The 115,343-nt window shown below is 35.7% G+C and carries 107 protein-coding genes, 1 pseudogene, 3 riboswitches and 1 other annotated feature (1 of these 112 cut by a window edge); of the genes and pseudogenes, 77 read left to right on the top strand and 31 right to left on the bottom strand.

Going from position 1 to position 115,343, the window contains the following annotated elements:
• From ACUN0F_RS31560 to ACUN0F_RS31545, 4 genes are all read left to right on the top strand, one after another.
• Positions 1-1,415, top strand: the 3' portion of a protein-coding gene (locus tag ACUN0F_RS31560) for a glycoside hydrolase family 13 protein (protein ID WP_445540762.1). 250 nt of this gene lie to the left of the window's left edge; the window shows 1,415 of its 1,665 coding nt (coding positions 251-1,665); its start codon lies beyond the left edge, outside the window; it ends in the stop codon at positions 1,413-1,415.
• 205 nt (positions 1,416-1,620) lie between these two features.
• Complete coding sequence (locus ACUN0F_RS31555) at positions 1,621-3,258, top strand: PTS transporter subunit IIBC (RefSeq protein ID WP_064056276.1); 1,638 nt, start codon at positions 1,621-1,623, stop codon at positions 3,256-3,258.
• A gap of 4 nt (positions 3,259-3,262) precedes the next feature.
• Entirely contained in the window at positions 3,263-4,054 is a 792-nt protein-coding gene (locus ACUN0F_RS31550) for an endonuclease/exonuclease/phosphatase family protein (protein ID WP_445540761.1), read from the top strand.
• Positions 4,055-4,360: 306 nt separating this feature from the next.
• A complete protein-coding gene (locus tag ACUN0F_RS31545; RefSeq protein WP_445540760.1) occupies positions 4,361-7,186 on the top strand; it encodes a YhgE/Pip family protein in 2,826 nt (941 codons plus the stop codon).
• A gap of 41 nt (positions 7,187-7,227) precedes the next feature.
• Here ACUN0F_RS31545 and topB read toward each other — a convergent pair whose 3' ends face one another.
• Positions 7,228-9,417: a DNA topoisomerase III gene (gene topB, locus ACUN0F_RS31540; RefSeq protein WP_445540759.1), complete on the bottom strand. Its 2,190-nt coding sequence runs from the start codon at positions 9,415-9,417 to the stop codon at positions 7,228-7,230.
• Between the two features lie 424 nt (positions 9,418-9,841).
• Positions 9,842-9,951: riboswitch (TPP riboswitch) on the top strand.
• Positions 9,952-10,014: 63 nt separating this feature from the next.
• Between topB and thiM the strand changes: the two genes are divergently transcribed.
• Both thiM and thiE read left to right on the top strand, forming a co-directional pair.
• Positions 10,015-10,830 carry a hydroxyethylthiazole kinase gene (gene thiM, locus ACUN0F_RS31535; RefSeq protein WP_097858171.1) on the top strand — a complete coding sequence of 272 codons (816 nt, stop codon included), beginning with the start codon at positions 10,015-10,017 and terminating at the stop codon, positions 10,828-10,830.
• Between the two features lie 16 nt (positions 10,831-10,846).
• Positions 10,847-11,506, top strand: coding sequence for a thiamine phosphate synthase (thiE, locus tag ACUN0F_RS31530; RefSeq protein WP_445540758.1), 660 nt, complete (start codon positions 10,847-10,849; stop codon positions 11,504-11,506).
• Positions 11,507-11,621: 115 nt separating this feature from the next.
• On the opposite strand, the gene ACUN0F_RS31525 is transcribed toward thiE, so the two are convergent.
• On the bottom strand, positions 11,622-12,935 hold the full coding sequence (locus tag ACUN0F_RS31525; RefSeq protein WP_000498712.1) for an anaerobic C4-dicarboxylate transporter family protein: 1,314 nt from the start codon (positions 12,933-12,935) through the stop codon (positions 11,622-11,624).
• Between the two features lie 283 nt (positions 12,936-13,218).
• Positions 13,219-13,303: riboswitch (cyclic di-GMP riboswitch) on the top strand.
• Positions 13,304-13,446: 143 nt separating this feature from the next.
• Here ACUN0F_RS31525 and ACUN0F_RS31520 point away from each other — a divergent pair.
• From ACUN0F_RS31520 to ACUN0F_RS31495, 6 genes are all read left to right on the top strand, one after another.
• Positions 13,447-15,186, top strand: coding sequence for a methyl-accepting chemotaxis protein (locus tag ACUN0F_RS31520; protein WP_445540757.1), 1,740 nt, complete (start codon positions 13,447-13,449; stop codon positions 15,184-15,186).
• A 61-nt stretch (positions 15,187-15,247) separates the two neighbouring features.
• A riboswitch (TPP riboswitch) is annotated at positions 15,248-15,349 on the top strand.
• Between the two features lie 100 nt (positions 15,350-15,449).
• Positions 15,450-15,770, top strand: coding sequence for an MTH1187 family thiamine-binding protein (locus ACUN0F_RS31515; protein WP_000082897.1), 321 nt, complete (start codon positions 15,450-15,452; stop codon positions 15,768-15,770).
• Positions 15,742-16,515 (top strand): ABC transporter permease, encoded by a 774-nt coding sequence (locus ACUN0F_RS31510; protein WP_001057159.1) that lies wholly within the window; start codon positions 15,742-15,744, stop codon positions 16,513-16,515. The genes ACUN0F_RS31515 and ACUN0F_RS31510 overlap by 29 nt, the downstream gene beginning before the upstream one ends.
• Positions 16,512-17,510, top strand: a complete 999-nt coding sequence (locus ACUN0F_RS31505) for an ABC transporter substrate-binding protein (protein WP_445540756.1) — start codon at positions 16,512-16,514, stop codon at positions 17,508-17,510. The genes ACUN0F_RS31510 and ACUN0F_RS31505 overlap by 4 nt, the downstream gene beginning before the upstream one ends.
• A complete protein-coding gene (locus ACUN0F_RS31500; RefSeq protein ID WP_445540755.1) occupies positions 17,507-18,256 on the top strand; it encodes an ABC transporter ATP-binding protein in 750 nt (249 codons plus the stop codon). Before ACUN0F_RS31505 ends, ACUN0F_RS31500 begins: the two co-directional genes overlap by 4 nt.
• Positions 18,257-18,651: 395 nt before the next feature.
• Positions 18,652-20,190: an ABC-F family ATP-binding cassette domain-containing protein gene (locus ACUN0F_RS31495; RefSeq protein ID WP_445540754.1), complete on the top strand. Its 1,539-nt coding sequence runs from the start codon at positions 18,652-18,654 to the stop codon at positions 20,188-20,190.
• 452 nt (positions 20,191-20,642) lie between these two features.
• On the opposite strand, the gene ACUN0F_RS31490 is transcribed toward ACUN0F_RS31495, so the two are convergent.
• Positions 20,643-22,667, bottom strand: coding sequence for a glycosyl hydrolase family 18 protein (locus tag ACUN0F_RS31490; RefSeq protein ID WP_445540753.1), 2,025 nt, complete (start codon positions 22,665-22,667; stop codon positions 20,643-20,645).
• 521 nt (positions 22,668-23,188) lie between these two features.
• Between ACUN0F_RS31490 and ACUN0F_RS31485 the strand changes: the two genes are divergently transcribed.
• From ACUN0F_RS31485 to ACUN0F_RS31440, 10 genes are all read left to right on the top strand, one after another.
• The gene (locus tag ACUN0F_RS31485; protein WP_046953765.1) at positions 23,189-23,560 is read left to right on the top strand and encodes a DnaJ family domain-containing protein; all 372 of its coding nucleotides are present in this window, start codon (positions 23,189-23,191) and stop codon (positions 23,558-23,560) included.
• A 518-nt stretch (positions 23,561-24,078) separates the two neighbouring features.
• Positions 24,079-24,207, top strand: coding sequence for a hypothetical protein (locus ACUN0F_RS31480; RefSeq protein WP_445540752.1), 129 nt, complete (start codon positions 24,079-24,081; stop codon positions 24,205-24,207).
• Positions 24,207-25,337, top strand: coding sequence for an RNA-guided endonuclease InsQ/TnpB family protein (locus tag ACUN0F_RS31475; protein WP_445540751.1), 1,131 nt, complete (start codon positions 24,207-24,209; stop codon positions 25,335-25,337). The genes ACUN0F_RS31480 and ACUN0F_RS31475 overlap by 1 nt, the downstream gene beginning before the upstream one ends.
• A 148-nt stretch (positions 25,338-25,485) precedes the next feature.
• Positions 25,486-25,800, top strand: coding sequence for a thioredoxin family protein (locus tag ACUN0F_RS31470; RefSeq protein WP_445540858.1), 315 nt, complete (start codon positions 25,486-25,488; stop codon positions 25,798-25,800).
• Between the two features lie 13 nt (positions 25,801-25,813).
• A complete protein-coding gene (locus tag ACUN0F_RS31465) occupies positions 25,814-26,065 on the top strand; it encodes a hypothetical protein (RefSeq protein WP_000394367.1) in 252 nt (83 codons plus the stop codon).
• A 125-nt stretch (positions 26,066-26,190) separates the two neighbouring features.
• The gene (locus ACUN0F_RS31460) at positions 26,191-26,334 is read left to right on the top strand and encodes a hypothetical protein (protein ID WP_000817984.1); all 144 of its coding nucleotides are present in this window, start codon (positions 26,191-26,193) and stop codon (positions 26,332-26,334) included.
• Between the two features lie 80 nt (positions 26,335-26,414).
• Positions 26,415-26,996 carry a TetR/AcrR family transcriptional regulator gene (locus tag ACUN0F_RS31455; RefSeq protein ID WP_046953708.1) on the top strand — a complete coding sequence of 194 codons (582 nt, stop codon included), beginning with the start codon at positions 26,415-26,417 and terminating at the stop codon, positions 26,994-26,996.
• A gap of 66 nt (positions 26,997-27,062) precedes the next feature.
• Positions 27,063-28,280, top strand: coding sequence for an MFS transporter (locus ACUN0F_RS31450; RefSeq protein WP_000992565.1), 1,218 nt, complete (start codon positions 27,063-27,065; stop codon positions 28,278-28,280).
• 71 nt (positions 28,281-28,351) lie between these two features.
• A complete protein-coding gene (locus tag ACUN0F_RS31445) occupies positions 28,352-28,603 on the top strand; it encodes a helix-turn-helix transcriptional regulator (RefSeq protein ID WP_079998515.1) in 252 nt (83 codons plus the stop codon).
• Between the two features lie 12 nt (positions 28,604-28,615).
• Entirely contained in the window at positions 28,616-29,008 is a 393-nt protein-coding gene (locus ACUN0F_RS31440; RefSeq protein ID WP_000514015.1) for a hypothetical protein, read from the top strand.
• A gap of 44 nt (positions 29,009-29,052) precedes the next feature.
• Here ACUN0F_RS31440 and ACUN0F_RS31435 read toward each other — a convergent pair whose 3' ends face one another.
• Together ACUN0F_RS31435 and ACUN0F_RS31430 are read right to left on the bottom strand one after the other, a co-directional pair.
• Complete coding sequence (locus tag ACUN0F_RS31435; RefSeq protein WP_172555418.1) at positions 29,053-30,336, bottom strand: MFS transporter; 1,284 nt, start codon at positions 30,334-30,336, stop codon at positions 29,053-29,055.
• A 108-nt stretch (positions 30,337-30,444) separates the two neighbouring features.
• A complete protein-coding gene (locus tag ACUN0F_RS31430; RefSeq protein ID WP_445540750.1) occupies positions 30,445-31,758 on the bottom strand; it encodes an alkaline phosphatase family protein in 1,314 nt (437 codons plus the stop codon).
• Between the two features lie 154 nt (positions 31,759-31,912).
• Here ACUN0F_RS31430 and ACUN0F_RS31425 point away from each other — a divergent pair, with 154 nt between their 5' ends.
• Together ACUN0F_RS31425 and proS are read left to right on the top strand one after the other, a co-directional pair.
• Positions 31,913-32,206 (top strand): YesK-like family protein, encoded by a 294-nt coding sequence (locus tag ACUN0F_RS31425; protein ID WP_046953705.1) that lies wholly within the window; start codon positions 31,913-31,915, stop codon positions 32,204-32,206.
• Between the two features lie 93 nt (positions 32,207-32,299).
• Positions 32,300-32,506 (top strand) — a binding site (T-box leader).
• A 46-nt stretch (positions 32,507-32,552) separates the two neighbouring features.
• Complete coding sequence (gene proS / locus ACUN0F_RS31420) at positions 32,553-33,983, top strand: proline--tRNA ligase (protein ID WP_327974292.1); 1,431 nt, start codon at positions 32,553-32,555, stop codon at positions 33,981-33,983.
• Positions 33,984-34,097: 114 nt separating this feature from the next.
• On the opposite strand, the gene ACUN0F_RS31415 is transcribed toward proS, so the two are convergent.
• Positions 34,098-35,210: an LPXTG cell wall anchor domain-containing protein gene (locus ACUN0F_RS31415; protein WP_445540749.1), complete on the bottom strand. Its 1,113-nt coding sequence runs from the start codon at positions 35,208-35,210 to the stop codon at positions 34,098-34,100.
• Positions 35,211-35,412: 202 nt separating this feature from the next.
• On the opposite strand from ACUN0F_RS31415, the gene ACUN0F_RS31410 reads away from it, so the two are divergent.
• From ACUN0F_RS31410 to ACUN0F_RS31380, 7 genes are all read left to right on the top strand, one after another.
• Positions 35,413-36,282 carry an ROK family protein gene (locus tag ACUN0F_RS31410; RefSeq protein WP_445540748.1) on the top strand — a complete coding sequence of 290 codons (870 nt, stop codon included), beginning with the start codon at positions 35,413-35,415 and terminating at the stop codon, positions 36,280-36,282.
• Positions 36,283-36,419: 137 nt separating this feature from the next.
• Complete coding sequence (locus ACUN0F_RS31405) at positions 36,420-37,016, top strand: TerD family protein (protein ID WP_064477237.1); 597 nt, start codon at positions 36,420-36,422, stop codon at positions 37,014-37,016.
• A gap of 23 nt (positions 37,017-37,039) precedes the next feature.
• Complete coding sequence (locus ACUN0F_RS31400; RefSeq protein WP_445540747.1) at positions 37,040-37,624, top strand: TerD family protein; 585 nt, start codon at positions 37,040-37,042, stop codon at positions 37,622-37,624.
• An 82-nt stretch (positions 37,625-37,706) separates the two neighbouring features.
• Entirely contained in the window at positions 37,707-38,285 is a 579-nt protein-coding gene (locus tag ACUN0F_RS31395; RefSeq protein WP_000236650.1) for a TerD family protein, read from the top strand.
• A gap of 73 nt (positions 38,286-38,358) precedes the next feature.
• A complete protein-coding gene (locus ACUN0F_RS31390) occupies positions 38,359-39,150 on the top strand; it encodes a TerC family protein (protein ID WP_000025692.1) in 792 nt (263 codons plus the stop codon).
• Between the two features lie 109 nt (positions 39,151-39,259).
• Positions 39,260-40,891 carry a YceG family protein gene (locus ACUN0F_RS31385; RefSeq protein ID WP_098858837.1) on the top strand — a complete coding sequence of 544 codons (1,632 nt, stop codon included), beginning with the start codon at positions 39,260-39,262 and terminating at the stop codon, positions 40,889-40,891.
• An 18-nt stretch (positions 40,892-40,909) separates the two neighbouring features.
• The gene (locus tag ACUN0F_RS31380; RefSeq protein ID WP_001064402.1) at positions 40,910-41,992 is read left to right on the top strand and encodes a toxic anion resistance protein; all 1,083 of its coding nucleotides are present in this window, start codon (positions 40,910-40,912) and stop codon (positions 41,990-41,992) included.
• 82 nt (positions 41,993-42,074) lie between these two features.
• Here the strand turns inward: ACUN0F_RS31380 and ACUN0F_RS31375 are convergent, their stop codons facing one another.
• From ACUN0F_RS31375 to ACUN0F_RS31365, 3 genes are all read right to left on the bottom strand, one after another.
• Positions 42,075-44,741: a cation-translocating P-type ATPase gene (locus ACUN0F_RS31375; protein ID WP_215562577.1), complete on the bottom strand. Its 2,667-nt coding sequence runs from the start codon at positions 44,739-44,741 to the stop codon at positions 42,075-42,077.
• 292 nt (positions 44,742-45,033) lie between these two features.
• Entirely contained in the window at positions 45,034-46,494 is a 1,461-nt protein-coding gene (locus ACUN0F_RS31370; protein WP_445539017.1) for an IS1182-like element ISBcy1 family transposase, read from the bottom strand.
• Between the two features lie 128 nt (positions 46,495-46,622).
• Entirely contained in the window at positions 46,623-46,847 is a 225-nt protein-coding gene (locus tag ACUN0F_RS31365; RefSeq protein ID WP_000366197.1) for a DUF1128 domain-containing protein, read from the bottom strand.
• Positions 46,848-47,021: 174 nt separating this feature from the next.
• Between ACUN0F_RS31365 and ACUN0F_RS31360 the strand changes: the two genes are divergently transcribed.
• From ACUN0F_RS31360 to ACUN0F_RS31350, 3 genes are read left to right on the top strand one after another with little or no spacing between them, the layout of a single operon-like run.
• The gene (locus ACUN0F_RS31360; protein ID WP_000250906.1) at positions 47,022-47,486 is read left to right on the top strand and encodes a low molecular weight protein-tyrosine-phosphatase; all 465 of its coding nucleotides are present in this window, start codon (positions 47,022-47,024) and stop codon (positions 47,484-47,486) included.
• A 53-nt stretch (positions 47,487-47,539) separates the two neighbouring features.
• Complete coding sequence (locus ACUN0F_RS31355; RefSeq protein ID WP_046958164.1) at positions 47,540-48,055, top strand: DUF4075 domain-containing protein; 516 nt, start codon at positions 47,540-47,542, stop codon at positions 48,053-48,055.
• A 6-nt stretch (positions 48,056-48,061) separates the two neighbouring features.
• Positions 48,062-48,931, top strand: coding sequence for a YihY/virulence factor BrkB family protein (locus ACUN0F_RS31350; RefSeq protein ID WP_445540746.1), 870 nt, complete (start codon positions 48,062-48,064; stop codon positions 48,929-48,931).
• A 184-nt stretch (positions 48,932-49,115) separates the two neighbouring features.
• Here ACUN0F_RS31350 and ACUN0F_RS31345 read toward each other — a convergent pair whose 3' ends face one another.
• Complete coding sequence (locus tag ACUN0F_RS31345; RefSeq protein ID WP_445540745.1) at positions 49,116-51,041, bottom strand: heavy metal translocating P-type ATPase; 1,926 nt, start codon at positions 51,039-51,041, stop codon at positions 49,116-49,118.
• Positions 51,042-51,310: 269 nt separating this feature from the next.
• Here ACUN0F_RS31345 and ACUN0F_RS31340 point away from each other — a divergent pair, with 269 nt between their 5' ends.
• The 3 genes from ACUN0F_RS31340 (at position 51,311) to lepB (ending at position 53,819) form a co-directional block, all read left to right on the top strand.
• Complete coding sequence (locus tag ACUN0F_RS31340) at positions 51,311-52,261, top strand: DMT family transporter (protein WP_264462697.1); 951 nt, start codon at positions 51,311-51,313, stop codon at positions 52,259-52,261.
• A gap of 122 nt (positions 52,262-52,383) precedes the next feature.
• On the top strand, positions 52,384-53,064 hold the full coding sequence (locus tag ACUN0F_RS31335; protein ID WP_106383488.1) for a lysoplasmalogenase: 681 nt from the start codon (positions 52,384-52,386) through the stop codon (positions 53,062-53,064).
• Between the two features lie 218 nt (positions 53,065-53,282).
• Complete coding sequence (gene lepB / locus ACUN0F_RS31330) at positions 53,283-53,819, top strand: signal peptidase I (RefSeq protein WP_002006795.1); 537 nt, start codon at positions 53,283-53,285, stop codon at positions 53,817-53,819.
• A 42-nt stretch (positions 53,820-53,861) separates the two neighbouring features.
• Here lepB and ACUN0F_RS31325 read toward each other — a convergent pair whose 3' ends face one another.
• On the bottom strand, positions 53,862-56,624 hold the full coding sequence (locus ACUN0F_RS31325; RefSeq protein WP_445540744.1) for a tetratricopeptide repeat protein: 2,763 nt from the start codon (positions 56,622-56,624) through the stop codon (positions 53,862-53,864).
• Positions 56,625-57,098: 474 nt separating this feature from the next.
• Here ACUN0F_RS31325 and ACUN0F_RS31320 point away from each other — a divergent pair, with 474 nt between their 5' ends.
• A complete protein-coding gene (locus tag ACUN0F_RS31320) occupies positions 57,099-57,695 on the top strand; it encodes a DedA family protein (protein WP_046953695.1) in 597 nt (198 codons plus the stop codon).
• A gap of 8 nt (positions 57,696-57,703) precedes the next feature.
• Here the strand turns inward: ACUN0F_RS31320 and ACUN0F_RS31315 are convergent, their stop codons facing one another.
• From ACUN0F_RS31315 to ACUN0F_RS31305, 3 genes are all read right to left on the bottom strand, one after another.
• Positions 57,704-58,132, bottom strand: a complete 429-nt coding sequence (locus ACUN0F_RS31315) for an EamA family transporter (RefSeq protein ID WP_000100305.1) — start codon at positions 58,130-58,132, stop codon at positions 57,704-57,706.
• Positions 58,133-58,276: 144 nt separating this feature from the next.
• Positions 58,277-58,423, bottom strand: a complete 147-nt coding sequence (locus ACUN0F_RS31310; protein ID WP_000817786.1) for a BH0509 family protein — start codon at positions 58,421-58,423, stop codon at positions 58,277-58,279.
• Positions 58,424-58,577: 154 nt separating this feature from the next.
• Positions 58,578-58,994, bottom strand: a complete 417-nt coding sequence (locus tag ACUN0F_RS31305; RefSeq protein ID WP_000550224.1) for a pyridoxamine 5'-phosphate oxidase family protein — start codon at positions 58,992-58,994, stop codon at positions 58,578-58,580.
• A gap of 179 nt (positions 58,995-59,173) precedes the next feature.
• On the opposite strand from ACUN0F_RS31305, the gene cax reads away from it, so the two are divergent.
• Both cax and ACUN0F_RS31295 read left to right on the top strand, forming a co-directional pair.
• Positions 59,174-60,229 carry a calcium/proton exchanger gene (cax, locus tag ACUN0F_RS31300; RefSeq protein ID WP_000482128.1) on the top strand — a complete coding sequence of 352 codons (1,056 nt, stop codon included), beginning with the start codon at positions 59,174-59,176 and terminating at the stop codon, positions 60,227-60,229.
• 81 nt (positions 60,230-60,310) lie between these two features.
• A complete protein-coding gene (locus ACUN0F_RS31295) occupies positions 60,311-61,108 on the top strand; it encodes a YfkD famly protein (protein ID WP_088061643.1) in 798 nt (265 codons plus the stop codon).
• 118 nt (positions 61,109-61,226) lie between these two features.
• Here ACUN0F_RS31295 and yfkAB read toward each other — a convergent pair whose 3' ends face one another.
• Positions 61,227-62,354, bottom strand: a complete 1,128-nt coding sequence (gene yfkAB, locus ACUN0F_RS31290; protein ID WP_000156029.1) for a radical SAM/CxCxxxxC motif protein YfkAB — start codon at positions 62,352-62,354, stop codon at positions 61,227-61,229.
• Positions 62,355-62,567: 213 nt separating this feature from the next.
• Here yfkAB and ACUN0F_RS31285 point away from each other — a divergent pair, with 213 nt between their 5' ends.
• From ACUN0F_RS31285 to truA, 6 genes are all read left to right on the top strand, one after another.
• A complete protein-coding gene (locus ACUN0F_RS31285) occupies positions 62,568-62,750 on the top strand; it encodes an SE1561 family protein (RefSeq protein WP_000513547.1) in 183 nt (60 codons plus the stop codon).
• 206 nt (positions 62,751-62,956) lie between these two features.
• Positions 62,957-64,477 carry a class I fumarate hydratase gene (gene fumA, locus ACUN0F_RS31280; RefSeq protein ID WP_445540743.1) on the top strand — a complete coding sequence of 507 codons (1,521 nt, stop codon included), beginning with the start codon at positions 62,957-62,959 and terminating at the stop codon, positions 64,475-64,477.
• Positions 64,478-64,603: 126 nt separating this feature from the next.
• A complete protein-coding gene (gene pdaA / locus ACUN0F_RS31275) occupies positions 64,604-65,386 on the top strand; it encodes a delta-lactam-biosynthetic de-N-acetylase (protein ID WP_000875960.1) in 783 nt (260 codons plus the stop codon).
• A gap of 59 nt (positions 65,387-65,445) precedes the next feature.
• The gene (locus tag ACUN0F_RS31270; RefSeq protein WP_445540742.1) at positions 65,446-66,309 is read left to right on the top strand and encodes a DNA-3-methyladenine glycosylase family protein; all 864 of its coding nucleotides are present in this window, start codon (positions 65,446-65,448) and stop codon (positions 66,307-66,309) included.
• A 10-nt stretch (positions 66,310-66,319) separates the two neighbouring features.
• Positions 66,320-67,699: a 23S rRNA (uracil(1939)-C(5))-methyltransferase RlmD gene (gene rlmD / locus ACUN0F_RS31265; protein WP_000615214.1), complete on the top strand. Its 1,380-nt coding sequence runs from the start codon at positions 66,320-66,322 to the stop codon at positions 67,697-67,699.
• A 56-nt stretch (positions 67,700-67,755) separates the two neighbouring features.
• Complete coding sequence (gene truA / locus ACUN0F_RS31260) at positions 67,756-68,493, top strand: tRNA pseudouridine(38-40) synthase TruA (RefSeq protein WP_445540741.1); 738 nt, start codon at positions 67,756-67,758, stop codon at positions 68,491-68,493.
• A 52-nt stretch (positions 68,494-68,545) separates the two neighbouring features.
• Here the strand turns inward: truA and ACUN0F_RS31255 are convergent, their stop codons facing one another.
• Complete coding sequence (locus ACUN0F_RS31255) at positions 68,546-68,743, bottom strand: hypothetical protein (RefSeq protein ID WP_445540740.1); 198 nt, start codon at positions 68,741-68,743, stop codon at positions 68,546-68,548.
• A gap of 106 nt (positions 68,744-68,849) precedes the next feature.
• The gene (locus ACUN0F_RS31250; RefSeq protein ID WP_445540739.1) at positions 68,850-70,253 is read right to left on the bottom strand and encodes a sigma-54 interaction domain-containing protein; all 1,404 of its coding nucleotides are present in this window, start codon (positions 70,251-70,253) and stop codon (positions 68,850-68,852) included.
• Between the two features lie 274 nt (positions 70,254-70,527).
• Between ACUN0F_RS31250 and ACUN0F_RS31245 the strand changes: the two genes are divergently transcribed.
• From ACUN0F_RS31245 to ACUN0F_RS31235, 3 genes are all read left to right on the top strand, one after another.
• Complete coding sequence (locus ACUN0F_RS31245) at positions 70,528-70,782, top strand: biotin/lipoyl-containing protein (RefSeq protein ID WP_000859494.1); 255 nt, start codon at positions 70,528-70,530, stop codon at positions 70,780-70,782.
• Positions 70,783-70,881: 99 nt separating this feature from the next.
• Complete coding sequence (locus ACUN0F_RS31240) at positions 70,882-72,303, top strand: amino acid permease (RefSeq protein WP_046953692.1); 1,422 nt, start codon at positions 70,882-70,884, stop codon at positions 72,301-72,303.
• Between the two features lie 108 nt (positions 72,304-72,411).
• Entirely contained in the window at positions 72,412-73,686 is a 1,275-nt protein-coding gene (locus tag ACUN0F_RS31235) for an acetylornithine deacetylase (protein WP_445540738.1), read from the top strand.
• Positions 73,687-73,785: 99 nt separating this feature from the next.
• Here ACUN0F_RS31235 and ACUN0F_RS31230 read toward each other — a convergent pair whose 3' ends face one another.
• Positions 73,786-74,439, bottom strand: a complete 654-nt coding sequence (locus ACUN0F_RS31230) for a DUF1232 domain-containing protein (protein WP_001123723.1) — start codon at positions 74,437-74,439, stop codon at positions 73,786-73,788.
• Positions 74,440-74,569: 130 nt separating this feature from the next.
• Here ACUN0F_RS31230 and ACUN0F_RS31225 point away from each other — a divergent pair, with 130 nt between their 5' ends.
• A complete protein-coding gene (locus ACUN0F_RS31225) occupies positions 74,570-75,181 on the top strand; it encodes a manganese efflux pump (protein WP_046953690.1) in 612 nt (203 codons plus the stop codon).
• Between the two features lie 115 nt (positions 75,182-75,296).
• Entirely contained in the window at positions 75,297-75,455 is a 159-nt protein-coding gene (locus tag ACUN0F_RS31220; RefSeq protein WP_000532411.1) for a hypothetical protein, read from the top strand.
• 22 nt (positions 75,456-75,477) lie between these two features.
• On the opposite strand, the gene ACUN0F_RS31215 is transcribed toward ACUN0F_RS31220, so the two are convergent.
• Positions 75,478-75,819, bottom strand: a complete 342-nt coding sequence (locus ACUN0F_RS31215; RefSeq protein WP_000766602.1) for a DUF3969 family protein — start codon at positions 75,817-75,819, stop codon at positions 75,478-75,480.
• Between the two features lie 175 nt (positions 75,820-75,994).
• Positions 75,995-76,924 (bottom strand): glutaminase A, encoded by a 930-nt coding sequence (gene glsA / locus ACUN0F_RS31210; protein WP_001149862.1) that lies wholly within the window; start codon positions 76,922-76,924, stop codon positions 75,995-75,997.
• 69 nt (positions 76,925-76,993) lie between these two features.
• Between glsA and ACUN0F_RS31205 the strand changes: the two are divergent.
• The 13 genes and pseudogenes from ACUN0F_RS31205 (at position 76,994) to ACUN0F_RS31145 (ending at position 92,358) form a co-directional block, all read left to right on the top strand.
• Positions 76,994-77,107: pseudogene (locus ACUN0F_RS31205) on the top strand (transcriptional regulator).
• A gap of 141 nt (positions 77,108-77,248) precedes the next feature.
• The gene (nagE, locus tag ACUN0F_RS31200) at positions 77,249-78,751 is read left to right on the top strand and encodes an N-acetylglucosamine-specific PTS transporter subunit IIBC (protein ID WP_000938906.1); all 1,503 of its coding nucleotides are present in this window, start codon (positions 77,249-77,251) and stop codon (positions 78,749-78,751) included.
• 262 nt (positions 78,752-79,013) lie between these two features.
• Positions 79,014-80,258 (top strand): serine hydrolase domain-containing protein, encoded by a 1,245-nt coding sequence (locus ACUN0F_RS31195; protein WP_445540737.1) that lies wholly within the window; start codon positions 79,014-79,016, stop codon positions 80,256-80,258.
• A 241-nt stretch (positions 80,259-80,499) separates the two neighbouring features.
• Positions 80,500-81,315: a sugar ABC transporter ATP-binding protein gene (locus tag ACUN0F_RS31190; protein WP_445540736.1), complete on the top strand. Its 816-nt coding sequence runs from the start codon at positions 80,500-80,502 to the stop codon at positions 81,313-81,315.
• A gap of 167 nt (positions 81,316-81,482) precedes the next feature.
• Positions 81,483-81,884 carry a hypothetical protein gene (locus ACUN0F_RS31185; RefSeq protein ID WP_046953685.1) on the top strand — a complete coding sequence of 134 codons (402 nt, stop codon included), beginning with the start codon at positions 81,483-81,485 and terminating at the stop codon, positions 81,882-81,884.
• Positions 81,885-81,900: 16 nt separating this feature from the next.
• Positions 81,901-82,095: a hypothetical protein gene (locus tag ACUN0F_RS31180; protein ID WP_000899469.1), complete on the top strand. Its 195-nt coding sequence runs from the start codon at positions 81,901-81,903 to the stop codon at positions 82,093-82,095.
• 13 nt (positions 82,096-82,108) lie between these two features.
• On the top strand, positions 82,109-83,653 hold the full coding sequence (locus ACUN0F_RS31175) for a glycosyltransferase family 2 protein (protein ID WP_149213699.1): 1,545 nt from the start codon (positions 82,109-82,111) through the stop codon (positions 83,651-83,653).
• A complete protein-coding gene (locus tag ACUN0F_RS31170) occupies positions 83,646-84,887 on the top strand; it encodes a nucleotide sugar dehydrogenase (RefSeq protein WP_445540735.1) in 1,242 nt (413 codons plus the stop codon). Before ACUN0F_RS31175 ends, ACUN0F_RS31170 begins: the two co-directional genes overlap by 8 nt.
• Positions 84,884-85,849, top strand: a complete 966-nt coding sequence (locus ACUN0F_RS31165; protein ID WP_098954008.1) for an NAD-dependent epimerase/dehydratase family protein — start codon at positions 84,884-84,886, stop codon at positions 85,847-85,849. Before ACUN0F_RS31170 ends, ACUN0F_RS31165 begins: the two co-directional genes overlap by 4 nt.
• Positions 85,842-87,389 carry a glycosyltransferase family 2 protein gene (locus ACUN0F_RS31160; RefSeq protein ID WP_445540734.1) on the top strand — a complete coding sequence of 516 codons (1,548 nt, stop codon included), beginning with the start codon at positions 85,842-85,844 and terminating at the stop codon, positions 87,387-87,389. Before ACUN0F_RS31165 ends, ACUN0F_RS31160 begins: the two co-directional genes overlap by 8 nt.
• Positions 87,390-87,729: 340 nt before the next feature.
• The gene (gene pflB, locus ACUN0F_RS31155; protein WP_087979337.1) at positions 87,730-89,979 is read left to right on the top strand and encodes a formate C-acetyltransferase; all 2,250 of its coding nucleotides are present in this window, start codon (positions 87,730-87,732) and stop codon (positions 89,977-89,979) included.
• 68 nt (positions 89,980-90,047) lie between these two features.
• The gene (gene pflA, locus ACUN0F_RS31150; RefSeq protein ID WP_000589742.1) at positions 90,048-90,779 is read left to right on the top strand and encodes a pyruvate formate-lyase-activating protein; all 732 of its coding nucleotides are present in this window, start codon (positions 90,048-90,050) and stop codon (positions 90,777-90,779) included.
• A gap of 412 nt (positions 90,780-91,191) precedes the next feature.
• The gene (locus ACUN0F_RS31145) at positions 91,192-92,358 is read left to right on the top strand and encodes a diglucosyl diacylglycerol synthase (RefSeq protein WP_264462709.1); all 1,167 of its coding nucleotides are present in this window, start codon (positions 91,192-91,194) and stop codon (positions 92,356-92,358) included.
• 369 nt (positions 92,359-92,727) lie between these two features.
• Here the strand turns inward: ACUN0F_RS31145 and ACUN0F_RS31140 are convergent, their stop codons facing one another.
• The 4 genes from ACUN0F_RS31140 to ACUN0F_RS31125 all read right to left on the bottom strand — a co-directional run bounded on the left by ACUN0F_RS31140 (position 92,728) and on the right by ACUN0F_RS31125 (position 95,933).
• On the bottom strand, positions 92,728-92,847 hold the full coding sequence (locus ACUN0F_RS31140; protein WP_000358487.1) for a YfhE family protein: 120 nt from the start codon (positions 92,845-92,847) through the stop codon (positions 92,728-92,730).
• A gap of 110 nt (positions 92,848-92,957) precedes the next feature.
• Positions 92,958-93,515 carry a GNAT family N-acetyltransferase gene (locus ACUN0F_RS31135; RefSeq protein WP_000914737.1) on the bottom strand — a complete coding sequence of 186 codons (558 nt, stop codon included), beginning with the start codon at positions 93,513-93,515 and terminating at the stop codon, positions 92,958-92,960.
• Between the two features lie 241 nt (positions 93,516-93,756).
• Entirely contained in the window at positions 93,757-94,887 is a 1,131-nt protein-coding gene (locus ACUN0F_RS31130; protein ID WP_000698306.1) for an amidohydrolase, read from the bottom strand.
• Positions 94,888-95,027: 140 nt separating this feature from the next.
• The gene (locus tag ACUN0F_RS31125; RefSeq protein ID WP_264462710.1) at positions 95,028-95,933 is read right to left on the bottom strand and encodes a TIGR01777 family oxidoreductase; all 906 of its coding nucleotides are present in this window, start codon (positions 95,931-95,933) and stop codon (positions 95,028-95,030) included.
• A gap of 81 nt (positions 95,934-96,014) precedes the next feature.
• On the opposite strand from ACUN0F_RS31125, the gene recX reads away from it, so the two are divergent.
• Both recX and ACUN0F_RS31115 read left to right on the top strand, forming a co-directional pair.
• Positions 96,015-96,827 (top strand): recombination regulator RecX, encoded by an 813-nt coding sequence (gene recX / locus ACUN0F_RS31120; RefSeq protein ID WP_087982358.1) that lies wholly within the window; start codon positions 96,015-96,017, stop codon positions 96,825-96,827.
• Positions 96,828-96,837: 10 nt separating this feature from the next.
• On the top strand, positions 96,838-97,155 hold the full coding sequence (locus ACUN0F_RS31115) for a YfhH family protein (protein WP_001057030.1): 318 nt from the start codon (positions 96,838-96,840) through the stop codon (positions 97,153-97,155).
• A gap of 64 nt (positions 97,156-97,219) precedes the next feature.
• On the opposite strand, the gene ACUN0F_RS31110 is transcribed toward ACUN0F_RS31115, so the two are convergent.
• Together ACUN0F_RS31110 and ACUN0F_RS31105 are read right to left on the bottom strand one after the other, a co-directional pair.
• Positions 97,220-97,372, bottom strand: coding sequence for a YpzG family protein (locus ACUN0F_RS31110; RefSeq protein ID WP_000122093.1), 153 nt, complete (start codon positions 97,370-97,372; stop codon positions 97,220-97,222).
• Between the two features lie 46 nt (positions 97,373-97,418).
• Complete coding sequence (locus ACUN0F_RS31105) at positions 97,419-97,577, bottom strand: small, acid-soluble spore protein K (RefSeq protein ID WP_000517891.1); 159 nt, start codon at positions 97,575-97,577, stop codon at positions 97,419-97,421.
• A 123-nt stretch (positions 97,578-97,700) separates the two neighbouring features.
• On the opposite strand from ACUN0F_RS31105, the gene ACUN0F_RS31100 reads away from it, so the two are divergent.
• A complete protein-coding gene (locus ACUN0F_RS31100; protein WP_000997857.1) occupies positions 97,701-97,967 on the top strand; it encodes a YfhJ family protein in 267 nt (88 codons plus the stop codon).
• Positions 97,968-97,991: 24 nt separating this feature from the next.
• Here the strand turns inward: ACUN0F_RS31100 and ACUN0F_RS31095 are convergent, their stop codons facing one another.
• Complete coding sequence (locus ACUN0F_RS31095) at positions 97,992-98,972, bottom strand: metal-dependent hydrolase (protein ID WP_046953680.1); 981 nt, start codon at positions 98,970-98,972, stop codon at positions 97,992-97,994.
• A gap of 150 nt (positions 98,973-99,122) precedes the next feature.
• Between ACUN0F_RS31095 and mutY the strand changes: the two genes are divergently transcribed.
• Positions 99,123-100,220, top strand: coding sequence for an A/G-specific adenine glycosylase (gene mutY, locus ACUN0F_RS31090; protein ID WP_046953679.1), 1,098 nt, complete (start codon positions 99,123-99,125; stop codon positions 100,218-100,220).
• 187 nt (positions 100,221-100,407) lie between these two features.
• Here mutY and ACUN0F_RS31085 read toward each other — a convergent pair whose 3' ends face one another.
• The gene (locus tag ACUN0F_RS31085; protein ID WP_048542097.1) at positions 100,408-100,632 is read right to left on the bottom strand and encodes a hypothetical protein; all 225 of its coding nucleotides are present in this window, start codon (positions 100,630-100,632) and stop codon (positions 100,408-100,410) included.
• 124 nt (positions 100,633-100,756) lie between these two features.
• Between ACUN0F_RS31085 and ACUN0F_RS31080 the strand changes: the two genes are divergently transcribed.
• From ACUN0F_RS31080 to ACUN0F_RS31065, 4 genes are all read left to right on the top strand, one after another.
• On the top strand, positions 100,757-101,038 hold the full coding sequence (locus tag ACUN0F_RS31080; protein ID WP_000039039.1) for a gamma-type small acid-soluble spore protein: 282 nt from the start codon (positions 100,757-100,759) through the stop codon (positions 101,036-101,038).
• A gap of 188 nt (positions 101,039-101,226) precedes the next feature.
• Positions 101,227-101,487: a YgaB family protein gene (locus ACUN0F_RS31075; protein ID WP_000997582.1), complete on the top strand. Its 261-nt coding sequence runs from the start codon at positions 101,227-101,229 to the stop codon at positions 101,485-101,487.
• Between the two features lie 250 nt (positions 101,488-101,737).
• On the top strand, positions 101,738-102,268 hold the full coding sequence (ntdP, locus tag ACUN0F_RS31070) for a nucleoside tri-diphosphate phosphatase (protein ID WP_000506626.1): 531 nt from the start codon (positions 101,738-101,740) through the stop codon (positions 102,266-102,268).
• Positions 102,269-102,322: 54 nt separating this feature from the next.
• Positions 102,323-104,083 carry an ABC transporter ATP-binding protein gene (locus ACUN0F_RS31065; RefSeq protein WP_264462712.1) on the top strand — a complete coding sequence of 587 codons (1,761 nt, stop codon included), beginning with the start codon at positions 102,323-102,325 and terminating at the stop codon, positions 104,081-104,083.
• A 15-nt stretch (positions 104,084-104,098) separates the two neighbouring features.
• Here the strand turns inward: ACUN0F_RS31065 and ACUN0F_RS31060 are convergent, their stop codons facing one another.
• The 3 genes from ACUN0F_RS31060 to hemL form a co-directional block, all read right to left on the bottom strand.
• Entirely contained in the window at positions 104,099-105,187 is a 1,089-nt protein-coding gene (locus ACUN0F_RS31060) for an aromatic acid exporter family protein (protein WP_000765792.1), read from the bottom strand.
• 259 nt (positions 105,188-105,446) lie between these two features.
• A complete protein-coding gene (locus ACUN0F_RS31055) occupies positions 105,447-109,883 on the bottom strand; it encodes a glutamate synthase-related protein (protein ID WP_445540733.1) in 4,437 nt (1,478 codons plus the stop codon).
• A gap of 198 nt (positions 109,884-110,081) precedes the next feature.
• Positions 110,082-111,380 (bottom strand): glutamate-1-semialdehyde-2,1-aminomutase, encoded by a 1,299-nt coding sequence (gene hemL / locus ACUN0F_RS31050; protein WP_000673249.1) that lies wholly within the window; start codon positions 111,378-111,380, stop codon positions 110,082-110,084.
• A 127-nt stretch (positions 111,381-111,507) separates the two neighbouring features.
• Here hemL and ACUN0F_RS31045 point away from each other — a divergent pair, with 127 nt between their 5' ends.
• From ACUN0F_RS31045 to bcp, 5 genes are all read left to right on the top strand, one after another.
• Complete coding sequence (locus tag ACUN0F_RS31045) at positions 111,508-112,521, top strand: ABC transporter ATP-binding protein (protein ID WP_000843640.1); 1,014 nt, start codon at positions 111,508-111,510, stop codon at positions 112,519-112,521.
• Positions 112,514-113,305 carry an ABC transporter permease gene (locus ACUN0F_RS31040; RefSeq protein ID WP_000521523.1) on the top strand — a complete coding sequence of 264 codons (792 nt, stop codon included), beginning with the start codon at positions 112,514-112,516 and terminating at the stop codon, positions 113,303-113,305. The genes ACUN0F_RS31045 and ACUN0F_RS31040 overlap by 8 nt, the downstream gene beginning before the upstream one ends.
• A gap of 4 nt (positions 113,306-113,309) precedes the next feature.
• Positions 113,310-114,095: an ABC transporter permease gene (locus ACUN0F_RS31035; protein ID WP_000639386.1), complete on the top strand. Its 786-nt coding sequence runs from the start codon at positions 113,310-113,312 to the stop codon at positions 114,093-114,095.
• Between the two features lie 72 nt (positions 114,096-114,167).
• Positions 114,168-114,572 carry a potassium channel family protein gene (locus ACUN0F_RS31030; RefSeq protein ID WP_000964347.1) on the top strand — a complete coding sequence of 135 codons (405 nt, stop codon included), beginning with the start codon at positions 114,168-114,170 and terminating at the stop codon, positions 114,570-114,572.
• A gap of 44 nt (positions 114,573-114,616) precedes the next feature.
• On the top strand, positions 114,617-115,072 hold the full coding sequence (gene bcp / locus ACUN0F_RS31025) for a thioredoxin-dependent thiol peroxidase (RefSeq protein ID WP_046958137.1): 456 nt from the start codon (positions 114,617-114,619) through the stop codon (positions 115,070-115,072).
• Positions 115,073-115,343 lie beyond the last annotated feature (271 nt).

The raw sequence follows: 115,343 nt of genomic DNA, 5'->3' as shown, positions 1-115,343 counted from the left end.
TACTAGATGAAGTTCATAAACGTGATATGAAGCTTATTATTGATTTAGTTATTAATCATACAAGTGATGAACACCCATGGTTTATTGAGTCTCGTTCATCTAAAGACAATCCGAAGCGTGATTGGTATATTTGGCATGATGGTAAAGATGGTGCGGAACCAAACAACTGGGAAAGTATTTTTAATGGTTCGGCATGGGAATATGATGAAGTAACAGGACAATATTATTTACACTTATTCTCGCGTAAACAACCAGATTTAAACTGGGAGAATAAAGAAGTTCGCGAAGTGTTATACGATACAGTTAATTGGTGGCTTGATAAAGGAATTGATGGTTTCCGAGTGGATGCAATCAGCCATATTAAAAAAGAAGATGGTTTCAAAGATATGCCAAATCCAAAAGAACTAAAGTATGTACCATCTTTTGATAAACATATGAATGTGGATGGTATTCAACCTTTATTAGAAGAGTTAAAAGAAAATACGTTTTCTAAGTATGATATTATGACTGTTGGTGAAGCGAATGGCGTTAAGATTGAAGATGCTGAGCTTTGGGTTGGAGAAGAGCAAGGTAAGTTCAATATGGTATTCCAATTCGAACATTTAAGTTTATGGGATGCAGAAAAGAAGAAAGATCTTGATGTTGTAGGTTTGAAAAAGGTATTAACGAAATGGCAAAAAGGGTTAGAAAATAAAGGATGGAATGCCTTATATATTGAGAATCACGATAAGCCACGTATCGTTTCAACTTGGGGAGACGATAAACAATATTGGCGTGAAAGTGCAACAGCTCTTGGAGCAATGTATTTCTTTATGCACGGTACACCGTTTATTTATCAAGGACAAGAAATTGGGATGACGAACGTTCAATTCCCAAATATTGAAGATTATGATGATGTAGCAATTAAAAATTTATATCGAGAGAAAATTGCAGAGGGCGTATCACATCAAGATATGATGGAAATTATATGGGCTTCTTGCCGCGATAATTCACGTACACCTATGCAGTGGAACGATGAGATGAATGCTGGCTTTACAACAGGTGCATCTTGGTTTGGTATGAATCCAAACTATAAAGAAATTAATGTTGAAAAGCAAAAGAATGAAGAGAACTCTATTTTCAATTTCTATAAGAAAATGATTGCCTTGAAAAAAGAGCACGATGTACTGAATTACGGTACGTATGATTTACTTTTAGAAGATGATCCACAAATTTATGCATATACTCGTACATTAAACGATGAAAAAATTGTTGTAATTAGTAATATCTCAAAAGAGGTAGCTGTGTATAATGAGGGTTTATTTGCACTAGAACGCAAACGTTTGCTTTTAAATAACTATGAAGTTGTAGAAAATGAACAAGTAACTTCAATCACGTTAAAACCTTATGAAACAAGGGTTTATCGCATTTCATAATAAAAAAGGATGCTCTTAGAGCATCTTTTTTTATGAAAAAAAATAAATTTCTATTGCAAAGTGAAAACGCTTTTATTAAAATAGATTTATGAAAACGGTTGCGTAAAGATAAAAATAAAGTAGCATAAGGAATCGTTTTCATAATAGAAACAGAAATTATCATTTAAATCATTATGTTGTTATAAATAAAGGGGAGGAAGAACAGATGAAAATTACGTCTTTTGATTTTTGGCAAAAGTTCGGGAAAGCATTATTAGTTGTTGTAGCTGTAATGCCAGCAGCTGGTTTAATGATTTCTATCGGTAAGTTAATTGGGATGTCTGCTGGGGATATTAACGCAGTTCATACAATCGCTCGCGTAATGGAAGACATAGGTTGGGCAATTATTACAAATCTACACATCTTATTCGCAGTAGCAATTGGGGGATCTTGGGCGAAAGACCGTGCAGGTGGTGCATTTGCAGCGCTATTAGCATTCGTCTTAACAAACAGAATTACAGGAGCTATATTTGGCGTAAACGCTGAAATGTTAACGGATTCAAAAGCTACAGTTTCTTCAGTATTAGCAGGAGATTTAGTTGTAAAAGATTACTTCACTTCTGTACTTGGTGCACCAGCATTAAACATGGGAGTTTTCGTAGGGATTATCACAGGTTTCTTAGGAGCTAATTTATATAACAAATATTATAACTATAACAAACTGCCACAGGCATTAGCATTCTTTAATGGAAAACGATTCGTACCATTCGTTGTAATTGTTTGGTCTACAGTCACTGCAATTGTATTATCACTTTTATGGCCGTTCATCCAAAGTGGATTAAATGAATTCGGTCGCTGGATTGCAGCATCTAAAGATAGTGCACCAGTTGTTGCACCATTTGTATATGGAACGTTAGAGCGTTTACTATTACCATTCGGTTTACATCATATGTTAACGATTCCGATGAACTACACAGAGCTAGGCGGAACATATACGATGTTAACTGGCTCAAAAGTTGGACAAATTGTAGCAGGACAAGATCCTTTATGGCTTGCATGGATTACAGACCTAAATAATTTACTAGCAAATGGAGATACGAAAGCATATAACGATTTATTAAATAACGTTGTACCAGCTCGTTTCAAAGCTGGACAAGTTATTGGTTCAACAGCAGCGTTAATGGGTATTGCTTTCGCGATGTTCCGTAATGTTGATAAAGAAAAACGTGCAAAATATAAACCAATGTTCTTATCGGCTGCATTAGCAGTATTCTTAACAGGTGTAACAGAACCAATTGAATTCATGTTCATGTTTATTGCTCCAGTATTATATGTTGTATATGCAATTACAACAGGACTTGCATTCGCATTAGCAGATTTAATTAACTTACGTGTTCACGCATTTGGATTTATTGAATTAATTACTCGTACACCGATGATGGTTAATGCAGGACTAACAAGAGATTTAATCAATTTCGTTATCGTTTCATTAGTGTTCTTCGGTCTGAACTTTACATTATTCAATTTCTTAATTAAAAAATTCAATTTACCAACACCAGGACGTGCAGGTAACTATATTGATAATGAAGATGAGTCATCAGAAGGAACAGGAAATGTACAGGATGGTTCATTAGCAACAAAAGTTATTGATTTATTAGGTGGTAAAGAAAATATTGCTGACGTAGATGCTTGTATGACGCGTTTACGTGTAACAGTAAAAGATTTAGATGTTGTTGCACCAGAAGCACAGTGGAAACAAAATGGTGCTTTAGGACTTATCGTAAAAGATAAAGGTGTACAAGCAGTATATGGTCCGAAAGCTGACGTATTAAAGTCAGACATTCAAGATATGTTAGGTGCGTAATAAGATGAAATTGCTAACTTTAAACTGTCACTCTTGGCAAGAAGAGAATCAAATGGAAAAGATAAAATATCTTGCTAAAGTCATTCAAGAAGAAGAGTACGATGTCATCGCATTGCAAGAAGTAAGTCAGTCGATACAAGCTGAAAATGTATGCGGTAACAAGAAAGAAGATAATTTTGGACTTTTACTATTAGAAGAGTTAAAAGCGTTACATGTAAAAGATTACAATATTATTTGGGATTTCTCTCATATTGGTTATGATGTGTATGAAGAAGGATTAGCGATTATAACGAAGCATAATGTTGTAAAAGAAGATACGTTCTTTATTTCAGAAAATAAGGATACAACGTATTGGAAAACACGCAAAATTGTAAGTGCGACAATTGCTTATAATGATAAGAACATAACGTTTTACTCTTGCCACCTCGGTTGGTGGAATGATGAAGAAGAATCATTCAAAGATCAAGTTAATCGTTTGATGGGGCGTGTAGATAGTAATGAACTTTCCTTCTTAATGGGTGATTTTAATAATAACGCTCGTTTACAAGGTGAAGGTTATGAATATATGATGCAAAAAGGTTTGTATGACACATATGAACTAGCAATAGAGAAGGATGAAGGAACAACTGTCCAAGGTGAGATTGCTGGTTGGGATGAAAATAAACATAACTTACGAATCGATCTAATATTGTGTAACCAAAGTGAAAAAGTTCGTTTTTCAAAAGTCATTTTTAATGGTACGAACAGAAATGTAATTTCAGATCATTCCGGTGTAGAAGTACAAGTAGATATATAATAGAAGAAATCCTCACAGATGATGAAAAGCTGTGAGGATTTTTTTGAGGAATACAAGTATTGCCAAGAGAAAATACTTGTATTTTTTATGACATTTCCTATATATTTGTTATTATTGAATGTAAAACTAATTTGGTCATTTTGTATGCATACTTTTTTTACTTCGTTATATAATGAAGTAAGTGAAATATTTAATGGGAAAAATAGTGTATTTTCGTTTAATCCACGATGTAGAAAGTGATATAATTGCAAAATGTATGTATCATTTTCTAAAGAAGGAAAAATATATAATTAGGTGATAAATTCTATGAAACAAATTTGGCGTATTTATAAGACAGATTTACGGAATGTAGCTAAACATTGGGCTGCAATTGTTATTGTTTTAGGGTTAATGATTTTACCATCGTTATATGCATGGTTTAACATTAAAGCTTCTTGGGATCCTTATGGAAATACAAAAGAGGTTCCCATTGCCGTTTCTAACCAAGATGCAGGCTCTAATTTAAGAGGGAAAGATATCAATATCGGGGACGAGATTGTAGATTCTCTAAAGAAAAACAAGAATCTTGGTTGGAAATTTGTAGACCAAAAGCAGGCGATTTACGGAGTTGAGCGTGGGGATTATTATGCAAGTATTACAATCCCAAAAGACTTCTCTGAAAAAATTGCAACTGTTCTGGATGAAAATCCACAAAAGCCAGAACTTGATTACTATGTAAATGAAAAAGTAAATGCGATTGCACCGAAAATTACAGCAAAAGGTGCATCAGGTATTACGGAAGAAATTAGTAAAAACTTCGTTAAAACAGCGAACGGTGAGATTTTTAAAATCTTCAATGACCTTGGAATCGATTTAGAAACAAACTTACCAAGTATCGAGAAAGTAAAAGACCTTGTCTTTAAGTTAGAAGCGCAGTTCCCAGAAATGAATACATTAATGGATAAGGCGTTAGATGATGCAACTCGAGCAGAGGATCTGGTAAAAGTAGCTCAGAAAGAGTTGCCAGTTGTAGAAAGTGTTATGAATGATGGGCAAGAAGCGTTAGGGAACTTAGATAAGTTCTTTGCCAACAATGATGAAACATTAAAGAATGCACCTGGAACAATGAGAAATAATTTAACTGTAGCAAAAGATGTAATGGATAAGGCCAATACTTTTACGAACTTTTTAATGAATCCAGGGATAGACCTTTCTGGTATGAAGGGATTACCGGAGTTTCCAGCACGCCCGGATCTTTCAAAGATGAACGATGAAGGTTATAAGAACATTGCAAGAAACATTAATCAAACAGTGAATAATGTTTTAAACTCAGCACGTGCAGGAACAGCATACGGAAAAAGTGTTGTGAATGGATTGCAAAATGGCCAGTTTGATCCAGAAAAGGCAAAACAAGACCTTAATGCGGTTTCTGAAAATCTTCAAGGTCGTACAGATAGTATTGCATACCTTATTAATGTATTTACTGAACTTCAAAAATCGGCGACGACTGATTTTGGTCAAAGCTTTTTCCAAGGGCGAGTGGATCGCTTAACTAAGCTGAAAAGCGGTATGGAAAATGCAAACAACGGTATTAAAGATATTGTAAATGTTATCGGTACAGGACAAGAAGTAAAGAAAGATGTAACAGATGTAGCGAATCAAAAATTAGATGCAGCAAATGGATTAATTGATCAAGCGGAAAAAGATTATAATGAAACGTTTGTAGCAGATTATAAAAAAGCAGTTAGCACAGTCGATCAAGCTAAAGCCGATGCAAATGAAGCATACGATAGTGTGAAAAATGAATATGAAAAGGCAAAAAATAATTTAGAAGGTGTTATAGCAGACGTAAATAATAGAGGTGTTAATGGATTAGATAGTGCAAAAGTAGCTTTAAACGATTTAAATGGTCAACTACAAGCTACTAATAATCTAATTGGTGATGCGATTCCGGTTCTAGAAAGCACAAATAAGGTATTAGCAGATGTAGATAGCGGAAAAAACCTTAATGGCGGAATTGCAAAATTGAACAAAATACAAAATTCTGTTCAGAAAGGTATAGATGCAACGAATAAGGCAACTACACTAATCAATAATGGACAGAAACCTACAAAAGAGGTCGTAGAAAGTATTAATGAAGCGACTAAAAATGCTTCAGCTCAATTAGGCGATTTCTTAGCAACATATGATTCAGAAATCGTTCCAAACTTTAACACAGCAATTGAACGTACGAAACGTATGTCTAAAAACACATCTCAAATTTTAAAAGAAGCAGACAAAAAGCTTCCAGATGTTAAAAAGCTACTAGAAGATTCATCAAAAGGCTTAGTAGATGGTAGAAAGAAATTAACAGACATTAAAGCTGAAATGCCGGAGACTGAGAAAAAGATTAAAGACTTAGCAAATAAAATTCGTGATTTTGAATCTGAAGAGGATATAAAAGACATCATACGCTTATTGAAAAATGATGTTGAAAAGCAAAGTGATTACTTCGCGAATCCAGTAAATTTAAAAGAGAATAAGTTATTTGCGATGCCAAACTACGGTTCAGCGATGTCACCATTCTATACAGTGCTTGCATTATGGGTAGGCGCATTATTAATGGTTTCATTATTAACGGTAGAAGTGCATGAAGAAGGCGCGAATTATAAGAGTCATGAAGTTTACTTCGGACGTTTATTAACATTCTTAACGATAGGTCTTTCACAAGCGTTTATTGTATCGATGGGAGATATATTCTTACTCGGCACGTACGTAGTCGATAAATTCTGGTTTGTGTTATTTAGTTTATTTATTGGCGGAGTTTTCGTTTGTATCGTATACTCACTCGTTTCTATTTTCGGAAACGTTGGGAAATCGATGGCGATCATTTTACTTGTACTGCAAGTAGCGGGATCGGGCGGAACATTCCCAATTCAAATGACACCAGCGTTTTTCCAAGCACTTTATCCGTTCTTACCATTCACATACGCAATTAGTGCAATTCGTGAAACAGTGGGTGGAATGCTTTGGGATATAGTAACTAGAGATTTACTTGTGTTAAGTGCTTTCGTAGTAGTTATGATTGTTGCTGCATTATTACTGAAAACACCAATTAACAAATCAAGTGAAAAGTTTGTTGAGAACGCAAAAGGAAGTAAAATTATTCATTAAAAATAAAAGGTTCCTACCGATAGTGGTAGGAACCTTTTTGTTTAATCAAATTTTAATTTCTTTAATGCTTCTGCGAACGGATTGTTTAATGGTTCTTCTTCTTTGTTCTGCTGTTTCATATATTTTTGAACGTCGCGTTTATCAGCTTTGCTTCCAGATTCCTTTTTACGTCTTTCTTGGAATGTGGATAATTTCTCGCGATAGCCACATTTACATGCAAAGATTTGTCCTGCACCTTCACCACGTAATTCTAACTTCTTCTTACATTGCGGACAACGAGCGTTTGTTGTACGAGATACATTTTTACGATGACCACATTCACGGTCTTGGCATACAAGCATTTTTCCTTTTTTGCCGTTTACCTCTAGCATTGGTTTACCGCAATCTGGACAAGACTTTGTTGAAATGTTGTCATGTTTATATTTTTTATCACTCGATTTTATTTCAGAAACAATTTCTTTCGTATAGTTCTTCATTTCTGAAATGAATACTTCTTTTTTCAGTTTACCCTTTGCGATTGCTTCGAGTTTTTGCTCCCATTCACCAGTTAGTGTAGGAGATTTCAGTTCTTCTGGCACTAAATCAAGTAACTGACGGCCTTTTGAAGTAATGTGAATATCTTTACCACGTTTTTCAAGTAAGAACGAATTGAATAACTTGTCGATAATATCAGCTCGTGTCGCTACAGTACCTAATCCACCAGTTGACTTTAACGTGTCAGCAAGTTGTTTGTTTTGCGTATCCATATATTTTGTAGGATTTTCCATTGCTGAAAGTAAAGTTGCCTCGTTAAAACGTGCAGGTGCTTTCGTTTGACCTGATGTTTGCATAATTAACTTTACAGTTAATGTATCGCCTTTTTCAATGTGAGGTAGAAGTTGTTCTTTTACGTCATCAGTTATATCATCATCTTCAAAGCGATTTTCATATACTTCTTTCCAACCGGCATGTAGAATAGTTTTTCCACGTGCGATGAACGTTTCATTGCCAACTTTTGTGCGTAACGTTAGTTGCTCGTATTCGAATGCTGGGAATAAAACGGCTAAGAAACGTTTTACAACTAAATCATAAATTTTACGTTCTTTATCTGTGAAGGCTGAGAAGTTAACGTATCCTTCTGTCGGAATAATTGCGTGATGATCACTTACTTTACTATCATCAACAAATGACTTATTAGACTTGATAGGCTTTTGTAATACTTTATGTGCTAAAGGACGGTACTCTCCAACGCCACATGCTTTTAGACGCTCTGGAAGTGTTCCAACGATATCAGATGAAATATAGCGTGAATCTGTACGAGGGTACGTTAGCACTTTATGTTGTTCATACAATTTCTGCATAATGTTTAATGTTTCTTTCGCAGAGTAACCGAACTTTTTATTTGCATCACGTTGCAATTCAGTTAAATCGTAAAGACCAGGAGAGAATGACTTCTTCTGTTTTTTATCAATTTCCACAACGGTAGCATTATGCTTATCTAAACCTTTTACAATACCATCAATTTTTTCTTTATTAAAACTGCGGCTATTGCCGTTTGCATCTTGCCAAGTTAGTTTTAACTGACTCGTCGTTTGAGCCTCGATGCCGTAGTAAGTTTGAGCTTTGAAGTTCTTTATTTCGTCTTCACGATTAGCGATCATAGCGACAGTAGGTGTTTGCACACGGCCGCAATTCAGCTGGGCATTAAAGCGAGTCGTTAAAGCACGAGTCGCGTTAAGACCGATATACCAGTCAGCTTCTGAACGTGCAACTGCTGAAGCGTATAAATTGTCATATGCTTTACCTGGTTTTAAATTAGCGAATCCATCTTTAATTGCTTTATCAGTAACAGATGAAATCCATAAACGCTTAATAGGCTTCTGTATTTTAACTTTATCGATAATCCAACGTGCGACTAATTCGCCTTCACGTCCAGCATCTGTCGCTACAATAATTTCATTTACATCTTTTCTAAGCAGCTGACTTTTTACAGCATTAAATTGTTTCCCTGTTTGTTTAATAACAGTTAATTTCAAACGCTCAGGTAGCATCGGTAAATCTTCTAAATTCCACTTTTTATATTTCACATCATAGCTTTCCGGATCTGCTAATGTAACGAGATGACCTAAAGCCCAAGTTACAATATATTTACTACCTTCAAGGTAGCCATTTCCTTTTTTATCACACTTAAGTACACGCGCAATATCTCGTGCAACGGAAGGCTTTTCAGCGATTACAACGCTTTTTACCATATTTAAAACATCCTTTCAAATTTCCATACGTTAACTATAGCATACATCTTCTTGAGATTCAGTTTCGCTCCAGATTTGAACGTTTTTTAGTGGGATAACATCTGTTTGAGGGTGAATGATGGCGACAGAACATAATATGCGCCATGATGAGACTATGAGAAATAGATACTTATTTATCCCGCATTAACGGGCAGTAAGACCCCTACCTCAAAATTCAGCGGAAGCCAAGAAGTTAGGTAGGGGATCAACTGCCCATAAAAGCCCGATTGGTTCAACTAATAATCAGTGGGGGATGAACAAAGCCCCCACTGATTAAAGTTTCACTTTATTATGCGTATTGTTTTATCAGTTGCTTCTATATGAAATAGAAAAGTAAAGAACTTGTTATTTTACTAGAATAAGAGTAGACTTTGAAGTAGATGAATAATAAACACATGGGAGTTTGTGGATGCAAACTGAGAGTATGACTAATCCGTCATTGACCATTTGAACCTGTTGGATAATGCCAGCGTAGGGAGAGTGTAAAAGCACATGTTCAGGCACTTTGCGTACGCGCAAAGTGCCTTTTTGTGTATCTCCCATCACTATAGTTAGGAGATGAAAAGGATGAATATGAAAGAAATTAGTAAAGTAGTGGATTTGGTGAGAGAGTCTAATCCACTCGTGCATAATATTACAAATGTTGTTGTAACAAACTTTACAGCTAACGGTTTGTTAGCGTTAGGAGCATCGCCTGTAATGGCGTATGCAAAAGAAGAAGTAGCAGAAATGGCTAGCATTGCGGGTGCTCTTGTTTTAAATATGGGTACACTTCGTCCTGAAGAGGTAGAAGCGATGTTACTTGCTGGTAAATCAGCAAATGTGAATAATGTACCAGTACTATTTGATCCAGTTGGTGCAGGAGCAACATCGTATCGAACAGAAGTTGCGAGACATATTCCGGCTGAAATTGATTTAGCGATTATCCGCGGAAATGCAGCTGAAATAGCGAACGTTATTAATGAGAGATGGGAAATTAAAGGGGTAGACGCCGGTGTTGGAAATGGCAATGTCGTAAGTATTGCAAGGCAGGCAGCGGATGAATTAAATACAGTAGCGGTGATTACTGGAAAAGAAGATGTTGTTACAGATGGAGAACGAACGATCCTTATTCGAAATGGTCACCCTATTTTAACGAAAGTTACGGGAACTGGTTGTTTACTAACTTCTGTAATAGGAGCATTTGTAGCAGTAGAAAAGGATTATGTAAAGGCAGCAGTAGCGGCATTAACGTTTTATGGTGTAGCTGCGGAACTGGCAGCTGCTAAGACAGTGGAAAAGGGACCTGGTAGTTTCCAAATTGAATTTTTAAATCAGTTAGCGAATACCACTTCGGGTGATATTGAGAAGTATGGGAAGATTGAGCTTATATAGTAAGGAGGTGAACTAGATGCCCTGTATTACAAAGGCTGAAATGTCTAGATTATTATCAGTATATTTTATTATGGGAAGTAACAATTGTGCGAAGGGGCCACTACAAGTATTGAGAGATGCACTTGAAGGTGGTATAACAATTTTTCAATTTCGTGAAAAGGGGGAAGGGGCTTTAACGGGAGAGAAACGTATTTGTTTCGCGAAAGAACTACAAGCAGTCTGTAAAGAGTACGGTGTACCATTCATCGTAAATGATGATGTGGAACTAGCTATGGAGTTAGATGCAGATGGCGTGCATGTTGGCCAAGATGATGAAGGAATTACTTCTGTTCGTGAAAAAATGGGTGATAAAATTGTTGGTGTATCTACACATACAATTGAAGAAGCACGCTGGGCAATTGAAAACGGAGCTGATTATTTAGGTGTTGGCCCTATTTTCCCAACGAGTACAAAAAAAGATACGAAAGCAGTTCAAGGAACGAAAGGTTTAGCTTATTTTAGAGAGCAAGGAATTACAATACCGATCGTCGGGATTGGTGGCATTACAATTGAAAATACAGCGTCAGTTATAGAAGCAGGTGCGGACGGCGTTTCTATTATTTCCACGATTAGTTTAGCTGAATCTCCGTATGAAAGTACGAAGAAGCTAGTTGAGGAAGTAAATAGGGGTTTGTAGGAAAACGGAACTTCACAAAAATAGTAAAAAACATAATGGACGGTTAAAAATATTTAAACAAACGTTTGATTAAAAAAGCACAAACCCTTTAAAAATGTAGGTTTGTGCTTTTTCTTTAAAACATAATTGATATTAAAAGCATTCCAATTCCGATAGAAGTGAATGTTGCGATTAGGCCTGGAATCATAAAGCTATGATTTAAAACATATTTCCCAATACCTGTTGTACCAGTGCGATCGAAGTTAATGGCAGCAACGATTGTTCCATAGTTTGGAATGAAGAAATATCCATTTACTGCAGGGAACATTGCGATTAGTAGCGCTGGTGGAATACCGAGTGATAATCCAAGAGGCATTAAAGCACGTACTGTTGCTGCTTGGCTATATAGTAAAATAGATAGAATGAATAATGCGATGGCAAATAGCCATGGTGCACTTGTTACTAGGTGCTGAATTGATCCTTGAATCATATTTAAGTTTCCGTTAAAGAAAGTATCTCCCATCCAAGCGATACCGAAAATAGCAACAACTGCTGTTGCCCCCGCTTTAAAGACGTTACCAGACACGATGCTTTCTACATTTGGTTTGCAGAAAATAATAATAAGAGCTGCGATAGTTAACATAACCATTTCAATTGTGTTTGGCATGGAAAGACGAATTAACTTCCCGTCAACCATCCATCCTGGACGAAGTGCTTCAAATGAACCGAGAAGTACGACAAGGAAAGTTCCTACTAAGAAAAGGATAACGGATAGTTTAGCGCCTTTTAAACCAACAAATTCTTTCTTCTCTTCAATTTTAGGAATCATTCCTTCTTTTAAACGTTTCAAGTATTCAGGGTCTTCATTTAATTCTTTCCCCATTTTGCTAGCAACAAATGCAGCTACCATGCAAGCGATGAAGGTAGAAGGAATACTTACTTTTAAAATATCTAATAAGGTGATTTTATAGTCAGCTAGCATTGCTAAAAGTGCAACTGTTGCAGCTGATATAGGGCTAGCTGTAATTGCTTGTTGGGAAGCGATTACGGCAATTGACATTGGTCGTTCCGGTCTAATCCCAGATTCGCGAGAGACTTCTGCGATAACAGGAAGTACAGAATAAGCAACGTGACCAGTTCCTGCGCACAGTGTAAATAAATAAGTAACAATTGGAGCAAAGAATGTAATGCGCTTTGGATTTTTTCGCAATGCTTTCTCAGCTAGATGAACAAGGTAGTCCATTCCTCCAGCGGCTTGCAGTGCACCGGCAGCTGTAATTACTGCTAAAATCATAAGCATTACATCAATAGGAGGAGCTGTAGGTTGTAAGTGGAAGACAAAAACAAGTATTGCCATACCAACGCCACCCATTACTCCTAGACCAACTCCGCCTAGGCGTGCGCCAATAAAAATGCAGAGTAGTAACGTAAGAAATTGTAGCCAAAACATGATAAACTACCTCCGAAATTCATTAGTTAAGATATATTTGAATAATTTAATTTGAACGAAAATTAAAACAAATACTCAAAATAATCCTTGTGTTATATACATTTTTTATTATATAACACAAGAAATGTAACATTCACGAACTTTGTTAAATTATTTCGAAAAAATAATACATTGAAACTTTACATTTGCATCTCTAAATAGGTAGACATTTTAATTCTTATGTTGTAATCTTTGATAGAGAATAATTTAATTCTCATAGAACTCCCATATCGTTCAACTCGTTCAGCGAGAAAGGCAAACTGATGGAAACATTAGGACGCAAAACTACAGGAGCTAAGGTCGAAAGGCTATGCTAGCCAGTTACCGGACGGATAGGGTTGGTCTTGACCAATGCTCTTTTCATTGGTCTTTTTTTTGTTTATAAACAAATGAGAGCCGTTATCGTTTATTAATAAGGTATATATTTTAATAGCGTTACTTTATAGTAAGTTAATTAAGAAAGGTGATGTTAATGAGAAGATATTGGCATAAGCTATCATTTCTTCAAAAAAATGTATTGTTAACTGTGTTAGTTATTTTGACGCTTGTCGGTACTATGGGAGCGTTAAGTTTTAACATGTTTCAAAATAGCATGATGTCTATATTTGAAAGGCATTCTTTTGAAACAGGAGATACGGTATTACATAAATTAGACGCAGAAATATTGAGAGATGTTGCAAAAGACCCAACGGCAGAAAGAGAAAAGAGAGAGAAGTTAACAGAGAAATTAGATGAATCAACGGAAGAATTGAACAGTGTTGGACAAACCTATATTGTTGGAGCGAAAAAAAATGAAAAAGGTGAGCTACAAATCATTGATTTATCTACAGGTTTAGCAAATGTTGTTGAAGTAAGGCCGGGAGAATATTATAAACAACCAGACCTTTGGATGAAAGCATATGATAAAGTAATGAGCACAAAAAAAGCAAACATGACAGAAGTATATGAAGACGTATTAGGAACATGGGTAACGATATTAGAGCCTATTAAAGATGGAGAAGGTAACATTGTGGCACTTGTTGCAGCTGATGTAGATGCTTCTATTGTTCCTAGTACAAAAGAAAAGTTCATTATACAAGGTTTAATGTTTATTTGTATTTCTGTTTTAATTGCAACTTTTATTCAATTCTTAATTGTGCGTAACGCACTTGCTCCATTGCGGGATTTACGTGAAGGATTGCGCAGAGTCGGTAAAGGTGATTTAAGTATTAAATTAGAGGAAAGACCAGATGATATTGGTATTATTAATGCGTATTTTAATAATACCATTGAGAAGTTTAAAGGAATTATAGATAAAGTGAAGCAGGCAGCAGAACAGGTTTCCTCATCTTCGCAAGAATTGTCAGTGAGTACGAAAGAGAATAGCATGGCAGTCCAAGGAATCGTAAGTTCTATAGTTGAGTTAAGGGCTGGCGTTCAATCACAAGAAACTTCAGTACCAAAGTATTTAGGTATTGTATATGAAATGGAAGATAGGATGGAAGAGATAACTAATATTGCAAAACAAATGGCGAAAGAGTCTGAAGGTACGAAGCATCATTCAGTAAAAGGAAATGGTGTTATTGAACAGACGATTAATCAAATGAACATAATACAAAATGCAGTACAAGATTTATCTTCTATCATTCATTCTTTGGAAACAAGATCAAAAGAAATTAGTGATATTGTAAATGTAATTACAGGTATTTCAAATCAAACGAATTCGCTAGCTTTAAATGCTTCTATTGAAGCTTCACGTGCTGAGGCAACCGGAAAGGGATTTGCCGTTGTTGCTGATGAAGTGCGAAAATTAGCAGAGCAGACGGAAGCATCAGCAAAAGATATAGCGAAATTAATAGGGGAAACACAAGTTGAAACGGAAGAAGCTGTTGTTTCAATACAAAAAGCTTCAAAAGAAGTAGAATCCGGAATTAAACTTTTTCAAAGTAGTGGTGCTTTCTTTGAAAAAATTTCAAAATCAGCACAATCTGTTACAAATCAAGTTAGAGTTGTTTCTAGAAATTCAAGTGATATATTGCAAAATAGCCAAAATATTGTTCGTGTTGTAAATGAACTATCACTTATTGCAAATAAGTATGCAAATAGTAGTAATAATATTGAAGAAAGTATGAAAGAACAGGAAATGTCTGTACAAGATATTGCTGAATTAGCTAGTTCTTTAAGCTGGCTTTCACAGGAGTTACAAGAGTTAATAGGGGAATTCAAAAGTTAAATGAAATGATTATACGTGCTTTTGTTTGTTCAATAAAATAAATCATGCTACAATGAAAACGAATTAAGGACCGGGGAGCCAATTGGCTGAGAGGATGTAAACAAACATCGACCCTCAACCTGATCTGGATAATGCCAGCGTAGGGAGTTACTTAAAGTGATGTAGCATATGTTATTCTATAATAACTTGCATACAAGGCTTTCCTACGCAGTAGGAAAGCCTTTTCTTGTTTTAATATTTCATTTTATAAGGGGGATTTTACTATGTCACAACAAGTTACAATTTCATTTTCAGTAGTACCACAAGCGAAGAACAAAGATGTGTATTCTGTTGTTGATAAAGCAATTGAGGTTGTACAACAATCGGGAGTTCGTTATGAAGTAGGGGCAATGGAAACAACGCTGGAAGGAGAATTAGATGTACTTCTTGATATCATTAAACGTGCGCAACAAGCTTGTGTGGATGCTGGAGCAGAAGAAGTGATTACTTCTATTAAAATCCATTATCGTCCAAGCACTGGTGTAACGATAGATGAAAAGGTTTGGAAGTACCGTGATGAATATGCAAAACCAGAAGCAATCTAAAATAATTACAACAATTTGGCTTATCCTTCTCATAGCGATATGGGAAGGATCTGTTTCATTATTTAAAATTGAACCGTGGATTTTACCGAAGCCTTCTGCCATTGTTCAAGAATTAATTGGAATGAAAGATTTACTATTACCGAATACGATGCAAACGTTACAAGAGGTTCTAATCGGACTGTTTTTTGCGATTTTAATTGGGACAAGTATTGCAATTATTATGGATGTTATCCCTTTATTTCGTATTTTAATAAATCCGTTGCTTGTTATTTCGCAAACGATTCCAATCGTTGTACTTGCACCGTTATTTATTATTTGGTTTGGATATGGAATGCTACCGAAAGTAATGGTAGTAATACTCGTTTGTTTCTTCCCGATTGCGCTTAGCATTTTAGAAGGTTTTCAAACGGTAGATAAAAATATGTTGAAGTTGTTGCAAACGATGAAGGCAACGAAATGGCAAGTTTACCAGAAAGTAAAGTTTCCAGCAGTGCTGCCATACTTTTTCTCAGGTTTAAAAATTGCAGTTACATATAGCGTAATGGGAGCAATTATTGGGGAATGGCTCGGTGCAAGCGAAGGATTAGGGGTTATGCTTACAAGGGCTACAAAATCCTTTTTAACAGCCCGAGTATTTGGTGTGGCAGCAATTATTGTTATGGTGACATTATGTCTGTATTTTATCGTGGAGTTTATGGCAAGAATAACAGCACCATGGATATATAGAAAGGACGGCAGAAAATGAAAAAAGGTTTAAAAGTTATGTTGGCTGCCTTATTAGCAGTAGGTGTGGCTGGATGTAATCCGGCGAAGAAAGAAGAAAGTGCAAGTAAAGATCAAAAAGTAAAAGTAGTATTAGATTGGTTTCCGAATACGAATCATACTGGCCTATATGTAGCGCAAGCGAAAGATTATTATAAAAAGCAAGGATTAGATGTAGAAATTATTCAGCCAGGTGATAATGTGACAGCGGAGCAAATGATAGCTTCCGGAAAAGCTGACTTCGCAATAAGCGCACAAGAAAATGTAACGTTGGCTCGTGTGGAAGGTATTCCTGTTGTATCTGTAGGGGCAATCATTCAACATAACACTTCAGCTTTTGCATCACTTAAAAAAGATAATATGACGTCACCAAAAGATTTTGAAGGTAAACGTTACGGCGGCTGGGGAGGACCAGCAGAAGAAGCAACGTTGAAGACAATCATGGAGAAGCATCAAGCTGATTTTAATAAAGTTGAAAAAATCATCTTAGGACAAACAGATTTCTTTAAATCAATCGGTCGTGATGCAGACTTTGAATGGATATATTACGGATGGGATGGAATTGAAGCGAAGCGCCAAGGAAAAGAGTTACATACGATTATGGTGAAAGACTTAGACCCAGCGCTTGATTTCTATAGTCCTGTTATTATTACGAGTGAAAAACATACGAAGCAAGATAAAGACTTTGTGAAAAAGTTTATGAGTGCAACGACAGAAGGTTATAATTTTGCAATTAAAGAACCGAAAGAAGCTGCTGATATTTTAATTAAAGCAGTTCCAGATGTGAATAAAGAATTAGTACAAGAAAGTCAAAAATGGTTAAGTACGAAGTATCAAGATGATGCAAAAGCGTGGGGAGTACAGAAGGAAGAAGTTTGGACGAATTACATGAATTTCTTATATGATAACAAAGTTATTAAGAAGAAAATTGATGTGAAAGATGCCTTTACAAATGAGTTCCTTCCAAGTGAAAAATGAGTGGATTACAAATAAAAGAGATTGTAAAAGCTTTTGATGGAAAGAATGTATTAGCAAATATTAGTGCTTCTATACGAGAGGGAGAGTTCGTTTCCTTTGTAGGACCGAGTGGTTGCGGGAAAAGCACATTATTAAATATGATTGCAAATGTTGAAAAACCAACAAGTGGGAATGTAACGTATAAGGATACGCACGTACAAGAGCAAGATGTTATAAGTTATATGCCGCAACAAGATTTATTACTACCGTGGCGATCAGCTTTGCAAAATATAGTGTTGCCATTGGAAATTGAAGGTAAACCGAAAAAACAAAGGCTAACAGAAGGAATGGAAGCATTAAAGCAGTTTCAGCTAGATGAATATGCAGACCATTATCCAGATGAATTGTCTGGTGGTATGCGTCAAAGGATTAGTTTTCTGCGCACATATTTATGTGAAAAGCCAATTATGCTACTTGATGAGCCTTTTGGAAAATTAGATGCCTTTACAAAAATGGAAGTACATAGTTGGCTTTTAAACTCTTGGCACCAAGAGAAGCAAACAATCGTTATGGTTACACATGACTTAGATGAGGCAATCTTACTTTCGGATCGCGTATTTATTTTATCTCAAAGACCAGCATCAATAGTTGGAGAGGTACAAGTGAAATTACCTAGACCAAGAACGATGGATATGTTAACATCACTTGAGTTAAAGAAGGATAAGGAAGAAATTCTGAGAGTATTAGCTCCTTATATGAAAAAATAGAAAAAGCTCTTACCAGATTTAAATATAATCGCTGGTAAGAGCTTTTTTTTATAGAACATGAAAAGAATGAGAAGGAACAAAAGAAAAAATAGAGAATAGAATATAACAGAGTAGTTTATACTCTTAATATAACAAATGTTAAAGGAGTGAAAGGATAAAATGACTTTATCAACTGTTCTTCAAATGGTTTTAGCTTGATATGGGAGAAGTCTGCCCATTTTTAACAATTAAGCTAAATTGAAGACAGCAGGTAAAGAACCTTAATCCTTTTTTACGATAATATGTAATGGGTAAGGTGTATTCACCTTACCCATTTTTTATATGCACAATTAAATAAGGCTTTTTACTGTTGCTCTCTATTTAGCTTATGAATCATAAGTAGAGGAGAGAAAAAAATGAGTATATTAACAGTAGAAAATTTAAGTCATTCGTATGGTGAGAAAACCATTTTATATAATGCTTGTTTTCGACTATTAAAGGGCGAGCATGTTGGGTTAGTTGGGAAAAATGGAATTGGAAAATCAACATTGTTAAGGATTTTAACAGGAGAACTTATACATGATGACGGAAATATTGAATGGTTTCCACATGTGAAGGTAGGTTTTTTACAGCAGCATATGGATTTACAAGAGGGGATAACAATTGAAGGATACTTACAAAGTGCATTTTCTAATTTGTATGGGATTGAATGCGAAATGTTAAAAATTGCTGAAGAAATGAATGGAGCAGGAGAAGTAGAAAAACTGTTAGTAAAGTATGGAGAATTACAAACTATATTGGAAAGCTCTAATTTCTATCAAATTCATACAGAAATTGAAGAAGTAGCAATCGGTTTAGGTTTATTTGAAATAGGGTTGAAAAAGGATGTTTCAAAGTTAAGTGGAGGACAGCGAACAAAGTTATTACTTGGGGAGCTTCTTTTAGAAAAAGCTGATGTTTTATTGCTAGATGAGCCAACAAATTATTTAGATACAGCCCATATAGAATGGTTGCAATCGTATTTGAGACTGTATGAAAAAGCTTATGTGATCATTTCGCATGACGAAGTATTTTTGAACAGTATTACGAATGTTATTTATCATCTAGAAGAACGGAAAGTGAAGCGATACGTAGGAAATTATGAAAAATTTGTGCAAAGCTATCAATTGCAAAGGAAACAATTACAATCGGCGCATGCGAAACAGCAAAAAGAAATTGCTCAGTTAGAAACATTTATTCAAAAAAATAAAATTCGAAAAGCGAAACAGGCCAAAAGTCGAGAGAAAGTATTGGAGAAAATGCAAAGGGTTGAAAAGGTTAATCATGTACCTCGATCCCGTTTTGATTTCAATGTTTATGAGGAGCCAGTTAGTCGCATATTACAGGCTGAAAAACTAAGGATAGGATATAGTTCTCCGTTATGTCCAGAATTGAATTTGCAAGTGAAAAAAGGAGAAAAGATAGCGATTGTTGGTCATAATGGAATTGGAAAAACGACAATGTTAAAAACGTTATTAGGTCAAATAAAGCCGTTAAGCGGTTCAATTTCTGTTGGAGAACGAGTAAATCCTGCTTATTTTGCGCAGGAAGAGTTTGCTTCAGAAACAACACCATTAGAAAAAGTTTGGGCAGAACGACCAGATATGACAAAGAAAGAAGTACGCCAAGCATTAGCAAAGTGTGGATTGAAAGAAGAACATGTATTAAAACCTATTCGTTTATTAAGCGGCGGGGAACAAACGAAAGTACGTTTATGTGAACTTATCGTAACGAAAAGCAATGTTTTAATTTTAGATGAACCGACTAATCATTTGGATATAGAAACAAAGAAGTCTTTGCAGGAAGCGTTACAACAATATAAAGGAACAGTTTTACTTGTCTCACATGAGCCTTCTTTCTATGAAGCATGGATAACAAAAGTATGGAATATAGAAGAATGGGACGCTGAACGATAGGAATAAAGAAAAGGCACTAGCTTGTATAAGCTAATGCCTTTTCTTTGTGATTAACATGATTTTCGAGAACTCTTACATGAGAATTGTATGAAGAAGCACTCTTATGGTGCGCTTATAAGCGTGCTTTTTCTTATGTTATGTTTATATTTAGATGCCTTTCCCTAATAGGCGACTATCTTTCTTTATATATATAGATAGTTTGAAGTGGAATAAAAATAATTCCTATATGTAAAGGATAATGTGATTAGTATAGGAAGACAATAGAACTTAAAGGAAATTCATGTAAAATTCAGATGAACTTCACATGAACTTCATATTATAAACTAAATATAATTATAATAGGTTATTGTAATATCAATTTGTGATTTTTCATAAAATTAAAAGTTTGAATTTAGGATAGAGCACTCAAAACTAAATTCAAACTTTAGTGAAATAATTAATGGAGGTTACGTTTAGTTTTCGCTAATAGATGCATTTAAAAGTTCGGCAGGATTGCCTGTTCCTGCCCCTCCGATTGTAACGGATCCACCAGGAGGAATTTCACCATTCCATCCTGCATTCGTAATTACGTAATGATTATTTATTTTACTACTAATTTTAGAATCCCAAACTTGTGTTAAATTGCCGTTATAATCAAATTCTAATTTCCAGTTTTTAATAGAGGTCGTTCCACTATTTTTAATTACAATCGAGAAGTTGTAACCACTTCCCCAATTTGAAGTGACTGAAAAGGTAGCATTCCCATTTCCAGCAGGAGGTGTTGTGTTAGTATCGTCTGTTTTTACAATAATAGAAGTAGGCTGTGATTTATTCCCAGCAGCATCCTTTGCTATTACTGAAAATGTGTATTCTGTATTAGATTTTAAGTTTTTAATTGTAATGCTATTTGTTGTCGTGACCCATTTCTCTTCTCCGGCAGTAATTTCATATTCCGTAACTCCTACGTTATCAGTAGATGCAGTCCAGTTTAATTGAACGGAGTTTGAATTTTTATTTGTAACAGCAATGTTTTTTACGTTTGTTGGTGATTCAGTATCTTTTTGAGTAATAGGTTCACCAAGTAACTCTTTTACTAACGTATCAAGTAATTTAGGTCCACTACAACTATATTTTGGACTTGTACGGCAATCCCCGCTTAGCTCCCAAAACATTGCGCCACTTAAACCCTTTGTTTTTATATAGTCTGTTTTATATTTCATAGATTCGCTGTCATCATAGCTAATAAACGTTCCTGTAGTTGCATTATATAAATAAGGTACTTTCGCCACATCGTTCCATCCGCGAACAAAACCATTTTTATTAACATAATTAGCTGCTAAATCACCATAATCGTACACACCTGTGTCACCGGTAGAATGATCATCCCAAGTACCTTTAGAAGCGAGCTTTCCGTCACTACCTGGTTTACAAGGTTGGTATTGCCCATTATTTTCTTTTCCACAATTTTTCCATCCACGTCCGTAAAAAGGTACACCTAATACGAGTTTATCCGCTGGAACCCCTTCATTTGTATAAATGTCTATCGCACCATCTACATAAAATTTTGTATCCGCTGCTGGGTCATTTGGATCTTTGTATAGTGCTGCATTATGGTTAGAAGTAGCTTCCCATCCACCGTGGAAATCATATGTCATAATATTAATCCAATCAAGTATTTGAGAGATCTTCTTTAGCTCTGTATGATCCGCATAACGTTGGCTTGCACCTGATGCGATTGTTAGTAAATATTGTTTCCCATCTTCTGCAGTAGCTTTCGTTAATGCATTTCGAACATCTTGAAGGAGTAGGGTGAAGTTTTGCTTATCTTCAGGACGATAACTACCACCAGGAATCGTTTCAACGCCCGGATATTCCCAATCTAAATCAACGCCGTCAAATCCATATTCACGAAGAAAAGCTACTGTAGATTCAGCGAATACTTTTCTTGTTTTTTCATCAGCTGCCATATCAGAAAAGCGGTTAGACCAAGTCCAGCCACCAACTGAAATAATTGTTTTTAAGTGAGGATACTTAGCTTTTAATCGTTTCAGTTCTCCGAAATTTCCACAACGGGCGTATTTATCACAATCTTCCCAAGTTGTACCTGATCCCGGATAAGATTTTGTGACATCAGCCCATGGTTCACCGAGTACGAGAGTGCCATTAGGAACCTCTTTATTTTGCAGTGGTACACCAGACTCTTTACAGTTCCACGTTTGTTTATTTGGATTATCGGGGTGAGTAGAAGGGTTTCCATGTTTTCCATTCCAGCAAATATCAGCGAAAGCATAGTTTAAATGAGTTAGCTTTGATGCATCAATGTCTGCAACTTGATAATTACGTCCGTAAATGCCCCATGAAGGAAAATACCCAACAATTTTTTGACCTTGCTTTGGTGAATCTGCTAATGCAACATTTGGAGTAATAAAGTTTGTGAGAAAAAGAGGTAAGAAGAGTAGTAGGGATAGTAATAGCAGTGTGAATTTTTTGGAGCTCATAGTCATTTCTCCTTTCAAAATAAAAGATATATTTAAAGGCATGCGCCAGTAAACCAAAGTGAATCTAGACGTATGAAACGTCTAGATAAAGTGAAACTTTAATCAGTGGGGGCTTCATCCCCCACTGATTATCAGCCCTCACCAATCGGACTTTAATGGGCAGTTGCTCCCCCACCTAATTTCTTTGCTTTCGCTAAATTTTGAGGTGTGGGTCTTACTGCCCATTAAAGCGGGATAAAAATGATCAGACATCACGAAGTCTATACAAGGGAGCTGGGGGTGATTAAATCGTAGCAAATGTAAGATTTAGTGTAAACGCTTTATTTGATTTGAAAAGATTTTCTCAATATGAAATGGCTCTAACACAGACTACACATGGAAATAAAATATTGATTAGGGAGGAAAAGGCTCCTTGTAATTAAATTTGAGAAAAAATTGTATGAATTCAATTTGTAATAGCGTAGCAAGATGAGAAAATATCATGTAAAATAATAGTAAAAATATGTAAAGGAGCGAATGGTGTGGATGTCTTTTTGAACATTGCTGAAGAAAAAATTCGACAAGCAATACGGAATGGAGACCTTGATCATATTCCGGGAAAAGGAAAACCACTACAATTAGAAGACCTTTCAATGGTACCTCCAGAACTTAGAATGAGTTATAAAATCTTAAAAAATGCGGGTATGATTCCACCAGAAATGGAACTACAAAAAGATATATTAAAAATAGAAGACTTAATTGCATGCTGTTATGATGAAGTAGAGAGAAAAGAATTACAAGAAGAGTTAACGGCAAAAACGCTGCGTTTTCAGCAGGTAATGGAAAAGAGAAAGATTAAAGACAGTTCGGCATTTCGTATGTATCAAGATAAGGTATTTCATAAATTATGTTAAGAGGGTAACTAACTGTTACGATTTATTTAACCAATTATAACGAAAGTTAATTAAATATATCAGTAAGCCCTGCTAGTCAAGTGATTGGCTAGTAGTGAGGGTTAACTGCGGACAATCCCTAAAGCTGATTGAACTACAACGTGGCTAGAAATGGCGAGCGTGAATGTCGCGAAAGCAGAAAAAATCAATCAGATGGTGCAAGGTTAAATCCTAAACACTAGAACAATGGGTCTTCCGCCTCGAATCATCTAAGTCAAAATGGATAAGATGAACGTTCAACGACTATCTCGTATAACTGATGAGAGTACACCACAAGCCTATGGTGGTGGAAAAATCCTCTATCTCTAAAGAGATAAACATATAGTCTGCGCTCATGTGAAAACATGAGAAGTTCATAAGAGAACTGGCTAAGGAATTGCGCCCTTAGTTGAACAAGATAAATTTTATTAAATCTATCAAACTTCATTGAAAATACCGAACGTACGTGCTATGTTTGGTTCAATGGGGTGAGAATAATAATGAAATTTTCACGAGTTAGTCAAGTATCAGAATTAACAGGTTTGTATCCTAGTAGTCTTAAGAGAATGCTGGTGGAACACGCTACTATTCAGAAGAACAAATCTTTCATTAAAGGAGTTACATTCTGATGATATTGGCGAAGAAAGTTAGATTGATTCCAACGCCTGAACAAGAAAAAGTGCTTAGAAACCATGCAGGTGCTGCAAGATTCGCTTATAACTATTGTAAAAGAATGAGTGATAGATATTATAAGCTATTTGGAAAATCTGTTTCACAGTTAGCTTTACAGAAACGATTTACAAAGATCAAGAAGCGAAAGAGATATGAGTGGTTAAAAGACATTAATGCACAAGTTCCCAAACAGGCTTCAAAAGATTTTGATAAGGCGAGAAAAAATTCGTTCAAAAAGTACAAAAATGGTTATCACACTTCTTATAAATCCAAAAAAGATTTAATCCAAGGATTTTATGCCAATTATGAAAGACTGACTATAGGAAAGAAAGTAGTTCATATTCAGTCTATTGGAGAAGTGAAAACAAGCCAGCAACTACCAAGAAACAAAAAGCCATCCAATCCAAGAGTTACCTTTGATGGTCGTCATTGGTGGATTAGTGTAGGGTTCCAAGAAGACTTTGAATTACAAGAATTAACGAATGAGTCGATTGGTGTGGATGTTGGTTTAAAAGAGCTGTTTGTAGCTTCTAATGGTACGAAAGAACGAAATATAAACAAAGATACCAAGGTTAAAAAACTTTTGAAAAGGAAAAAGTCAGCGCAAAGAGATATGTCTAGGAGATTTAAAAAAGGTGTAAAAATTCAATCTGCCGGATATGAAAAAGCGAAAACTGAGCACCTGCGGTTATCTAGGAAAATTATGAATATCCGAAATAACCATATCCATCAAGCAACAGCTAAATTGGTGAAAACCAAACCAATGAGGATTGTTGTGGAAGACTTACCTATCTCAAACCTGTTAAAAAACAAAAAACTATCGAAAGCATTTTCATTTCAAAAATTACACTTCTTCTTTCAATGTTTGTCATACAAGTGCGAGAAGTACGGCATTGAATATGTAAAGGCTGATAAATGGTTCGCTTCAAGCAAGATTTGTTCATGTTGCGGCGTTAAATACGACCATTCAGTTCAACCAGAAGGACAGTGGAGTTTAAAAATACGTGAGTGGCGTTGTGTTCCATGCAATAGCCATCACGATAGGGATGTAAATGCATCGATAAATTTATCAAGATGGGTAAAATAAATGCTTGATAATAGGAGGTAACGATACTGCCTCGTGTGGAGTGTTATACCCCTCATCCCTTTGGGGCTGCGAGAACACGATGAAGCACTAACTTGTGTAAATTTGATTGAATTGTATAGATTTAGTTAAGTTTATCGTATCGGATAAGATGAATAAATTTGAAACGATAGAAGAATTAGCGACATATATTGAAGGACAACAATTAGTACTGCTGTTTATTAAAACGGAAAATTGTGGTGTTTGTGATGTTATGTTAAGAAAAGTAAATTGCGTATTAGAGAATTATGATTACGTAGAGAAAGTAGAAATATTACTACAAGACATGCAAGAGATCGCGGGGCGATATGCAGTATTTACAGGGCCAACAGTTTTATTATTTTATAATGGAAAAGAGATCCTTCGTGAATCGCGCTTCATTTCACTTGAAAATTTAGAGAGAACCATTCAATTATTCGAAGATTAAGGGAGGCTTTTATATGGAATTTATTATTGTCATACTATTATTTGTTGTAGTTGGAACGATCGTAACAGCAGTTCGATCAAACAAAAAGAAGGTAAATCTTACGAAACAAAATAACATTCATAATTCATCTAACAACTCATCACCATTATTTTTCTTTGCTGGATCTGATAATGATAGCTCGCATGGAGGTTCACATGATTGTGGAGGATCTTTCGGTGGAGATAGCGGAGGCAGCTGTGATGGCGGCGGAGGTGGCGGTGATTGATGAAAATGCGCCTTATATAGGCGTATTTCTTTTTAAACAAACGTTTGATTAGTTGGCTTACATATGCATAAAAACAGTTAAACAAACGTTTGATTAATATTTTTAACGTACTAAGGGGAATAGAAATGAAAAGGGAACCGAAAGTGAAAAATAAGGGGAAAGTAGTGTTATTTTTATTAGCGGCGGGAGGCGTATTTCTTGTTAAATTAGGATTTAAAATTGGAATAATACATATGATTCGAACGTGGTTTGAAAGTACGTTTTCTTAAATAAGGAATATAGCCTCTTGTAATAGAGGTTTTTAATTTGTTATTATTAGACTGAACGGTCGGTTTAAAGAGGTGTAAATATGAGAAGAAGTGCAGAAGAGATAAAGAAAGAAATTGCATATAAAGCAGAAAGTCTGTTTTCACAGAAGGGTTATGCAGCTACATCTATGGAAGAGATTTGTGAAATTACAGAGCGAAGTAAAGGAAGCATTTATTATCACTTTAAAAGTAAAGAAGAATTATTTTTATTTGTAGTAAAACAGCATACGTATGATTGGCTTGAAAAATGGAGTGAAAAAGAGAAGTTGTATAGTACGAATACTGAAAAACTATATGGTCTCGCGGAATATCATGTCGAGGACATACAGCAACCAATTTCAAATGCAATAGAGGAATTCTCTATGAGCCAAGTTGTAAGTAAAGAGATTTTGGATGAACTATTGGCTTTAACTAGAGAATCATATGTTATGTTTGAGAAACTAATTGAAGCAGGTATACAGTCTGGAGAGTTTCGTGAAGATAATACGCGCGACCTTATGTATATTGTGAATGGATTATTATCAGGGCTTGGAGTACTTTACTACGAGTTAGATTATAAAGAGCTGCAACGTATTTATAAAAAGGCAATAGATGTATTGTTAAAAGGAATGGCAGCTGAATAATAAGTCAGTTGCTTTTCTTACAAAATAAATTAGACCGAACGGTCGGTTTATGAAAGGGGAATGAAAATGAACGCTTTATTTAAAAACCGAGCATTTATGCTCGTTATGGCATCTGATATTTTACAACAATTTGCAATTTGGATCAGAAATATGGCTCTTTTATATTTCATAATGGAACGAACGAATAATGATCCAGTTTCCGTTTCATTGTTATCGGTTATGGAATATGCACCTATTTTTATTTTTTCGTTTATCGGTGGTGCGCTAGCTGATCGCTGGAATCCGAAAAGAACGATGGTTGCTGGAGATGTATTAAGCGTACTGTCTATTATAGGGATTGTCTTGTTGTTAAAGCTGGATTATTGGCAGGCTATATTTTTTGCAACACTCATTTCCGCGATTGTAGGCCAATTTTCTCAGCCATCATCTTCGCGTATATTTAAGCGCTACGTAAAAGAAGAGCAGGTAGCAAATGCGATTGCATTTAACCAAACATTACAGTCATTATTTATGATTTTTGGACCAGTGGTAGGATCGCTTGTGTATACACAACTTGGTTTATTTACGTCACTATATAGCTTAATCATTTTATTTTTGTTATCTGCTATTGCTCTTTCGTTTTTACCAAAATGGGTGGAACAAGAGCAAGTGACGAGAGGTTCATTAAAAAATGATATAAAAGAAGGATGGAAATACGTTCTTCATACGAAAAATTTACGTATGATTACGATCACTTTCACCGTTATGGGCTTAGCTGTTGGACTGACGAATCCATTAGAGGTATTTCTTGTAATAGAGCGCCTTGGAATGGAAAAGGAAGCAGTTCAATATTTAGCCGCAGCTGATGGGATAGGTATGTTAATCGGTGGTATTGTTGCTGCAGTTTTCGCTTCAAAAGTGAACCCGAAAAAGATGTTTGTATTCGGTATGAGCATATTAGCAATGTCATTTTTAGTAGAAGGGCTATCTACATCATTTTGGATTACTAGTTTCATGAGGTTTGGAACAGGTATTTGTTTAGCTTGTGTTAATATCGTTGTCGGTACGCTTATGATTCAACTTGTACCAGAAAATATGATTGGAAGAGTAAATGGAACAATTTTACCACTGTTTATGGGGGCAATGTTAATCGGAACTTCACTAGCTGGAGGATTGAAGGAGATGACCTCACTAGTTACTGTATTTTGTATAGCAATGTCACTTATTTTGTTAGCAATAGGTCCGGTTTTACGTATGCAAATAAAGAAAGAAGATATTGTGAATCGAGAGGAAATGACGAATTGATTAGTTTCGAAATAGCTATTGTAAGGGAGCAGAATTGCTCCTTTTTCTTGTGGCAATCTTTTGACAATGACATGCCCCAACTATATACTGATGATGTAAAAACGATTTTACAGGTTAGGAGAAATGGTGTGAAAAATCAAATCTATGAATTACGCACTGAAAACAATATTTCACAAGGTGCATTGGCTGATAAGTGTAAAGTTTCTAGACAGACGATAAATGCAATTGAGAATAATAAATATGATCCAAGCTTAGCGTTAGCATTCCGTTTAGCTGAAGTATTAGGAACAACTGTTGATAAACTATTTTTGTTCAAGCTGTAGGGGGAGTAGTTGTTGGGGAAAGAGAAAATAAGCCTTGTAGTTACGGCATTAGTAGCTATAAGTACGTTAGTGTTTGCACTTTATTATTGGTTAACTGAACTTCAAGTAAACTGGTATGCACTATTTATTTGTAGCATCGCATTACATTATATGTTTAAAAGTTTGGCATCGCATAATGTGGAAGGGACAACGGAAGAGAAAGAAGATGTAGAAAAACATGTATTAAAAACAAGTGCAAATGTTACGTATTATGTACTTGTTGTATTAATTTTTGGTTTGTTTTTCGCATCGGTAGGTTTTAATAAATGGATTGATTTTCATAACATACCGCTTTTGTTTGCGTTATGCGCTGCGATAGTTGTAAAGCCGGCTGTAGAATTTTTAATTGTAAGACGTTATCGCTAAAAATAAAGAAAAGATCCTCTTCTCATGAGAAGAGGATCTTTTTCTTATAGCGTTTTAGTTTTTGGATTAGGTGGTGTAACGGATGTATCATTTTCGGGAACTCTAGTTAGTAAGAATCCACCGATAACGAACAGTACAATAATACTAAGGACACCAGCGTTGGTTTTTCCTGTTAATTGCGTTGTAACACCGACTAATACTGGACCCATAATTGCCGCGAATTTACCAAAGATATTATAAAATCCGAAGAATTCGTTTGCAGATTCTTTTGGTACTAGTTTTGCAAAATAGGAACGACTAAGTGCTTGAATACCACCTTGAGAAGTGGCAACTAACATTGCTAAAATCCAGAAATCGAGTGTCGTTTTTAAGAAATAAGCATATATGCAGATAATGATATAAATAATAATACCGACGTATAGCATTTTTTTACCTGTAAATGTTTCTGATAACTTTCCGTATAATAAGGCGAATGGACAAGCAACAATTTGTGTGACAAATAAGATGATTAATAGATTCGTTGCACTAATACCGAGATCTGTTCCGTAAGCGGTAGACATAGTAATAATTGTATCGACCCCGTCAATGTAGAAGAAGTAAGCGATTAGGAACATAAATACAGTTTTATATTCTTTAATATTTTTAAAAGTATCAGCAAGGCGTTTGAAGCTCATTGCAATTGGTCTTGGATGACGTTCAATATAATGTGTTTGCTCTACATTTTTTAGCATTGGAATTGTAAATAATCCCCACCAAAGAGCTGTTATTGCGAACGAAATTTGACTAGCAATGCCGACTGATAAAGGGATAGTTCCTTTTTGAGCAAGAATAATAAGAGCGATACAACCGATAAAAGGAATTGTGCTCCCAATATAACCTAATGCAAAGCCTCTTGTAGAAATTCGGTCCATTCTATCTTTAGAGGTAACATCTACTAAAAATGCATCATAAAAAATGTTTGCTCCCGCAAAACCGACTAATGCGAGCATGTAGCAGCCTAGTAATAAGTACCACTGAGATGTTGGGACGACTGCTAGCATACTTGTAAATACGATACCGAGTCCAAAGAAGAATGTGAAAAATCGTTTTTTAAATCCTTTATAATCAGCAACTGTGCCGAGAATAGGAGCAAGTATAGAAATTAAAAGTGTAGCGAAAGAGTTTGCATATCCCCAATATGCCGTTGAAGTTGCACCAGATAGTCCGGCTTCTTTTGCAGCTGCTTTAAAGTAAATTGGAAATAATGCAGTTGTAATGACGAGCGAATATACCGAATTCGCCCAATCGTATAATATCCAGCTTTTTTCTTGTCTGGACATTTTTTTCATATAATGTTCCCCCTTAAATTTGTTCTATTAACAGTGTACAAAAATAAAAATTATAAAAAGAGAAACAGTGATGATTTTTACATAACTTTTACATATATACACGGTTCTTTACAATTGAAGTAAATCCTCTACAATTAATCCGTCTGTTTCACCTAAGTGTAAACCGAGTAGTCTAGCGATAGTTGGGCCTTCATCAATAAGTCTCATGTACGGAATGGTAACGCCGCTTTTTATTCCTTTCCCAGCAGCGATAAAAATTGTTTCATAGTTAGGTTTTGTTGGAGAGTATCCATGCGTACCAAATGTATATTTTTTACTAGGCGTAACATCTTTTTCAGTAATTTCTTTTATAAAATCGCCTGTATAGTTTTCAGTGAAATAATATCCTTCTTGTGCTTCCAACATAAATAAACAATTACCATCTGCACCGCAGTCTTTTGCAGCTTCATCATGAAGCATAAATTCAATACCGTTTTGTTTATTTAGAAGTAACTCTTCAAGTAGTAGTTGTACTTTTCGAATTGTATCTGTATCATTTTTGTCCTTCACATATACATAGGCAGAGCCGTCGCAACTTTGGCAATAGACCTTCCAGTCTACTAATTTTCCTTTTGAATTTATAGATATAAGCCCATTTTGATGAAATAGTACATTTAATTGAATGGCTTTGTTTTCATTTAAGGCGCTATGATCACCGAGAGCGATAATTGTACTTTCTTCGTATAGGTCACTGTCTTTTAAAGCTTGAATAATTTTTCCTAGCCGTTCATCATGTCTATGAATTGCGGCTATTGTTTCGTTAGATTCAAAGCCGTGATAGTGTCTTTGAGTGTCTAAATCGGTGAAATGTACAAACATGACATTAGGCTTCTTCGTCTGGATTGTATGCACAGCAGAAGCAAGTACGAAATCATCGAGTTCAGGTTGTGACAGTCCATTTCGTATATGGCCGAAGCGCTGATTTAAATCTAATTGATATAGCGGGCTACCGCTAAATAATGAAACTAAAATTTGATTTTGCCACGGTCTATTTGGAAAAATTTCAGGTAAATTGTAATCAATATTTGCTCTGCCGGTAACAGGCCATAGAAGGGCAGCTGTCGTTAAATTTGCTTTACGTGCTTCATCGTATAACGTTGTTCCTTTAATGGATTTTCGGTACCAATGCCAATCTGGTGACTCACGTCCAGGTTGAAGTAACGTATTGCTAACTACGCCATGTTTATTAGGATAGTTTCCAGTAACGATTGTTGAGTGGCTTGGATATGTTACAGAAGGATAAATAGGTTCAACTTTTTTCGCAATCGCGCCCTTGTTTATTAATGTTTGGAAATTAGGAAGTTTTTGTAATATAGGAAAATCTAAAGCTGATAAGCAATCGAAAGATAAAATAATGACATGATTTGTTAATGCTTTATCCATAAAGTTCCCTCCTGATTATATAAAACCTATTCTTATATATTACTATTAATACCTAGTAATAAAAATATATTTCTAGGTAAAAATTTATTATTTATTTTCAGAAAAATTAAACATATAATTAAGTATAAGGAAATGAATGAAAGGAGGGAATACTATGGATTGGCTAGATGGATTTAGTATCTTTTACATCATTGGCGGAATTACGATTATCCTTGTATTTGCTATTTCGTATTTACTAAAGAAACGGTTTCCAAACAAACAGTTCGATATTATATTTGCACTTAGTTTAATACTTCTTTGCTTAGCATCCTTTCCCGTTACAATGATGGTGATTGGTGGATGGGAAGGAATGGGATATGGATTTATTGGTTTCTTCGTTCTACTTGGTACACTTATCGGTATGATTGCACATCAACTTGTAAAAATCACGAGAAAAAGCTACGTATAAAACTGCACAAAATGAAAAGAATATATAAAAATGAGAAAATTAGCTATTGTTTTAAAAAAGAATTTATATTATGATAATCAACAAATTTATTTCGTTATAACGATGAAAAAGGACTAGTACATGTTCAACCTTTTTAGCAGAGAGAGAATCCGTCAGGCTGAAAGATTCTTAAAAAGGCGATATGGAACCTACCTTTGCGTTCTGCATATGCAGCGGGAATTTCCCGTTATCAAAAAGAGAGCATGCGCAATTTTTGTGCATGAATCAGGGTGGTAACGCCGGCAAAGCTCGGTCCCTATTTAGGGACACGGGCTTTTTTGTATTTTCAAAAGGAGGAAGACTGACTATGGCAAAAGAACAAGTACAAGCGATTACGAAGATGGAAGAGGACTTTGCACAGTGGTACACAGATATTGTAAAAAAAGCAGAACTTGTTGATTATTCAAGTGTAAAAGGATGTATGATTCTACGCCCGTACGGTTATGCCTTATGGGAAAATATGCAGAAAGTTATGGATGAGAAGTTAAAAGCAACTGGTCATGAAAATGTGTATATGCCAATGTTTATTCCAGAAAGTTTATTGCAAAAAGAGAAGGATCATGTAGAAGGATTTGCTCCTGAAGTAGCATGGGTGACACATGGCGGGGATGAAAAGTTAGCGGAGAGACTTTGTGTACGCCCTACATCTGAAACTTTATTTTGTGAGCATTTTTCAAAAATTGTGCAATCCTATAATGATTTGCCAAAGCTATATAATCAGTGGTGTTCAGTAGTTCGTTGGGAGAAAACAACGAGACCATTCCTTCGTACAACGGAATTCTTATGGCAAGAGGGTCATACAATTCATGAAACAGCAGAAGAATCGCAAGCTGAAACGTTACATATTTTAAATCTATATGCGTCTTTCTGTGAAGATTACTTAGCGATACCAGTAATTAAAGGGCAAAAAACAGAAAAAGAAAAGTTTGCGGGAGCAAAGGCAACTTATACGATCGAAAGTTTAATGCATGATGGGAAAGCACTTCAAACAGGAACATCCCATAACTTCGGAACGAATTTCTCTGAAGCATTTGATATTAAATTTTTAGACCGCAACGGTAAGTGGCAATATGTACACCAAACATCTTGGGGTGTATCAACAAGAATGATAGGTGGGCTTATTATGGTTCATAGCGATAATAATGGTCTTGTAATGCCTCCTAAAGTCGCACCAGTGCAAGTTGTTATTGTACCAATTGCGCAGCATAAAGAAGGAGTTTTAGCGAAAGCAACAGAGTTACAAGAACATATTCAAAAGGTTGCACGAGTAAAAATAGATGCTAGTAATAAAACACCAGGCTGGAAATTTAATGAGTATGAAATGAAGGGCATTCCAATTCGATTAGAAGTTGGTCCTAAAGATATTGAAAAGAATCAAGTTGTACTTGTTAGAAGAGATACGAAAGAAAAAGAATTTATATCAATGGATCAATTAGAAAAACGTATTCCAGCACTACTTGAGGAAATTCATAATTCTTTATTTAATAAGGCAAAAGTATTTCGCGATGAGAATACGTATAGTGCGACGAATTTCGAAGAGATGAAAAAAGCAGCTGATGAAAAGCAAGGGTTTATTAAGGCGATGTGGTGTGGAGAACTAGCTTGTGAAGAGAAATTAAAAGAAGAAGTTGGAGTATCTTCACGTTGTATGCCTTTTGAGCAAGAACATTTAGCTGACGAATGTATTTGTTGTGGTAAAGAAGCTAAACAAATGGTGTATTGGGGAAAAGCGTATTAATGCTTTTTTGATAGATGATAAAAAGGACTTTGGGCTGCATAATAAAATGCAATCCAAATTCCTTTTTAGTTTTGCAATTTGTTTCATGTATGTTTTAGATGGAAGGATGTGTTTTTATTTTGCGTTTTTACGGCGAATAAATAGTAACATACCGATTAGGAATGTTGAAAGTCCCATTAAAATAGATGCAGGATAATGTGTTGCAGTATTTGGTAACTTATCGCCTTGTTTTTTTGCGTTATCTTTTACGTTACCACCTTGAGAGCCATTTCCTCCCTGAGAACTGCTATCGCCTTTAACACGGTTACCACCTTGAGAGCCACTTCCCCCTTGAGAACTGCTATCGCCTTTAACACGATTTCCGCTTTGAGAGCCACTGCCATCAGAACCGCTACCACCGGAACCATTGCCGCCCGAGCCGTTACCACCAGAACCATTGCCGCCCGAGCCACTGCCATCAGAACCGCTACCACCGGAACCATTGCCTTGAGAGCCACTGCCGCCCGAGCCGTTGCCACCAGAACCATTGTCATCAGAACCATTGCCGCCCGAGCCACTGCCATCAGAACCGCTACCACCGGAACCATTGCCTTGAGAGCCACTGCCGCCCGAGCCGTTGCCACCAGAACCGTTACCACCGGAACCATTGCCGCCGGAACCACTGCCACCAGAGCCGTTGCCACCAGAACCATTGTCATCAGAACCATTGCCGCCCGAGCCACTGCCATCAGAACCGCTACCACCGGAACCATTGCCTTGAGAGCCACTGCCGCCCGAGCCGTTGCCACCAGAACCGTTACCACCGGAACCATTGCTGCCGGAACCACTGCCACCAGAGCCGTTGCCACCAGAACCATTGTCACCAGAACCATTGCCGCCTGAACCACTGCCATCAGAACCGTTGCCGCTAGAGCCGTTACCACCAGAACCACTGCCATCAGAACCGTTGCCGCCAGAGCCATTGCCACCAGAACCGTTACCACCGGAACTGTTGCCACCAGAACCGTTACCGCCAGAACCGTTACCACCGGAACCACTATCGTCCTGAGAACCATTGTTTCCTGGTGGTTTATTATTATCTTTTGAGTTGCCTTCTGCTAAATGATCGTTATTTTGTACAATTGCGTTTGTTGCTGGAGAGAAGTTTTCCGTTGCTGCATTACCAATATTTAAACCGCTAAAAAAAGATAAAGAGAGTGTTGATGCTAAAATGAAGATTTTCGTCATTGTTTTCCTCCTAAGAAATTAATATTCCATCTAAAATACATCCCTTTGTAATATTTCTTAGGAAAAAGAGTTTTATGCAAAAAAAACTATATATAGAAAAAGGTGGTGTATTTCTGAAGAGAGACAAGAATTAGTGTAAATTCTTTATAATAGTAGAGTGGTGGGAATTTTACACTCATTACAGTAGAGGAAGTGACAGCAGATGAAAGAATATATTGCATTTGATATTGGTGGTACACAAATTAAATATGGAATTGTTTCAGAAACAGGAACAGTACTAAAGCATAAAACAGTTCCAACAGAAATTCAATTGGGTGGGGAACAAATCATTCAAAAACTTATTCTTCTATCCCGAAAATTAATGAATGAACATACGATTTCGGGAATTGGCATTAGTACTGCGGGAATTGTTAATATTCATAAAGGGGTTGTAACGGGAGGGGCGGAGCATATTCCGAACTACGCGAGTATTCCTATTATTGATAGATTGCAAGGGGTATTACAAGTTCCTGTGTCCGTTGAAAATGATGTGAATTGTGCAGCTTTGGGTGAGAAGTGGAAAGGTATTGGAAACGGAAAAAGAAATTTTATTATGCTTACTCTTGGAACTGGTATTGGAGGAGCGATTTTTATAGATGGAGAGTTATACAGAGGACATTCTTTTAGTGCTGGTGAATGGGGAAATATGTTAATAGAAGGAAAGCCGTTTGAAGAGGTCGCTTCCATTTCAGGGTTAATTCGTCTTGTGCGAAAATATAAAGGTGAAAGTGATTGGAATGGAAAAACGATTTTCGAACTGTATGATAAAGGAGATAGAGAAGTTACGCAAGCAGTTGAGGTTTTCTTTAAACATTTAGCGATTGGAATTAGTAACCTTGCTTATATTTTTAATCCAGAAATTATTGTTATAGGTGGAGGAATTACTGGTAGGGGAAATCAGTTCTTAAAAGAAGTAAAAGGAGAAGTAGAAAAATATTTAAATAAAGAGATTTATAATAATTGTGAGATTGAACTTGCACAAAACGGAAATTGCGCAGGAATGGTTGGTGCTATTTACCACTTCTTACATTAGCATAAATAAGTTATATGAATGTTTTCATATAACTGAGAATTTATCCTTTTTATCACTAGGTAAATAATGCTACAATATAAGGGGAGAATACAATATTTTCCGATTTGGAAAATGCTTTGTAGAAAGGAAGAAACTTCATGCCTATTATTTTAGAAAAAGGTCAAAAGATCGATTTAACGAAAGGACAACCAAAAGTAGCAAAACTACAGGTTGGCTTAGGCTGGGATCCAATTGGACAATCAGGTGGGTTTCTGTCTTCATTATTTGGAAGTAAACCAAGTGTAGATTGTGATGCATCTGTTGTTATGTTAGAAGGGGATCGCTTTTTAAACAAAAACGATTTAGTTTACTTCGGAAACAAACTTTCTACTTGTGGTAGTATTATTCATTCAGGAGATAATTTAACAGGTGAAGGCGCTGGTGATGACGAAACAATTTTCGTAGAATTACATAAAGTTCCGAGCCGTATTAATCGTTTAGTATTCGTTGTAAATATTTATGACTGTGTAAATCGTCGTCAAGATTTCGGGATGATTCGTAATGCATATATTCGGATTCAAAACCCGCAAACTGGTGAAGAATTAGCACGCTATAATTTATCGGATAATTATGCTGGCAAAACGACTCTAATTGCAGGTGAAATGTATCGCCACGGAAGTGAATGGAAGTTTTCAGCTGTTGGAGAAGGCACACAAGATAAAAACTTAAGTGAGATTGTATCACGTTATCAATAAAATAAACCGAGGAGGAATTGAATATGGCATCAATTTCATTGAAAAAAGGACAAAAGGTAGACTTAACAAAAACAAATCCAGGTCTTTCAAAAGTTCTTGTAGGACTTGGTTGGGATACGAATCGTTATAACGGACAAAACGATTTCGATTTAGATGTTAGTATTTTCTTAGTAGGTGCTAACGGTAAAGTTTCAGGTGCAGAGGATTTCGTCTTCTATAATAATCCAAAAGGTGCGAATGGTGCTGTCGAGCATTTAGGAGATAACCGAACTGGCGAAGGTGAAGGCGATGACGAATCGATTAAAGTAGATTTAAAAAATGTACCTGCACATATCGAACGTATTTGTTTCTCAATCACAATTTACGATGGAGAAGGTCGTAGCCAAAACTTCGGACAAGTTTCTAACTCTTTCGTACGTATTTTAGATGAAGAAAAGAATGCAGAGTTAATTCGTTACGATTTAGGAGAAGATTTCTCTATTGAAACAGCTGTTGTAGTAGGGGAATTATACCGTCATGCAGGTGACTGGAAGTTCAATGCAATCGGAAGTGGATTCCAGGGCGGATTAGCGTCTCTATGTAATAATTTCGGTTTAGATGTAGAGTAATAGATTTTATATATCTATCGGTGAAACAGGTGTTTACTGATGGATATATTTTTTAAGATATAAAATATAGAGGTGAATATAAATGGTTATTCAATTGCAAAAAGGACAGAAGATTGATTTAGGTAAGACAAGCCCTGGCTTAACAAAAGCAGTAATTGGTCTTGGATGGGATATTAAATCTTATGACGGTGGATCAGATTTCGATTTAGATGCATCAGCATTCCTATTAGATGCGAATGGAAAATGCACGAAGGAAACTGACTTTATATTCTATAACAATTTACAGTCTCCTTGTGGATCTGTTCTACATACAGGGGATAACCGTACAGGTGAAGGTGAAGGCGACGATGAGCAACTTGTTGTAGACTTGAAGAAAGTTCCGGCAGATGTGCACAAAATTGCTATTACAGTTACAATTTATGATGGAGAAGGCCGTAATCAAAACTTTGGACAAGTTGGAAACGCATTCGTTCGTTTAGCAAATGAAGAAACGAGTGAAGAAGTTCTTCGTTTTGATTTAGGGGAAGATTTCTCCATTGAAACAGCAGTTGTCTTTTGTGAATTATACCGTCATAATGGACAGTGGAAGTTTAATGCAGTAGGAAGCGGTTTCCAAGGTGGCTTAGGTGCGCTTGTAAGAGCGTATGGCTTGGATGCATAAGAAGGGAAACGATATTCGTTTCCTTTTTTTGACCTTTCTATAAATCTAGCAAAGAATAGGGGATAAAGGTAAGATGAGTATTTTGCAAGGGATCCTTGATACGTATGCTCAGTTTTTCGACTTGGACATGTGGATTAAAGTGTTGCAAGATCCAGTATCTTGGGGATTAATAGGTACACTTGTTGTACTTGAAGGGTTGTTATCTGCTGATAACGCACTTGTATTAGCGGTAATGGTAAAGCACCTTCCGGAAGAAAAACGTAAAAAAGCATTATTCTATGGACTTATTGGAGCTTATGTATTCCGATTTATTGCGATTGGAATTGGAATGTTCTTAATTAAATTAGCGTGGGTAAAAGTGTTAGGTGCACTTTACTTAGCTTGGCTTTCAATTAAATACTTCATTGATAAAAGAAAAGGTAATGCAGAAGAAGAGGAAGCTCATGGTATGAACCAAAACAGTATTCTCTTCAGAATGTTTGGTGTCTTCTGGGGAACAGTTGCGATGGTTGAATTAATGGATATCGCGTTTTCTGTAGATAGCGTACTTGCTGCATTTGGTGTATCAAATGAAGTTTGGATTCTATTATTAGGTGGAATGCTCGGTATTTTAATGATGCGTGGTATCGCTGGTGTATTCTTAAAATTGTTAGAGCGTATTCCAGAACTTGAAACGACAGCATATATTTTAATCTTAATTATTGCAGCAAAAATGTTACTGTCTGTTATTCATATTGAAATAAGTCATATGCTATTCTTTATCATTTTAGTTGTAGCATTTGGAGCAACGTTTATACTTCACTACATGAAGAATTCTGGACAAGCTAAAGAAGAAGTTGCAGCTACTAAAAATAATCATAAATAATTGAAATGGGTTTGCTCGTTATGCGAGCGCCCATTTTTTATAACTAAAAATAGTTTATAATAGAAGAGAGACTTTATAAAAAAGTAAATGTTTTTGGAGGTGAACTGTTGTGTTTTCACGTTTTACACTTCAACCATGTGCATTAAAAGACGAATCAGATTTAAAGCAATTTGAAGCGCTTTTAGAAAAACGCCCACAATATGAACTGACAGAGAATGAGATGAAGTTTAGTTATATAGCAACTCGTATTCTTGGTGTTCCTAATGATGTAGATGAATATTTCAATGAGCTATTTGATTATAGCGAAGTGAAAGGGATCGTGGTTTTGCATGAACAAAATTTAAATAAGGTGATTGATCCCGAAAAACTGCGCCATATTCAAGAGGTTTTTACATTACATCAAGAAGCACCGAATGGCCTTACAGTAAATAGGCTTGTCGCCCATCTGTCTGGAAAACAACTATTACCACAAGTAGACAATCCTGACTTACAGCATTATATACATACGACGTTTATTTCTGTATTAAAATTGTATGAAAAACAACATAACCAATCATTAAAAACAGAAGGATTCCGTCGTTTCTTAATCGATATGATTAAGTTAAGTGACAATTACGTAGCGAAGTGGTTCTCTACGATTAATTATAAGAAACAAATGCCGCGTATTATTTGGTACGGTGATGCACAGGAAAGCCGTATATATTTCTTATACTTTCTTATTATGCTCGGTTGCGATGTACTTTATTATCACCCAGAAGGAAAAGATGGATTTGAGAATGTTGATGAAGAGGGAAGGACTTTTATTGTGTCTCATCCAGGTCGCATTTCTCTTGAGCCATTTCCAGATCGCCGCCGTGAGCGAGTTGCCACAGTAGCGTATCAGGCTTCAAAAGAAATTGAACAAGTACTTCACCACGATAACTCACTGCTGTACAAGCCATGGCAATTTCGTTCCTATACGCCTGTAGCTCGTACGCTCAAAACAACGTATGATGAACTCTTTTTAATTACGAAAGAAAAAGCATTTGTGCGTCCAACATTCTTTGTTGAAAATAAACACATTTATATCCCTTCTTTATTTGCGAAAATATCAGGTGTCTCAAAAAATGATAAAGAATATTTTCAGCGATTAAAGGCTATTACATCATTTGATAACAGTTTATTAATTAATACATTTCCGTTTACGAAAGAACAAAAAGCGAATTTCCAATATCATTACCGAGATGCGTTAGACCGCGGGGGGAAATTACACCCTGATTTAATTATGAACAGTCATTGGTGGCCACATAAACGTTTGCCAGAAGGATTGCAACATGGTATTGCAGAGGCGATCATCCATACGTGTGAAAGTGAAATGTGTAAACCCATTGCGAAAGAGACGAAACAAGATGTAGCACTGTATGTTTTCGCACAACTTTCTCAAATACCGCCGAACATTTTAGAGCAACTTGAGAAATTTGATTACTCGCAAGAAGTACCGAAAATTGTTATATTTAATAATGAGAAGAGCGGAGAATTAAGCCGTTCGGATGCTGTTTTATTACTATTTTTAAATCAAATTGGAGTAGATGTATTCCATTTCAATCCAACGGGAAGAAACGATATCGAACCGTATATTGAAGCAGGAGCATTTGATTCGCATTGGCTTGAAGAAGTTAATTTCGATCTTGAGTTTCATGGTTCATCAGCCTATAAAAATTTATCACAAACAATAAAAGGACTATTTCGTCCATTTTTATAAGGAAAGGGAGAATACCATATGAATAACCCAGTCATACTAGATTCGAAAACAGAATTAAATGAGCAAACGGCACAAGATGTTCGTTTACAACTTAGACAAGATGCAGAAGTACAACGTATTTATAATGCAGTAGATATTAAAGATCAGTTAGAATTAATCGAGCTTGGAAAAGAACCATCTATGGAAATTTCACGTTTCGCTGATCAAATTTTACATACAATGTCTTTATCAAAAATAGAAGACTCTGGAGAATTATTAAAACAGCTTGGTAAAATTATGGACAGATTCGATAGCAAAGACTTTGCGGAAGAGAAAAGCGGTTTCTTCTCACGTATGTTCAAAAAAGCTGATAAAATGATTGAACAGATCTTTAGTAAGTACCAAACAATGGGTCGTGAAATGGATAAAGTATACGTAGAAATTACAAAGTATCAAGATGAAATGAAAAAATCAATCGGTACGTTAGATGGTTTATATGAGCAAAATTTGAAATATTATTTAGACTTAGAAAAGTATGTAGTAGCAGGGGAAATGTTATTAGAGCGTTTAAATACAGAGTTGGTTCCAATGTACGAAGAGCGTGTGCGTAACAATGACCAATTAGCAGGTATTGAATTAGAATCACTGAAAAACTCTGTTGAAATTTTAGAGCAGCGCATTGATGATTTAGAAAAAGCACGTATGGTTGCGCTACTTACAGCACCACAAATTCGTATGGTTCAACGTGGTAATAATAAATTAATTGGTAAAATCAATACAGCATTTATTACAACGATTCCTATCTTTAAAAATGGTATTATTCAAGCGGTAAATGCGAAACGTCAAAAGCTTGTTGCAGATTCTATGGCTGAACTGGATCGTCGTACAAATGAATTACTTAAGAAAAATGCACAAAATATCGCAACGCAAAGTGTGGAAGTAGCGAGATTATCAGGTTCTTCTAGTATTAAGATGGAAACACTTGAGGAAACTTGGAACATTATTTCAAGAGGTATGCAAGAAACACAACAAATTGAAGAGCAAAATAAACGTGAGCGTGAAGAAAGTCGCAAACGTATGGCTACATTAACAGAGAACATAAAAAAAGAATTACAAGGATAAAGTGAAACTTTAATCAGCGGGGACATCCCCCACAAATAGTGAAATAAATGAAAAGGCAATGAGGAATAATCCTCATTGCCTTTTAGTTTCTCTTTACTAATTTAATGATCTCATTCACAACAAGTGGAATGATACTTAATAAGAGAACAAATCCCCAATCTCGCATCGTTAATGCATGTACACCGAATATATTTGCAAGAGGTGGGATGGAGATAATACACACTTGCATAAGAACACCGATAAGAAGGGAGAAGACTAAATATTTATTTGTAAAGATCCCAATTGAAAAAATGGATTTCGTTCTTGAACGCAAGTTAAATGAATGAACGAGCTGAGAAAAACTAAGAACGACAAATGCCATCGTTTGAGCGTGTAATAGAGCATCTTCATCAATTTTCTCTGGGAAAAGAGGAAATAAATTTGTATCTCCGGTATAGAATTTTGCCCCGGCGATAAAGGCTGCTAACGTTAAAAGTCCAATGACAGCCCCATTGAAAATAAGAAAAGGAACGCTACCACTAAACAAGCTTTCTTTCGCATGTCGTGGTTTTTCTTTCATTACATCTGGATCTTCAGGATCAACCCCGAGTGATAATGCAGGTAGTGTATCGGTAATTAAATTTACCCACAAAATGTGAATAGGCCGTAGTGGTGTTGCCCAACCGAGTAAAATAGCTAAAAATAAAGCGATAATTTCTCCAAAGTTACAAGAGAGTAGAAAGAGAATTGATTTTTTTATGTTACGATAAATATTTCTACCTTCCTCAACAGCTTTCACGATAGATGAGAAATTATCATCAGTTAACACTACATCCGCTGCCCCTTTTGCAACATCTGTCCCTGTAATGCCCATCGCTACGCCAACATCTGCTTGTTTTAAGGATGGGGCATCATTAACACCATCACCAGTCATAGAAACGATATTTCCTTTTGCACGTAATGCTTTTACAATCTTTACTTTATGTTCCGGAGAGACCCTAGCGAATACATTTAAGTGATTAATTTTGCTTGCTAGTTCTGTATCTGGAATATTATCTAATTCAGTTCCAATCATAATTTCAGATTTTTCTTTAGCAATACCAAGTTCTTTGGCAATTGCAAAGGCGGTATCTTTATGGTCACCAGTAATCATAACTGTGCGAATACCGGCTTTTTTACATTCTGTAATGGAATCTTTTACTTCAGTTCGCGGTGGATCAATCATACCGACAAGACCGATAAAGATGAGATTTTCTTCAAGGTGATCTATAACCACATCGTTTGAATTGTATTGTTTAAATGCGAATGAAAGTACTCTTAAAGCCTCTTGAGACATTGCCCCGGCAGCTTCTAATATTTGATTTTTATCAGCATCTGTTAGAATCTCGATTTTACCGTTTTTAAATATGTGGGTACATCGAGGTAAGAGTTTATCAATAGCACCTTTTGTCATGCTATAGTAGCTTTCATCGTATGTATGAACGGTTGACATCATTTTACGATCTGAATCGAAAGGTAGCTCGTTAACACGTTCATGTATCTGTTCTAAATGATCCTTTTGCATGTTAAAAGTGCTTCCGGCAACGAGAAGGGCGATTTCTGTAGGGTCCCCTGTTTGTGAATCGGAACCGTAAGACGCATCGTTGCATAGCACCATATTTTCTAACAATAGACGTTGTACATCATTATTTACATTTAAGTTTTCTAAGTCGTCGTATGTATTATCACTATAAAAGTGAGTAACGGTCATTTTATTTTGTGTTAACGTACCTGTTTTATCTGAACAAATAATTGTGACAGAACCGAGAGCTTCGACAGCTGGTAGTTTACGAATGATAACATTTTGTTTAATCATTCGCTGCACACCAATTGCAAGAACGATGGAAACGATAGCCGGCAAGCCTTCTGGAATAGCTGCAACGGCTAAACTAATAGCAGTCATAAACATTTCTAACGTATCTCGTCCTTGTAAAAAACCGATGATAAACATAATGACGCAAATAGATACAGCGACAAAGCCTAAATACTTTCCGACTTGTGCTAAGCTCTTTTGAAGTGGTGTCATATCATCGTCGGCTTCATGTAAAAGGGTAGCAATCTTACCAATTTGTGAGTTCATTCCAGTTTCAACAGCGACACCGACTCCGCGCCCATATGTTACTAGTGTCGACATAAAGGCCATATTTTTTTGATCGCCTAACGGTACTTGCTCATCACTTTGCATAGAAGGGTGGTAAATTGCATCTTTATCAACAGGGACAGATTCACCAGTTAGAGCAGATTCTTCAACTTTTAAATTTGCGGTTTCGATAAGTCGCAAGTCACATGGGATATAACGTCCTGCATCCAGCATGACAATATCACCTGGAACGACTTGTTCAGATGGAATTTCTTTTAGTTCACCATCTCGCTTGACGATAGCTTTAGGTGTCGCCATCTTTTTCAATGCCTCTAAAGCTTGTTCTGCTTTCGATTCTTGGACGACGCCAATAACAGCGTTTAAAACTACAACGAGCGCGATAATACTTGCATCAGCCCATTCACCTACAAAGGCAGAAATAAGGGCAGCAATAATAAGGACATATACGAGGACGTCATTAATTTGGGCGAAAATACGCTGCCATAACGTGCGTTTTTGTTTTGTAGCTAATTCATTAGAACCGTATTGCTTTAAACGTTCATTTACAATTTCATCTGTTAAACCGTGTTGTTCGTTTGTTTCTAAGTCGATTAATGTTTGATCTTTCGTCTTACTGTACCAATTGCTCATAAGTAAGCACCTCCAGTAAAAACAGTTAGCAATGGTAGTGTTGCTATTATTTGTGAGTAGTATGTATGGAGAAAAAATCTAAGATGAGGTTCTACTTCTATTGTACAATATTTTACAGTTGGTTGAGGGAAAGAGAAGAGTTGTCATGAATTTGTTGGAAATAAAAAAGAGCCCCATAGTGAGGAGGGCACTGAAAAACTTACGTTTTTCGGTTTATAAACCGGATGCAAAACAAGAAAGGCGACTTTTCATTCAATTTTGAATGAAAAGTCGCCTTTCCCTTTATTCTTTTTTACTTTGTTTCTTTTATCAAGGTTAGGATTCGTTTTAAATTGACAGCGAATATAGCCATTGCACCTTGCATTTGCATACCAATCAGACCCGAGGAAGATGCCACATCATACCCGTGTCTATGCTTAAGTTCACTATTTTTCGCTTCAATTTTATAACGTTCTTTCCCCTTTTCTTTAAAATATGCACTTTCTTGAAATGCTTGTTGTTCCTTATGTTCAGTAGATTTAATTGTCACAGAATATGTTTTACTTTTAGCGCCTTCTTTGTAACACCCACTTTTGAATGGACATACTTTGCATTTTTCAATATCAAAATAGTAGGTATGACTTTGACTATTGTTTGTTCCCTTTTTACCCGTACGTGCTCTACGAACGGCCATATGTCCAGCTTTACAGACATACATACCCGCATCTTTATTAAACTCAAATTCATCTTCTTTTTTACGTGGCCCTTGTGTCACAATAGGGTTTAATTTCGATACTAATTGTAATTGATTTTGGTTGGCATATTGAATATTATTTTTCTCAGAATAAGCAGTATCTCCAATAACTGTATCAATTTCCATCCCTGTTTCACGACTTTTTTCAATCAATGTTTGAAGGTATTTTCCATCGCTTTTTTCACCCGTTGTAATCACCGCAGCTGTAATGATGCGTTCTTCATTCATCGCAATATGTGTTTTATAACCAAAGAAAGAAGAATCCGCTGTTTTATGTCCAATTCGCGCATCAGGATCTTGCGAAAATTGGAGGTGTTCTTGGTGATCTTCTACGATTTCTTTTAAATAATTCAGTTTCTCTTTCACATTTGGATATTCACGAATGATTTCCTCTTTTTCTACTGTTTCAATTACTTTTTGACAATATTCAAGTTCGTCACTTAAGTCATCTGTCATTGTTTTTGGTGGGAACTTTCCCTTCATTCCTTCGTCAACTTGATAAACAGCTTTGCGGAGTAATTTGGATTTCTCCATTACAAATTCTTTCGGCGATTTTTGATTGAAGCGTGCTTTTGTATGTGTGGCATCAACAATAATAGATTTATTTTTAATCAAGTTTTTTTCGAGTGCAATTTCCACTGTTTTTTGAATGAGCATGTCAAGTAACCCTACATCTGTCAGACGAAGCTTGCGGAACTTCGTTAATGAACTAGGGTCAATGACCATATCTTCTGGTGCCATATCTAAGAAATATTTAAAGGACATATCGTATTTTGAGCGTTCCACAACATCTACATCTGATAAATCAAAAATAGATTTTAGTAATAAATATTTAAACATACGAACAGGCGGCACTGCATTGCGACCGTTATCGAGACAATATTTATCTTGTAGTTCTTCTAAAACAAAAGAAAAGTCTACCAGTTCATTAAATTGACGAAGCATATTATCCTTTGGTACAACGATATCGTAAATCGCCATAAATGGACTGAGGTTAAGAGATTGTTGATTAGAAATCATCCGAGACACCACCTAGAATTAGTATAATTATTATACATGAAAAAAGCGAAAGCTTCCTCGATTTCATCGAGGAAGCTTTCGCTTTTTAAACTATAAGGACTTTTTCAGTGCCCTCATAGTGAGGCTTTTTACTTTTTAATTAATGTACCTAATTCTTCTGTAATAGCTTGCATTTCACTAATGCTGAATGTTTCACGTTTCATAACGTGCTCATAGATGTCACGTAAGTCTTCGTACATTTCTTCATTAAAGCTAGCAGCTCTCATCGCTCCAGCATTAACCATACGTAATTTTTCTTTAATAGCTTCAACCATATATTCAACATTTTCTTCTGACTTTACGGATAAATCCACCGAAGTGTCCCCCTTTAAAATAACATAAAGCTATCTTAACATTTTTTATCATTTTCGTTAATGAATCTTTTCAATCCTATTAAATTAGTAGGGATTTCCTTTATAATTAATAATTGGTTGTTTATACTATAAGTATATATTAAGAAATGCACCAAGAAGGGAAGAAACAAAAATATGGTTCAAGTATTGTTTGTTTGTCTTGGGAACATTTGTCGTTCTCCGATGGCAGAAGCGATTTTCCGAGATCTTGTCGTAAAAGAGGGACTCGAAGAGAAAATTGTCATTGATTCTGCAGGAACTGGAGATTGGCATATTGGCCATCCGCCACATAAAGGAACACAAAAAATTTTACAAGAAAATGCAGTCACTTTTGAAGGAATTAAAGCAAGGCAAGTAGAAAAAGAAGACTTAACAAAGTTTGATTATATTATTGCCATGGACAACAAGAATATAGCAGATTTAAAAAGTTTAGGTAAAACTGGAGGCTATATTGGTAGGCTGTCCGATTTTGTTCCAGACGGTGGCTGGACAGACGTTCCCGACCCTTACTATACAGGGAATTTCCAAGAAGTATATGACCTTGTAACAGAAGGGTGTGTAAAGCTATTAGCTTTCATTCGAAATGAACAAGGAATATGAGGAAGCTTAGAAAGAAATACTTTCTAACATAAGAAATGAAAGGGTGAAGGAATATGGCAAAGAAAAATAATATTGCTCGAAACATTGCGATTGGTGTAGCTGCAGGTGTAGCTGTATCTATGTTAAAGAAAGAAAACCGTGAAAAAGTAAAAAATACAGCAGAAAAAGCAAAAACAAAGATGATTGAAATTGGTGAAAATGCAAAAATCAAAGAAAAAGTGCAAACTGTTACAGATAAAGGACGCGAACTTGCTGACTTCAATGTAGTAAAAGCGAAAGTAGCAGAAATTAAAAAATTGACGCCGTCTGTTGTAGAGACGTTAAAAGAAACGAAAGAAATTTTTAGTAAGAAAAAGGTTGAGCCAGCAGAGAAGCCAGAAACGATTGAAATTCAAGCTGTATCTCCAAAGGTAGATGAGCTGAAAGCAGAGGAAGAGCCAGTAGTTGCTGAAGATGGTGGTATGAAAGAAGCGCGTGAATTGTTTATAAAAGACTCAAATGTAGAGGAAAAAAAAACTGAAGCGTACATTGAGTTGAAGCAAGATAAAGAAGAGAAGAAAAGCGTTTAAACATATATGAGAAAAATTTTAGAAAAGGTGAGAAGAAATCGTACTTATTCGTTTGGTAAAGATTTGTATGACCGGACGATGCGCGATGATGTAGCGGGCTTGGCAGCACAGCTCGCTTATTTCTTCTTGCTTGCGATTTTTCCTGGGCTTGTTTTCTTAATTACGCTTCTTGGATTCATTGACCTTCAAACAGAAAGTGTGCTCAATTTATTAGAACCGTACGTACCCGAAGATGCAATGTCTTTAATTGAAGTAAACGTTGATAAAGTTGTAAATGAGCAAAATGGTGGTTTATTATCATTTGGTTTATTATCAATGCTATGGTTTGCTTCAAACGGAGTGAATGCGGTTATGAATGCATTCAACCGTGCGTACGATGTAACAGAAACGCGTTCTTTTATTAAAACAAGAGCGTTATCAATCGTATTTACATTAGCAATTATTTTTATGATTGTGTTTGCGCTAATTGTTCCAGTGTTTGGACAAGTCATTGGAGCAGCGGTGTTTAAAGCAATTGGTTTATCGGATAGTTTTTCTTACGTGTGGAGTATTACGCGGTTAGTAGCGAGTTTCTTCGTGTTATTTGCATTGTTTAGTTTTTTATATACGTTTGCACCAGATCGAAAGTTAAAAAGAAGAGAAGTCATTTCAGGAGCAATATTTGCTACTGTAGGATGGATTATGGTATCGTACTCATTTGCTTATTATGTAGATAAGTTTGCAAATTACGCCAATACATATGGTGGTCTTGGTGGTATTATTATTTTAATGTTATGGTTCTACTTAACCGGGTGGGTAATTTTACTTGGCGGTGAAGTTAATGGTTTACTCCATCATTATAGAACGGGTGACAATAATTCCCGTAATGAAAAGTGACTTCTTGTTCCATAATAATAAGGAACAGGGGGGATATTTCATGAGTAACAATAAAAAGAATCACAACAATAAAAATAACAATAAACAAAAGAGTAGTTCGCATCCAAAGCATAAAACGAGTGGTAGTGCGAACGGGCATAATAGCTACCATTAAAAAAAGCGGGTCCTTTATGAGGGACCCGTTTTATTTGTTTCCTTGTAATAATCGTAAGCCATTCAAAATGACAAGAATCGTACTTCCCTCATGCCCAATAACACCGAATGGAAGAGCTAAAGATTGCATGAAATTTGAACAAATCAGCATTGCAATTACAGCTAGTGAAAAGATTACATTTTGCTTTACAATGCGGTTCATTCGTTTTGATAAACGGATTGCTTGGGAAAGTCGAGATAATTCGTTCTTCATAAGTACAACGTCTGCAGTTTCTAAAGCAACGTCTGTTCCTTCACCCATTGCCACACCAATGCTAGCAGTAGCGAGTGCAGGAGCATCATTTATACCATCGCCGACCATTGCTACCGTCCCGTATTTTTCTTTTAGCTTTTTAATTGTTTCAACTTTTGTTTCTGGTAAGCATGATGCGTAATATTCCTTTATATTACTTTCGGAGGCAATTGCTTTTGCTGTTTCTTCATTATCTCCAGTAATCATAATTGCTTCGACACCGATGCTTTGTAATTCGCGAATAGCAGCTATTGTTTCTTGGCGAAGCGTATCTTTTAAAGCGATAAGTCCAAGAATGCCTCTCTCATCACTAATATAAACGACAGTTTTACCTTCTTTTTCAAGTGAGACAGAAATACCATTATGAAATGTCTTTGTTTCTTCACCAATAAAATCAGCTTTACCTATTTTATAAGCTTTGTTTTCGAATATTCCTTTTAGCCCAAAACCAGTTACATCTTCAACATTTTCTGGTTTTTTTAATGTAATGTCATACGCATGTTGTGCATATTTAACGATAGATTCAGCTAAAGGATGTGTAGAGTGACTTTCAATTGCTGCTGTAATAGAAAGTACTTCTTTTTCTGTTATATTTTCTCGAACATATACATCTGTTACGGTAGGTTTACCTTCTGTTAATGTTCCGGTTTTATCAAAGGCTATCGCTTTTACTGAAGCTAGGCGTTCTAAATGTATGCCACCTTTAAAGAGAATTCCATTTCTTGCTCCGTTAGAAATTGCAGATAACGTTGCTGGTGTAATAGCAGCAACGAGTGCACAAGGAGATGCGACTACAAGTAAGATCATAGCGCGATAAAATGTTTCATTCCAGCTCCAGTCAAGTAAGAAATGAGGGACGAACATCATAAGCGCAACAACGAGTAGTACCCCTTTTACATATGTTCCTTCAAATTTTTCGATGAATAGTTGTGATGGTGATTTTTCACTTTGTGCACTTTGGACGAGACGGATAATCTTTTGGAATAATGTTTGATCGCTCGGCTTCGTAATTTTAACTTCGATAGCACCGCGTAAATTTACAGTACCGGCAAATACTTCATCGCCATGTTTTTTTTCATTTGGAATAGGTTCTCCAGTAATTGCTGCTTCATCGATATTTGTTTCACCGTTATGAATCGTACCGTCAGCAGGAACGCGCTCACCTGGCTTAATTAAAATAATGTCGTTAATTTGTAATCGTCCAACAGGAACACGTTCTTCCGTTCCATTTGAAATACGTAATGCTTCTTCAGGTTGTAAATCAAGAAGCGCTGAAATTTCTTTTTGACTTTTACTTAATGTATAAGATTCCATCGCACCGCTTAGTGCGAAGATAAAGATTAAAATTGCACCTTCTGCCCAGTAGCCAATGATTGCAGCACCGATAGCAGCAAAGAGCATGAGCATTTCGACATTTAGCTCTTTCTCTTCAATGGTATCTTCAATACCTTCTTTCGCTTTTGCATATCCACCAACTATATAAGCAAGGATATAGCAAGTAATACCTACATTCATTGCATCGTTCTTTGTGAATAACCAACCAGCTAAAATGAAAATACCAGATGCGATTGCAAATATAAGTTCATGATGTTTCTTTAATGTATCCCATAAAGAGGGATGAGAAATAGACTTTTGTACTTGTAATGTTTTTACCTCTGAGTTCATTACTACTCGCTCCTTCCAAATTCTTATTGAGAAAAAGAATCAAAATCGAAAGCCCTATAAAACGACGAAAGCTGCCATCCATAATGGATAGCAGCATTTCTGTTGAATCTGATTTTAATAGTTATTATGTTGTAATTATTCTATAGTATATCATATGTTTTCGTTAGATGATATGTTTTGTTTGCGTATAAACTGAAAACTTGTGTTTTCACACTTCCTTTGGTATATATGAATATTGTTCATAAAAAGATCGGAAAGGAAGACAACAAGTGAAGACAGAGAAATTTTTTACCCATCCGATTGGCGTACTAATTGCTGCAATAGTAGCGACTTTTTTGTGGGGGAGCGCATTCCCTTTTATTAAATTAAGTTATGCTGAGCTTGGAATTCAGCCACAAGAAGTTGGAGAGCAAATATTATTTGCTGGTTATCGTTTCTTTTTATCTGGAGTCATGCTCTTATTCTTCTTTAAAGTGTTAGGAAAAGATATGAGCTTCAAAAAAGGAACGGGGAAGCAGTTAGTACAAATTGGTTTATTTCAAACATTTCTTCAATATATATGTTTTTATATTGGAATGAGTTATAGTTCTGGCATTGAAGGAGCTATCATTTCAGGAACATCATCATTCTTTCAAATTTTACTCGCTCACTTTTTATATAAAGATGACGCTCTCAATATGAGAAAAATAATTGGGGTCTCTATCGGCTTTTGTGGTGTCATTTTAGTAAATGTACCGAGTGATGGTAGTTTGTCATTCCATTTCGGAATCGGTAGCTTATTACTTCTTAGTGCAGCAATGTTGTATTCATATGGAAACATATTGGCGAAAGAAGGTAGCAAAACATTAGATGTTGGCTATATGACAGCATACCAAATGATTTTTGGTTCTATCGGGCTATTATGTATAGGGGCTTTGCAAGTTGGAGCCATGCCATTTACATTTAGTGTACATGCAATACTTATGCTTATCTATTTATCTTTCTTATCCGCAGCAGGCTTTTGCATTTGGAATACAATTATGAAGTATAACAAGGTTGGAAAAGTATCAATGTACATGTTCTTTATACCCGTATTTGGTGTGTTATTATCGAGCATGATTTTAGGGGAAGCAATTCATTCATTTGTATTATTCGGTTTGGCATGTGTAGCCGCGGGAATTATCGTGGTGAATCGGACGACAGCTAAGCAGAAAAGGGCGAACGAAAAACAAGTAGCATAGATAACAGGAAAACGATTACAATGGAAGAACAGTACTGTTCTTCTTTTTTTATATAGAAAAAGGATAATAGACTAGGTGTAACGAAAAAAGATACAAAAAGCATTTATTGAGGAGAACATGTTATGAATTTACTTTACATGGTGTTAATTGGACAAATCATTCTTTTTTTAATTGGTGCAATGTACGCAATAGGACAGACCAAAAAAACAAGAAATAATATGCCTTTACCTTTAGCGGTGCGTCTTATTCTTAGTTTTTCTTTAACAGCAAGTGCAATTTGGATATGGTTACAAGACCCATCAGTAGAGTATAGTACGTGGGTTGCACTAGGTATGACGTTATCAACTGTAGGAGATTTATTTATGGCAGGTTTGATTCCAATTGGTCATCGATTAATTGGAGGTATGATTACTTTTGCCCTTGCGCATTGTTTTTATGTAAAAGCATTTTTGCAAACAGGCATCTCATGGAATGGTTTTTGGATTGGTTTACTCGTATACGGACTCTTTCTAATTATAGGATGGTTCTTTTTTATACGAAATGATAAACAAGATAAATTGTTTACGATAGGAGCTCTAATTTACGGATTGTGGGTTGGAGGAATGGCTTGCTTTGCATTCGCCCTATACTATGAGAATATAGGAATATGGTGGATACCGGCTTTTGGTGGTTTACTATTTGTGATTTCTGATTTTATTATAGGTGTGACAGATATTGGAGGACGCAAATTAAAGTATGAACCACTTTGGATTTGGTTTACATATGTAGCGGCTCAAATGTGTATTGTATATGTGGGAATATAAAAAGATACTCTCAAAATAGTGGATAGACTATTTTGAGAGTATCTTTTTTACTGCTCGCAAATAGTGAGATAAATATAGATTATGGTATATAAAAATAATAAATTTATGAGGATGTTATTTTTAAGTTTGTAATATTACAATTTTATAATTCAGAATTTTATGGAAATTATACAGTTGAAGTCCTTATAATAAAAGTAAAAAGATGATGAGATGGTGGAATGATGCAAAAGAAAAAACGTTTGCGTGAATTCTTTGGAACAATTGCAATTGCATGTTTGTTAGTGTTTTTAGCGAAAATTTTTGTGTTTTTTCCTACGACTGTAAAAGGAGCGTCCATGAATCCGACGTTACAAGATGGGGATAAGCTGATTGTTAATAAGTTAGCAAAGCAGTTTGAAAGTTATGGGAGAGAAGATATTATTGTTGTGAAGACGGATAATTTTTATGTGAAAAGGGTTATTGGTTTGCCTGGCGATGTAATCGAGGTGAGAAATGATCAATTATATGTGAATCATGAAGTGACACAGGAAGCGTATTTGTATAGTAATAAAAAACAAGCTGAAAAAAAACTTATGAATTTAACAGAGGACTTTGGACCGATTACAGTTCCTAAAAATAAGATTTTTGTTATGGGAGATAATCGCCTAATAAGCAGAGATAGTAGAAATGGTTTGGGACTTATTGATAGAGAAGATGTATTAGGAGAATTAGCGGCAATTTATTATCCAATTGAACATATGAAAATAATGAATTAAAGTAAAAAACCAAGCAAACTGAAATTTGCTTGGTTTTTTATGTTAAATCGTAGGAGACTCATTAAATTCATAGACGTCTTCATTGTTTTTGTTTGTACTTAAAACGAATTTGTGCTGCAATAGTTGCAGTTTAAAGAATGCTAACGGATCGTGATAAGTTTCTGGGTTGCTTCTTAATGTTGCTAATGTTTGCTCGTCTTCCTGTATTTCAAGTTGAGCTGCTTCTACATTTTGTTTCAATATGCTAAGTGGATCTTTAAAGAACATCATGATATCTCGTTCTAATGCGCCTTCAAATACTTCAAATTGAAGGAAGAATTGTTTTGAGATTGTTTGAGCAATTTCCGTATAGTCTTCCGTTTCAATGTATTGTTTATATTTGTTTGCGAGCATAGACTGATTTTTTTGCATGTTACCAAATAATTTTCCCGCACTTTTTAAGAAAAATTGTGTCGGTGTAAAGCGTAATAAAATATTGATGTTCGTTACTGTAATTCTATTTGTCATGCGTACAACATCTCGATGCCAATCATCTAGTAATTTGAAATCACAAGGAAGTTTCATGCGTTCTTCTTTATATAATTTATTAAACGTTTCACTCATTTCATCTAAATAAGATTGAGCTTGAATAAATTCATTATGAGCTGTTTCAATCCACTCCTGAATAGAACCAGTAAATTTAGGAAGAAGCACTTGTTGTACATGTTTTTGAACTCGTTCGTTCATCGCAGCATTTAATTCTTCATGAACTAATTTGAAGTCGCTATCTTCTTGAACAAGGTCAGAACAACTCTGTAATAATTCAGGAATTTGAGAATGGATATCTCGTGTAATTTCTTCTTTCGTTAAAAGATAAGATTCTGTAATAGAACGAATTTTATCTTTTTCAAGAGCAGTAAGGTTGTTAATAAATCCATTTAATTTAACTGAGATATGTTTATTCCAGCGTACGGATTTCACTAATGTATTTTCTAATTCCACACGTTCATTTACAAGGTATGCGATTGTCTTTTGAGTAAACCATATTAGTTTTTCTATACGTTCTTGTTCCATGTTACGTTCTGCTAGATTAGAAAGAATAGACTCTGTCACGTCTCCAAGTTGCTGGCTACTCTCTTGTGAAGGAGAGTATGGGAAGAACTGTGCATTTGGGAAATGGACTTTAATCTTACTCATTAGTTTTTCATTATTGGTCGTATTATTTGTGTGTAATACGAAATGAATTTGTAAATTTGGCACTTGTTCACGTAAATAAAGTAATGTATCAAGTTCTTCACCATGTAATGGTGAAGCAGAATTTAATACGTAAATAAGGCTATCTGCTGCTTGTAAGTATTCAAAATATGAGCTGTTTTTATCCACTTGCCCTTGAACAGGTGGCGTAACAAGAAATGCAAATTTATTTTTTCTTAAAAATCTACTTGGTAACTTAATTTCTATACATTTTTTCTCAAGTTCTGATTCGGAAGGTGTAGCCATTCTTTGATGGAATTCATCAAAGCTAGGTATATTGTGTACATCTAACGCAGTGAATTCTGTTATTTCAGTTTGGCTATCATCTTTAAATAGAATAGGAGTTGTTACAGTCTCAGTTAAGATGTTCTCTCCTAGTATTGAATTGATGAATGATGATTTATCCTGGTCAGTAGTTCCCGCTATTAGTAATTGTGTAACATTTAAATCACATAGTTCATGAACGAGTAACGTAAATTGATGACTTAAATCCACATCGTTTTTTTCAGCCCATACAGCAATTGTTTCGAATAAATGAGAAACTGTTTCCATATTTACATCTGTTTCAGCTGTTGAATTAGAAAGTAGGGCTCCAGCACTTTTTACGAGTAATGACTCTAAAGTTGTAGGTGAAACTTCATTCCATGCTAACACTGCAGCAGAGACAAATAGGGCATCTTTTGCTTTCGTTAAACTAAACCAATTTGTTAATAAATCTGGTACAAGTCCCTGCATTTCATGCATGAAATGCTCACCAGTAATTAACTCAAAGTACGTATCTTGATAGCGTTCAACAATTTCATGCCAATCGTCATTGTTGTCTGTTTCAATATGTAAGAATAAATGATTTATTGTTTGAATCCAAGGTAGATGCAAGTTTTCATTTTGATAGCTGTTCCAAAGCGCAATAACAAGTTCTTTAAATTGGACTTGATCAATTGCATATAAAGCTTTTAAAGATTCATAGAAATATTCTGGTTTGATTTGTTTCGTGAATCCTTGATTCACATAATTGATTAAAGTATCGAACCAGTGTAACGATTTTGTTCGAATTCCTTCTTGAACGGCAAGTTCGATAGCATTATTCCAATCTTCTTGTTTTTCATAGAATGAGCGAGCAATTGCAGTGATATTAGGATAGTCAGGTTGAAATGCAACAGCCTCACTAATCGTCTTAAATGCTAGACCTAAACGATCTTGTTCGATGTAAAGAGAAAGAAGTTGTAAGGAAACTTCCATTGTAAGAGTTGTATCTTCCGTTTGAATAGATTGATAAATCTCTTCTGCTTTTGGCAAGAATCCTAGTTCAAAATAAGAATCCGCAATATTTTTGGTTGCCCAAAGTGCAAGTTCGTTATTTACTTTCTCCCATTTAAATATCGCTGCTTCAAAGTCTTTATTTTGGTAATAAAATTCACCTTGAGCAAAGCGGATATTAGAAATGTTGGAGAATTCATTTGTAGATTCATTTATATATGTTTCACCGAGTACTTCTGATACTGGAGTAGAAGTTTCTTCTGTTAAAAATGTTTTATAGTAAACCTTTTGGATAAATTGATTTTCAATGGTCATGTTCGTTCCCCCTGTATAATTTAGAAAAATGATGTTGTATGTAAAGGGTGTATGTTCTTTTAATAGGTAGAAGTTGCATTATATCGACCAAACTATGTTTTTGCTAGATATATCATTTTTCCTGAGAGTTAAACCGTTGCGAAAAGTAACTTTCCTTTATTGTAACAAAAAAACAAGCATATGAATTTTTATTTTTTAATCCGGCTATTTGCGGGTAGTAAGACTAGCGCTGCAAAAATTGGTGAATACAAGGGAAGTAGGCGGGAGTCGGGCGCACAATTGGTGTGTGCTAAAAATTAGTGAGGATGAGCAAATCACCACTGATTAATGGTTCGCTTTCTTCCTGCTAAAGGAATGGATAGAAGTAGAGTTCATTATAAAAACAATGTATAGTGAATATGTATACCATGTTTGTCTGAAAGATAGAAAGGGCACAATGTGGAATAACGATCGTGCATAGGATGTGTTTTCCGAATGGAACAACATATTGGCGAGTTAATCGCGCATTATGGGTATTTTGGAATTATTATAGCGTTGGCCGGTGGAATTGTTGGATTACCGATACCAGACGAGTTTTTATTGACCTTCGTTGGTTATAACGTTTCTAAAGGAGTTATGTCAGGAACTGCTGCTTTTTTAAGCGGGATGGCTGGTGCGATGTTAGGTATTACATTAAGCTACATATTAGGTTTAAAACTTGGGCTCCCTGTTTTAAAAAAATATGGGCCGAAGATTAGAATTAAAGAACATCACATTGAAAAAACACATATTTTATTTGAAAAATATGGACCATTTCTTTTAATGATTGGTTACTTTATCCCGGGAGTACGTCATTTAACAGCATATTTTGCTGGGATGTCGAATTTAACACTTTGGCGTTTTTGTTTGTACGCTTACGGTGGTGCGCTTATTTGGATAAGTGTTTTTATTGGACTTGGCTGGAAGTTAGGAGAGAAGTGGCGTTTCGTTGAGTATAGCCTACATCATTACGGAGTATGGATTTTATTCATTTCAGTAGTTGTTACATGTATTGTATGGTTTTATATAAAGAAAAAGAAAAACCGCTATTAGCGGTTTTTTTAGCTGAAAGCAATAAATAATACACCAGCTGTAATAAAGACTACACCAACGCCAGTCATAAAGTTTAACTTTTCACCGAGTATAATCATCGCGAGGATGATAGAAAATACGACGCTTAATTTATCGATAGGAGCCACTTGTGAGACTTTCCCTGTTTTGAGGGCAAGAAAATAAAATAGCCATGACGAAGCACCTGCAACCCCACTTAATGTGATAAAGAGCAGTGCTTTTTTATTTAGCAGTACGTCGCCGATATTTTGAAATTTACCTTGGATAATAATAACGCCCACCATAAATAATGCCATAATAATAGAACGAACCGTTGTTGCAACATTGGCATCGATTCCATCTAAACCAATCTTTCCGAAAATAGATACAAGGGCAGCAGCGATTGCTGATAATAGTGCGAATAAGAGCCACGAACTCATAGTAAAATTCCTCCAATCTTACATTATTATACATGAAAACCATTCTCACGTATAAAGTGAAACTTTAATCAGTGGGATTTTACCGCCCCGCAAATAACGAAATAATCCCCACCTTATATTGCTAATAAGGTGGGGATTATTATACTACTCTGCAATTTCTTCATACAAAAAGTACGTTACATTATAAATATGTTCTACTTCATCGTCTGTCATAAACAATAATTCATCACGCTCAATCCCTTTTTTCTTTTCAATAAACTCAATCATGTTTTTGCGTTCTTCTCTTTTCATCAATTTTATTTCTCCTCTCAATCTGTTTTAATACAGTTTATTTAAGTTACTGCTATTATATAACAGAATCTTTAGAAAGTTCCACCTATTTTATTGTTTTTTTCAGAAGAACTTTTCGACAAAACAAGCCCACCTAAAGGGGGCTTTTTTTATTTTATAGTCGTAAAAACTCGGGCTCCGTCGTACCAGCACCATCGATGTAGTAAATTGTGTCGGGATTGATTTTTATTAATACGTAATTAGGGTCTTCAGGACCAAGTAACCAGCGTTTTAAGCTATTATTCCAAAACTTGTTTTTTAATGTGGAGTCTTCCTCGATGGAGGCTAAGCCTTCAACTTCAATATAATCTTCATCTAATTTTTTTCCTTCACGTCCAAGTAGTACATGTACATTTGGATTGTTTTCGATATCTGTTATCTTTTTTGATTTCCGATCTGTTGCAACATATAACACAAAATCTTCGTGGAAAAACATCATAAAGGTACTATGAGGTTTATTTTCACGTACAGTAGATAATACACCAGTTCGTTGACCGCAAATAATAGTTTCAATTTTTTCTTTTAAATGCATGCTTTTAACCCCTGTTCATAATTTATTGTTTTCTCCGTTTAAACAAGATAATTTAAATATCTTTTATACTGTTTTCTTCAATCCGATTTTTTAAACGTAATTGTGATGAAATCGGACAAGTTAGGAGAAGAATAATAATAATATCGAGGAGAAATACATACGATGGAAGGATGAAAAGCATGTTTAATAAAATATTTCTTATAGTAGCGCTGATCGGGGTACCACTTTCTGTACTTGGAAAAATGCTTCATTGGCCTCAAACAATTATGTTCGCTGTGTATTGCATTACTATTATCGCCTTAGCGGGTTTTATGGGGAGAGCGACAGAAAGTTTGGCAATTGTCTCTGGACCTAGAATAGGCGGATTATTAAATGCTACTTTTGGTAATGCTGTTGAACTAATTATTTCGATTTTTGCACTTCAGGCGGGATTAATTGAGGTTGTATTAGCCTCTTTAACGGGTTCTGTACTTGGGAATTTATTATTAGTAGGAGGGCTATCCTTCTTTATAGGAGGGCTTAAATACAAAAGACAAAGTTTTAATGTATATGATGCAAGGCATAATTCAGCTTTATTAATCTTTGCGGTAGTAGTAGCTTTTGTTATTCCAGAGATTTTTTCAATGAAGATGGATGCTGGAAAGACGTATCAATTAAGTATCGGTGTTTCTATCATTATGATTATTATGTACCTTGCTGCACTGCTATTTAAGCTCGTTACGCATCGTGGTGTATATCAACATAAAACGGATGAAGTAGCTCATGAGGAAGAACCAGAGTGGTCGAAAGGTAAAGCGCTACTCATTTTAGCAATAGCGACAATTGCGGTAGCTTATGTGTCAGAGGCGCTTGTGCATACATTTGAGACAGTTGCAAAGTCATTTGGTTGGTCAGAGTTATTTATAGGGGTTATTATCGTTGCAATTGTTGGGAATGCAGCGGAACATGCATCTGCAATTATTATGGCGTATAAAAATAAAGTAAATATTGCAGTTGAAATTGCAGTCGGTTCTACGTTGCAAATTGCCATGTTTGTTGCTCCTGTATTAGTACTGCTTTCTATGTTCTTTGCACAAAGGATGCCTTTAGTATTTACAATACCAGAACTTGTTTCTATGATTACAGCTGTTTTCTTAACGATTGCGATTTCAAATGATGGAGATACAAATTGGTTTGAAGGCGGTACTTTATTAGCGGCGTATGTCATTATGGGAATTGGTTTTTATTTATTATGAAAAATAGGCATAACAATTGTATTGAGAGAAAACAATAAACAAAGTAGTATATATACCTTTACATAGGAAGGAGCCAGACAGGTGAAACGAGTATACAGCATATGTCTTTCAACTATGGTCTCGTTTATTCTATTATTTCCTAACATGAGTTTTGCAAAGACAACGGTAGAAACAAAAATGCCTTCATCTGTTTTAAATATTTCTAAAGACAATACGTTTCCAAATGATGCGCAAGATTTGCCGCGCTTACAACCGAGTAAGTTTGCTCAAGAACTATTGAAAACAGCAAATATTAAAATTGAAAATCCGGACTTAATTCGAATGTTTAATGAAACGACAATTTCGAATGCGCCGCTTGCGGTAGGGTACCGAGCGAAGATTTATCTAGGTCAATGGGCTTTAAATTATGAATCGGTTGATACGTCGATTAATTGGGAATATAAACAAGTAAATCGCAATGTGTACGATAATCGCGGAGGAGATCGCTTATATCCGCTACGCTATAAGCAAGAAACGCAAAAGACGGTTGAAGGTGATTTAACAGCAGATATGAAAAATACTGCGGATGTGAAAAAAATGATGCTTCTCAAAGCACTTGAAAAAGTACAATTGCCACTTGCATTTAAAACGACCATTGGTTATGGTACTGGACATGAGCGTGTGTATAATATTAGTCCGAGTCAACTTGGATATTTATACGCTTATACACCAGCAGTAAATGAAAAAGGAAAAGTAACATTTGGAGAAGTGTACCTTGTGTTAAAAGGAAATCAAAAGAGGCTTGTAGTAAAAAATATTACCTCACAAGGAATCGGAGCTGCTATTCCAATTCACGATCATTTGTATTTTAAATTCATTTCTTCTTCTCACTCGCAATAATATGAAAAAACGTCAGCTTATAAGCTGACGTTTTTATTTATCCCGCTATTTGTGGGCAATTGGTTCAACTAATAATCAGTGGGGAATGAACAAACCCCCCACTGATTAAAGTTGAACTTTAAAATGTTATGTTTGCTGTTTTTGATAAGAAGTCTTCTGTCGGATAGTAGCTATTTTTTACAAGAACATTTGGTCCAAGGCATTTTACTGCAGGACAGTGACAGCTTAATGATTGTGCTGTTTTTGAAGCACTCCATTTGTCATACGCTTCTTGTAGTGTGTTTGTTTGTACGTTACCTAGAAGAGGAACGTCACCGAAATCAGTTACAATAATATTTCCATCGAAAATGTTGACGTTTAAACGAGAACGACCATCTGGATCGTTACGAACTGTTACATTTTTGCTTTCTTGTAATTTCTTAAATGTAGCGATGTCTCGCTCGTCATCGCTACAAGCGTAGAAAGGTAAAGTTCCAAATAACATCCATACATTTTCATCGCGAATTTCTAGTAAATGCTCAATTGCATCTCGAATTTCAGCTTTTGTTAAGATCTCTAGATTACTCGCGAAGTCACTTGGATACATTGGATGAACTTCATGACGTTTACAGCCCATCTCTTCGACAATTTGACGATGAATATGTTCAATATGCGGTAGAGTCCTTTTGTTTAACATCGTTTCGGCTGATACGAGTACACCTGCATCTGATAGAGCTTTACTATTTGTAATCATTCGTTCAAATAATTTTGCACGTTGTTCATAAGTAGGTTTACGTTCCATCATTGCAAATCCACCTTCAACGAAGTCATCAATTGTTCCCCAGTTATGAGATATATGCAATACGTCTAAATAAGGAATAATTTGTTCGTAACGTGCTAAATCTATAGTTAAGTTTGAGTTGATTTGAGTGCGAACGCCTCGTTCATGAGCGTATTTTAAGAGTGGTGTTACATAGTTGTCGACGGATTTCTTTGAAAGCATTGGTTCTCCGCCAGTAATACTTAAAGAACGTAAATGAGGAATCTCATCTAATCGTTTTAATAAAAGTTCCATCGGAAGCGGATTTGGATCTTTCGGCTGTAATGTGTAACCAACAGCACAATGCTCGCAACGCATATTGCATAACGTTGTCGTTGTAAACTCAACGTTTGTTAATAGTAGTTTGCCGTACTCTTCAAGGTCCATATACGCTTCCCATGGATCGTAAGAAGGAGTAATCGGCTTCATTTTTTGTGATATCGTCATATGAAATACTCCTTTGACTATTGAAATAACAATTTGTCCATTCTCTATAATAGAAGAATATGTACTTTTTATAAAGTGAAACTTTTTTGTGAAAAAAGAGAGAGGGCTTACATTTGAATGAATGGCTGTGACAAAATTGATGAAATTTCATGCCCATAGCAATCATTTTTGCGGTATAATAAAAGCATCTCGAATTAAAAGGAGAGTGCCTTCATGGGAAAAGCAATTGAAGATAAAGATTCACAACTAGTATATTTAAAAGAACGTTTAAATATGTTCATTGAAGTAATTGATACAATTGAACCTGAAGAAGTAGAGTTAGAAGATGTAGATCGTCTTCTTGCGATGTTAGATGAATTAGAATTAAAATGTGAGCAATTTAAAAAAGACGAATAATATATTAAAAAGGCTGCCAATGCAAAATTGGCAGCCTTTTTCTGTATGGATAATAGAAGGACGGTAGAAAAAAAGGTATAATCAAGTTGTGAAAAATTTCATTTATGCTTTAATAGCGTGAAGCAAATAAAAAGCTGAAGAGCATAACGATGGAATTTTCAGCTCATAACGTTTTGGTAGCGTTCACAATTGAGGGGGAAGTAACAATGGAAAAGCTTCAAGAAAGCATGTATCAACTAATTGTTGAAACGTCAACGAACTTACCGAAAGATGTTCGTCGTACGATTCAACAAGCGAAAGAACGAGAAAATGCAGGGACTCGTTCTGCGATGGCACTTGGCACAATTACGAATAATATTAAAATGGCTGATGATAACATCTCGCCAATTTGCCAAGATACAGGGATGCCAACGTTTAAAATTTATACACCAGTTGGTGTGAATCAATTAAAGTTGAAGGAAGCTATCTATAATGCGCTTGAGCGGGCGACAAAAGATGGTAAACTTCGTCCCAATTCTGTTGATTCTCTTTTTGGGGACAATAGTGGAAATAATTTAGGACCAGGTACACCGGTTATTAAGTTTGAACAATGGGAAAAAGATTATATTGATGCACGCTTAATCCTAAAGGGTGGTGGCTGTGAGAATAAAAATATTCAGTATAGCTTACCGTGTGAATTAGAAGGACTTGGACGCGCTGGCCGTGATTTAGAAGGAATTCGTAAATGTCTTCTTCACGCTGTATATCAAGCGCAAGGTCAAGGCTGTAGTGCAGGTGTAATTGGTGTTGGTATCGGGGGAGACCGCACATCAGGTTACGAATTAGCAAAAAATCAATTATTCCGTACATTAGATGATGTCAATCCAGTACCAGAGTTACAAAAACTTGAAAAGTACGTATTAGAAAATGCGAATAAGCTGGGCATTGGTACGATGGGATTTGGCGGAGAAACAACTTTACTTGGTTGTAAAATTGGCGTGTATAATCGTCTGCCAGCTAGTTTCTACGTATCTGTTGCGTATAATTGCTGGGCATATCGCCGCCTTGGCGTAACAATCCATCCTGAAACAGGTGAAATTATGGATTGGCTATATCAAGAAGGTGAGGATACACTTCAGCAAGAAGCGCAAGAAAAAACAGAGCAACGTGAGATTGTATTACAAGCACCAATTACAGAAGAGCAAATTCGTGAACTTCGCGTTGGTGATGTTGTAACAATTAATGGCATGATGTATACAGGTCGTGACGCAATCCATAAGCATTTAATGGATAACGATTGTCCAGTAGATTTAAAAGGACAAGTTATTTATCACTGTGGTCCAGTTGTCGTGAAAGATGAAAATGAAAACTGGCAAATTAAAGCGGCAGGTCCAACGACAAGTATTCGTGAAGAACCGTACCAAGGCGATATTATGAAGAAATTCGGTATTCGCGCTGTCATTGGAAAAGGTGGTATGGGTGCAAAAACATTAGCGGCTTTAGAAGAGCACGGTGGTGTATATTTAAATGCAATTGGCGGTGCAGCGCAATATTATGCCGAATGTATTAAAGAAGTAAAAGATGTTGATTTCTTACAATTTGGTATTCCAGAGGCAATGTGGCATTTACGTATCGAAGGATTTAAAGCAGTTGTAACGATGGATTCTCATGGTAATAGCTTACATGCAGATGTTGATAAAACATCACTTGAAAAATTAGCTAGCTTTAAAGAGCCAGTATTTAAGTAAACAAAAATGCATCTCGAATGATTCGAGATGCATTTTTTTGGTATATATAGAAAAACATGTTCAGCATGAAAGAATGCACGGCAACAGAAACTACAAGTATGATTATATATGGAAAGGAGATTATTTATGAAATATAAATGGTTATATATCGGTCTCATTTTTTCAATTATGATGGCACTTGTTCCAGTTTCAGCATTAGCTTATACAAATACTCCACATAACTGGGGAATCCCGCGTCCTAAAAATGAAACAGTACCAGATGCAGGAAAGTTATACACAGATTTACTACAAAAAAATGGTGGGTTTTATTTAGGGGATACAAAGAAAAAAGATATTTATTTAACATTCGATAATGGGTACGAGAATGGATACACAGGGAAAATCTTAGATGTATTAAAAGAGAAAAAAGTACCGGCAACTTTCTTTGTAACGGGTCATTATATTAAAACACAAAAAGATTTGTTATTAAGAATGAAGAATGAAGGACATATTATTGGAAATCATTCGTGGAGTCATCCTGATTTTACAACGGTAAATGATGCGAAACTTCGTGAAGAATTAACGAGTGTAACGGAAGAGATTAAAAAAGTAACTGGGCAAAAAGAAGTAAAATATGTACGTCCGCCGCGCGGCGTATTTAGTGAAAGAACGTTGGCTCTTACGAAAGAAATGGGCTATTATAATGTATTTTGGTCACTTGCATTTTTGGATTGGAAAGTGGACGAGCAAAGAGGATGGCAATATGCACATAATAATGTAATGACGATGATTCATCCAGGATCTGTTTTATTACTTCATGCAATATCAAAAGATAATGCAGAAGCACTTGCGAAAATCATTGATGATTTGCGCGAGAAAGGGTATCATTTTAAAAGTCTAGATGACTTAGTAAAAAGCAATCAACCGTAAGCATGTATGCTTGCGGTTTTCTCATGCTATAATGATGTGTAAAAAGGATGGGGAAACGTATGTGGAGCGAACATGTTACGTTAGAGTATCCGTATCATTTTGAAGAGGTATTAAAACGTTTATCTTTTGATCCTCTTAACGTCATTCAATTAGATGAGAAAGTCATTTATGTCCCGCTTTGTATAGACGAGGAACAGATTGTTGTTCGCTTGCAAGGGATTGGTACTGTTCAAAATCCACAGTTTTGGATCTCTAGTCAGGCAGGAGATCAAGAGAAAGTCATGAAACGAATGAGGGCCATTTTTCATTGGAATGAACCGTTTCAAGATATACAAAATCATTTTTTAAACACATCATTACGTCCACTATTTGAAACATATGCTTATACTCCAATTATTTTAGAGTTTGATTATTTTGCTTGTCTTCTTCGCTGTATCATTCATCAACAAATAAATTTGAAATTTGCTACTGTGTTAACAGAACAGTTTGTGAAACGATATGGAACAGAGAAGAACGGTGTATTCTTTTTCCCCACTCCAGAAATAGTAGCAAATATTTCAATAGAAGAATTGAGAGAGCAGAAGTTTAGTCAGCGAAAGGCTGAATATATAATAGGGTTAGGTCGAAGTATTGTCAGCGGTACATTAAATTTAGCGAGTATAGAAACCAGGGCGGATGAAGAGGTTTCCGCACAATTGTTACCAATTAGGGGGATTGGTACATGGACAGTGCAAAATTTTTTAATGTTTGGGCTTGGACGGAAAAATATGTTTCCGAAAGCGGACATTGGGATTCAGCGTGCAGTGCAAGGTGTATTTCAATTAGATGATAAACCTGATGATGCATTTTTAGAAAAAGTGAAACAAGAGTGTGAACCATACTGCAGTTATGCAGCGTTATATTTATGGAAAAGTATAGAGTAGAGGTGTAATAATGATACAAAAGCAACATGAGAGTAAGTTGGAAGTTGGTCAAACGTTTCCTGTGACAATTAAACGTCTTGGGATTAACGGAGAAGGCGTTGGTTATTTTAAGAGACAAGTTGTTTTCATTCCAGGGGCATTACCAGGAGAAGAAGTTGTTGCTGAAACAACGAAAATTCAGCGTGGCTTCGCTGAAGCGAAAGTGAAAAAAGTTCGTAAAGCTTCACCACATCGTGTGAAAGCACCATGTCCGGTATATGAAGAGTGTGGCGGTTGTCAGCTGCAACATTTAGATTATAAAGAACAATTAAATCAAAAGCGTGATATCGTCGTACAAGCATTCGAGAAGTATATGAACAACAGTTTGGAAGAAAAAATTCGTCCAACGCTTGGTATGGAAAACCCATGGCATTATCGTAATAAGAGTCAATTACAAGTGGGACGTAAAGACGAAAAGGTTATTACAGGGCTGTATAAGCAAAATTCACATCAGTTAATTGATATTGCTCACTGTATGATTCAACATAAAGCAACGAATGAAGCGACAAAAGTTGTAAGACGTATATTAGAAAAATTAAATGTTTCTATTTACAATGAGAAAAAACAAAAAGGTTTAGTACGCACAATTGTGACACGTACTGCAGTTCAAACAGGGGAAGTACAAGTTACACTTATTACAACAAAAGAAGAATTACCAAATAAAGATCAATTTATCGCAGAAGTACAAAAACAGATGCCAGCTGTTAAATCAATTATGCAAAACGTAAACTGGCGTAAAACATCTGTTATTTTCGGTGATAAAACATTTAAATTAGCTGGAAAAGAAGTAATTCAAGAAACACTAGGTGATTTATCATTTGAATTATCAGCACGTGCATTCTTCCAGTTAAATCCAGAACAAACAGTTGTTTTATATGATGAAGCGAAAAAAGCAGCTGCTTTAACAGGCGATGAGAAAATTGTAGATGCGTATTGTGGTGTTGGTACAATCGGTCTTTGGCTTGCAAATGATGCAGCGGAAGTACGTGGTATGGATGTAATTCCAGAAGCGATTGAAGATGCAAGAAAAAATGCGAAGCGTCACGGATTTACAAATACGAAATATGAAGCAGGTAAAGCTGAACAATGGTTACCGAAATGGGTAAAAGAAGGATGGCGTCCAGATGTAATTGTTGTCGATCCACCTCGTACAGGTTGCGATGATAAATTACTGGAAACAATTTTAAAAGTGAAACCAAAACAAGTTGTTTACGTATCTTGTAATCCTTCTTCATTAGCACGTGATGTACAAGCATTAATGAAGAGTTATGAAGTGGAATATGTACAACCAGTTGATATGTTCCCACATACAGCCCATGTAGAAAATGTAGTGAAGCTTGTTAGAAAGTAAAGTGTATTCATATTCCCTCACGATATGAGGGAATATTTTCTATGAAGGAGAGTAAAATGAATAATTATAAATTAACGATTCAGTACGATGGTGCACGTTTTAAAGGATGGCAACGTCTCGGTAATAACGATAATACAATTCAAGGAAAAATCGAGAGTGTCATATCTGAAATGATCGGAAAAGAAATTGAAATTATCGGTTGTAGTAGAACAGATGCGGGTGTACATGCTTTGAATCAAGTTGCTAACTTTCAGAGTGATGAGAAGTTAGTGGAACATAAAGTGAAAAAATATTTGAATCAATATTTACCAAATGATATTAGCATTACGAGCATAGAAGAAGTACAAGATCGCTTCCATGCTCGTTACAATTCTAAAGCAAAAACATATCTTTATAAGATTTGGAATGAAGAGCATACAAATCCATTTATGCGTAAATACAGCATGCATGTGAATAAACAATTAAATGTGAAAAGCATGAAAGAAGCTGCGAAACATTTAGTTGGTTCACATGACTTTACTGCTTTTTCAAATGCGAAATCAAAGAAAAAGTCTATGGTACGAGAAGTATATACACTTGATGTGATGGAAGAAGCAGGATTTGTACAAATTAGAGTAAGTGGTAACGGATTCCTTCATAACATGGTACGAAAAATTGTTGGAGCATTAATTGAAGTTGGATTAGGACAATTAGATGCAGAAGCAATTCCACAAATTCTAGAGGCGAAACAACGTAATCAAATTAATTGTCTTGCTGAGGCGAGTGGTTTGTATTTGGAGAATGTTGAGTTTTAATAAACAATAAAAAAATCGAGCTGTGTAAGCTCGATTTTTTATTGTTTTGGCATTAAGAAGATTTTTCTTTCTTCATACGTATCTTCAAACTCCAAAAAGCAGCAAGCATAATAGCTGCAAAGGAGCCGCTAATTGTTGCTAATAGTTTTGCATAAGGATAAGCATTCATATCAACTAGTAACATCATACATACAAGGGTAGGGAAGAAGGCTAAGTATTGTAATAACTTTAATTTGTTATCATTACTCATATATATCGTTCCTTTCTAGTATGTTATATGTTTATTGTAGCATATTTTCCCAATTTTTATTTACACTTGGAGGCGGATTTATCCTACATTTGATTAAAGTTTCATTTCATATGTGTAAATGCAATTTTTTAATTCGATATTGTAAGTTTTGCCTACTTAATCCTAAAAACTTTGCAGCCTGTGAGATATTACCGTGATACTCTGTCAGAATTTGATTGATGTAGTTCTTCTCCATTGTCTCTATTGTGTGCTTTAACGTTTTAGGTGCATCATCCTCGTTATTAGTTAGGGAAGGTTGCATATTGAATTCTTTTTTTATTTGTTCACGAAAGCGAGTGGGAAGATGAAACGCTGTAATGATATTTTCATCTTCAACTAAATTCATCGAACCTTCAATGATATGTTCCAATTCTCGTACGTTTCCAGGCCAATCATATGCATACAAGAATTCTCTTACATGTACATCTAGATCCGTTACGCCAAGTCCAAATTGAATGTTGTACTTTTCGATAAAGTGCTGCACAAGATCAGGAATATCTTCTTTTCGTTCACGTAAAGGCGGGAGACATAAAGTAACGACGCTTAATCGGTAATATAAGTCTTCCCGTAATCGATTATGTGTAATAGCTTCAAGAGGATCTTCATTAATAGTTGCTATAATGCGAACATCAATTTCTTTTTCTTGTGTGCCTCCGATTCTTCGTATTGTTTTTTCTTGGATAGCTCGTAGTAACTTCGCTTGAAGTGCTGGACTTAATGAGTTGATCTCATCTAATAACAAAGTTCCTCCATTTGCTTCTTCAAATAAACCAGCTTTATCGATAGCTCCTGTAAATGCACCTCGGTTCGTACCAAATAATAAGCTTTCCATGAGTGTATCAGGTATAGCGGCACAGTTTTGTGAAATAAATGGTTTTGTTGAACGTTGACTTTCATTATGGATACTTTGTGCAAATAGTTCTTTACCGGTCCCTGTTTCTCCTACGAGAAGTATGGATGAGGATGTACGAATTACTCTCTTTGCTTCTGTAATGACAGATTGAATAGCATTAGAATCACCGATTATGTGATCAAAGGTAAACTTATTATTTTGTTTTCGAGAAAGGTTCTTTTTCATTGTTTGTTTGAAATGGCTAATCTCTGTTGAAATTTCAATAGCGCCTTTAATTTTTCCGTTTTCTATTATAGGGAAAGTATTGTTAATTGTTGTAATTTCTTGCCCTTTATTGTTAAAATACGTTTGTTTTATATTTTTGTTTGTTTTTCCTAATTTTAATGCCTCTATTAGAGTACTATTTTTATTTTCTTCAAATGCGAATACTTCTAAAGGACTTTTATATAGCACATCTGAGCGTTCCATTGATTCAATTTCCATCATTTTGCGGTTATAGATAATCGTTTTACTTTCCTCATTAATAATATGAATCCCGATATCGAGCTCATTGAGTAAAGTTTCATATAGCATATTCATTTCAATGATCTGTTTCAAATTAATTTCTTCTGTACGCATAGATTATCTTCTCCTCATTTCACCCTATGAAGACTGACTTTTTATAATTTTATTAAAATTCTTATAAAATCGCAAAATTTTTTTGCTATTTTCCCTTTAAAACTTCTCAAATGATAGAAAAATTTTGCGGTTATGAAGATTTTTTTTGAGAAACCTTCATTATTAAATAGGAATTGGAGATTGGTACGCATTTTGCATAAATAATAGTTGAAATCTCTAAAGGAGGGATATGCAACGTTTCAGTACCAATTAATAAGAAGGAGGAGTTTATAAAGTGAAGACGGTTATAGAAGGCGTGTATAGTCCTTGTTACGGGAAAGTAGAGAAGTTATTTGTTACGGAAAGTTCCTACGTATACGAGTGGGAGAAATTAGCGTTAATTGAAACAATAGATAAACAGAAAGTAGAAATTAAGGTAGGAATCAGTGGGTATATCGAATCATTAGAAGTAGTAGAAGGACAAGCCATCGCTGATCAAAAGCTATTAATAACAGTGAGGGATGATCTTTTAATAACAGGTAGTGATTGATACTATGTATTTTGCTCTTTTCAATAATTATTCTTATTATGCATGTTTTTAAAAACGCTTACATGAAATAGGTTTCCAAAGGGAAAAGGGGGGATTTATATGATGGATCAAAACCAAGGGTTAAAACGGGAATTGAAAAGCAGGCACATCTTTATGATTGCACTTGGAGGAGTTATTGGTACCGGTCTTTTTTTAGGATCTGGGTATACAATTCATGAAGCTGGGCCTGGAGGAGCGATTGTAGCGTATCTTGTTGGAGGATTTGTTATGTATTTAACGATGCTCTGTCTTGGAGAGTTAGCTGTTGCGATGCCTGACGCAGGATCTTATCAAACGTATGCTACAAAGCACATTTCCCCTGCAGCGGGTTATGTAGTCGGCTGGATGTCATGGCTAAACTGGTCTGCTACGATAGGTATTGAACTGATTGCAGTTAGTATTTTAATGAAACGATGGTTTCCTGATGTACCGTCATGGATTTGGTGTGTAGCGTTTGCGATGCTTCTCTTTGCTATCAATGCGTTATCTTCAAGAAGTTTTGCAGAAGTTGAATTTTGGTTTGCAAGTATTAAAGTAATTACAATCATTGCATTTATTATTTTAGGCGGGGCAGCAATGTTTGGTTTTCTAGATATGAAAGGAAATGAACCAGCACCGATGTTCTCTAGCTTTACTGATTATGGTGGGTTGTTTCCAAATGGATTATCAGCCATTTTAATTACGATGATTGCAGTTAATTTTTCCTTCCAAGGAACGGAACTAGTTGGTATTGCAGCTGGAGAGAGTGAAAATCCAGAGAAAACGATCCCGAAGGCAATTAATAATACAGTTTGGCGTATACTTGTGTTCTTTGTATTATCTATTTTCATTCTTGCAGGCTTATTCCCTTGGCAGCAAGCAGGAGTGATAGAAAGTCCATTCGTAGTTGTATTTGATAAAATTGGTATTCCTTATGCAGCCGATATTATAAATTTCGTTATTATTACAGCGGTTCTATCCGTTGCGAATTCAGGATTATATGCAACTTCTCGTATGCTATGGTCTATGTCTAATCAAGGAATGATTAGTCCAATTTTCGGTAAGTTATCTAAAAATGGTGTTCCTATTTATGCATTGATTGTAAGTACAATTGTAGGTTGCCTTTCATTACTATCAGGTATTTATGCGGAAGATACAGTTTATTTATGGCTACTTTCTATTGCCGGGTTCGGGGCGATATTAGTTTGGGCATCTATTGCTCTATCTAACTTATTGGCTAGAAGGTCATACATTAAGCAGGGCGGGGATGTGAAGGACTTGAAATTTAAAACACCGCTGTATCCATTCGTACCACTGCTTGCGTTAGTATTAAATGTAACAGTAATTGTTGGTATGGCTTTTATTCCAGAACAAAGAATGGCATTATATTGTGGTATTCCATTTATGATTGTTTGTTTACTGTTTTACCGTGCGACAAGAAATAAGGCACGTAAGGTAGAACATATTGAAAAAACGAATACAACAGAGGCAGAAAGTTTGTAAATATATTAGAAACTTATGCTAAAAAAAGAGACTGTAAAATTGTAAACAGTCTCTTTTTTTGTAACAATAAAGCTGGAAACATACTATGTATGCAAAGGGGAATTAGCGATGAATCAAGAAGTTTCACAGCTATTAGAACAGATTGATTTACGAAAAGATGAGTTACTAGAGCTTACAAAGACTTTAATTCGTTTTGAAACACCAGCACCGCCGGCGAGAAACACAAATGAGGCGCAAGAATTTGTTGCAGGTTTTCTAAGAAAACGAAATTTTAGTGTTGATAAATGGGATGTATATCCGAATGACCCGAACGTTGTTGGGGTGAGAAAAGGGCTAGAAAGTGACACACATAAAAGTCTTATTATTAATGGACATGTGGATGTAGCTGAAGTATCAGCAGATGAAGCGTGGGAAACCAATCCGTTTGAGCCATTTATAAAAGATGGTTGGTTAGTTGGACGTGGTGCGGCGGATATGAAAGGAGGACTGGCTGGAGCACTATTTGCTATTCAACTTTTACAAGAAGCTGGCATTGAATTACCTGGAGATTTAATCTTTCAATCCGTAATTGGGGAAGAAGTTGGAGAAGCAGGTACACTTCAATGCTGCAAAAGAGGTTATGATGCTGATTTTGCAGTCGTAGTGGATACAAGTGATTTACATATGCAAGGACAGGGCGGCGTAATTACTGGATGGATTACTGTGAAAAGCCCCCAGACGTTTCATGATGCAACACGCAGGCAAATGATTCATGCTGGAGGACGTTTATTCGGAGCGAGTGCGATTGAAAAAATGATGAAAATTGTGCAAAGTTTACAAGAATTAGAGCGTCATTGGGCAGTTATGAAAACATATGAAGGTTATCCATCTGGAACAACAACAATTAACCCAGCTGTTATTGAAGGCGGACGGCATGCAGCATTTATTGCGGATGAGTGCCGATTATGGATAACGGTGCACTTCTATCCGAATGAAACACATGAACAAATAATAAAAGAAATTGAAGAGTATATTGAGAAAGTAGCGGCTGCTGATCTATGGTTAAGTGAAAATCCACCACAATTTAAGTGGGGCGGAGAATCAATGATTGTGGATCGTGGCGAAATTTTCCCTTCTTTAGAAGTAGATAGTGAACATGAAGCAGTAAAAACTCTTAGCTCAGTACACGAATCAATTCTATCTAAAAATGCAATTTTAGATATGTCTGCAACGGTAACGGATGGTGGGTGGTTTAGTGAATTTCATATTCCGGCTGTTATTTACGGACCAGGTACATTAGAAGAAGCTCATTCAATAAATGAGAAAGTTGAAGTAGAACAGTTAATTGAATTTACAAAAGTAATAACAGCATTTATATATGAATGGTGTCACACGAAAAAATAGATTAGTGTGTTGAAATCGTACAGGTATGTATACTTGTACGATTTTTTAGTGAACTATTTCAGAGTTGAACAGAAACAACTGAAATAGTTCTTTATTTTTCTATGTTTTTCGTTTTAGTTCGATTAATTTCTCTTTCGCCAATTCAACAGCAATTGCATCATCTAAATAGCCAATTGGAAAGAGATAGTCGGGAATAATATCTGTCGATAAAATGAAATACAGTAATGCGCCTCCAAGAACTGCACGCTCTTCTTTTGAGATAGTTTCATTGCAAAATTGTTGATACATATCGGTTAATTGTTCAATAAAAGGACCAGCGCTATCAATTTGTTCTAATTTACTCGCGAAACTTTCATGAATACGTTTTTCACCTTCTGTTGTCTGAGCATAGCGTTCATAGTTTTCAAGTTCTTGTTTTACGCGAGTTGTTGTATAGTCAAAATCGAATAAGTTAGAGGATTGCAGCGTTTGCTGAATTGTATCAAGAGATGTGTACATATCCGTCTTTTCTTTATTAATGTGAGGAGAATCAGGATACATTTCATCAAATAACAATTGGGGTGGAACTTGCAAACATTCTGCAAATTTTTGTAGATGTTTTTGTTTTGGCGGTTGTTTACCATTCATAATTCTTGAGATTGTTGCAGGATCAATATTTGTATGCATTCCTAATTGACGCATGGATAAGGCACGTTCTTTTAAAAGTTTTTTTATTAATGTACTAAGCCGCTCATTTGGGTTTTCTTTAGGCATAGTGAAGGCACTCCTTTTTTATTGTTGAAAAAATGTTGAGCATTTCTTACATGTATATGAAACAGACAGGCACAGTTGCTCAACATTTTCATAATATGCATTGAAAAGTGAGAAAAAGGGGTGGCTGTTTATGAGTACGGCAGGTCTATTTTCAATTTTTTTAATCGGTATTGCTTCTAATTTAGATAATGCAGGTGTTGGGATTGCATATGGCATTCGTAAAATTCGAATTTCGTGGCTTAACAATTTTATCATCGCATTTTTGGGGTTTTTATTTACTTTATTAGCTGGCTTTTTTGGGAACTGGATAGCGTTATTTATTTCAGAGTTTACTGCAAACCTAATTGGAGCAATCGTTTTAGGTATAATCGGTGTGTTTATTTTGTGCCAGCCTTTCTTGGGGCAAAGAAATACTGTAGGTTCTAAAGATGGTAATGTACTTATGGGCATTTTACGTGATCCAGAAAAAGCAGATTTTGATGGTTCTAAAACAATTAGTTTTTCAGAAGCAATTGTTTTAGGGGTTGCGTTGTCTATTAATAATATTGCAGGTGGATTTGACGCTGGGGTAACAAACTTGAATCTGTGGCTTACAGCAACTATTTCTGGGGTGTTTAGTTTTATTTGTATTAGTGGTTTTGCTTATGTAGGAAAACGATTTTTAGCAGAATACTTAGGGAAATGGGCTACTGTTATCGCAGGAGTGTTATTAATTCTTATTGGGATCGATCAGTTGTTGTAAGGAGAACAGAAAACAATGTTCGAGTATTTCCTTGGAAATACGGCAAAGGATTGCATATGTCGACGTACTTTTCCCCATACTAATACGGATTTCTTTTAAAGAAAGGGGGATCCGTATGGGACGCGGAAAAGCATTTGATCATAAGAAAAAAGGGCATGACCATCAACCGCCTAAAGGTGCGTTCATTCATAAAGATGTAAATGAACATACTTTAGAAGAGGAAGAACTACCAGTAAATATTGAGACGTATAAAAATAGTTTGAAAAAACATTAAAAGCACCTACACAGGTGCTTTTTTAACGTATATCTTCAATTAATTGTTCCGATTCTTCATGCATACTGTACTCACTTAAAACTTGAATGCAAAGCCACTTTAATTCTTCGATAGTATGTTCAAGTTCTTCAGGAAGCACATGATGAATGTCTTCAAGTCCCATTCCGAAATGGATGAGTTCAAGTACTTGATCATCGATGTTCCGATCCATTAGTAGTTCAAGCACTTCTAAATTGAATATGTATCGGTGAGCTTCATCGAGTGAAACAACTTTTAACTTCAAGCTTTCTACAATACTCAATATAAAAAGAAGAATTGTTTTTTCAAGAACAGGCTGTTTTTCCATTTGAAATATTAGTTTCATCTTTCACACCTCCACATATAGCGCTAGGTTGTACTATATTATTCAGGAGGGGGGAGCAAATATGCATGATATAGAGAAACTTTCAGTACGGTTTTTGTAAGGGGATGGATAGCTGATAAAGTTGAGGGTTTTATGAAATAAAAAAATCCTGCTAGTATAGCAGGATAACTCTGAATTAAAAAATGCTCCAACCTTCTTGAGCAGAAAGAAGTTCAAGAATTTTAAAACCAGCGATACTATTTCCGTTTGCATCTAAAGCTGGTCCGAAAATACCAATTCCCATTTCTCCTTTTACGCAGCCGAAAATACCACCAGCTACACCACTTTTGGCTGGAATACCAACACGAATCGCAAATTCACCAGACTCGTTATACATACCGCATGTAACCATGAATGTTTTACATATTTTTGTAATATGTTTAGGGATAATTTGCTTTTTCTTATATGGATCATAGCCATCCATCGCAAAAATTAAGCCGATACGTGCTAAATCGATACAGTTTACTTCAACTGCACATTGACGAGTGTATAAATCCATAAGTTCTTCGATGTCACAATCGATAATTCCGTTTTGTTTCATGTAGTAACAAAGTGAACGGTTTAAGTAAGCTGTCTCTAATTCTGAATTGGCAACTTTAGAAGAATAATTAATGGTAGGATTATCTGTTATTTCACGTACAAAATGAAGGATGCGCTCCATTTTTTTTTCATTATCTTTTCCTGTTAACATGCTTGTAATAGCTAGTGCCCCCGCATTAATCATTGGATTAAGTGGTTTGGATGGGCTTGTTGTTTCTAACTTAATAATAGAGTTGAATGGATCACCAGTTGGTTCCATTCCAACTTTAGAAAATACATATTCTTCACCACGATCTAAAAGGGCAAGTGCAAGTGTAATTACTTTTGAAATACTTTGAAGAGTAAATAGTGTTTGTGAGTTGCCAGCATGGATATATTCTGTTTCTTTATGGAAAATGGCAATCCCTAAATCGTCTGGATTTGCATTTCCTAGTTCGGGGATATAAGTAGCAAGCTTTCCTTTTTTCGTATATGGTTTTACTTGTTCTAACAACTGTTGTAAGTTGTTTGTTTCAATGCACTGCATAGTACCAACGCTCCTATTTCGAATTAACTACGTTTACTTTTCCCGATATGCTCGGAAATAAATAATAACATGAAAAGGTGGAATGATAAAACGAAAGTTACATGTTCTATAGTGGGTCTTTCATTTTGATAATTCTGTATTGAAAAAGGAGAATTTTCCTTTTATATAACAGTTTGGAAATAGGAGATTTATCCATAAAAAATTCAAAAATAAAAACTACACATCTATACAACTATATGTTATTATGGTTATGTAAATAGAAAGCGTTTTCTAAGGCGTACTTATAATGATAACGATTTCATAAATTTGATAGGGGGAATTAAAATGTTGCAGTTTCTACAACGTATTGGTAAAGCATTAATGCTTCCAATCGCCGTACTACCAGCAGCAGGATTATTGCTTCGTTTAGGGCAACCAGATGTATTTGATATTCCTGTTATGGCACAGGCCGGTGCAGCAGTTTTTGATAATTTAGCACTTATTTTTGCAATTGGTATTGCAATCGGTCTTTCAGTTGATGGTAGTGGTGCAGCAGGTCTTGCAGGTGCAATTGGTTATCTAGTTATGAAAAACAGTATTGATGCACTTAGTAAGGGATATTCTACTGTAGAATTACAAGATAAATTAGGCAAAGTCCAAGATTTAATAGGTAATAGCGCTAATGTAGATCCATCTAAGCTTGCAGATACAATGACACAAGTATCTAAGGCAGCCGAATTATCGACTAAAGTGGATATGAAAGTTTTAGGTGGTATTATTGTCGGTGTTATAGCAGGACTTCTTTATAATAAATTCCATAAGATTAAACTTCCAGAATGGTTAGGGTTCTTTGCTGGAAAACGTTTCGTTCCGATTGTTACATCGGTTGTGATGCTAATATTAGGAATTCTATTCGCACAAATTTGGCCAGCAATTCAAAATGCTATCGATGCATTAGCTCATGGAATTGTTAATTTAGGGGCAATTGGTTCAGGTCTATTTGGTTTATTAAACCGTCTATTAATTCCAATTGGTTTGCACCATGTAATGAACACATACTTCTGGTTCGTACTTGGTGACTTTACAAATTCAGCAGGTAATGTTGTAAATGGTGATATTGCTCGCTTCCTTGCAGGAGATAAAACAGCGGGTATGTTTATGACTGGTTTCTTCCCAGTTATGATGTTCGGTTTACCAGCAGCATGTTTCGCAATGATTGCGGCTGCTAAACCAGAAAAACGTAAAATGGTTACAGGTATGTTAGGTGGTCTAGCATTAACTTCATTCTTAACTGGTATTACAGAACCAATTGAATTCTCATTTATGTTCTTATCACCAGTATTATATGGTATTCATGCTGTATTAACAGGTCTGTCTCTATTTATTACAACAACTCTTGGCATTCACGATGGTTTCACATTTAGTGCCGGTGCAATCGATTACTTCTTAAACTTCGGTATTGCAACAAAACCAGTATTACTCGCGGGAGTCGGTTTAATTTACGCAGTAATTTATTTCGTTGTATTTTACTTCTTAATTAAGAAGTTCGATCTAAAAACTCCTGGTCGCGAAGATGACGACGAGCTAGCTGAAGAGGGTGACGCACCTGTTGCAGGTTCAATTGGTGAAACTTACGTAGCAGCTTTAGGTGGAAAAGAAAACTTAACAGTTATTGATAACTGTGCAACACGTCTACGCTTACAAGTGAAAGATGCTGGTCAAGTAAATGAAGCAGCATTAAAACGTGCTGGTGCAAAAGGTGTTATGAAATTAAGTAACACGAGTGTACAAGTTATCGTAGGTACAAATGTTGAATCTGTTGCCGATGATATGAAAAAACACGTATAAATAATGAGATAAGAGGATATCCCAAAAGATTGATAACATCAATTTTTTAGAGGATATCCTCTTTTTTTGTTAACAATTTAACGGGAATCTTACTTTTGTAAATTTTCTTTTTCTTTTTCATACATATAGGTTGGTAATATGTGCAGTGCGTGATAAAGTAGGGATGACGTCGAATGGAATGTCAAAAATCTATGAAAAAGATACGGAATGAATCTTGTGTAGTGGAATTAAATTATCGGTAAATAAGGGGAAAAAAGCAATCATGGATCAGGAAAAAAATAATGCGAATGGGAAAGCACGTCGGCCGATTGTATACATAAAAAGAACAATCATTCTCGTCTTACTATTTTCACTTGTATATTTCATGTATACAAAAATTGTTGCGCATAATAAGAAAGAAGAAACTTTAAAAGCAGCGGCAGAAATGAAGAAACAAGAAGAGCTAAAAAAGAAAGAAGAAGAAAAAAAGAAGCAAGAAGCACAAAAACAAAAAGAGCAGGAAGAACAAGTAAAGCAAGTACAAGCTGTGGAGAAGCCTGCTGAGGGACCACCTCAAGAAATTAATGAAAACGCTCAATTAGATCAATATTTACAAAACGCAGGATTTAGCGGGACGGCTGTTATTGTGAAGAACGGAAAAGTTCTTTTGAATAAAGGATACGGTATGGCGAACAAAGAGAAACAAGTACCGAATAATTCAGAGACAACTTTTTATATTGGTTCTATTTCAAAGGCATTTGTAGCGACTGCTATTATGCAATTAAAGGATCAAAATAAATTAAACGTAGAGGATACGATTGCAAAGTATATTCCAGATTTCCCTCAAGGTAATGGTATTCAGTTAAAACATTTACTAACACATACATCAGGAATTCCAGAGTATGAGCAGGGAACAGAGGATATTTCTCATGAAGAATTGATAAAACGAATAGGAAAGCAAAAGCGTGTTGGGGGTCCAGGAGAGAAATGGAAGTATTCCGATTCGAACTATTCGATACTTGCCTACATCGCTGAGAAGGTAAGTGGACAACCGTTAGAAGAATATATTAAACAACATATTTTTGCTACTGCGGGTATGAAGCAGTCTGGTTTCGGCAAAGCGCTAGAGCAAACAAGGTTTCCATCGACAGGTTATAAAATAGTAAATAACAATATGACAACACCTAATATTCCAAGTATGTCACAACTATATGGTTGTGGTGATATATATACAAGTGCACATGATTTATATTTATTTAATGAAGCACTCTTCTCTGGAAAGTTAATTTCAAAAGAGAGCTATGATCAAATGTTTACAGGCGGAAAAAAAGATTACGGATTTGGTTGGTATGTAGATCCGGGAAGTTATTCGAATCACGGTGTAATGCCAGGATGGAATTGTTTAAATGGATTTAGTAAAAACGGAAGTGTGTATGTCGTTTTATTATCTAACATTCAAAACAACATTAAATCGTTTGGTAAAGTGAATAACGACATTTACACGATGTTGCGAAATATTGAAGTGTAAGAGGCTATCCTTTTGGATAGTCTTTTTTTATTGAGGAAGTGTAGGGGGCAATGAGATAATGAAATAAAGTGAAACTTTAATCAGTGGGGGGGGTTCTTCATCCCCACTGATTATTAGCCCTCACCAATCGGGCTTTTACGGGCAGTCGATCCCCCACCTAACTTCTTTGCTTTCGCCGAATTTTGAAGTGGGGGTCTTACTGCCCGGCGAATAGCGGGATAAATGGAAAAGGGGGAGGGATATGAGTATACATAAGCATCACGCACGTAATGCAAAACGCATATTTTTTGTATCTGTCATTGTATGGATTATCGTCGCAATTGTATTAGTGATGGAATATAAAAAAGGGATGCTATTCACTTCTGAGAAAGAAAATCTCAAATTAATAAGTGTTGTACTACTAGCATTTGGATTATTAATATATAGTTTTATGGAAAAACGAAGGTCGAAAATGCTTAAACAGGAAAATTATAATATAGAGACTTCTGAATTATTTGAGCAAAAAAAATTTGTTGTTCGCAAAGAGGTAGGGGTATTTCAAGTAATAACGTACTTTGGATTAGATGGCAGTGCAGTAGGGTTTTTAAAAGAAGAGTATGATTTTGTTATTCAACGTGTATGGCAAGTTGTACTTTCTTTTCTTTTAAAGGGACTACATAAGCAACAATTTTATTTATATAATCAATCGGGAGAAAGATTGTTGCGTGTTCAAAAGGAGATGGGAGTACGAAACTTCTATACTTTTTCTAATATAGATGGAAAGAAAATTGGAGAGTTGAAACAAGTACTAAGTTTAACAAAGTGGGAATGGACCTTTTTAGGGATGGATGGTGAAGAAATTGGTAAAGTGGCTGGCGATTTTTCAGCAACAATGCAGAAAATAGATTGGCGAGATGGAACGCATATTGATGTAAAAGAAGATGGTATTCCTTTAGAAGCTGTTAAGTATTTCTCGGCAAGTGGTGGTTCACTTGTTACAGCTTCTATAAGTGAACAGGCAGAATTACCACGAGCGGTTTATTATAGTGCAGCTGCCATTGTTACAATTAAAAATTAAAATATACATAAAGATAGATGGGATACCATCTATCTTTTTTGTGTGACTAGAAAAGATGGTTTCTTTGAAAAATGTATGCCTTACCTATCACAAAAAAAGCCTGCTCTGTATACATTAAGATGTATGGATGTGTTTTTATACTTTAAAAATAATAGGAGGAGAAGTGTATGTGTTTGTTCGGTAAGTATTGGAAAAAGCTATCGAGATTGTTTAATAGACAATTAGATTATTTTTTAGATAATAAGTTATTGCCTGCTGTGGAGAGACTTTTATTTTCACAAAACTTCGCGAGATTTATTCAAAGAAACTCTAAGCAAGCTACGGAAGAAGTTATTGAATCAAGTAGATTTCAATCTATTATTTGTAACATTTTAAAAGAATGTAATACATCACCTTTTAAAGAAATTGCAGAGCAGTATTTGGGTAAAAACGTAGAGATTACTGTGACAGTTGGACAGTTAACGGGTGTGATTGTAGCAGTTGGTGATGATTTCTTAACACTGCAAGAAGGAATAGGAACAGAAGTTTTATTACCATTTACAAGTATTATATCAATTAAAGAAGCGTAAGAAAGGAGAGTTATATATGTTATTTACTGATGAATTACGTAACCATGTTGGTGAACTAGTGCAAGTTGTGACAGCTGTAGAAATCATTGCAGGCGTTCTTTTATCTGTGACGGATGGGGCAGTAATTGTTCGTACTTCTCCTTCTTATGGACCACCAGAAGATGTAGTTGTACGTATTCCGATTATTGCTTATGTTCGCTTGGAAGGGTAAGCGTGATACAAGTATGAGAGTGTCAGTTGTTATTCCAGTGCATAATGAAGCAAGTACTTTATCAAAAGTTTTAGTAGAAGTAAGGAAGTTGGAACCATATGAAATTATCATAGTAGATAATGGATCGACAGATGGTACGAAAGAAATAGCGTTACAGCATAATTGCCGTGTGATTTATTATAGATATTCTCTTGGTAATGATGTGGGACGGGCAATTGGTGCTAGAGAAGCAAAAGGTGAAATTGTTTTATTTTTAGATGGCGATATCGTCATGAAAAGTGAAGAATTATACAATTTTATTAAAGGAATACAGCAAGGACATGAGATTGTTTTAAATAATTTAACATGGTCCGTTTATTTGAAGATGAGACCGCATTATACGACGGTTGGAAAATATATGTTAAACCGTTATTTGAACAAAAAAGAATTTGTTGTAGGATCTTTAATTGCGATACCACATGCGATAAGTCGTGAAGTGATTGAAGAACTAGGGTGGTGGAATTTAGCGGATCCAGCACTATTTCAAGCGATGGCGATGTCTAGAGGAGTAGATATTTCTGATATGGCTTCAGTTGATGTCATTTACACAAATAAAGTTCGTCCTGTCCATACGGGCACATCACCTGGCTCTCCTTATCCGAAAGCGACTAGTCGTATTATGGGTGATCATTTGCGAGCTTTACAATATGTAATCGAAACATACGGTAATCGCGGTGGTTTTTCAGAGGGCAATAAAGATAGGGAGTTTGTAGGAAAGTATAAACCAGTTTTATTACAAAAGAAAAAAGCGAAATATAGTGCCATTATCCCAGTATCAGAAGAGAAAACAACTATAAGGTCTGTTATACAAGAAGTGAAAAAAGCAGGTGTAGATGAAATTATAGTTGTTGTGAATGGAGCTGCCGTAAAGACCATTAAACAAGTAAAGCTAGAGAATGTTATTGTTGTTGAGTTGGAGGAAGTGCTTGGGCATAATGTCGCACGGGCGATAGGGGCCATGTATGCTACGGCAGATATTTGCTTATTTGTTGATAGTGATTTTGTTATTCCAGCAACAAATTTAATTCTATTTTTGCGTGCTATTGAAGATGGAAGTGATGTGGCATTAAATGATTTACAGTGTTTATTAGATATGTTTCATCCAGCAGATCCAATTAGCATGGGAAAATATTTTGTGAATTTGATAGCGAAGCGACCAGATTTATGGAATAACTCATTAACAGCAGTACCACACGCTATGCATAAAAAAGTAATAGAGAAAATTGGTTATGATTCTCTTGTGATTCCTCCATTAGCTCAGGTGAAAGCTATTTTAGAAGGATTCTCTATTACAGCAGTAGAGTTAGTAGATGTTATAAAAACAAATCGAGTACGTCCAGAGCAACACGAATTTGTAAATGGGCGTATTTCAGCATTTGATCGTATTTTCGGTGATCAAATTGAGGCGATTGCGTATTTATTACAATGTACAGACGAACGCGGTGGCTTTACGGATGGAGATAGAGATAGAGATATCATTCAACAATTGAGAAGGGAAGAAGAGAATACAAATGAATAGTAGTAAAGTAGCTATTATTGGCTTAGGGTATGTTGGCCTTCCTTTAGCAGTCCATTTTGCAGAGAGAGGGCATACAGTACTTGGGTTAGATAAAGATATTAGAAAAATAGAATCAATTATAAAAGGAGAAAGCTATATCCCGGATGTTTCTTCTAAAGAGTTACAAAGTTTATTGGTAAAAAAAAAATTAATAGTGAACACACCGGATCAAGGCATTGCTGATTTTCAAAATAGTGATTATGTTATTGTTACTGTCCCGACTCCGATTAATGAACAAAGAGAACCAGACTTAAGTGCCCTCATTTCAGCCTCACATTATATACAACAAAACCTTCAAAAAGGACAAACCTTCATTTTTGAAAGCTCCACATATCCAGGTACACTCGAGGAAGTTATCATTCCTATTATTTCTCAAACAGGTAAAAAGGTAGGAGAAGATTTCTATATCGGATATTCCCCTGAGAGAATTGATCCGGCTAACAGTCACTATTCTGTTCAAACGATTCCAAAAGTTATTAGTGGACAAACAGAAAAGTGTAAACAAAAAGTTCAGGAGTTGTATAGCACTACATTTGATGTAGTTGTTCCAGTTAGTTCTCCGAAAGTAGCGGAAATGTGTAAGTTATTTGAAAATATTCAGCGCCTAGTCAATATTTCCTTAGTAAATGAGTTAAACACACTATGTGAAAGTTTAGGAATTGATTTTTATGAGGCGCTTGAAGCCGCATCTACAAAACCGTTTGGATTTACCCCATATTGGCCAGGACCAGGAATAGGAGGACATTGTATTCCAGTAGATCCTTTATATTTCCAATGGAGAATAAAAAGAAATGGGGAAATTAGTCAATTAATTGAGGCTGCACATGTGATTAATGAAGAAATGCCAGAGAAAATAGTCCGGAAAGTAAAAGGTATGGTGCAATCACCTGCATCAGTTTTAATTGTAGGAATTGCATATAAGAAAGATGTAAATGATTTGAGAGAATCACCAGCGTTGCCAATTATCGAATTGTTAATAAAAGAAGGATATGAGATAGAATATCACGATCCGTATATTTCTTCTGCAAAGTTTGAAGATAAGGTGTACCAATCTGTTTCTTTGGATGAACAAGTCGTTAAACAAGCGGGTTGTATTTTAATTTTAACTGATCACTCTAATATCGATTGGAAGCTTTTTAAAGGAATGAAGCGAGTAATAGATACACGTGGAATTATAAAGAAGGTGAGTGTATGAGTAAGAAATGTTTAATTACAGGTGGAGCAGGATTTATTGGTTCACATTTAGCTGAAGAGCTGGTGAAAAGAGGCTATGGAGTTACGATTGTTGATAACTTCTATAAAGGGAAAAATAAATATCATGATGAGTTAATGAAAGAAATTCGAGTTATTCCAATAAGTGTTTTAGATAAAAATTCTATTTATGAATTAGTAAACCAACATGATGTAGTGTTTCATTTAGCAGCAATTTTAGGTGTGAAAACGACAATGGAAAAGAGTATAGAGCTTATTGAAACAAATTTTGATGGAACGAGAAATATTTTACAAGCAGCGCTAAAAGAAAAGAAGAAAGTAGTCTTTGCTTCTACTTCAGAAGTATATGGTAAGGCAAAGCCACCCTTCTCTGAAGAGGGGGATCGATTATACGGGGCAACTTCAAAAATACGTTGGAGTTATGCAATTTGTAAAACATTAGAAGAAACATTATGTTTAGGCTACGCATTAGAAGGTTTACCTGTCACGATTGTTCGTTATTTTAATATTTATGGTCCAAGAGCGAAAGATGGTCCGTATGCAGGGGTAATCCCACGATTTATCCGTGCAGCTTTGCAAGGAGAAGACATTCTCGTATATGGAGATGGAAAGCAGACACGTTGCTTCACATATGTAAGTGATGCGGTAGAGGCAACGATTCGAGCAATGGATGAGAAGGTAAATGGTGAAATTATTAATATAGGTTCTGAGAATGAAAAGAGTATAAAAGAAGTAGCAGAAGTAATTAAAAAGCTAACGAAATCTTCTTCAAAGATTGTCCAAGTTCCTTTTGAAGAGGTATACCCACATGGCTTTGAAGAAATTCCAAATAGAAGACCAGATGTAACGAAATTAAAAGAACTTGTTCAATTTCAGGCGAAAGTAACGTGGGAGAACGGATTAAAAGAAACAATTAATTGGTTTCGTGAAGAAAGTAATGGCTAAGTCGTTATCAGTTATTATTCCTGCATGTAATGAAATTGATACGATTTCAGACGTTGTTCAATCGGTAAAAGAATTAAATCCATTAGAGATTATTGTAGTAGCAAATGGTTGTACTGATGGTACAGAAACAGTTGCTGAGCATTTAGGATGTAAAGTACTGCTGTATACAGAGCAGCTTGGAAATGATGTTGGCCGTGCGGTTGGTGCAAAACATGCGATAGGTGATGTATTACTATTTATAGATGGGGATTTTGCTATTCAAACTTCAAAATTACAATTATTCCTGAATCCAATTTTACATGATCAGGCCGACATCGTTTTAAATAATTTGGACGCATTATTTTTGAAGAAACAAAAACCACACTCTGTAACAGTATGGCGCCAAATATTAAATGCAATGTTAGAGTGTGAAGAGTTAAAAATTGATTCTTTATTATCTGTACCGCATGCGTTGACGAAAGAAGTTGTTCAAAGCATTGGATGTGAATGTTTCGTTAATCCTATTGTCGCTCATTTACGCCTAGTACAAAGCAAATGGAGAATTAGTCGTCATTGTGCAATTGACGTTATTACACCGAATAAATTTCGGCCGGCCGAGCATGCTGCGTATGGCACAGGTCTTTCTCAATCTGAAAAACGGATGATAGGTGATCATATAGAAGCTGTAGCGGAGCGAATAGTAGGCAGTGATGAGCGCGGAGGGTATTATGATGGAAATAGGAAAAGAGAGTGTGTCTATCATACTTTAAGTTTCGAAGATTTTTATCAAGGATGGGGCGTTACATCTAAGTTGTATAAAGGAAAACAATTATCGGTCATTATTCCTGTACAAGATGAAGAGAAAACAATTGGAAATGTTATAGAAGAGCTTCGCAAAATTGAACCTTTTGAAATTATCGTTGTTGTAAATGGTTCGTCTGATAAAACAGCAACGATTGCAAAAGACAAGGGAGCAACAACAATTGTATATAAAGAAGCACTTGGCAACGATGTGGGGCGTTCACTTGGAACTTATTTTGCCAAAGGAGAAATTGTATTATTTATAGACGGTGATTTTGTTATTCCAGCTAGTGAGCTATATCCATTTGCAAAAGCTATTGCAGATGGAATGGATGTCGCATTAAATGATCTAAATCATTATTTAGATTTAAGAGTACCGCTTCATCTTGTAACTGCATTTAAATATGCATTAAATTTAGCTTGTGATAGAAAAGATTTAGGAGTAGGATCTCTTATCGCTGTACCTAATGCGTTTAGCCAGAAGTGTTTGAAATCAATTGGGTATAGGTCTTTATTGTCACCTTGCGTAGCGCAAGTGAAAGCTATTCTTTCAGGATTCGAAATTGCGTGTGTAAGTCGTGTAGAGGTCGATAAGATGAACCGCATTCGTCCCAGTGAACATTTTGCAAAAATAGGTCATCCTCCAGCTGTCTTGCGAATTATAGGTGATCATATAGAAGGATTAGAGCAATTAATTGTATTAGAAGGTAGCCGTGGTGGATTCTATGATGGGAATAGAAAAAGAGATGTTTTAGAGTAGTAACAAAAAAAGTGTACAACATATGTACACTTTTTTTGTTCTGTTATAAAAACTATAACAGATTAGGAGATAAGAGTATTACAGCTCTACAATGGGTATTGTTCTTATATTACAAAATAGGATTCGTATATAAGGATACCAAAAAAATACAATTAAGGAAAGGGTTAATTATAAAGACTTTTAAGTGAAGTTAACACTATACATATAGTAGTTTGCTCAACATTTCACAAACATGTCACAACTATTTCGTTCACTTTAGCAAAAAAGTAGTATTCTAAGTGTGTAAGCTGTTATATAAAAAATCTTAGTCCTGTACTAATCAAAAATGGAGGAGATTAGGATGACTCAAGTATTAGAAAATGTTAAAAACGCATGGGAAAACTTTAAAGGTGAAAAATGGAAAGCAGAGATTGATGTTCGCGATTTCATTTTAAATAATGTAAACGTTTTCGAAGGAGACGAATCTTTCTTAGCGGGAGCAACTGAAGCAACGAAACAACTTTGGGATCAAGTAATGGATTTAACAACGAAAGAACGTGAAAACGGTGGCGTTCTTGATATGGATACAAAAATTGTTTCTTCTATTACATCACATGAACCAGGATATTTAAATAAAGATATTGAAAAAGTAGTCGGTTTCCAAACTGAAAAACCATTTAAACGTTCTTTACAACCATATGGTGGTATTCGTATGGCGGAACAAGCTTGTGAATCTTATGGATACGAAATGGATAAAGAACTTAGTCGTATTTTCAGAGACTGGAGAAAAACGCATAATCAGGGTGTATTTGATGCATACACACCAGAAATGAAAGCGGCTCGTAAATCAGGTGTAATTACTGGCCTTCCAGATGCATACGGACGTGGACGTATTATCGGTGACTACCGACGCGTAGCATTATATGGTATTGATCATTTAATTGAAGTAAAAAAAGCTGATTTGAATTTAACTGGCGGTGTAATGAGCGAAGATACAATGCGTTTACGCGAAGAGTTATCTGAGCAAATGCGTGCACTTCAAGAGTTAAAACAAATGGCTGCTTCTCATGGCTTTGATATTTCTAAGCCAGCAACAAACACACAAGAAGCATTCCAATGGTTATACTTCGCATATCTAGCAGCGATTAAAGAGCAAAATGGAGCTGCAATGAGTCTTGGACGTACTTCTACATTCTTAGATATTTATATTGAAAGAGATTTAGCAAATGGTACTTTAACAGAAGAAGAAGTACAAGAAATTGTGGATCACTTCATTATGAAATTACGTCTTGTGAAATTTGCAAGAACACCTGATTATAATGAATTATTCTCTGGTGACCCAACTTGGGTAACTGAGTCTATCGGTGGTATGGCATTAGATGGTCGTCCATTAGTAACAAAGAACTCATTCCGTTTCTTGCATACATTAGATAATTTAGGACCAGCTCCAGAACCAAACTTAACAGTTCTTTGGTCTAAACAATTACCGCAGAACTTTAAAAACTACTGTGCGAAAATGTCTATTAAAACATCAGCAATTCAATATGAAAATGATGACATTATGCGTGCTGACTACGGCGATGACTACGGAATTGCTTGTTGTGTATCTGCAATGAGAATTGGTAAACAAATGCAGTTCTTCGGCGCACGTGCAAACTTAGCAAAAGCATTACTATATGCGATTAACGGTGGTAAAGATGAAAAATCTAAAGCACAAGTTGGTCCTGAGTACGCACCGATTACTTCTGAAGTATTAGATTATGAAGAAGTTATGCGTAAGTTTGATATGACAATGGAATGGTTAGCAGGTCTATATTTAAACACATTAAATGTTATTCATTACATGCATGATAAATATAGCTACGAACGTATTGAAATGGCACTTCATGATACAAATGTTCTTCGTACAATGGCAACAGGTATCGCGGGTCTATCTGTAGTAGCAGACTCTTTAAGTGCAATTAAACACGCAAAAGTAAAACCAATTCGTGATGAAAACGGTATTGCAGTTGACTTTGAAATCGAAGGAGATTTCCCTAAATACGGTAACAATGATGACCGTGTAGATGAAATCGCTGTAAATCTTGTAAAAACATTTATGAATAAACTTCGTAAACATAAAACATACAGAAATTCTGTTCATACAATGTCGATCTTAACAATCACATCTAACGTTGTATACGGTAAGAAAACTGGTAACACTCCAGATGGTCGCCGTACTGGAGAACCATTTGCACCAGGTGCGAACCCAATGCATGGTCGTGATACAAAAGGTGCATTAGCTTCATTATTATCTGTAGCTAAATTACCATATGAAGATGCACAAGATGGTATTTCTAATACATTCTCTATTATTCCAAAAGCACTTGGTAAAGAAGATGACGTACAAGTACGTAACTTAGTATCAATGCTTGATGGTTATGCAGTAAAAGAAGGCCATCACTTAAATATTAACGTATTTAATCGTGAAACATTAATGGATGCGATGGAACATCCTGAGAAATATCCACAATTAACAATTCGCGTATCTGGTTACGCTGTAAACTTTATTAAATTAACTCGTGAACAACAAATCGATGTAATTAATCGTACAATGCATGAAAGTATGTAAGTGAAAAAGTGTCCCTCTGCTTTTTATAAATAGCAGAGGGGGGCTGCTTCAATAAAGGAGGAAGTAACATGATAAAAGGAAGAATTCATTCTGTAGAGTCTTGTGGTACTGTTGATGGCCCAGGAATTCGTTATGTCATATTTACACAAGGGTGTTTATTACGTTGTCAATACTGTCATAATGCTGATACGTGGGAGATCGGTAAAGGAAAAGAAATAACAGTTGAAGAAGTAATGCAGGATGTGACATGTTACCTTCCTTTTATTGAAGCTTCTGGAGGCGGTATAACAGTTAGTGGTGGTGAACCATTATTACAGCTAGATTTCTTAATTGAATTATTTAAGAAATGTAAGGAAGTTGGAATTCATACAACAATTGATTCTTCGGGTGGTTGTTATTCTGAAGAACCAGAATTCCAAAATAAGCTAGATATTTTAATGGATTACACAGATTTAGTTTTATTGGATTTGAAACATATTGATTCAAAGAAACACCGTAAATTAACAGGGAAACCAAATGAACATATTTTACAATTTGCTCGTTATTTATCGGATAAAAATAAACCAATTTGGGTAAGACACGTATTAGTTCCTGGTGTTACGGATAATGAAGAGGATCTACAAAAATTATCTAGCTTTATTCAAAGCCTGTCTAATGTTCAGAAAGTTGAAGTGCTACCATATCATAAGCTTGGTGTATATAAATGGGAGGCACTTGGGCATAAGTATCCACTCGCGAATGTAGAACCACCTACTGAAAAAAATGTAGAGCAAGCAAGACATATTTTACAAGCAGTCTAATCCAAATATTGGATTAGGCTTTTTGCTTTCTTTACAATAAAACCTAGAGTATGTATATAGAAAAGAGTATACTGAAAATAGAATATCCATATTTTTGTAAGGAATAAGTGGAGAAATTTACATAATTGTAAAGGGAAATCAAAATAGTAAAAAGAATTAAGAAGTAAAAGAGTGAGTATCATGGAATAGAGAACATTTGTAAGTTATTGCGAAAGCTCTTATAGGAAAGTATAATGTAAAGATATGAGCACAGATAGGATTAAGGGGTCAATCTTATATGCTTTGCATATCCACGACAGGTACATAGCTGAAAGAGAAGTATTAGAATCTGTTTATGTAATTTTTAAGGAAAATGTTTTTCCTATTGTCGTATATGCAATATGGAGAAACAATAAGCTAGGAGTGGATTTGTTTGATAAAAAACCCCAAGGTTTTAATATTAACTGCACATTACGGTAATGGTCATGTGCAAGTAGCGAAAACATTAGAGCAAACATTTCGCCAAAAAGGAATTAAAGATGTAATTGTATGCGATTTGTTCGGAGAATCACATCCAGTTATAACCGATATTACAAAATATTTATATTTAAAAAGTTATACAATAGGAAAAGAATTATACCGCTTGTTTTATTATGGCGTAGAAAAAATTTATGATAAAAAAATAGCATCTTGGTATGCGAACTTTGGAAGAAAACGTTTGAAATTACTTTTACAAGCAGAGAAACCGGATATTGTTATTAATACTTTTCCGATCATAGCTGTACCAGAGTTAAAAAAGCAAACAGGTATTTCAATTCCTGTGTATAACGTATTAACGGATTTTTGTGTGCACAAAATATGGATTCATCGGGAAGTAGATCGTTATTTTGTAGCAACTGATCACGTAAAAAAAATTATGATTGATATTGGTGTGCCCGCGGAGCAAATTGTTGAAACTGGAATTCCGATTCGTAGTAGTTTTGAGCTGAAGATCAATCCAGACATTATATATAATAAATATCAGTTATGTAAGAATAAAAAGATTTTACTAATTGTAGCAGGTGCTCATGGGGTATTAGGAAGTGTAAAAGAACTATGCCAATCATTTATGTCAGTACCTAATTTACAAGTAGTTGTCGTTTGTGGAAAAAATGAAGCGTTAAAACAGGATTTATTAGGGGTTCAGGAAAAAAATCCTGATGCATTAAAAGTATTTGGTTATGTTGAAAATATCGATGAATTATTCCGTGTTACTTCTTGTATGATTACGAAGCCGGGCGGTATTACGTTAAGTGAAGCGGCAGCGTTGCAAGTACCTGTCATTTTATATAAGCCTGTTCCAGGACAAGAAAATGAAAATGCGATGTACTTTGAAAGAAAAGGAGCTGCAGTTGTCATTCGTGATGATAGTGAGGTTTTTGCAAAGACAGAGGCGTTATTACAAGATGATATGAAGCTTCTTCAAATGAAAGAAGCGATGAAAAGCATTTATCGTCCGGAGCCAGCTGGTCATATTGTGGATACAATTTTGGCAGAAAATCATGTAGAACCGAATCATATACCTATTAAATCACCTGCTCTTGCACAATTATTTACTTAATATGAAACCCTCTTTTATATGTTTAAAGAGGGTTCTTTATTGTTTTATAAGATAAAGTAGTAACTTATCCACATGAAGATTACGCTTTCATTAAACAGTAAAGTCAAAATATTAACAACTATATCCACATTGTCCACAATTTTTAGAAAACTATCCACAACTCTAACATTTACTATGCGTTACAACATATAAACTTGTGAAGGATTCGTTGAATTTATTCACAATTCTATAAATTGTGTGGATAACTTTATCCACACAAAAAAGGTTCCTTATTTATAAGGAACCTTTTTGTCTATTCTATCACGTAGAAAAAATATGTAATGAGAATGAATAATTAGGGGGGAAAACGTCTAATTATTCATTCTCACTTTAAATACTTTTCGAGCGATAACCCGCTGCGCGATCTGCTTTGCGAAATTCTCGTTGGTAAAGAACTTCTTGTGTACTAGATAATGTGTTTTTTGTTTTGTCACGTTTCTTTTTATCCATTACAAATCACCTCGTGTCCTAAAGTCACTATCTATCGTTTCCAAAGACATAGGGTGATATACGTATATGGCAAAATGTTAATGATTAATTATTTTTTCTGGAAATTTAGATTATGCTTCTTTTAATTGGTGAGCATCTTGGAACGTTGTATCTCGCATTGTAGCAAGTGTATATTGATCTTTTGGGATTTCATATAAGTTATATACTTCTTCATTTGCGTTAATTTCATCATAAACGGCTTTTCTTGTTTCGTTTGCTAGATTTACATATTGTAGTTTTTCGGCAGCTTTAATAGAACGAATATTTATTTTACGAATACGCATAAAGATTGTTTCAATATCTAATTCATAGAAAAGTTCACTAAAAAATGAATCTTTCGCCAATTTATTATAGCCTTTTCCATGATAGGGTTTGCCAAGCCATGTTCCGAGAAATCCGGCTTTTTCTTGCACATCAAATAAAGTAATTGTTCCGATAGGGTTACCCCATTCATCTAAAATTGTGCGTGAAATTAATTCCCCACGCTCTTCAGCTTCAATCGTTTGTTTCGTTAAAAATAAATACTCTTCATAAGAATAAGCCTTTTGACGCACAAAAGGGAAGACAGCTGGGTCCACCATTAACTCGTATAGAACGTGGCTGTCGTGTAAGTCGCGTTTTTTCAACATACTAACTCCTCCTCACACGAGGGTAGCATGACGAAAAAACACCCCACCCTCGAAATTTTTATATCAATCTTTAAAAAATTTCGGGGTGGGAATCGAACCCACTAGAACCAGTTTCTAACGCTGGTGGCGCACCATTTGCCTTCCCCATTCATCAATTTGAAAATGATAATCACGACACAAATTGATTATGGTTTCATTCAGTTTATAATCGTATAATACTTTATCTAGTCAAAAAAATAAACTAGTTTTTTTTATTTTTTTTGTAAATTATTTTTCCATCAATCATGGTTAGTACAGGCTTGGCTAAATAATGGAAAGGATGATGAGTCCATAACACAAGATCAGCGTCTTTTCCAACCTCAATGCTTCCAATTCTATCCTCTAAACGTAAATTTCGTGCTGGAAATATGGTGATTCCTTCTAGTGCAGTTTTTTCGTCTAATCCTTCTCTTACTGCGACAGCAGCACAAATATTTAAATATTGAATTGGTGTATAAGGGTGATCTGTTGTTATAGAAACTTCCACTCCATTTTTCGATAATATATGGTAAGTATCCCATGTTTTGTTTTTAAGTTCGATTTTAGAACGGCGTGTAAGAGTGGGGCCAACTGAAACCTTCAAATTGTGTTTCGAAAGCTCTTCAACAATAAAGTGTCCTTCTGTACAATGTTCAATACGTAAATCGAGATTGAACTCTGTTGCAAAGCGTAGAGCAGAACTAATATCATCTGCTCTGTGAGCGTGGATACGTACGGGTATTTCGCGGCGTAATGCTTTTAAGATAGGAAGCATTCGAAAATCAGCTTCATGCCCGTAGTGCTGTGCTTCATAGAATGATTCCCGAAGTAATCCCATAATTCCCATACGTGTTATGGATTCTTTTGTTCCATTACTATGGACCTTTTTAGGATTTTCTCCAAAGGCAATCTTTAAGCCGGCAGGTTCTTGAATAATCATATGATCAATACAAGTTCCAGCTGTTTTTATTACACAAGTCGTACCACCGATAATGTTTTGACTTCCTGGCATAACGTGAACAGTTGTGATTCCGTTTTGTACAGCATCTTGAAATGCAATATCAAAAGGGTGGATTCCGTCCAAAGAACGGATATGTGGTGTTGAAACTTCAGATGTTTCATTTGCATCATTGCCAGCCCAACCAGTACCTTCATCATAGAGACCAAGATGAGTATGGACATCAATAAATCCAGGTAAAAGATGAAGAGCACGAGCGTCTATAACTGTCATATCTTGAGTAGGTTGAATGGAAGGCTTGACCTCGGCAATTCTTTCTCCTATAACGAGTACATCCCCTTGAAATTTTTGGGATGTAATAGGATAGACAATGGCTTGTTTGAGCAATATTTTCATAGGTACCTCATTTCTGTTACTTTACAATGTTAATGGAATTTAAGGGAAAGTAACTGAAAGGTTATTTGTGTAATAATGCTCCGGATTCTAGAAAATGAAAGTTTTAAAAGGGGACCCTGTAAAACTGTGTTTTAGAAGTACTACATTGTATGCGAAAGTATATTTTGTAATGCATGGTCTATTGCCGGAAATGTGTATTGATACCCATGTTCAATTGCTTTACTAGGTACTACATGTTGTCCTTCGAGTACAAGTATACTCATCTCACCTAATAAAGTGTGAAGCATAAATGAAGGGACAGGTAACCAATGAGGTTTTTTCATTATAGTTGCAATGGTTTCTCCAAATTCCTTCATTCTTATAGGTAGGGGAGCTGTAATGTTAAAAGGGCCATCAATTTCTTCTTTGTGTATGATGAAATCAATTAGGCGAACGACATCGTCTATATGAATCCATGATAACCATTGGTTTCCAGATCCAATTGTACCTCCAATATAGAATTGATAGGGGAGTAGCATTTTGGGAAGAGCTCCTCCGTCTGCGCCTAATACAACTCCAAGTCTTGCGTAGATTGTTCGCATTCCAAGAGAACGTGCTTTAGATGCTTCTTGTTCCCATGAATATACTGTATTTGCTAAAAAGTCATTTCCAGGAATCTCATGCTGTTCTGTAAAAGACTCAGTTTCAGACGTTCCATAGTATCCAATAGCACTTGCGTTAATAAATGTATTTGGCTTTGTACCAAGTGTTTGCAATTGTTTAATGAGTCCTTTTGTTGTTTGAATTCGACTTTTTAAAATGGATTCCTTTTGTTTCTTTGTCCATCTACTATTAATAGACTCTCCAGCTAGATTAATAACTACATCGATAGAAGAGAGGGGGAAGGTTTGTAAATCTGGTGTCCATTGTACATACTGAAGGTTAGGGTGGGAAGTTTCAGTAGTTTTGTTTCGAGTAAGAATGTAAACATTATATCCTTTTTGAATAAAAAAAGTAGAAAGGTATTTACCGATAAAGCCGGTACCACCAGAAATTGCGATTCTCACAATTATTTCCTCCTCATTATATATATTCTTGAAAAGCAAAAACGTTCCTTGACTATGTTAAAATAATAGAGAGGTGAGAGTATGGCTGTCATTACAAAAATAGAAGTGCAAAAACGATCGAAAGAACGATTTAATATTTATATTGATAAAGGTCAAGGTGAAGAATACGGATTTAGTGTGGATCAAGTAATCTTAATGAAACATGGATTACAAAAAGGATTAGAAATTGATGAAATAGCGTTAGGGAATATTTTATACAATGAAGAGGTACAAAAAGCATATTTACAAGCAATTTCCTATCTATCCTATCAAATGAGAACAAAAAAAGAAGTAGAAGACTATTTACGAAAAAAAGAAGTGGGACAGGCCGTCATCTCTGAAGTCGTTTCGAAATTATTACATGATCGATATATTAATGATAAAGAGTACGCTGTTTTATATACGCGAACGCAAAGTAATGTGAATCGAAAGGGTCCAACTGTTATTAAAAGAGAGTTATTAAATAAAGGTGTTCAGGATCTAATTATTACACATAGTTTACAAGAATATCCGAAGGAAAAGCAAATTGAGAATGCTTTACTTCTTATAGAAAAGAAGAAAAGGTCTTATCAAAAGCATTCCTTTTTACAAATGAAGCTTAAGTTAGACGAAATGCTTGTTCGTAAAGGGTATTCTAGAGATGTGATTCAAATTTGTTTGGAAGAATTGAAAGACGAAAAAGATGACGAACAGCAACAAGAAGCGTTACACTATCATGGGAATAAATATTATGAGAAATATAAGAAGTATGATGGATGGACATTCGAAAATAAGATGAAACAAGCGTTATATCGCAAAGGGTTCTCTATGGATGAGATAGAGATATTTTTGCAGATGAAACGTGAAGAGGGATGAGGGGAATAAGATGAATATGCCAAAGCGCTACAGTGAAATGACACCACATGAGCTAAGGGAAGAAATTGGGGTTTTGAAAGAGCAAGCAATAAAGGCAGAGCAGCTTGGTATTGTAAATGAGTTCGATGTATTAATGCGCAAGATGGCAATGGCTCGTGCTTATATGACTGATATAAACAAATTCCATATTGGTGAGACATATGAATTAGTAGAAGAACCTGGTATATTATTTGAAATTACGTATTTCAACGGGGTATTTGCTTGGGGACATAAGCAAAATGATAATGAAGAGATTGGAATACCAATTTCTTTATTGCAAGAAAAATGAAAACCAGAGAGCGAATATCTCTCTGGTTTTCATCTTTGGTAGGCGTTACAGGAGATAGGAGATTCTAAAATTGGCGTTTTTTACATTCATTCGCCAGTATAATGAGAGACTGGGTTTGTTGCGTCTGTCCGTTAACTTGCGCTTTTGCATGTTTCGGACGAGTCCACGTATGGTTAAATAATTCAGAACGACTATCTAAGCGATCACGGTAGCTCATCTTTATCACCTCGTGTAGGAAGTTAATTTTTTAGGTTGTACCTGAACTATTCTTCCTGCTGATTTGCAGCACGCATACGTTCTTGTGGGTGCGTGTTAATTGTGCCGTTAGGTCGTTTCGAAGCGAAGCGTGATTTCGCTTTCGGCTGACCATCGATTTTGCTGTTGTTTTTTGACTCAGACCAAAATTCGGCTTGTTTACCCATTGCGAACGCCCTCCTCATCATCAGTTGATACCTCTTTAAGAAGTATCACTTATAGAATGTGCAAAATAGAGGAAACTATCCTTTAGAAATTAAGGGAATAAATAGGTAAAAGGAGAATAGAACATGAATGATATTCACGAAACATTAACAAAAGAATTGTTAGACAAAAATGACAAACTTTCTTACGCACAAGCTCGTGCGTGGGTTGAATTATTGTGGGAAGACTTTCAAACAACTTATGCTAAATCAGGTCGTTATCAAGGTGATGAAATGACTGAACAAGTGGTACGAACATGGATTAATAATCATGGAGGTCGCCTTCATGAAATGCGTACAAATAATCCGAAATATAGCCATTTAATCAATCAAGAAGATCATTTGAAACATTAAAAAAAGCGACTTAAGTCGCTTTTTTTAATGTGGAAGTAATTCCAGTTTTTTTCGAAGTTTTTCTTCACTAAAAATCCATCCTGTATAGGAACTAATAATATTTAAATTGTGGTCGAGTTGAACGATTGCAACGAATGGATAATAATCTTTACTGCGATAGCGCAAATCAATGAAGCGAACTTCGTAATAATGATCATAATCGAAAATGTCCCAGCGATACACAGGGGAGAAAGATAGAAATGCTGAGATGTTTTCATCTTGTTTAGCTGCGCGCATAATAGTATTATCTGGGAACGGTACCCGGTCGAACTTATCATATATCATGATGTTACCACGATGCCATCTAGCAACGTAGTAATAATCAGTTGTAACGATTGCTAAATGATAATGATAAAATCTGTAAGAAGGGGAAATGATTATTTTCTCCACATGATTGAAACGTTTATATACGACGCTACGTATGTTTCTATGCATCATAATCCGTCCGATATAGTAAATAATCATCAATATATACGCTGCTAAAGCAGTATACCCTTTATGGGAACCTACAAGCATACAAGCAATCGCGAGTAGGTGGATAAAGAAAATGACGGTATCAAATGTATTAATGATGCCGAGTGCTACCCATTTTTTTGTGAAGGGCCGTAATGCCTGTGTACCGTAGGCGTTGAAAATATCTACAAAGACATGAAGAAAGACGGCAATAAATGACCAAAGTAGTAGATGCAAATATGGAGCGTCTGAAAAGAAGGCGAAAGAGATGCCACTTATAAGGAATGACCAAAGAATCACTGCAGGAATGGAATGAGTAATCCCGCGATGATTTCTTATATATTTAGCGTTATTACGCAATTTTAAAACTGTATCGATGTCAGGAATATTGGAACCGGCAATTGTAGCAAGCATAACTGCTTGTGGCCCGATATCACTTTGTGCTATGGCTGGATCTAACATTGCCAAACTGCCTAGAGTAACGCCCATAACAAGGTGAGTGGCTGTGTCCATAGAAATCCACCTCCGTTTTTTTATTAATGTAACTCTTTTTATTCGATACCTCAAGTCCTTTGCCTTCTATTTCCTATGTCATCTTACTTAAATTTTTTCCTAAAATCTTTATAATAGTACTTATATGCAAAAAAATGAGGGGGATCAAGTTTGACACTTGAAATATTAAATAATTTTAACATAGAGCAGTTTCAAAATGATTTAATTGGTTGGTTTGAAAAAGAGCAACGCGACTTACCGTGGCGTAAAAATAAAGATCCATACCGCGTCTGGGTTTCGGAAATTATGTTGCAGCAAACAAGGGTAGAAGCTGTAAAACCATATTACGCGAATTTTATGGGGAAGTTTCCTACTCTAGAAGCTTTGGCAAATGCTGGTGATGAAGAAGTGTTAAAAGCATGGGAAGGTTTAGGATATTATTCTAGAGCACGAAATTTACATGCGGCTGTAAAAGAAGTGAAAGAAGTATACGGCGGGATAGTACCAAGTGATGTAAAGAAAATTGAAAAATTAAAAGGAGTTGGCCCCTATACAAAAGGTGCTATTTTAAGTATCGCATATGGTATACCAGAGCCGGCAGTTGACGGAAATGTTATGCGTGTATTATCTCGCATTTTATCAGTATGGGATGACATTGCAAAACCGAAAACTAGAAAAGTGTTTGAAGAGATTGTACGTGAAATTATTTCGGCTGAAAATCCATCTTATTTTAATCAAGGTTTGATGGAATTAGGTGCACTAATTTGTATTCCAAAAAATCCATCTTGCTTACTTTGTCCTGTACGTGAACATTGCCGAGGATATGCTGAAGGTGTTCAAAAGGAGTTACCAGTAAAAAGTAAAGCGAAGGCTCCTACAATGGTACCGATTGTTGCAGGGGTACTTCAAACAGAAGATGGTCGTTACGTCATTAATAAACGTCCAAGTACCGGGTTATTAGCTAACATGTGGGAGTTTCCAAATGCTGAACTTGGGGAAGGGATTCGGAATCAGAAAGAGCAGCTTACAGATTATATGAAAGAAAAATTTGAGCTCTCGATTTCTATTGAAGAATACGCAATGAATGTACAACATACATTTACACATCGCACTTGGGATATATTTGTATTTTACGGAAAAGTAACTGGTGATATTGTTGAAACAGATACATTGAAATTTGTATCGAAAGAAGCATTTGAGCAGTTACCATTCTCGAAATCGCATCGTACGATTTATGAGAATTGCGTTGAGAAAATTACAATGCAATAAAGTGAAACTTTAATCAGTGGGGGTTTTCTTCATCCCCCACTGATTATTAGTTGAACTAATCGGACTTTTATGGGCAGTTGATCCCTCACCTAAATTCTTTGCTTTCGCTGCATTTTGAGGTGGGGGTCTTACTGCCCATTAAAGCGGGATAAATTAAAAAAGTGTTCCCTAGATTGGGAACACTTTTTTAATCGTAAGAAATTTTTGTCCCATGAGTCCAATTAGCTTCACCTTGTTGTAAGCCACCTCTTGATTCAATTTCTACTACAATTTCTTTATAGATACTCTGACCTTCTGCATTTAAATACGGCAAAATCTGTTGTAATGAGTGATGAAAATAAGCTAATTCATCTTCTTTCCACTCATTTTTTGAAACCATCGTTAGTTCAGTCATATCGCGTCCTATATACATATTTCCACCTCCATTTCCTATAGTTTGAATGAGTGATAAGAGATATATACGGAGATTAAAAAAAGAAAATCACGGATAACTTCTAAGTGAATTGGTTACATTATTGGTTGTGGAGGTGAGAAAGATGAGTAAAAAACAACAAGGTTATAACAAGGCAACTTCTGGTGCTAGCATTCAAAGTACAAATGCTAGTTATGGTACAGAGTTCGCGACTGAAACAAATGTACAAGCAGTAAAACAAGCAAATGCACAATCAGAAGCAAAGAAAGCACAAGCTTCTGGTGCACAAAGTGCAAACGCTAGTTATGGTACAGAATTCGCAACTGAAACAGATGTGCATGCTGTGAAAAAACAAAATGCACAATCAGCTGCAAAACAATCACAATCTTCTAGTTCAAATCAGTAATGAAAGAAAAACACTTCTCTAATTCGGGAGAAGTGTTTTCTTTGTGCCTGGGTCATGGTAATGAAAATAAAGTGAACGACATAACTTCTAATAAGTCAACAAATGTAGTCAAAGGAGAAGGAAGGTAAAGATGAGAAATATGTAATGAGGAATAATAACTGATAAATAAGTCCAAAAGGGGGTAAGTAATGAACGATTTTGATAAGTTGGTAGGAGAGCAATTGGAAACGATGGATGAGTTGTTAAAGTTACAAGCTCATCTAGAGAAGTATCAGCAAATTGAAATGAGCGAAAAGGATACGTGCGATAAAAAGGAATTACATTTTATCCGCCAAGAAATATATAGAACAGAATTAGCGTTAAAACTGTTACATGAGAAATTTGAAGAGCAAACAAATAGTGTGATTCAATCTTTTGAGACTGAAAAAATGATTTCGAATTTAGGGTAAGGCATGTTGTTACCTTCCGGTGAAAGGTCCTTCTTTAGATAGAAATAAGGAAGGGCTTTTTCTATTTCTATTTCCTCGTTTGTAAATCATTCAGCGAAGGCCCCGTCTCCTAAGAAGATTAGGGATATAGTATTCAGTGTGAAAAATAGAGTCTTGTCGCTTTAGTTTTAAAATTTCGACAAAAAAGTTATAATAGAAAAAAAGTGAATGCAGCTCAAAGGGCATTTGCAGTTGAAAGAAGGGAGCATATATGGGATTTCCCAAAGAAGGAGAAAAAGTACAAATACATAGTTATAAACATAATGGCTCCATTCATAGAATGTGGGAAGAGACAACAATTTTAAAAGGGACACAGAGCCTTGTGATCGGAGCGAATGATCGTACAGTAGTGACGGAATCAGATGGCCGAACATGGATTACTCGTGAACCAGCAATTTGTTATTTTCATGCAAACTATTGGTTTAATGTGATTGGGATGCTAAGGGAAGAGGGAGTATATTATTATTGTAATTTAGGCTCACCTTTTGCATATGATTCTGAAGCATTAAAGTACATTGATTATGATTTAGATATTAAAGTATATCCAGATATGACATATACGCTTTTAGATGAAGATGAGTATGAAAAGCATAGTCAAATTATGCAGTATCCACCTGTTATTGATACTATTTTAAAACGAAATGTAGCACAATTAACACAATGGATTCATCAAAGAAAAGGGCCATTCGCGCCAGATTTCGTAGATATGTGGTATGAAAGATATTTAATGTACAGAAATTAAAACAAACCTGCAGGGGATTTCCCGGCAGGTTTGTCCTATTAGAGGGGGGATTATGTGCAAGGTATAAAAAGATATTTGCAATTTGTTAAACCGTATCGATGGCTTATTGCTATTACGATTATGATTGGTCTAGTTAAATTCGGCATCCCGCTTATTATGCCGTGGTTATTAAAATATATTATCGATGATGTAATTCAAGGGGGAGGGTCACTTCAAGATAAAACATCCCAATTAGTAACAGCCGTTGGGATTGCTTTTTTTATTTTTGCAGTAGTAAGACCGCCAATTGAATATTATCGTCAATATTTCGCGCAGCGTATCGCAAATACAATACTATATGATTTACGAAAACATATTTTTGGTCATTTACAAAAGTTGAGTTTACGCTATTATTCGAATACAAAAACAGGGGAGCTTATTTCACGTGTAATCCATGATGTAGAACAAACGAAGGATTTTGTAATTACTGGTTTGATGAATGTTTGGCTAGATACGGCAACGATTGCTATTGCTATTATTGTTATGTTTTCTATGAATATAAAATTAACATTTGTTGCGTTATTAATTTTACCTATTTATGTAGTGGCAGTGAAATATTTTTTCGGGCGTCTTCGAAAATTAACGAAAGAGCGTTCGCAAGCTTTAGCAACGATGCAAGGGTATTTACATGAACGTATTCAAGGGATGCAAGTGACACGTAGTTTTGCATTAGAAGAGTATGAGGGGAAGCAATTTGAAAAAAGAAATAATGCATTTTTGACGAAAGCATTAACGCATACGAGTTGGACTGCAAGGACATTTTCGGTAGTGAATACGTTAACCGATTTAGGCCCGTTACTGGTGATCGGTTTTGCAGCATATGAAGTAATTCAGGGGCAGTTAACATTAGGGACTATGGTTGCCTTTGTTGGATATATGGATAGTTTGTATAGTCCGCTTCGCCGCCTTGTCAATTCCTCTACAACATTAACACAGTCTTTCGCATCGATGGATCGAGTGTTTGAATTGTTAGATGAAAAATACGATATTGTCAATGTGCCAAGTGCGGTACAAACGACAAAATTAAATGGTGAAGTGATATTTGATAATGTATCTTTTCGTTACAATTCGGATGAAAAAGAGATATTACATAACCTTTCGTTAACTATGTTGCCAGGAGAGAAGGTAGCACTTGTAGGAGCAAGTGGGGGAGGGAAGTCATCTCTTGCTAGCTTAATCCCACGTTTCTATGATGTTTCTTCAGGTGCAGTTTATGTAGATGGGATAGATGTTAGAAAGTATGATATGAGAAATTTACGTAGTCATATTGGAATTGTACTGCAAGATAATTTGTTATTTAGTGATACAATCGGGGCAAATATTTTATATGGAAACCCGAAAGCTACAGAGGAAGAAGTGATTGCAGCTGCTAAAGCTGCGCAAATCCATGATTTTATTATAGATTTACCTGATGGCTATGATACTGTCGTTGGGGAACGCGGTGTGAAGTTATCTGGTGGGCAAAGGCAACGTGTAGCGATTGCAAGAGTGTTTCTAAAGAATCCATCGTTACTTATATTAGATGAGGCGACTTCCGCTTTAGATTTAGAAAATGAACGGTATATTCAGCAGGCGCTTCAGACGCTAGCTGCTGATCGGACGACGATCGTAATCGCACATCGATTGGCGACGATTACACATGTGGATACGATTATTTACATTGAAGATGGTGAAATTAAAGAAACAGGTTCTCATGAAGAGTTAATGAAAAAAAGAGGGTTTTATTACAATTTATATCAACTTCAACATATAACAGAAACAGCTCCTTTAGCGTAAAAGGAGCTGTTTTCTTTATTCGTCTTCTTTTTTATCTTCGATTTGGAGTTCTGCTTCTGGTTTATGGTATGTGTAGAAGCTATCCACAAGTAAATCTAAATGCTCTACTTCTTCACTATAGTTAATAATGGCAGAAATAAGAGGGAAGAGGTGTAGCCATGTTTTATACGCTTCCTCATCGTCCTTGTTTTGATAATCCATAAAGATATCAATTAATTCTTGTTTACCTGTTTCAACTTCATCAAGCATTTCAACGGATTGTTGTTTTTTTGCTTTACCAATAAATTTTAATAAAACTTGTTCATGGTAATGGGTTAATGAGTCAAGTTCGTTTTGGATAGATTCCTGAAATTCTTCTGGCATATAGCGCAGTTCATTTTCAGTACGATGTAATGATTTTAACGTACTTAAAGCACGGCTTGTCGTCGCTAACATTTGTCTGAATAAAACGAGCTTACGAATTTTTGCGAACTTTACTTTTTTCGTGTAGCTTCTTTCTTCTTTATACAGCAAATAGTAATGGTTTAGTTTGATCATCTTTTCTTTCATACGATCAATATCAGTTTTTAGCGTTGTAAAATCAGAAGCTTGCCTGCTATTCATTCGAATCCATTTTACAATTTCTTCTGTATTATCAACGATACGATGATATAGTTTTGTTTCGTATTTTGGCGGCATAAACACTAAATTTACAAGTGAAGCCGCAATAATTCCAATCATAATCGTCGCAAAGCGAAGTAAGGCAAAACTAAAGAAATCGTCGCCCTGATACTCCATAATGGCGATAACTGTTACTAAAGCAATTGATATTGTGTTTTCTAATCGTAATTGTAACGTAAGCGCAATTACTAATATACATGTTAATCCAATAATAAAAGGATTATGTCCAAAAGCAGTAGCAAATACGATAGCGAATACGGCACCAATGACGTTTGCTTGAATTTGCTCAAGAGCTGTTAAATACGAGCGGTATACAGACGGTTGAACAGCGAATATAGCTGAGATTCCCGCGAATACTGGACTCGGTAATTGAAGTAAAATACAAGCAAATAAAGCTAATGTGATGGCAATACCCGTTTTTAAAATGCGAGCACCAAGTTTCATACCCTTAATAAGATCCTTTCTCTTGTCATAATGAATGTACAACATGATACTATACATTCATTACAATATGTTAGCAAGTGATATTTTAGTGACGTTAATAAGAAATTAAGATTCATTTTATACTTTTTCCTAATTCTTTTTAAACATCAATTTTTAGTGAAAAAACCTGCTGAATTTCAGCAGGTTTCAAATTGTTACTATAGATTACTATGAGAAGTGTACTTCGTCAATTTTTTCTTGAAAATGAAAAGTTGGTATATCACTCTGTTGAGATAGATGGATCAGCCTGCTCTTTTTTCGGGATAATTTCAAAAAACTGTGGCTGCATATCATCGAGTAACGGTGTTAATAAAGCAACTTCCTCGTATTGCTCATGTTCATTTAATACACGAATGTAATCTACCAATAACTCAGTCACATCTTGCACGCCGTTTTTACTAATTGGTTGTAATGTAACATTTGCCCCTTTTGCGATTCTTCTTTTTAAGGCGTGTTCTGTTAAACCCGAGCTTGAATCATGACGTAAATAAACAACACCACCAGTCATACCAGCACAAATCCATGGACCAGGATCCCCTAAAACAAGCGCTCGCCCATTTGTCATATATTCAAAAGCGAAACCTTTAATATTAGAGTATACACCTATATTCCCTTGCTCTTTTTCACGGAGTGGCTTTGTCATTCGCCCTCCAATTATCATGTCTGCTCCAGAGAGGCGAATGCCAGCGCGAGCATCAGCGTTACCTTGAACGTATAGCGATCCTTTTTGTGCACCGTACCCAAAACCTTTTCCGACAGAACCGTTATAATATATGCCGTCTTTTCCTTTTGCTTTCGTTATATAAATACCACCACCAAAGGAGGTTTTACCAATACCATCTTGTGCACCGCCATTTACGTGTATAAATAAGTTCTCACTATTATAAGCACCTAATCCATTTCCAGGAATAGAGCCATTCGTATACTTTAATGTAAGTGGTTCAAGCTTCGTGTCTTCATATAATTTACTACGAACGCGATAGCAAGATTCTAGACCACCCATAACGCGTTGCTCTACGCCAACGCCTATTAATTCCTTTGAATGAGGGGAATGAACTGTTTCAAATTGTTTTTCCGGTACGTATTCTGTTTTTGTAACAGATGGGTGTTCTATCGTTTGTAGTAAATTACATAAGTCTAATAAATTTTCGCCTCGAACTTGTTCTAATAAATCGGAATGTCCGACAATTTCTTGTAAATTTGTATAACCAAGATTTCCTGTTAATCGTTTTAGTTCTACGCCAAAAGTGGTGAATAAATGTAATAATCCAGCAACGGCGCTTTCTAATTCGCGCGGGACGAAGCGGCGTAATCCGTGTTCTTTCGCCTGAGCTTCAGAATCAATTTGTGTTGCAATTCCAACGTGACAAGTATCTAGATGACATCCGCGGCAAGTTGTACAGCCGATTGCAATCATGGATAATGTACCAAATCCAATACGGTTTGCCCCAAGGAGCATGATTTTCAAGGCATCATTAACACTTCGAATACCACCGTCAGCCCAAATTTCTACCTTTTGTCTCATATTTGCTTCTAATAAAGCATTGTGAGCGGCTTTCACACCAATTTCTACAGGAAGGCCTACATGTTGCAATGCGTGAATACGTGCGGCACCTGTACCACCATCAAATCCGCTAATGTTAATAAAGTCAGCACCAGCCTTTGCGATACCGACAGCAATTGTTCCGATGTTAGGGACAACAGGGACCTTTACAGCTACTTTCGCAAGTTGATTAGCCGTTTTAATTTCTGTAATCATTTGAGCTAAATCTTCAATGGAATAAATATCATGGTTGTTAGAAGGTGAAATTAAATCAGAGCCAATTGTAGCATTACGCGCTTCAGCGATTTTTGCTGTTACTTTTGAACCAGGCAAATGTCCGCCTTCACCAGGCTTTGCGCCTTGCCCAATTTTTATTTCAATTAAGTTTGATGAATTTAGTAGTTCGGCGTTTACACCAAATCGCCCAGATGCAACTTGTTGTCCACGTGTATGTGGATATTTTCCAATCATATCTTTAATTTCGCCGCCTTCACCGTTCAAGCTAATCATATTTAGCTGATCGGCCGCTTCTGCATATGCACGAAAGGCAATTTCATTTTGAGAACCGAATGACATGGAACTAATAATAAATGGTAAATCATGATTTTGAATGCTGATGGATACTTCTTCGGCCGGAACGACATGTTTTGTTTCTTTCGTTTGAACAAGATGTCTAATCGCGATTGGATTATTTTCTTCTAACTCACTTAATTTGTCACGGTAATCATCATAAGAATTTCCTTTTGCGACATCGCCGATTGCTTTCCAAATTCGCGGGAATATATGAAAAGATTTTCGCATTCTAACTTTAGGATTGTTATAATCATCCGCTCGCAATTGTGCATCTTCAGCAAGTGATTCAAGCGAAAAAGCTAAATCATTTGAACCGAAGAAATTTGTAATTTGTAATATATTTGCGATTTCCTCATGTAATCCGATAGAAGAATAGAGGCGACCGTAACCACGTAATTCATGAATTCCAATTGTTGAAATGACTTTTTCTAGTCCTTTATTAAGAGCATTATACAAATTCGTAATTGGCGTTTTTGTTCCATCATTTACGGTTGCAAATAATAAATATGGATTCATACCATCTGCTCCTAATCCATACAGTGTGACGATATCATGTAAAGAGCGAAGGGCACCAGAACGTATAACGAGAGAGCAGTTTCGGCGTAATTTATTTTCGCTTAATACTTGATGTACTTTAGCGGTAACTAAATGCGGATCAATCCATAACTGTTCATTTAGATGAGCGTTGGCATCGTCTATTAATAGTAGGGAAGCTCCATCGTTCACGGCCTTTATCGCTTCAGAACTAATTCGATTTAAGGCGCATTGTAAAGTTTCTGTCGGACTGAATGTAGCAGAGATTGTAGCGATAGAGCTATGAGTATTGAATAGCTGTATAAGTTGTTCGTACGTAATTGTGTGTAATTCCTCTGTAATAGATTGTGCTACACTTCCTTCTAAAATAATGGGGGAAAGCATCTCAACTACAAATGGCCGTTTAGCTCCGCTTAATAAACTTGGGCGCTCTCCAAGTATTGTTCGTGTGGAGAAGTGCTCGACCTCTCGATCACGATCGATTGCTGGATTTGTAACAACGGCTACACTTTCCTTAATGAAATCAGCGATATTTCGTCTACCAGTATCGAGTGCTGCAAGTGGTGAGTCATGCCCAAGTGAGCGAATTGGCTCAACGCCTTTTGTTGCCATCTGTTCAAGAAGCTGAATATGTTCTCGGTCCCATCCGAAAGCAACGTATTGTTTCGTTTCGACTTGTATAGAATCACATAATCCTGGGATTTCTTTCGTTTCTGGGATAGATAAGTTTAAATGATAATCTTTAGTATCAAATCGCTTTTTAAAACGGTTATATACTTGAGTTTGGTAGTCATCGTATTCGTAGAGTACAAGTTCATCTTGTTCATTCCACTTTAGACCGACTTTTTCTCCAGGAGCGAGTGGTTTCGGTTCTGCTACATATTCAGTTGGTGATACAACTCCAGGTTCAGAAGAGAAAACATAAGAACTCGCTGTCTCTACTTTCCATACTGGTCGTAGTCCAAGGGAATCAACGCTGAAAACAGCCTCATCTTTATAACGTGAAATAATACCAGCTGGACCTTGCGCAAAATGGCCCCAAGCTTCACGTATATACGTATATAAATCTTGTAAATGCGGTTCATATAGTTTCATTTCATTAATAATTGGTGGGAATAGTATATCCATTGCTTCAAATAAACTGTAGTCGTATTGAACAAGTAGAGTTTCTAAGGTGCGGTTTAAATCTTGGGAGTCACTGCCCCCAGCAGTAAGTGGAACATGAATCATGTCAGCTTGATCACGTAATTTTGCAATTGTGTTAATTTCACCATTATGTCCGAGAATGCTAAATGGTTGTACACGAAAAAAATTAGATAATGTATTAGTAGAATAGCGGTTATGTCCTAGTGTCATAGTTGAAGCGATAAGTGGATGTTGTAAATCATTGTAATAGGCAACAAGTGTATCCCCAGCGCCTAGAACTTTATATACAACATGGTCACGACTTAATGAAGCAACATGAATCGCTTCGTTTTCCTCTATTTTTATCGTTACTGAAAATAATGTTTGCTCAACATTTTCAACTTTATTTTCTGCGATAAGAGCAACTTGCCAAAATAAAGGTTCTTCCTGTTTACCAAGTGGACCGAGTGCATCGGAATTTATTACATCATCACTTTCAAAAATAATAGTAAAACTTTCGTTATTTAATTGCGTACGAATATGATTTTTTAAATTAACGATATTTGCGTTTTTGTTTAGAAAAAAATGTCCAACGATAAAGTGGGGATGATCCACAATCGTTGGATTGTATCCGTTATTTTTCAGCTTTTCATTCCAAAGTGCTTTTGGGACATCAATGTGAATTCCGATACCATCTCCTTCACCATTAATGAAACCAGCTCGATGATTCATTTTGACAAGTGATTGTATGCAAAGATCAATGTTTTCTTTCATGGCAACTTTTCGTTTCTCCATAACGGAAACGATTCCACACGCATCATGTTCTGCATTTTTATAATCTCGAAATAAAGACGGTGTCCATGTATTTGTTTTATTGAGCATCCGTCAATCCCCCCTCTTATTGAAGTTTGAATAATCTTACTATTTAAGGCGTGAGCAGCCTTGTATACAAAGGTAGTAAGGATATAAAAGAAATTTAAACAGATAATTATGAATAATTATACTATTAATGAGGGATTTATGAAATAGAAAAAAGGAAAAAAGAAAGATGTGCTTTCTTTTTTCCTTTTAATGGCGGGATTATTTATTATCCGCTAAAGCAGCGAATGCTCTGCCTACAGCTTCAATTGTATATTCAATATCTTCTTTTGTATGTTCTGTCGTTAAGAACCATGCCTCGTATTTAGAAGGTGCTAAGTTAACTCCTTCTTGAAGCATAAGCTTGAAGAATTTACCGAACATTTCACCGTCTGTATCTTGTGCTGCATCGTAATCTTCAATTGTATTTGTTGTGAAGTATACAGTTAAAGCACCTTTTAGTCGGTTTAATGTAATATCGATATTATGTTTTGCAGCTTGCTCTAAAATTCCCTTTTCAAGCATCGCACCAAGTTCATCTAATTTCTCATAAAGACCTTCTTGTTGAAGAACTTCTAGACAAGCGATACCGGATGCCATAGAAGCAGGATTTCCTGCCATTGTACCAGCTTGATATGCAGGTCCGAGCGGGGCAACTTGTTCCATAATTTCTTTCTTACCACCATAAGCACCGATCGGAAGTCCGCCGCCAATAACTTTACCAAGCGCTGTTAAGTCTGGTGTTACGCCAAGTAAGTCTTGAGCACCACCGTACATGAAGCGGAAAGCAGTAATAACTTCATCATAAATTACTAGTGCACCAGCTTCGTGAACAAGTTCATTCACTTTCTCAAGGAAGCCAGGTTTTGGCTCTACAATACCGAAGTTTCCAACAATCGGTTCTACAAGGATAGCTGCTACTTCGTGTCCCCATTTATCTAAAGCTTCTTTTAAGGTTTCTACATTATTAAATGGAACAGTAATAACTTCTTGAGCGATACTTTGTGGTACACCGGCTGAGTCAGGAGTTCCTAGCGTAGAAGGGCCAGATCCAGCTGCTACAAGTACTAAATCAGAATGACCGTGGTAACAACCAGCAAATTTCATAATTTTTGTGCGGCCTGTGTAAGCACGAGCGACACGAATTGTTGTCATTACTGATTCAGTACCAGAGTTTACGAAGCGGACTTTATCTAATGCAGGCATTGCTTCTTTTAACATTTTTGCAAATTTTACTTCTAGTGCTGTTGGTGTTCCGTAAAGTACACCATTTTCAGCAGCTGTTGTAATTGCTTTTGTAATGTGCGGGTGAGCATGTCCAGTAATAATAGGACCGTATGCTGCTAAATAATCGATATATTTATTTCCGTCTACATCCCAGAAATAAGCACCTTTTCCACGTTCCATAGCAACAGGAGCGCCGCCGCCAACTGCTTTAAAAGAACGAGAAGGACTATTAACGCCGCCAACGATATGTTCTAAAGCTTCTTTATGTAATGCTTCTGATTTTGTGAATTTCACTACAATTCATCTCCTTACAAAAATCTATGTATTATTCTAACATGTTTTTCGAAAAGACGTATTGTTTGTGATAGAGAAGGCAGTTGGGTAAACTATTCGTTGTGACATTTAGGAAGGGGGTCCGATTATGAAATCAGTAATTGAGGTACAAGGGTTACGTAAAGAGTTTACAGCCTATTCAAGTCGTCCGGGATTAAAGGGTGCTTTTCGCGATTTATTAAATCGTAATTATAAAATAGTACCAGCAGTAAATGATGTATCTTTTAATGTGAAACAAGGTGAAATGGTTGGATATATCGGTGAGAACGGTGCTGGTAAATCAACAACTATTAAAATGCTTACGGGGATTTTGACTCCGACATCAGGAGAAATTTTAGTAAATGGGATGAACCCGCATAAGCAGAGAGAAGAATTCGTAAGAACAATTGGTGTTGTTTTCGGTCAACGCTCACAACTTTGGTGGGATATTGCTGTACAAGAATCTTTTCGTTTATTAAAAAAAGTGTACGGTGTATCAGATGCTCAGTATAAAGAGCATATGGAACACGTGATTGAAACGTTAGATATTGGTCCTTTATTAGATAAGCCAGTTCGAAAGTTATCTCTAGGTCAAAGGATGCGTTGTGAATTAGCGGCAGCATTAATTCATAATCCGCCGTTATTATTTTTAGATGAACCAACAATTGGGTTGGATGTTCTTGTGAAATTAAAAATACGTGAATTTTTAAAAGAAATGAATGAACGTTACAAAACAACAATTTTATTAACAACCCATGATATTACTGATATTGAAGCTTTATGTGAGCGCGTTATCATGCTGGATGAAGGAAATATTATGTATGACGGTTCTTTAAATAATCTTCGTACGCAGTGGGGAGCAGAGAAGGAAATACATTTTCAATTTATTGCACCAGTTTCCTATCAGGCTTTATCAATGGTTATGCCAGATAGTCATGTCGTTTGGTCGAAAGCAAAAGAGGAAAACGCGTGGGTTGCAAAAATACCGAATGAAGAAGTTATCATTTCAATGCTTATTTCTAAAGTAGTACAAGCCTTTCAAATTAAAGATTTAAAAATTAACGAAGTGTCTACAGAGGAAATTATTCGTAACATTTATGAAGAAGGTATTAAACATGGGTAAGTACATTGAAATGATTCGGATTCGCTTTTTAATGATGCTTGCGTATCGTACAAACTATTATAGCGGGATTTTAATTTATACAATTAATATCGGTGCGTATTATTTTTTATGGCAAGCAATTTATAGTGGAAAAGAGAATATTGAAAGTTTATCTATTTCGCAAATGACTACTTATATCGCAATTGCGTGGATGGCACGTGCCTTTTATTTTAATAATATAGACAGGGAAATTGCGATGGAGATTCAAGAAGGACGTGTAGCAGTAGAACTCATTCGTCCATATAACTATTTAGGCATGAAAGTGATGCAAGGTCTTGGTGAAGGAATATTTCGTTTTGCTTTCTTTTCAATTCCAGGTATGGTTATCGTTACCTTATTATTTTCATTGCAAATTACAACGAATTTTCAAACGTGGTTATATTTCTTCTTATCTTTAATATTTAGTTTTATTATTAATACACAAATTAATTTAATGACGGGAATGCTCACGTTCTTCCTATTTAATAATAGTGGAATTATGTATGCAAAACGTGTTGTTATTGATTTATTTTCAGGTCTATTATTACCAATTAGTTTTTATCCGTTATGGGCCCAAAAAGCAATGGTATTTTTACCGTTTCAGGCTATTAGTTATATTCCGAGTATGATTTTTTCAGAAGGTATACAAGGAAGTAAATTGTATGAGGCATTATTATTCCAAGTAATTTGGGCAATTGTACTTATTATTCCAATTGTACTCATGTGGAGAACGGCGAGAAAACGTCTAATTGTACAAGGGGGATGATGAGATGATATATATAAACCTATTTTTGCAATATGCAAGCCAATATATAAAAACAAAATTGGAGTATCGGGGCGATTTTATCGTTGGATTACTTTCTGATTTAGCACTACAGGCTGTTAATTTAATCTTTATTCTCGTTGTGTTTGGGCATACACAAGCATTAAAGGGCTGGAGTAGAGAAGAAGTAATCTTTATTTATGGTTTCTTTTTAGTACCGTTTGCCATATTCTCAGCTTTCTTTAACATATGGGACTTTAATGATCGTTACATTATTAAAGGAGAAATGGATCGTATATTAACGAGACCGATTCATAGTTTATTTCAAATTATATTAGAAAGAATGGAACTTGAATCTTTAATTGGAGCGATTACAGGAATAATTGTAATGGGATATGCAGCAGTGGAGCTGCAATTATCTTTTTACTGGTACGATTTCTTCTTATTCTTACTGATGGTAGGAGGAGGAGCACTTGTATACGGAGGGATATTTGTTACGCTTGCGAGCCTTGGTTTTTGGTCGGATGCGAAAAGTTCAATTATGCCGCTAATGTATAACATAGGTAACTATGGTCGCTATCCTGTTAACATTTATAACCGTGTGATTCGCTTCATTTTAACTTTTGTTTTACCATTTGCGTTTGTCGGAGTGTATCCAGCAGCATACTTTTTAAGAAAAACAGAGTGGAATAGCTATGCATTTGCAACACCACTCGTTGGTGTTATCTGTTTTACGATTGCAATTACTCTTTGGAATCAAGGGGTAAAAAGGTACCGTGGTGCTGGGAATTAATTATAGAAGCTTGTTTGTTTCTAAGGGATAAATCCAATGGCTGTCTCATACATATAAAATGAGGTGGAGGACATGTTATGGGGATTTATTCTATTAATTGCAGCAATTGCTATTTTGAGAAGTGTCCAATTGTTATGGAGTTCATATTCAGATTCTAGGCGTTTCTTTTCGCTTTATAATTTAGCCTCCTTATTTTTAATTTATACAACGGTATTGATTGCGTTTGGGTTAAGTTATGTTGTATTAGAAGAAATGGGTTTTGCAGTTTTGAAGGAAGATGGAGAAAGCTTGCATGCCCAATCTTTTCAACTTGTAGAAATTTGCTTATATTTTAGCGCGGTTACTTTATTGTCCGTTGGGTACGGTGATATAGCTCCGATTGGAATAGGGAGATGGATTGCGATTGCAGAAGCGCTAATTGGATATACATTACCGTTTGCTTTTGTAATGAGGTCTGTAATAGACAATGAAAAATAAGATAGCATTTGATATAGTAAAAGAAAAGAGTAGGAGTGATAACAATGATCACAGTAGGAGAAATGGCTCCAGAATTTACATTAGAGGGAAGTAACGGGGAACAAGTTCGCTTAACTGATTTTCGTGGTAAAAACGTAGTGCTATATTTTTATCCGAAAGATATGACTCCAGGTTGTACAACTGAAGCATGTGATTTTCGCGATGCGTATGGATTATTTCAAGAGAAAGATACAGTTATTCTAGGTGTAAGTCCTGATTCAGCGAACAGACATCTGAAATTCATTGAGAAGCATGAGCTTCCATTTGTACTTTTAGTAGATGAAGATCATAAGGTAGCGGAATTATACGACGTTTGGAAATTGAAAAAGAACTTTGGAAAAGAGTATATGGGAATCGAGCGCTCTACATTCCTTATTAATAAAGACGGTGAGCTTGTAAAAGAGTGGCGTAAAGTGAAAGTGAAAGGACATACTGAAGATGTTCTTTCTTATATAAAGTAAATCCATTGTGGAGATAAAATATATAGAAGTAAGGCGAGTGTCTATACATATTTTATCGTCTTACATAAAGTGAAGTGTAGGGCATACCTCCTCAGATGATAGTATTCCAAGTGCGATTATGTCGCACTTTTTTCTATGTAAATGTATAGAAAATGGGGAAAGATACATAAGAATAAGGCTATATATAAAAATAAACCACATACTTATAGTAGAAATATTGACGATTTATAAGAAAAGGAGTACACTCTTTATAAGAATTATAAAATAATAA

It is taken from the genome of Bacillus sp. 1A, from assembly GCF_052682215.1.
Note: the sequence above shows the minus strand (reverse complement) of the source record. Positions and strands in the feature narration are given on the sequence as shown.

Excerpts from the sequence above, each read along its gene's own strand:
- ACUN0F_RS31470 (WP_445540858.1), top strand. The coding sequence starts at position 25,486 with ATGAATAAATTTGAAACGATAGAAGAATTAGCGACATATATTGAAGGA.
- ACUN0F_RS31305 (WP_000550224.1), bottom strand. The coding sequence starts at position 58,994 with ATGCATTTAAAAGAAAAAATTGAAACTATTATTTGCGGTCAACGAACT.
- ACUN0F_RS31235 (WP_445540738.1), top strand. The coding sequence starts at position 72,412 with ATGAATCAAGAAGTTTCACAGCTATTAGAACAGATTGATTTACGAAAA.
- nagE (WP_000938906.1), top strand. The coding sequence starts at position 77,249 with ATGTTGCAGTTTCTACAACGTATTGGTAAAGCATTAATGCTTCCAATC.
- ACUN0F_RS31325 (WP_445540744.1), bottom strand. The coding sequence starts at position 56,624 with ATGACCATTGAAAATCAATTTATCCAAAAGGTTTACTATAAAACATTT.
- ACUN0F_RS31180 (WP_000899469.1), top strand. The coding sequence starts at position 81,901 with ATGTTATTTACTGATGAATTACGTAACCATGTTGGTGAACTAGTGCAA.
- ACUN0F_RS31185 (WP_046953685.1), top strand. The coding sequence starts at position 81,483 with ATGTGTTTGTTCGGTAAGTATTGGAAAAAGCTATCGAGATTGTTTAAT.
- ACUN0F_RS31240 (WP_046953692.1), top strand. The coding sequence starts at position 70,882 with ATGATGGATCAAAACCAAGGGTTAAAACGGGAATTGAAAAGCAGGCAC.
- pflA (WP_000589742.1), top strand. The coding sequence starts at position 90,048 with ATGATAAAAGGAAGAATTCATTCTGTAGAGTCTTGTGGTACTGTTGAT.
- ACUN0F_RS31455 (WP_046953708.1), top strand. The coding sequence starts at position 26,415 with ATGAGAAGAAGTGCAGAAGAGATAAAGAAAGAAATTGCATATAAAGCA.
- thiE (WP_445540758.1), top strand. The coding sequence starts at position 10,847 with ATGCCCTGTATTACAAAGGCTGAAATGTCTAGATTATTATCAGTATAT.
- ACUN0F_RS31475 (WP_445540751.1), top strand. The coding sequence starts at position 24,207 with ATGATATTGGCGAAGAAAGTTAGATTGATTCCAACGCCTGAACAAGAA.
- ACUN0F_RS31525 (WP_000498712.1), bottom strand. The coding sequence starts at position 12,935 with ATGTTTTGGCTACAATTTCTTACGTTACTACTCTGCATTTTTATTGGC.
- ACUN0F_RS31350 (WP_445540746.1), top strand. The coding sequence starts at position 48,062 with ATGAGAAAAATTTTAGAAAAGGTGAGAAGAAATCGTACTTATTCGTTT.
- ACUN0F_RS31250 (WP_445540739.1), bottom strand. The coding sequence starts at position 70,253 with ATGCGTACAGAAGAAATTAATTTGAAACAGATCATTGAAATGAATATG.
- ACUN0F_RS31160 (WP_445540734.1), top strand. The coding sequence starts at position 85,842 with ATGGCTAAGTCGTTATCAGTTATTATTCCTGCATGTAATGAAATTGAT.
- ACUN0F_RS31040 (WP_000521523.1), top strand. The coding sequence starts at position 112,514 with ATGGGTAAGTACATTGAAATGATTCGGATTCGCTTTTTAATGATGCTT.
- ACUN0F_RS31435 (WP_172555418.1), bottom strand. The coding sequence starts at position 30,336 with ATGAAAAAAATGTCCAGACAAGAAAAAAGCTGGATATTATACGATTGG.
- ACUN0F_RS31225 (WP_046953690.1), top strand. The coding sequence starts at position 74,570 with ATGAGTACGGCAGGTCTATTTTCAATTTTTTTAATCGGTATTGCTTCT.
- ACUN0F_RS31495 (WP_445540754.1), top strand. The coding sequence starts at position 18,652 with ATGAGTATATTAACAGTAGAAAATTTAAGTCATTCGTATGGTGAGAAA.
- ACUN0F_RS31045 (WP_000843640.1), top strand. The coding sequence starts at position 111,508 with ATGAAATCAGTAATTGAGGTACAAGGGTTACGTAAAGAGTTTACAGCC.
- ACUN0F_RS31355 (WP_046958164.1), top strand. The coding sequence starts at position 47,540 with ATGGCAAAGAAAAATAATATTGCTCGAAACATTGCGATTGGTGTAGCT.
- ACUN0F_RS31255 (WP_445540740.1), bottom strand. The coding sequence starts at position 68,743 with ATGAGTAATGATAACAAATTAAAGTTATTACAATACTTAGCCTTCTTC.
- thiM (WP_097858171.1), top strand. The coding sequence starts at position 10,015 with ATGAAAAGGATGAATATGAAAGAAATTAGTAAAGTAGTGGATTTGGTG.
- ACUN0F_RS31075 (WP_000997582.1), top strand. The coding sequence starts at position 101,227 with ATGAACGATTTTGATAAGTTGGTAGGAGAGCAATTGGAAACGATGGAT.
- ACUN0F_RS31030 (WP_000964347.1), top strand. The coding sequence starts at position 114,168 with ATGTTATGGGGATTTATTCTATTAATTGCAGCAATTGCTATTTTGAGA.
- ACUN0F_RS31170 (WP_445540735.1), top strand. The coding sequence starts at position 83,646 with ATGAATAGTAGTAAAGTAGCTATTATTGGCTTAGGGTATGTTGGCCTT.
- ACUN0F_RS31105 (WP_000517891.1), bottom strand. The coding sequence starts at position 97,577 with ATGGGTAAACAAGCCGAATTTTGGTCTGAGTCAAAAAACAACAGCAAA.
- ACUN0F_RS31285 (WP_000513547.1), top strand. The coding sequence starts at position 62,568 with ATGGGAAAAGCAATTGAAGATAAAGATTCACAACTAGTATATTTAAAA.
- ACUN0F_RS31345 (WP_445540745.1), bottom strand. The coding sequence starts at position 51,041 with ATGAACTCAGAGGTAAAAACATTACAAGTACAAAAGTCTATTTCTCAT.
- ACUN0F_RS31335 (WP_106383488.1), top strand. The coding sequence starts at position 52,384 with ATGAATTTACTTTACATGGTGTTAATTGGACAAATCATTCTTTTTTTA.
- ACUN0F_RS31140 (WP_000358487.1), bottom strand. The coding sequence starts at position 92,847 with ATGGATAAAAAGAAACGTGACAAAACAAAAAACACATTATCTAGTACA.
- ACUN0F_RS31425 (WP_046953705.1), top strand. The coding sequence starts at position 31,913 with ATGGATTGGCTAGATGGATTTAGTATCTTTTACATCATTGGCGGAATT.
- ACUN0F_RS31135 (WP_000914737.1), bottom strand. The coding sequence starts at position 93,515 with ATGTTGAAAAAACGCGACTTACACGACAGCCACGTTCTATACGAGTTA.
- ACUN0F_RS31270 (WP_445540742.1), top strand. The coding sequence starts at position 65,446 with ATGTGGAGCGAACATGTTACGTTAGAGTATCCGTATCATTTTGAAGAG.
- yfkAB (WP_000156029.1), bottom strand. The coding sequence starts at position 62,354 with ATGACGATATCACAAAAAATGAAGCCGATTACTCCTTCTTACGATCCA.
- pflB (WP_087979337.1), top strand. The coding sequence starts at position 87,730 with ATGACTCAAGTATTAGAAAATGTTAAAAACGCATGGGAAAACTTTAAA.
- ACUN0F_RS31195 (WP_445540737.1), top strand. The coding sequence starts at position 79,014 with ATGGATCAGGAAAAAAATAATGCGAATGGGAAAGCACGTCGGCCGATT.
- ACUN0F_RS31520 (WP_445540757.1), top strand. The coding sequence starts at position 13,447 with ATGAGAAGATATTGGCATAAGCTATCATTTCTTCAAAAAAATGTATTG.
- ACUN0F_RS31085 (WP_048542097.1), bottom strand. The coding sequence starts at position 100,632 with ATGTATATAGGACGCGATATGACTGAACTAACGATGGTTTCAAAAAAT.
- ACUN0F_RS31505 (WP_445540756.1), top strand. The coding sequence starts at position 16,512 with ATGAAAAAAGGTTTAAAAGTTATGTTGGCTGCCTTATTAGCAGTAGGT.
- ACUN0F_RS31400 (WP_445540747.1), top strand. The coding sequence starts at position 37,040 with ATGGCATCAATTTCATTGAAAAAAGGACAAAAGGTAGACTTAACAAAA.
- ntdP (WP_000506626.1), top strand. The coding sequence starts at position 101,738 with ATGGGATTTCCCAAAGAAGGAGAAAAAGTACAAATACATAGTTATAAA.
- ACUN0F_RS31310 (WP_000817786.1), bottom strand. The coding sequence starts at position 58,423 with ATGAAAAGAGAAGAACGCAAAAACATGATTGAGTTTATTGAAAAGAAA.
- ACUN0F_RS31360 (WP_000250906.1), top strand. The coding sequence starts at position 47,022 with ATGGTTCAAGTATTGTTTGTTTGTCTTGGGAACATTTGTCGTTCTCCG.
- ACUN0F_RS31080 (WP_000039039.1), top strand. The coding sequence starts at position 100,757 with ATGAGTAAAAAACAACAAGGTTATAACAAGGCAACTTCTGGTGCTAGC.
- ACUN0F_RS31230 (WP_001123723.1), bottom strand. The coding sequence starts at position 74,439 with ATGCCTAAAGAAAACCCAAATGAGCGGCTTAGTACATTAATAAAAAAA.
- ACUN0F_RS31320 (WP_046953695.1), top strand. The coding sequence starts at position 57,099 with ATGGAACAACATATTGGCGAGTTAATCGCGCATTATGGGTATTTTGGA.
- ACUN0F_RS31490 (WP_445540753.1), bottom strand. The coding sequence starts at position 22,667 with ATGAGCTCCAAAAAATTCACACTGCTATTACTATCCCTACTACTCTTC.
- ACUN0F_RS31370 (WP_445539017.1), bottom strand. The coding sequence starts at position 46,494 with ATGATTTCTAATCAACAATCTCTTAACCTCAGTCCATTTATGGCGATT.
- ACUN0F_RS31450 (WP_000992565.1), top strand. The coding sequence starts at position 27,063 with ATGAACGCTTTATTTAAAAACCGAGCATTTATGCTCGTTATGGCATCT.
- ACUN0F_RS31175 (WP_149213699.1), top strand. The coding sequence starts at position 82,109 with ATGAGAGTGTCAGTTGTTATTCCAGTGCATAATGAAGCAAGTACTTTA.
- cax (WP_000482128.1), top strand. The coding sequence starts at position 59,174 with ATGTTTAATAAAATATTTCTTATAGTAGCGCTGATCGGGGTACCACTT.
- ACUN0F_RS31465 (WP_000394367.1), top strand. The coding sequence starts at position 25,814 with ATGGAATTTATTATTGTCATACTATTATTTGTTGTAGTTGGAACGATC.
- pdaA (WP_000875960.1), top strand. The coding sequence starts at position 64,604 with ATGAAATATAAATGGTTATATATCGGTCTCATTTTTTCAATTATGATG.
- ACUN0F_RS31390 (WP_000025692.1), top strand. The coding sequence starts at position 38,359 with ATGAGTATTTTGCAAGGGATCCTTGATACGTATGCTCAGTTTTTCGAC.
- bcp (WP_046958137.1), top strand. The coding sequence starts at position 114,617 with ATGATCACAGTAGGAGAAATGGCTCCAGAATTTACATTAGAGGGAAGT.
- ACUN0F_RS31115 (WP_001057030.1), top strand. The coding sequence starts at position 96,838 with ATGAATATGCCAAAGCGCTACAGTGAAATGACACCACATGAGCTAAGG.
- ACUN0F_RS31430 (WP_445540750.1), bottom strand. The coding sequence starts at position 31,758 with ATGGATAAAGCATTAACAAATCATGTCATTATTTTATCTTTCGATTGC.
- ACUN0F_RS31035 (WP_000639386.1), top strand. The coding sequence starts at position 113,310 with ATGATATATATAAACCTATTTTTGCAATATGCAAGCCAATATATAAAA.
- ACUN0F_RS31215 (WP_000766602.1), bottom strand. The coding sequence starts at position 75,819 with ATGAAACTAATATTTCAAATGGAAAAACAGCCTGTTCTTGAAAAAACA.
- ACUN0F_RS31500 (WP_445540755.1), top strand. The coding sequence starts at position 17,507 with ATGAGTGGATTACAAATAAAAGAGATTGTAAAAGCTTTTGATGGAAAG.
- ACUN0F_RS31315 (WP_000100305.1), bottom strand. The coding sequence starts at position 58,132 with ATGAGTTCGTGGCTCTTATTCGCACTATTATCAGCAATCGCTGCTGCC.
- ACUN0F_RS31555 (WP_064056276.1), top strand. The coding sequence starts at position 1,621 with ATGAAAATTACGTCTTTTGATTTTTGGCAAAAGTTCGGGAAAGCATTA.
- ACUN0F_RS31395 (WP_000236650.1), top strand. The coding sequence starts at position 37,707 with ATGGTTATTCAATTGCAAAAAGGACAGAAGATTGATTTAGGTAAGACA.
- lepB (WP_002006795.1), top strand. The coding sequence starts at position 53,283 with ATGATGCAAAAGAAAAAACGTTTGCGTGAATTCTTTGGAACAATTGCA.
- rlmD (WP_000615214.1), top strand. The coding sequence starts at position 66,320 with ATGATACAAAAGCAACATGAGAGTAAGTTGGAAGTTGGTCAAACGTTT.
- ACUN0F_RS31055 (WP_445540733.1), bottom strand. The coding sequence starts at position 109,883 with ATGCTCAATAAAACAAATACATGGACACCGTCTTTATTTCGAGATTAT.
- ACUN0F_RS31410 (WP_445540748.1), top strand. The coding sequence starts at position 35,413 with ATGAAAGAATATATTGCATTTGATATTGGTGGTACACAAATTAAATAT.
- ACUN0F_RS31380 (WP_001064402.1), top strand. The coding sequence starts at position 40,910 with ATGAATAACCCAGTCATACTAGATTCGAAAACAGAATTAAATGAGCAA.
- ACUN0F_RS31515 (WP_000082897.1), top strand. The coding sequence starts at position 15,450 with ATGTCACAACAAGTTACAATTTCATTTTCAGTAGTACCACAAGCGAAG.
- ACUN0F_RS31480 (WP_445540752.1), top strand. The coding sequence starts at position 24,079 with ATGAAATTTTCACGAGTTAGTCAAGTATCAGAATTAACAGGTTTGTAT.
- ACUN0F_RS31510 (WP_001057159.1), top strand. The coding sequence starts at position 15,742 with ATGAATATGCAAAACCAGAAGCAATCTAAAATAATTACAACAATTTGG.
- ACUN0F_RS31460 (WP_000817984.1), top strand. The coding sequence starts at position 26,191 with ATGAAAAGGGAACCGAAAGTGAAAAATAAGGGGAAAGTAGTGTTATTT.
- ACUN0F_RS31405 (WP_064477237.1), top strand. The coding sequence starts at position 36,420 with ATGCCTATTATTTTAGAAAAAGGTCAAAAGATCGATTTAACGAAAGGA.
- ACUN0F_RS31100 (WP_000997857.1), top strand. The coding sequence starts at position 97,701 with ATGAATGATATTCACGAAACATTAACAAAAGAATTGTTAGACAAAAAT.
- proS (WP_327974292.1), top strand. The coding sequence starts at position 32,553 with ATGGCAAAAGAACAAGTACAAGCGATTACGAAGATGGAAGAGGACTTT.
- ACUN0F_RS31415 (WP_445540749.1), bottom strand. The coding sequence starts at position 35,210 with ATGACGAAAATCTTCATTTTAGCATCAACACTCTCTTTATCTTTTTTT.
- ACUN0F_RS31190 (WP_445540736.1), top strand. The coding sequence starts at position 80,500 with ATGAGTATACATAAGCATCACGCACGTAATGCAAAACGCATATTTTTT.
- ACUN0F_RS31220 (WP_000532411.1), top strand. The coding sequence starts at position 75,297 with ATGGGACGCGGAAAAGCATTTGATCATAAGAAAAAAGGGCATGACCAT.
- ACUN0F_RS31130 (WP_000698306.1), bottom strand. The coding sequence starts at position 94,887 with ATGAAAATATTGCTCAAACAAGCCATTGTCTATCCTATTACATCCCAA.
- topB (WP_445540759.1), bottom strand. The coding sequence starts at position 9,417 with ATGGTAAAAAGCGTTGTAATCGCTGAAAAGCCTTCCGTTGCACGAGAT.
- ACUN0F_RS31550 (WP_445540761.1), top strand. The coding sequence starts at position 3,263 with ATGAAATTGCTAACTTTAAACTGTCACTCTTGGCAAGAAGAGAATCAA.
- ACUN0F_RS31110 (WP_000122093.1), bottom strand. The coding sequence starts at position 97,372 with ATGAGCTACCGTGATCGCTTAGATAGTCGTTCTGAATTATTTAACCAT.
- ACUN0F_RS31165 (WP_098954008.1), top strand. The coding sequence starts at position 84,884 with ATGAGTAAGAAATGTTTAATTACAGGTGGAGCAGGATTTATTGGTTCA.
- ACUN0F_RS31375 (WP_215562577.1), bottom strand. The coding sequence starts at position 44,741 with ATGAGCAATTGGTACAGTAAGACGAAAGATCAAACATTAATCGACTTA.
- ACUN0F_RS31060 (WP_000765792.1), bottom strand. The coding sequence starts at position 105,187 with ATGAAACTTGGTGCTCGCATTTTAAAAACGGGTATTGCCATCACATTA.
- fumA (WP_445540743.1), top strand. The coding sequence starts at position 62,957 with ATGGAAAAGCTTCAAGAAAGCATGTATCAACTAATTGTTGAAACGTCA.
- recX (WP_087982358.1), top strand. The coding sequence starts at position 96,015 with ATGGCTGTCATTACAAAAATAGAAGTGCAAAAACGATCGAAAGAACGA.
- ACUN0F_RS31095 (WP_046953680.1), bottom strand. The coding sequence starts at position 98,972 with ATGGACACAGCCACTCACCTTGTTATGGGCGTTACTCTAGGCAGTTTG.
- ACUN0F_RS31545 (WP_445540760.1), top strand. The coding sequence starts at position 4,361 with ATGAAACAAATTTGGCGTATTTATAAGACAGATTTACGGAATGTAGCT.
- truA (WP_445540741.1), top strand. The coding sequence starts at position 67,756 with ATGAATAATTATAAATTAACGATTCAGTACGATGGTGCACGTTTTAAA.
- ACUN0F_RS31445 (WP_079998515.1), top strand. The coding sequence starts at position 28,352 with ATGCCCCAACTATATACTGATGATGTAAAAACGATTTTACAGGTTAGG.
- glsA (WP_001149862.1), bottom strand. The coding sequence starts at position 76,924 with ATGCAGTGCATTGAAACAAACAACTTACAACAGTTGTTAGAACAAGTA.